This window comes from Parasedimentitalea maritima, from assembly GCF_005771405.1.
GTDB lineage: Bacteria > Pseudomonadota > Alphaproteobacteria > Rhodobacterales > Rhodobacteraceae > Parasedimentitalea > Parasedimentitalea maritima.
In genome coordinates this window covers 391,466-490,744 of the sequence record NZ_VAUA01000003.1, presented here as the reverse complement: position 1 = coordinate 490,744, position 99,279 = coordinate 391,466, and the positions used below count along the sequence as shown (strand labels likewise).

The following is a 99,279-nucleotide window of genomic DNA, read 5'->3' as shown; positions in this document are numbered from 1 at the left end:
AAACGTCCTCAAGTAGCCCTCCGGGCGGTAGGACAACCAAAACTGTCGCGGGATGGAGCAGCCCGGTAGCTCGTCAGGCTCATAACCTGAAGGTCGTAGGTTCAAATCCTACTCCCGCAACCAACCTTCCACAGGATAACACTCTGAATAACATGCCCTTTCGGGCTCCTAAAAATCAGTGATTCCTTCTGAAAACCACCCATGTTAGCGTTATTATGTCTCGCACATTTATCGCACAAATTCGCACATGGTATTTTCTTACGGAAAGGCACTCAATTCTGGGTAACAAAGTGAAGCTCTACCGCCGTCAAAAGGGCGGGAACTGGCACTGCTACACCTTCCTCAAAGGCACAGAGTGGCGCAAGAGCACGAAGCAGAAGAACCTCGCGCTCGCCAAGGAGGTCGCTGAGGACTGGTACCTTGAGCTGCGCAACAAGGATCGCTTTGGCGAACTGGCACTTGGCACCAGTTTTGAGAAAGCCGCGAAAACATTTGAGCGCGAATATGAAGCAATCACCCAGGGGCGGCGCAGCCCCAAATGGGTGCAGGGCCACAAGAATCGTATTCGGCTTCACCTTCAGCCTCATTTTGGCAAAATGCCCGTCAAAGACATCTCTTCTGGTTCTTCCCAAGAATACCGTGTTTCTCGCATGTCCAAACCAGCAGATAGGAACGACGAGGAGAAGAAGTGGAAGCCACCGGCCCGCAACACCATCCACAATGAGATCGTGACGCTCAGCATGGTGCTGAAAACGACTCAGCGCCACGGTTGGATTGAAACCGTTCCAGATGTTTCTGATCCCTATCGCCGCCAAAGTAAGATCGAGCATCGCCCTTGGTTCACGCCGAAGGAATACAAACAGCTCTATGAGGCGACACGCCGAAACGCAGCGCACCCTAAAAGCACTCGCTTTCAATGGCATGCCCAACAATTGCACGACTTCGTGCTCTTCATGGTTAATACAGGGCTGTGCCCTGATGAAATCAAACAACTTGAGTTCCGAGATATTGAAGTCGTGGATGACGACTTTTCCGGAGATCGCATTCTAGAGATTGAAGTGCGCGGTAAGCGCGGCGTTGGTTATTGTAAGGGTATGCCTGGGGCGGTGCGCCCCTTTGAAAGGCTACTCACGCGGCAGCGCCCTGACTATATGGTTGAAGATCGGCTGGACGGCGACAGGCAGCCAAGACAGCGGGATCTTCTCTTTCCCAATGAATTCAAAAAAATGTTCAATGGCATTCTCGTGGAGAATGACCTTAAACTTGATCGACATGGCAAGGCCCGCACGGCCTATAGCTTGCGTCACAGCTATATCTGTTTCCGTCTGCTAGAAGGTGCAGACATTTATCAGGTCGCCAAAAACTGCCGCACCAGCGTCGAGATGATCGAAAAGCACTATGCCGCCCATCTCAAGGATTTGATCGATACGTCTCTTGTTGATGTCCGGAGAAGTCGCAGGAGCGGAGGGCGCGACGAGGTCAGTTCAATACCCGAGATTCATTCTGATGAGTAGAATGCAAGGAAGCGCGTTGAAACACAGGCTAGATTAGCCTTTCAAATTCTGCGAGTGTTCGCGAAGTTTTGCAATAGACGGAAAAACTATGTCTGAAATTGACCTCGACGGCCTTGAACTGGATGAGCTAAAAAGCTGCAAAAGGATGTGGCGAAAGCCATTACCAGTTTTGAAGCGCGCAAACTCAAAGAGGCACGCTCCACTGTAACCTCTGCTGCGCAGGAATTGGGGTATTCGCTGGAAGAGCTGGTCATCGGAAAGGCAAAGGGTGCTAAGTCCGTCGCTGCGCCGAAGTACCGTCATCCTTAGAATGCAGAGCTGACTTGGAGCGATCGTGGCCGTCAGCCAGCGTGGTTTAAGGAAGCCGTTGCTGGTGGTGCCACACCGGATGATCTAGAAATAGGCCAATGGGCCTTGCGATGAGGCCCTATTAGCTAAGGCCCATAGCAAGTGTGGCCCACAAAACGTGGAGCGGACTTTCGTGCGCCACGCGGCTAACGGCTCTTGTGAGCCCAAAGTACCAAATGCCGCGCTGTGCACGAATGTCCAGTTTTCCAGGCAAGGCCAAAAAACTGCCAAACTAAACGGGGTTTTGCCAAGGGTTTGTGGCACCGAAATATTCAGTGATTTCGGGGGCGCGCCGCCAGTGACAAAAACGACCGGTTTTGGCGCATGGATGATGTCATAGGGTTTTTGATATGCTACACACTTTGATCAGTTCGACGTGAAAACCCTCTAGACAAGCCGTAGGTTGGACGCTGTAAGCTCCGTGGTTCCGGGCTTCTTGTGTGTTGTTGGGTGATACTGCGGTCGGCGCACCCCTCCTGGGAGTCGAACCCAGACCGAGCATCCTCCTTTGGAAGAGAGACGTGCGCCGACCGCAACTACTAATCTAGCCAATTGCAACTGAGCGGGCAACTCGATTCGGAACCATCTCAACACCTCGGCGCGGAAGCTTCCAAATCACCTCCTGATTTCCCGCGACGACACTGACATGCTCCCATCTTGTTTTCCTGCCTCCCAACCTTTGCAGGTCTTTCGGCTCGAGGTTGTTCCCTTTCTTAATCCAATCAGATAGTTGCGCCACGCGTACCTGTTGCGGCACAAGCTTGCAGTAGAGATCGATCAATCTAATGCTGGTCCTTCGCCTTTGTGCTAGCCGTTCTCCAATGTCCCAGTCTATTGCGATTTTTAGAAGTTCAGCTGCTGCGCTAAGACCGCCAACTTCAACGAGGTCTAGGGCAGCGTTCTCGATCCAGTATGAGCGAATTGTCCCACCGCTGGCATTACTCAAAAATGAAAGATCGGCGGCGGCGGGCGGACTAGAAAGAGGTCGAAGTTCCGCCTTGGTCGGTGCCCAATCGTATCCGTGTAGGATCCATTCCGAAGGAAACTTCCACGTCGGACGCACTTTCAAGGTAGACGAGTCTGGTGAAACCATAGTTTGTCGGCCTTGCGAAAGCCGAATCTTCAGGCCACGGCCGAGACAACCAATAAAAACCTGGGGCCATTTCTATCAAAGATTGCACACGACGAGGCTTCTGACGCACACGCAGATAAGGAGCCAAGGCGGCCGGTGTGTCCCATTGCCGATGGGAAACGATCAGTCCGGCTGCTATGGTAACGAGGCCGCCAGATATAAATGATCTGCGTGACAAAGCTGACCAAATCAGGCGAGGATCATTATCCGCGCCGCCGGGACCAGGACCCCAAATGGAAATTCGTAGAAGGAAAAGGCTGACGAACGAGGCAGTGCCAACAGCGCTGTACTTGTAAATCGATTGGACCAGAGGCGACATGCCCGTGGGTCCGTAACCTGCAATCGCATACCCATACCCCATCCAGCAAGCCATAATTGAGAGCATCGCCATCACGAAGTACAAGCAACGAAATACCGCTGATGGCGCTACTCGCATTTCCTTTTCGACGAATCGAGCAGAAATAAAACTCAAGAGCGGTAGCTCCTGATCATTCTCTGTCCGTGCGTTGGTCTGCACAACTTGAAGCGTTTCGCGCAACGCCCAAACCGGCCAAAGGGCGACCCCAAGCGCGAATAGCCAGACCAACGGCACGCTCCATTTTGCTACTGCTATACTGAATGCTGGAAGCCCAAGTTCAGACCTTGTTTGATAGACACCTATCTCTCGACTAAGATTAGTAATCCGTTCAACTGCACGGTCATATGCTTCGATTTCGGAAGTGGAAGCATGGCTCGCAAACTCGATGACAAGCCGCTCGGGTTTCCGGTCTTCACACCAAGAGTCTTAAGCCTGTCCACGATTGATCTCAACCTCGGGCCCATCCTTATCCGCAGTGATCCGACGCCAGTAAAGGCCATTGGATTCGGATGCATTGCCCCGAACAATTAACCGCTGAACAAGGCGATCCCTCTTACCCTTTAGTTCATCCCGCTCAGTCTCAAGTTTGCTAACAGCTCGATAAAATGATCGGAACACTAAGTAATCTGGCAAAGCTACTGAGATCAGTACGCCAATGAGAGCCATGAATCCAAAGACCGCATTACGTGATTGAGGGCCCGCGCGTTCTCTTAATGAAACAACCCAATTTGTCATTGTCACCTCGATATAAACAATCAGCCCAACACTTGGGCAGCAAAAAACGAAAACTGAACCAATACAAAAAGGCCGCCGTGCAAAATTCGACGAGAGCCTTTCGCTACGACACTAGCACAACAGTTTGGAACTCACCTACTCCGCAAAGGGCCTCACTTAACCGCGCACCAACTTAGGAAGGTGTAACAGGCAAAACCCATACGTTTTTGTCACCGGCAGAAACGACCGTATTTGACCAAGGGGCATTGACCCGGGGTTATTGACGCACTTCGTAGTGGGGTGCCATCATGTGTGGCGCCAGCATTGGGGCAGCGTTGTTATTCGCGCGTGATGTCATGACCACGAAAACCAAGAATATCACAATGCCAGAGAATACTTTAAAAATGGCAACATATGCTGAGAAATGGCGTTTAAAAGTTGAGCGCGACTTGGAATGACTGTGGGACCTGTTTCCGGGATCTGCTTCGGGCGATAGAAGTTCGTCGGTCAGTGAAGGGAGTACTCACCCAAGTTACATTACCTTTTCGGCGAACCGGCACTCAGATTTGTTTCCCAATTTGTAGAGAGAATGACGTCCTTCAACTTCTCAGAATACTCCTGAAACGGAGATTTTTCTCGCAAGAGAAGGTTGACCTGACGCCGGGATGTTAGGTCTGAGATCTCTCTGAAGATCAGGTCCGAGGGGGCTATATGCAATACAGCTTTGGGCAGGATGGTAACCCAGCGATCAGAGCGTACCATTGAAATGAGAGATAGGGTGTTTCTGGCCGATAAACTGGCGCGAGCTGTCATTTCCTGAAAGCTTTGTGACGTGATTGATAGGCACAAATCATTCCTGATGAACTGATCAGAGATCACATCGACCAACGTTATTGGGCCTTTCTTGTGTGCGAGCGGATGGCGTGGCGAGCAAATGAGCCCGAAACGATCCGAGAACAGCTTTGTTTGCTGAATCCCATTTAAGGCGTGATCATTGGAGGCAATGCCGATATCCGCTTTTCCTCGGCTAAGCGCATCAATGACCTGTTGGGTGTCCGTGTCTTGCAGCTCAATTCTGGTTCCCGGACAGACAACACGAAATTTCTCGACCATTGAAGGGAAGACAAGCCCTGCGACGGACGGAACCGATGCCACGCGTACAAGCCCTTGCGGCGATACTGCTGCGGTCTGAATGGCCTTGATAGTGTCATCGAACTGGCGCAGCTCGGTGCGCGCCAGTTCGAAGATCTGAAGGCCAACGGGCGTTAGTTGGCTTTTCCTGTCGCTAACAAATAGCCGCTGATTTAGGTGATCTTCTAGCTGTTTGAGCTTCATTGAAATTGCAGGCTGGGTTCGCCCCAATCGGATGGCGGCATCCGCCAGATTTCCAGCCTCAGCTACTGCACTGAAACAACGCAACATTTCAATCTTGATTGCCATGACTTCAGACTTCCTGAAATTAAATTAAGTTATTTAAATTTGACTGATATCAACCCGCAGGTCCATTCTTTTCCCAATTCAATATGTGGGAAAGCTGATGTCCGAGACTAAACTGAACCTGATTGCTGGAAACTGGGCTGCAGGCGAGAGCGAAGCTGAAAATCGCAATCCTTCTGATCTGAGCGATCTCGTGGGTATGTTCGCCCAGGCAAGCACACAACAGCTACAAGATACTCTGGATCAGGCGCAGGTCGCGCAGCTGGAATGGGCGGCTTATGGTTTAGAGCGCAAGCAATCGGTGTTGATGAACATCGGCAACGAGTTGATGGCGCGTTCGGAAGAGCTGGGAGCCCTGCTAAGCCGGGAAGAGGGTAAACCTTTGGCCGAGGGCAAAGGCGAAGTATACCGTGCAGGGCAGTTCTTTACATATTACGCCGCTGAATGCCTGCGTCAGCTTGGTGAGAATGCAGATTCGGTGCGCGCTGGTGTTGAAATCGACGTGCGCCGAGAAGCGGTGGGGGTTGTGGCCATCATCTCCCCATGGAACTTTCCCACCGCCACCGCTTCGTGGAAAATTGCTCCAGCTCTTTGTTATGGTAACGCTGTTGTTTGGAAGCCCGCCAATATCACACCGGCATCGGCTGTGGCGCTTGCGGAAATCATTGCCAAACAGGATATTCCCAAAGGGCTGTTCAGCCTCGTGATGGGGTCTGGCCGCTCGATTGGTCAACAGTTGGTCGAAAGCCCCAAGGTAAACGCGATTTCGTTTACCGGATCGGTTCCTGTGGGCAAGGGCATTGCCACAGCAGCAATCCAGAACCTGACCAAGGTACAGATGGAAATGGGATCCAAAAACGCCTTGGCGGTGATGGATGATGCGGACTTGGATCTGGCTGTCTCACTTGCCCTTGGCGGTGCGTTTGGCGGCACCGGCCAGAAATGCACCGCTTCCTCCCGGCTTGTGGTCCACCATGCGGTGCATGATAGTTTTGTAGAAAAACTGGTTGCCGGCACCAAAGCAATGAAAGTGGGCCACGCGCTGGAGGCTGGAACCCAGATGGGGCCGGTCGTTAGCCAACAGCAACTTGATGAAAACCTAGCCTACGTTGATTTGGGGCTTTCCGAGGGAGCAGAGCTGGCCTGTGGGGGCGCCCGGTTGGAGATGCCACATGATGGGTTTTACATGTCACCCGGAGTGTTCCTGAACACCACCAACGACATGCGTATCAACCGTGAGGAAATGTTTGCGCCTCTAACCTCGGTGATCAAAGTGGGCAGCTACGACGAGGCTCTGAGCGTGGTCAACGATACCAAATTTGGCCTGACATCAGGAATAGTGACGCAAAGCCTTGCCCGTTCCACACATTTTCGCCGTCATGCACGGACAGGCGTTGTGACAGTCAACCTGCCAACTGCTGGCACTGATTATCACGTGCCATTTGGCGGTCGCGGTGACAGTTCGTACGGACCGCGTGAACAAGGTAAGTCAGCTGCGGAATTCTACACCACCGTCAAAACTGCCTATATCAGCGCAGGAACACCAAGCTGATGCGGATAGACGGCCTGCAATATGCCAACTGGTCCGAAAAGATCTTTCGGCAATTGCGGGAGGGCAATGTGGATGCGGTGCATGTCACCATCGCTTACCACGAGAATTTCCGGGAAACGGTGCTGAACTTTGAAAAGTGGAACCGCTGGTTTGAACAATATCCAGATCTGATCATGAAGGGCCTGTGGGCCAGTGACGTCGACAAGGCTCGTGAAACCGGGCGCACTGCTATTTTCTTTGGGTTTCAGAATCCCAGCCCAATGGAAGATGACATTGGGTTAGTCGAAATTCTGCACTCACTGGGTGCCCGCTTTATGCAGCTGACTTATAACAATCAATCATTGCTGGCGTCTGGATGCTACGAGAGCGAAGACACCGGCATTACCCGTATGGGGCGGCAGGTCATCAAAGAGATGAACCGTGTTGGTCTTGTGATCGACATGAGCCACTCCGCCGATCGGTCGACTATCCAAGCGGCCGATCTATCCGGGCGCCCAATCGCCATCACTCACGCGAACCCGTATGATTGGGCGCCGGCCTTGCGCAACAAAAAAGACGATGTGATCCGCGCTGTGACAGAAAACGGCGGCATGTTTGGGTTTTCCATCTACCCTCATCATTTGAAACATAAATCCAACTGCACCCTGCAAGATTTCTGCGAAATGATCGCCCGTTGCGCCGATCGGTTTGGCGTCGAGCATTTGGGCATTGGCAGTGACCTGTGTCAGGACCAGCCTGATACTGTAGTGGAGTGGATGCGCGTTGGCCGATGGACCAAGGACATCGACTATGGAGAGGGGTCGGCCGATAAGCCCGGGTTCCCCGATATGCCCGATTGGTTTCGCAACAACCGCGATTTTAGCAACCTAGAAAATGGGTTGCGCGAGGTCGGGATGTCTGGCGCTGAAGTTTCGGCGGTTCTTGGCGACAACTGGCATCGTTTCTTTGCCACCAATTTCACGCCGCAGGTTTGAACGGATGACAGGCTCCCTGCGCCCTTCGCTCCGTGATCCAAGACAGGTCATGCGGCTATCGCGGCTGGGATCGCTTCATCAATGCCGTCTTAGCTTTATGCGGATCCTGACCCGGCGGATGGCTGATGAGGCCTGGGAGTTTTCCCGCCCCATATTCAATATTGCAGCGGATGGCACAGGACACGCGGTTTATTGCGCCAACGGGCCGGATCGCACCTACTCCCTTGTTGCCTTTGCCCACGATCTACCGTCGGAAATGCGTTCTGACAGGGTCATAGCAGAGGCTTGGGACGCAACGTTTACACTGTTTGACGGTATTCCGACGGCTGATGATATAGAGCGACTGTCAAAGAATGTTCCGCTGCAGGAAGCTGGACGCATTCGTGAAAGCGAGCTGTCGCTGTCGCGCGCCAACCGGTCGGTCCGCCTGTGGAAACATGTGGTCGAAGCGCTTGCCAGTGGTCGCCAACCCGAAGCCGAGCAACTGGCCAATGTCGGCTACTTGATGCGGACCACCGCCGTGTATGGTTCAGGAAAATTCGGCGCTGCAGACCGCGAGGTGATTGCAGATCGACCTGAGTTTTCCGCACCATTCCAGGCCGAAATGCTCTCGGTTTTTCTGACCCGAGCCTTTGTGCGTGACCTGATTGAACATGCTGCCCAAACCAAAGGCGGCGAGACTGCAGCACGGTTAGATGCAGGGGCAGCGCGGCAGCTTGGTATTGGCAATTCAACGGGCCTTGGCATGGCACCGTTTATCGTGAACCATCCGATGTTGTTCAACAACTGGATCATGGCGCGCGAAGAAGCCCTGTTACGTGTGCGACAAGTTCAACGTGCGACGGACGCAGAGGTTGCCCAATTCAAAGAAATGTTGAAACGGAGTTCTCGGTCCGTGTCACAGTGGCAATCTGACCACCCGCTGCAAGTCAAAAAACTCAACACCCTTCGCACCGATCTGGACGCAGTGTTCAGCCATGTTGCAAAGCACGACCTGTCAACAGAACACCCCTGGGATCAGCTTGTTCTCTGGTCTGAGGCCCACCTGAGCGAAGAGGGGCAGGAATTGGTGAGCTCCGTTGTGATGGAACCCTATGGCCATCTCGTTGATGAATTGTCGAATAGTCTGTCTGATTGCAACTCAGATGCGTTCCTGATCGATGGCGATATGACTGTTGGCACCCTGAAAGAGCTGATCCAGAAATGCTTTGGCTGGGCGTTGGAACTCGATTGGGCCGCCCCTGAGAATTGCGCACAGGCCTGGTATGTTTCGGCCGAAAAACTGGAGCCCCGGATCGGATCCCGGTTTAAGGAGCCCATCGCGGAGTATGAACAACCGCTGGCCCCAGCAAGGGACGCGGTGCAAGCCTATGAGGAACTGAGAAAATGGGATCACGATAAAAAGATCTCAGATTTCCTGCTACGTCACCCAGAACATCGCCACACGATCAGACGCAGCCAGATCAGCGCCAGCGCGCCCTATAGCGAAATCCAGGACAATACCATCGGCGAAGATATCCTGCCGATTGACATGCTGCGTGCCAAACTCTCTTTCTTTGGGGCTACCCACTTTGACCCACGCTCGGACCGGTGGGTTCGGATTTGTATGTTCCAGGGGGCACCATACCCCAATGAACTGACCCGGGACAACGCGGACCACTGGGTTTATCCCAATCTGGAGGGCGCTGAATGAGCTACTCTCTGAACGAAGTGGAAGCCCATAGTAAACGGGCCGCCCGTGGCGCTGGGCTGGGCTGGGGACTAGCCGAAGAGGCTGCCAAGGCAACGCGCTGGATGTGTGCTCAAAACATTGATGGCTGCCGTGTACTAACAGGTGTTCTTGAAGCGCACCAAGATTCTGCCTGCAATCTACAGCCGCCAATATTCCTGGTCGGAGAATGGCGCGCTGAAGCTGGCAGGCTGTGTCCACTATACGTCGGTGCTTCGTTGTCGGACTGTGCAACTCTGGTTGGTTCAAATGGGGTCAGGATCCGCGAACTGTCTCACCCACTGTTCATCCTTCCGTTTGTGGCTGCAGCGGCGCGCAAGGTTAAAACCAACCTGCAGGTACGCTTGCCGGGCGCAACGATGACGACAAATGGAAAGACTGTTGATCTAGCGGCTTCAACGGAGGCTGCCTTCTATGTCGAACAGGTTGAGCAGGTGGAAATCACTGTGGCACCGCCGCTTACTAAAGACGCGAACCAGATTGGCCGTGCCAGACCCTGCAGTCAGGACTGGGAGAAACTCAATTCATTTGCCGCTCTGACCTATGCCCCGGCAACTGAAGCATCACGGCGACTGGGGGCAGGGGCTGGACAATCCGACAATGACTGATTTGGAGAACCTATGATTGAGACCCGAACACTCAGCCTTGCTGACATCGAAGACCTGTCCTTTGCTGCGCTTGTGGCTGCTGGAACCTCTCCTGAGAATGCCCGGCCCTTGGCTGTCGCTACGGCGGCAACAGAAGCCGATGGCGTTGCCAGCCACGGGTTGGCCTATATCCCGATCTATGCAGAACATGTGCTGTGTGGAAAAGTCGATGGTCAGGCTGTTCCCAAACTTGAGGTTCCCAGACCTGGCGTGATCACGGTAGATGCGGCAACTGGGTTTGCTCACTCTGCGATCGACACAGGGTTTGAACAGCTGATCCCGCTTGCCCGCCAACAGGGCGTCGCAGCACTGTCGATCCACAACTCCTATAATTGCGGAGTACTGGGATACCACACCCATCGGCTGGCCGAGGCGGGTCTTGTTGGACTTGGGTTCACCAATGCTCCGGCCTCTATTGCGCCATCTGGGGGATACAAGCCGGTAGTTGGGACCAATCCATTTTCGATCGCCGCGCCGGGAATTGATGGAAAACCGGCGATATTGATCGACCAGAGTGCTAGCACTATCGCCAAGAGTGAGGTGATGAAACATGCGCGCGAAGGGAAACCCATACCAGTTGGCTGGGCATTAGATGGTGACGGCAATCCGACCACAGACCCGAATGTTGGCTTAAAGGGATCGATGGCACCTTCCGGCGGGTACAAGGGGGTCGGAGTTGCAGTGTTGGTTGAATTGATGGCTGCCGCACTTAGCGGCGCCACTTTGGGCATCAATGCCTCGCCATTTTCAGGGACCGCTGGTGGACCACCCAAAACAGGACAGTTCTTTTTGGCAATTGATCCCGCTGCAACGTCCCGAGATCTGTTTGCGGCTCGCATCGCAGAGTTGGCCAACTCTGTTCATGAACAGGAGGGTGCGCATTTGCCGGGCGACGGGCGCAGCAAAAAACGCGCTTTGGCGCAGACACAGGGCGTTGCGGTCAACACCGCAACCCTTGCCCGGATCGAGCAACTGCTCGGTTAAGGGAATACCTGCCGGGGGAGGCAGGTAAATTGGACAGGCCAACATAAGGCCTGTTCCAAATGCTCGAATGAGCCAACAGTGGAAGGGAGAGTTCCAATGTCAATCAAGCCTCCATTTACGGAGCTGGAAATTAAGAAAGCGGGGGCTGGATTCTATGAAGGATACAGTCTGCCGATCGCACTTATCAGCAAGATCACAATGGCCTTGCTGGTTATCTGGGCTCTCGTATGGCCAGCCAATGCTAACAACACTCTGGGGTCGTTAAACGGGCGCATCCTGAACGATTTCAATACGTTTTATATCGTGATCGTTGGGGCATTTGCCTTCTTTCTGTTTGTTGTAGCAGCCCTGCCGCAAACCGGGAAACGCGTCATGGGACGCGAAGGAGAAGCGCCGGAGTTCTCTAACTTTTCATGGTTTTCGATGATGTTCGGGGCTGGTTTGGGTGTTGGGTTGATGGTTTTCGCCACCGCTGAACCAATGGGGCTTTGGGGGTCAAACCCAGTGGTCGTTTCAGGTGAGGTCGCAGGCAACTCTGTAGAGGCTTTGCAATCGGGGTATCGCTACACCTTTCTTCACTACGGCATCCATGCCTGGGCGATCTATGTCGTCACTGGTCTGGCGCTGGCCTATTATGCCTATACACGGGATATGCCACTGACCATCAGATCCGCTCTGACGCCACTGTTTGGCAAATATGTGAATGGCATCTTTGGTCACATCGTTGATGTTTTGGGGGTTGTTGCGACGATCCTTGGCGTATCGGTAACCATTGGATTTGGCGTCAGCCAGTTCATTGATGGGCTTTATGCCATCACTGGTATGGACTGGATGATGGATATGACCGGCGACGCACCGGCACCCGGCACAGTGGGACTTGTCACTGGTTTGGTTGTCATCATGGGACTGTCAATCATTTCGGCGGTTTCCGGGGTGGGGCGTGGGGTGAAATACCTGTCGAACCTGAATCTGGTGCTGTCGATTATCCTATTGCTGACTTTTGTCGTGTTCGGATCCTTCCTGTTTGCAATGACCACCTACGCCACGGCTCTGGTGGACTACATCCTGAATTTTGTCTCGCTGAGCTTTGGTGCCTATGGTCCGCAATCTGCGGATGCCTTTGCCGCGGCATTGCCCGAAGCTGCCAAGCCTCTGTCGGGGGATCTGATGGCAGGCGCAACCAACGCTTGGGGATCGTTTGACGGGTTTAAGTCTGGGCTTGAAGGCGCAGCTGCGGAACTGCCAGAGGCAACTTTGGCCGCGGTGTACGAAGCTGGTAACGCGGGGCGCCAATTCGGATGGCAATCTGGGTGGACCACGTTCTACTGGGCCTGGTGGATCGCGTTCTCACCTTTCGTTGGCCTGTTCCTTGCCCGCATTTCCAAGGGTCGTTCAGTTCGGGAATTCATTGTCGGCTGTGTCTTTGCACCAACGTTGGTTTGCTTCGCATGGATGGCAATTCTGGGCGGTACGGCTATTGATCTGGAACTGACCGGTGGCGCAGATGGGGTCATCATCGGGGCGTCTAGCACCGCCAAGCTGTTTGTGACCTTGAGCGAGATGTTATCAGGCAGCTTCCTGTCGATGATCACCATCATGTGTGTGGTCCTGATCCTGACGTTCCTGGTGACGTCGGCTGACTCGGGCATTCTGGTGATGAACACCATCATGTCGGGCGGCGAGCAGGAAACGGGTGTCAAACATCGCATCGTCTGGGGCGTCATCCTGACACTGGTGATTGGCACCCTGTTGATTGCAGGCAAGATCAATGGCGGTGAAGACGCCATGAAGGCGTTGAAGAGCGCCATGATCATCGGGGCCCTACCTTTCACGATGGTGATGGGGCTGATGTGTGTGTCGCTGGCTAAGGCGCTGTATCGCGACGGGTTGCGTGATAAACACAATGAAACGGCTGCTGCACCTGCCGAGTAACCATATTAACCGAGCGGGCTGTTGTGGCCCGCTCGCGCAGACAGGTCGCGCCTAAACATCCTTTGTTGACTGCTGCGAGGAATTTCTTGGCTAAACAGCTGTATCTGGTGGCAACACTGCGGCTGAGATAAAGTCCCTTACACCGCCCAAAATCTTGCGCATTGGAACGCCACTCAACATGCTTCGGGCGGCACTTCCTTCGATTAGCTCAAGTATTAACTGAGCAGTATCAGAGGGATCTGATAGGGGGCGCAGATCGCCGTCAGCGGCGCCACGGCTCAGAACACTTGTCAGACTCGAAGTCAGCAGGTCTCTGTTTTCCAGGAATAAATCAGCGATATCCGGCTTGCGGATTGCTTCGCTGGTTATTTCGATACTCAGTATCACATTCTCTGGCGCCGCGAGGTGTTTTGCATAAGCCGTGACAAACTTGTCCAAGACTTTTGGGGCAGGGGAGGTCTTCGCCAGGATTTTTAGAAATGGGGCTAGTTCGTCGCGTTCAAGTCCAGCGATCTCCACAAGAACGTCATGCTTGCTGGGGAAGTGATTGTAGAGATTTCCCAAGCTCACTCCCGCGCGGGTGGCAATGTCACGAACTCCGGTCTGGTGATAGCCGTTTTCCAGAAAACACATCACGGCTGCTTCAAGAATTTTGCGTCGCCTTTTTGCAAGTGCCTTGTTTCGTTTGCTCTCTGGTGCGTCTTCTTGGCCCGACATTTTTCTGCCTTATACTTGAACGAACGATCGTTCACTGTATATAGAAATTCACGCACTGCCGCAAGTGGTGCTTTGGTTTGAATGATCGCTGGAAGGAATTGAAATGGCCGACAAACCCACACAAGTTAGAGCTTCGAAAACGTGGCGGTGGGTTTGGTTTTTTGTGTCTTTGACATTTCTGGCCACTGTTCTGGTCATATTGTCCGAAGCAGAAAACACAGCAGATGTATCTAGAACTGAGCCTCCGCGAGCTGCTCCGGTTGTGACCGTTCATGAGATCGGTTTCAAAGAGGTCAATGCTACGATTTCGGCTTACGCAGAGTTACGTCCGCACTGGGATGCGGACATCCGGAGTGCCGTATCCGGGCGGATCCTGGAAGTATACGACGAAGCCTTAGCAGGTGCGCGTGTTCAAAAGGGCGCGCGTTTGTTTTCGATCGAAAAAACTCAGTTTCAAACCACAGTGGCATCTGCTGAACTGAGCCTTGAAGATGCCAGGTTGGCGTTATTGCGCGCTCAAAACAGCATGGCCGTTGCCCTACGCCAGTTTGAGAGAGATGGCACCAAGCCGCCAACCGACCTTGCCATTCATTTGCCTCAGGTGCGTATTGCAGAACGTACCGTGGCCTCCGCAAAGGCCCAATTGCAGGCGGCGCAGCGAGAGCTTGAAAATACCGAGATTACCGCCCCGTTCTCTGGCTTTGTCACAAAGCGTTCGGCCAGCCTTGGGCAAACGGTCAATGCGGGGGAAACTCTGGTGCACTTATCGGATGACCGCCAGTTCGAGTTGATGGTGGAATTGAGCCAGGCCGACTGGGAATTACTTGATCATCCTATCGCAGGAAAAACGGCTGAGGTTTTTCATCGCGATGGGCGCCTACTTGGGCAGGCACGCATACGGCAAGGGGGAGGATTTTTGGATAAAGCTACCCGCCAAGTGCGCGTGTTTCTGGAAATCCGCAATCCGAGCGAAGCAATGTTGGCAGGTGACTTTTTGAAAGTTGTATTCCACGGGCGGAGCATTTCGAACACATTGGCCATACCCGAAGCCGCTCTTTCAAGGGCCGGTTATGTCTGGATGGTGGACAGAAAGAACCAACTGCGCCGTTTCAGACCGGACATCCTGTTTCGCACTGAAAATACAATTTCTGTATTTTCTCCGCAGGGATCAGGCCCCTGGAACATCGTCAAAACACCTCTTGCTTCGTTCCTGCCCGGCCAACGGGTGACCCCACAAAGGGTGAGGGTTGAGCTATGAAGTCACTTGCCTCTTGGTTCATCCGCAACCCCGTTGCCGCAAACTTGCTAATGGCATTGATATTGTTTCTTGGTGTGCAGACGATGTTCTCAATCCGTATCGAAGGGTTTCCACGTATTCCCCCGGAAAGCGTGGAAATTTCCGTCGTCTTTCCGGATGCCACCGTCGAGCAGGTTGATGAGTTGGTGACCCGGAAAGTCGAACAAGCGCTAGAGGGGGTGGAAGGTGTCCGCAGCATTTCCGCACAGTCGAGCAATGGAGTGAGTTCGATTTCCGTACGCCGCGCAGGTGGGGTAAGACTGCAAACGGTTTTGGATCGGGTTCGCATCCGGATTGATGGGATGACTGATCTGCCAGCGACGGCGCGTCGGCCCGTGATCGAGGCCTCAGGATATGACTTTCCAGCGCTCTATGTGAACCTGCATGGGGATGCTGATCCGGCGACCCTGCAGACTTTGGCTCAACGGCTAAAAGAGGAACTGTTGGCGCAACCTGAATTGTCTCGACTGAATATCTGGGGGTTAATCCCGCGCGAGTTGCGAATTGAGGTGGATCCACAAAGGCTACGCCAATACGGGCTAACCATCGCTGATGTTTCCACCGCAATTCAGGCGAATTCACTGACATTTCAGGCTGGCCAGTTGCACACCGAAGGTGGCACCGTTTTTCTGCGCGCAGATGACAGGGCGCGTTATGCCCCCGAATATGCGGCGCTGCCGATCATTGAACGGGCCGACGGCTCTTATGTCCCTTTGGCAGACCTGGCCACTATAGAGGATGGCTTTCTAGATGGTGACTTTCTGTTTCGATTGAACGGAAATCCGACTGTCGGCATGGAGATTTTGATTGGGCAAAAGGAAAATTTGCTGGAAATCAGCGACGTGGTGCGAGAGGTCATCGAAGACTTCAAGGCACAGCTGCCGCCATCCATCGAAGCAGAGGTTTGGGGCGATAGTGCCGGTTACATTTCGGATCGCTTGGCATTGCTTAAGTCCAACGGGGTGCAGGGACTGCTGTTGGTCACCCTGATATTGGCGGTGTTTCTAAATCTGCGGCTTGCATTTTGGGTGGCGATGGGGATCCCGATTTCGGTTATGGGAGCGATGGCTGTCGCAGGTTCAAAATGGGTGGACTACTCGCTCAACGATGTCACAACGTTTGGCCTGATCATCGCTTTGGGCATCTTGGTGGACGACGCAGTTGTTGTCGGCGAAAGCGTATTCGAAGAGCGAAAGAAGGTAAAAGACCCTGTGGAGGGAACTGAGCGCGGGGTGGAGCGCGTTGCTGTCGCCACTGTGTTTGGTGTGCTGACAACGATCGCCGCATTCTTCCCGATGCTGTTGATGGATAATCCACTGGGCAGAGTCCTGGCCAGCTTTGCAGGCATCGTGATCTCGGCACTCATTTTTTCATTGATTGAAAGCAAACTCATTTTACCGGCACATCTGGCCCAATTTCCGATGGACGGGAAACGCCGCTACATGGTGACCCGCCTGTGGGGGCGGGTTCAGGATGCAGCCCGTGGCGGTCTGTTCTGGTTTCGCGATCGCGTTTATCAGCCAATTCTTGTTGTTTCTATCGCGCATCGATACGCGGTGCTGATCCTGTTCATTGCTGCGGGCACGTTGGGGTTGGGTCTGATGGGGTTGGGCAAGGTTAAAACAGTGTTTTTCCCTGATGTTCCGGGACAGATTATCACAGTGAACCTTGAAATGGATGCGCGCGCGCCGTTTGCCCTGACAAAGGCCAATGTGGACAGGATCGAAAAACTTGGCCGGGAGCTGAATGCAGAGATTGCAGAACGCGAAGGTATGGAAAAGCCACCGATCAGGACCTTTTTCACCCTGATCAGCAGTGCAGGCAGTGCCCAGCTTTACGCCGAGATGGTGCCGGTGGCTGAACGACCCGAGGTGGCAATTTTGGACGTGGTGACAGCCTGGCGAGACCGGGTGGGGCAGGTCGAAGGTGCAACAGAACTCGAATTTTCCGGGTCGGATGAGCTGGCTGGTGGGTTCCAGATCCGTCTGATGTCGAAAGATCCGGATTTGCTTGCCCAAGCGAGTATCGAGATGCGCAGGTTTCTGGATGAAATCGACGGTGTAACGAATATTCGGGATGGCTTGGTGGGGGGGCAGCCAGAGTTGAAACTGCGCCTGCGCACGGATGCCCGCAATCTTGGCTTCACAGCAGAAACCCTGGCAAACCAGATTGGCTATGGCTTTGGCGGTGCTGAAGTGACCCGGGTCCATCGTGATGGGGCCGAGGTGCGTGTTGTTGTGCAGAACGCGCGCACTGCGCGCGATACAATTGACGACCTGATGCAAACCCATCTGCGAAGCTCAACCGGTGCATGGGTGCCGTTGCAGACCGTTGCGGACATTGAAGGCAGTTATGTCGCGGGGGTGATCTTTCGACGCGATGGGCAGCGTGTGAACACTGTGGCCGCAACCATTGACCGCGGGGTGGTGGCCCCGGAAGAAGTTGGACAGGCCGTATTTGAACAGTTGGTGCCGCAACTTTCCTCAAAATACCCAAGCGTCAAAGTTGTGGGAGCGGGGGAGCTGGAGGAAATCGGGGAAATAAAGGGCAATCTGATTGATGCGCTGATCCTGGCCGCGGTTCTGATCTATATTCTTATGGCAGTCCCATTAAAGAGCTATTGGCAGCCGGTAATCATCCTGGCGATCGTGCCCTTTGGTTTTATTGCGGCTGCGGTTGGGCACTTGATCACGGGAGTGACATTATCGCTGTTTTCCTTCTTTGGGATGCTGGCGCTGACGGGTGTTGTGGTGAACGACAGTCTGGTCATGATTACCCGTTACAATCAGGCGCGTGAAGACGGGGAGACCGTGTCCGATGCATTGAAAGATGCGGGTTTGGGGCGGTTTCAGGCCATTTTTCTGACTACAGCCACAACCGTGATCGGGCTAATGCCATTGCTCATGGAGACCTCTGAACAGGCGCAATACCTTATTCCAGCAGCAGTTTCGCTGGTCTTCGGCGAGTTGTTCGGAACTGCGTTGATGCTGATCCTTGTACCGGTGCTGATTGCAATAACCGAAGACCTGTTTGCCCTGTTTCGCCCCAACATTTTCTCCTCAAAAGTTCAAAGGAAACCCATATGAAAACTCGTTTGCTCCCATTTCCTTTAGCGGCCTTTCTGACCTTATCTGCACCAGCGTTTTCTGAGGGCATCCAATTGACCATCGAAGGCGTGCGCAACAATAGAGGGAATGTTCTGGTTCTCGTGTTCGATAACGCCAAAGACTATGAGACACTCAACTATTGGAACGCCGTGGGTTATGCTGAAATATCGGCGCAGACGGGTATAGTGCGTCATAATTTCTCTGCGTTGAATGAAGGTCCCTATGCTGTTTTTCTGTTTCATGATGAAAACGGCGACGAAGATCTGAACACGCGCGGCAACCATTTGTTAGAGGGGGTAGGTGGGTCAGGTGCACCAAACCGCGAGGATGACCCGAACTTTAGCCAGGCCTCGGTGTTGCCGGGCAAAGTCACCGTAGGTGTGCATTACGATAAATAGCCTCTGGGCCTGTTCCGTCTCTACATTGGGATTGTTCCAGTTCATTTGATATCGAGCCCTTGCACCCTGTGGATGAAATGAACATCTTGAACACTAGGATTTGCAGAAAGGAATTTTGGTATGCGCGTCACACGGAGGTGGGTTGCCGCCACAGGGCTGGCAGCAGTAATGGCCGGGTGCACGGCAGGATCTGTAACCGGGCCAAGCAACGCTCGCACAACTGATCCTGATCTACGCCCACAGCCAAATTCTGGCTATGACGCATGGGTTGCCGCCTTTCGCAACCGGGCCATGCAACAGGGCATTTCGCAGGCGACCCTGAACGCAGGGTTTCGCAATGCCGGTTTTCTGCCCGGAGTGGTCAAGCGCGACCGCAACCAAACTGAGTTCTCGCGTACGCTTGAGGACTATCTTGCCATTGTCGCATCGCCGGAAAAGGTGGCTGCAGGGCGGTCAAATTACCGCCAACGCGCGGCACTGCTGGGGGAGATCGAAACGCGCTATGGTGTGCCAACATCGGTGATTGCTGCGATCTGGGGGATGGAAAGCAATTACGGAACCCGTCGCGGTGACATTTCGGTAATCTCAGCAACGTCAACCCTAGCCTATGACGGTCGGCGCGGCGCCTTCTTTGAAAAGCAACTGATTGAATCGCTGCGGATCTTGCAGAAGGGTGATGTTGCTGCGTCTGGATTGGTCGGCAGCTGGGCTGGCGCGATGGGGCATACGCAGTTCATTCCCACAACCTATGCGGCCTATGCTGTTGATTTTCGCGGTGATGGACGCCGGGATATCTGGTCTGACGATCCCACAGATGGTCTGGCATCCGCTGCCGCATACCTAAAGGCGTCAGGTTGGCAACGTGGCAAACCCTGGGGCCAGGAGGTGCGCCTGCCATCAGGATTTAACACCGCGCTTGCCGGGCGCGACAAACGACGTGCCGTTTCAGAATGGTCAGCGCTGGGCGTCAAAACTGTCACCGGTGGATCTGTGCCAGATCATGGTGCAGCGGCCTTGTTGCTGCCCTCTGGCCCCAGTGGCCCGGCATTTCTGGCCTTTCGCAACTTCAATGTCATTTTGCGCTATAACAATTCCGAGAATTACGGCATCGGCGTTGGCTATTTGTCGGATCGTATTGTCGGGGCGGGACCATTGTCCGCCAGTTTCCCTCCAGATCGCTACGGGTTGACGATTGACGACCGCCGCCGATTGCAGAAACAGTTGACCGCTGCAGGATTTGATACTGGGGGCACCGATGGGGTTATTGGCCCTAAAAGCGAAGCTGCAATCCGGTCCTATCAGACCAGCCGTGGCCTCCCGGTAACGGGTGCACCATCGCGCGAGTTGCTGGCAATGCTTGGCTAGATTACAAGCGGCTATTTGATGTTACTTCGCGTGACCACGTCGCTACCGCTAAGCCCACCCAGCGCCTGAAACAAGGCGCTGGTGTTGCCGACACCAAACTTCTTCAGCAAGTTGGCCCGGTAGACTTCAACTGTCCGATAAGACAGTTCAAGTTTCCGGGCAATTTCCTTGCTGGTCATTCCGTCCATCAGAAAAGAAACTATTTCCCGCTCACGGCGTGTCAGCGCCACATAGGGACGAACGTCTGATAGGTCGGCAAAGCTCCAGACTGCACGCATTAAAGGTTCATCCGGGGTAAAGGAGTGACCACGAACACGACACCAGAACAGGGTGCCGTCCTTTCGGGCCATGACCCGTTCATCCCAATAAGTATTTGATGTCTGCAGTTCTTCGACACCCCGGTCACGAATGTTCAGGAACTCTGTTTCGCTCGGGTAAAGTACTGAAAATAATTTGTTTCTCAGTTCATCTGTGTCGTAGTCAAACATCTCGGCGAAGGCGTTGTTATAAGTTCGGATCGTACGGTTTTCAGTCACAACAAGACCAACTGGCGCAAACTGAAAGGCCAGTTCGGCAAGGTCTCCGCTGCCAAAGCAATCATCTATACGTAGTTCCACGATGTTGATTTGTCCCCCAAGACACTGAACCATGCAGTCAGCAATATTATTGAACAATATGACGGCAGGACTGACAGGCGCAATGCCCTAACAGCCTGTACATTTAGGGAGAAACCATCATGAAACCGGTGTTCCGAATGATCGGATCGACCATTGCAGCTATCGCCGTCAGCGGTGCGGCTTATGCAGCGGACCCGATCAAAATTGCCCTCGTACACGGCATCTCAGGCTCGACCTACGAGGTGTTCTCGAAGCAGACACACACTGGCTTTCAGATGGGACTGGAATACGCCACCGGTGGAACGATGGAAGTTGCCGGTCGTCCGCTAGAGATCATCATCAAGGACACGCAGTTCAAACCCGACGTGGCCCGCGCAGCATTGGCCGAGGCTTACGGTGATGATGAGGTCCTGATTGCGGTTGGTGGCACGTCTTCTGGCGTTACCAAGGGCATGTTGCCCATTGCTGAGGAATATGAGCGCATCTTGCTGATCGAACCGGCAGTTGCAGACAGTCTGACCGGCGAAGACAGCAACCGGTATGTGTTCAAAACCTCGCGCAACAGCTCGATGGACATGCAGGCGCAGGCGCTGGCCCTGGCGCCGGATGAGAACCTGTTTGTTGCAACTCTGGCAGAAGACTACGCCTTTGGCCGTGACGGGATCAGCGCATTCAAAGCAGCACTTGATGGCTCTGGTGCCACAATCGTCACCGAAGAATATGTGCCGCAGAAAACCACGGACTTCACCGCAGCAACCGAGCGGATGTTTAATGCGCTCAAGGACAAACCAGGCCGCAAAGTCATTCTGATTTATGTTGCGGGTGGTGGTGATCCGATGGGCAAAATTCAGGCAATGGAGCCTGCGCGCTATGACATCAGCATTTCCACTGGTGGTCACATTCTGCCGGTCCTGCCGACCTACAAGCGGGTGCCCGGCATGGAAGGCGCGATTTATTACTACTATGAAATTCCCCGCAACGAGATCAATGATTGGTTGGTCAAAGAGCACCAAGCCCGTTTTGACAGCCCCCCCGATTTCTTCACTGCGGGCGGTATGGCAGCGGCTTTGGCTATCGTGAAAGGGTTGGAAACAGCTGAAAGCATCGACACCGAAAGCCTGATTGCAGCGATGGAAGGTATGTCTTGGGAAACGCCAAAGGGAACGATGACCTTCCGTCCCGAAGATCACCAAGCCCTGCAGGACATGTACCACTTCAAAATCCGCGTGGATGACGAGGTAGATTGGGCAATCCCTGATCTTGTCCGCGAAATCAGCGCTGACGAACTGAAAATCCCATTGGGTCGCACCAATTAATCCACCATTTTCCCCGGCCTTCAAACTGGGCCGGGGACGTTACCTACTTGGACTATTTTCATGACCCAGCCTTCGCTTGTCACAAAAGATCTGACCATCCGGTTTGGCGGCCACCTGGCGGTAAATCAGGTGAACTGTGAATTTCTCCCCGGTGAATTGACCGTCATTGTCGGGCCAAATGGCGCTGGTAAAACCACCTTCTTCAACCTGATCTCAGGCCAGCTCGCAGCCAGCAGCGGGAAGGTTGTGAAAGACGGGGTTGAGATTACAAAGATGTCACCTTCGACCCGTGCCCGTCACGGCATTGGCCGGGCTTTTCAGCTGACCAATCTTTTCCCGCAGCTCAGTGTGCTGGAAAACATCCGTTTGGCGGTGCAGGCGCGTTCGGGGGATGGTTGGCGACTGTTCAAACCCGTCTCCAGCTACAAAGAATTGACCGCCCGTGCGGAAAGATACCTCGAAGCTACCAAGCTGACCGACGTCGCCTTTTTGCCCGCTTCTGCACTGCCGCACGGTGACCAACGAAAGCTGGAGGTCGCCTTGCTGATGGCGATGGAGCCGGACATCTATATGTTTGATGAACCCACCGCGGGCATGTCACTGGATCACACGCCTGATGTGCTGGAACTGATTGCCGAGATCAAGCACGACAAGAGCAAAACCGTTCTGCTGGTTGAACACAAAATGGACGTTGTGCGCGCTTTGGCAGATCGAATTATCGTGCTTCACAATGGCGAGCTGCTGGCCGATGGCGCACCGGATGAGGTCATGAGCAGCCAGATTGTTCGCGATGTCTATCTGGGCAAATCGGGGGAGGCTGCAGCATGACCCTTCTGACTTTGAACGCGATGCAAACCAATATCGAACAATATGCTGTTTTGCATGATGTCACCTTAACCGTGCCCGAAGGGGGCGTGTTTGTGTTGTTGGGGCGCAATGGCGCGGGCAAGACCACCACGCTGCGCTCAATCATGGGGCTGTGGAGGCCATCCCCCGGTTCAGTCACGTTTCGTGGCGAAGATATATCCGCCTTGCACACCGCCGAGGTTGCCCGCAAAGGGATCGCCTACGTACCGGAAAACATGGGGGTGTTTGGCGGCCTAACGATCGAAGAAAATCTAATATTGGCCACCAAAACCGGCAAATTCGACACAGCCCGACTAAATCGCATTTACGACCTCTTCCCAGCCCTGAAAACATTCTGGGGCAAACAGGCCTGGTCCTTGTCCGGTGGGCAAAAGCAGATGCTGGCCGTGGCCCGTGCCATCATTGAACCTCGCGATCTGATCCTGATTGATGAGCCGACCAAGGGGCTGGCCCCTTCCATAATTGACGCCATGGCGGATGCCTTTCGCGAGATATCAGAAACCACAACAATTCTGCTGGTCGAACAAAATTTTCACTTTGCAAAATCACTGGGTCGGGACATGGCCGTCATCGATGACGGGCGGATCGCGCATACCGGATCCATGGCTGATTTTGCAGCAGACAAGGCGTTGCAGGATCAACTGCTGAGCCTGTCGGCATAAGGACTTAAAATGAAAAACCTGACACAGATTTTAGCTAGGATGGGCGGGGTCAACCTGTTGCCGGTTGCGGTCGCAGCCGTGGCTTTTGTTTTGATTGGCGTCCCGTCGTCCTGGGTGACGCTGACCGTTGCTGGATTGGCGATGGGGATGATGATCTTCCTGATGGCCTCTGGCTTGTCGCTGGTGTTTGGCCTGATGGATGTGTTGAACTTTGGTCATTCGGCTTTTGTTAGTCTTGGTGCTTTTGTTGCTGCCAGCGTTTTGACATGGCTGGCCGGTTGGCTGGGGGCCGATAGTATTTTCCTGAATGTGATGGCGCTGTTTTTGGCTCTCACTGCCGCGCTGATCGTCGGGCTGGCCGGGGGGTGGTTTTTTGAAACGGTCATCATCCGCCCGGTTTACAAGGATCACTTACGCCAAATCCTGATTACCATGGGTGCGCTAATCGTGGCCGAGCAGTTGATCCTTGCGGTCTGGGGCGGCACACCAATGGCCGTACCTCGCCCTCAATTTCTTGAAGGTGCAATTATTCTTGGCGACGTGTCGATCGAGATCTACCGGATCTTTGCATTCCTGTTGGGACTGGCAGTTTATGTCGCGCTTTACCTCACCCTGAACCGCACCCGCATAGGGCTGTTGATCCGCGCTGGTGTTGAAAATCGCGAGATGGTTGAAGCATTGGGCTTTCGCATCGACCGGCTGTTCATTGGCGTTTTTATGCTGGGATCGGCACTGGCAACACTCGGTGGCGCCATGTGGGCCGGCTACGAAACACTGATCTCGCCGTCCCTTGGGGCCGAGATGATGATTGTGGTGTTTATCGTGGTGATCATTGGCGGGCTGGGGTCGATCGAAGGCACCTTACTAGGCGCCATCATGGTTGGGCTGGTGGGAAACTATGTCGGGTTTCTGATGCCCAAAATGGCGCTGGCCTCGAACATGATCCTGATGATGGCAATTCTTATGTGGCGCCCCAGTGGTCTGCGCCCTGCTGTGAAGTGAGAGTGCTATGACTGAACAAAACTCCACCGGTGCCCTGATTGTGAAGATCACTGTACTGACCATTGGCGCAGCATTGTTGTTTGCTCCGTTCCTGTTTCAGGACGTGCGCTCGCTAGAAGTTGCAGCGCGGATCTGCGTGTTTGTGGTGCTGGTTGCCAGCTATGATCTGTTGATCGGCTATACCGGCATCGTGTCATTTGCTCATACGATGTTCTTTGGCTTTGGGGCTTATGGTGCTGCAATTGCGTTGAAACAGATGGGACCGGGCTGGGATGCAGTGATGGTTGGTGGACTGGCTGGAATGCTGGTCTCGCTCGTCGTAGCTGTCGCCATCGGTTTGCTATCCTTGCGGGTCAAAGCAATCTTTTTCGCGATGATCACGCTGGCTGTTGCCTCGGTAGTGTTGGTCCTGGCCTCGCAGCTCTCTGACTTCACCGGCGGGGAAGATGGCATTACCTATCGCGCCCCACAGCTGTTCAAGACCGCCACCAAGCTGGCAGTGGATGAGGATGGCAAGGTGTTGCGGCTGTTTGGGGTCAAACTGAACGGCAAGCTGGCGGCCTATTACTTTGTCTTCGCAACGTCTCTGGCGTTGTTTGTACTGATGTTCCGACTGGTTGGATCACCACTGGGGACTGTGCTCAAAGCGATCCGGGAAAATGAAGCGCGCGCCGAAGCCATCGGGTATCGGGTCGTATCATACCGGACCTTTGTGTTCTGCATCGCAGCTCTTGCGGCGTCGCTGGCCGGCACAATCTACGCCATTTGGCTGAAATACACCGGGCCGGATACCATGCTCAGCTTTTCGATCATGATCGATATCCTGCTGATGGTGGTGATTGGTGGCATGGGCACTATGTGGGGGGCGGTGATTGGGGCGGTTCTGATGGTGCTTGCTCAGTACTATCTGCGTGACCTGATGGGCGCTGCGGCTGAAGCCACATCTAACCTTCCCATCCTGCCGGAGCTGTTGAATCCAGATCGCTGGCTGCTCTGGCTGGGGATCATTTTCATTTTGTTGGTTTACTTCTTTCCACGTGGAATTGCCGGAACGATCATGCAGAAAGGGATTGCCAAATGACGGCTCCACGATTTTCCCTGGTCAAAACCGCGAGCCATGAACTGCATGTCACCGAATGGGGCGATTCTGACAACTCACCTTTGGTGATGTGGCATGGCCTGGCACGGACGGGGCGCGATTTTGACGAACTGGCCGCAGCCCTGTCTGATGAGTATTTTGTAATTTGCCCGGATACGATTGGCCGTGGGTTGTCCAGTTGGGCGTCGAAGTTTGAAACTGCCTATCGCATAGATACCTATGCAGATCATGCGGTCGCTTTATTGGACCACTATCAAATGGACCGTGCCGCATGGGTCGGGACATCAATGGGTGGCTTGATTGGAATGCATCTGGCTGCGGGGGCCTCTGCAGACCGATTGTCTTGCCTTATCATCAATGACATCGGTCCCGAAGTCCCCCAAGCGGCCACAGACCGGATCATCCGCTATGCCGCTGATTTGCCTGAGTTCGATCAGCTTTCTGAGGCGGAGGCATGGCTGCGTAACACCTACGCACCGTTTGGGCCTGCTGATGATGCATTCTGGCGGCGGATGACCCGGTCGTCTGTGCGGCGGACAGGCCAAGGCAGGTTTACGCTGCATTATGACCCCGAAATTATCCGGCAGTTTGCGACGTATTTGGACGACCTGTCCACTTGGGACAACTACAAGAAAATCAAACTGCCATGCCATGTTATTCGAGGCGAGAACTCGGACCTGCTGACCCCAGACATTCTTGCCAGAATGCAGAAAGAAGGTCCCAAACCCGGGGCAACAGAGTTTGCAGGTTTTGGCCATGCGCCTACATTGTCACGAAAGGCCGACATTCAACTTGTCAGACGCCTGTTGACAGACTTGCAGCTGGATTAATCTGATTGGGCCAAGAAACGCATCAAAGCAACTATGGAGCAATTTTGACTACGGTTTCGGCCAGCTTATAGCCTGCACCGTGAACCGTCAGAATAACACTGGTCTCATTGTCCTGTACTAATAACTTGCGCCGAAGGCGCGCGATGTGAGCATCGATAGCCCGGTCTGTCGCAGTCACAGAGTTACCATAGACCAAATCCATGATCCGATCTCGTGTCAGGACATCTCCGGCGGCTTCGGCCAAGGCCTTGGCCAGGGCAAACTCGGTGCTGGTCAGGCCCAGATCCGCGCTATCTGACATCCGCCGCGCTGTGGACTTCAGGGTGTCCAGTTCAATGTCATCAAACCGCAACCAACGGACCGCTGCATCACTGGCGTCAATTTCTGTGGTTGGGTCGACCTTGCGACGGAGAACCGAACGGACACGCGCCAGTAACTCCCGCGGTTCATAGGGTTTGGTCATATAGTCATCAGCGCCAATTTCCAGACCGATGATTTTGTCAAAAACATCATCGCGACCAGTTAGCATGATGATTGGTACATCTGACGTTTTGCGAATTTTGCGCGCGACCTCTAACCCATCATCGTCCGGCAGGTTCAGGTCTAAAACAATCAAATCAAAGTCATGTTTTTGCATTTCGCGAAACACCAGCCCGGCAGTGCTGGCTGTTGAGGCACGATACCCGTGCTTCCTGAAAAAGCGTTCTAAGAACGCGGTCAGCTGGCTGTCGTCATCTACGACCAGAACATGTTCTGTCACGCTGGCTCTCCAAATTTGATTTGCCTGATAGCGACCCTTGCAGGTGCTGACAATGATGCCCATGACTATTTCATGAACTCTGATCCCTATTCCACCCGTCTGATCTGGCCGCGTTTGATTGCTGTGGCTGCACTTGCATTGATTGCTGTGACTGTTTTGCTGGGCGTCGCCCTTGGGATAAAGACCCGTCAGCAGTTTCGGGAGATCGATTCCAGTTGGACGGAATATTCCGGAGGGGCAGAACGAAAAGGAATTCTGATCAGCTCCCTGCGTGAACATTTGGGTTACGGCGGCATCATCCATAATTTCAAGAACTACGTCCTGCGACAGGATCCGGTTTACCTGACCCAAACTCAGGCGCAGATCGACCAGTTCTACGTGGTGGTCGAGGAGTTTAAACAGCTACAACTGAGTGAGCATGAACGCGCAGCCTTGGCGACTATTCTGGGCACTATTCGAGTGTATCAGGCCCGGTTGGAGATTGCACAGCAGGCTACAGCCGAAGGCTGGGATGTCGCCCAAACAGACCAGTTGGTGCAGGTTGATGATACAGCTGCAATTGGCGCATTGGCGACGTTGGAACAGATTTGGAATGACATTCAAACCGCGTCCAGCCGACGTATTGTGGCGGCGGTGGACGAGGGTCAACAATTGATCCTGATTGGTTTCATGTCTGTGTTGGCACTTGCACTGACCGCACTGGTTATCGCTGGTATGATTTATCTGTTGGTTCAGTACCTGCGCGGGGCCGTGTCACAGCTGGCGCTGGAATTACGAGAACGTCGTCGCCTGCAACGGTCCGAATCTCAACTCGCGACCGCAGTTGAGCAAAGTCCGGCGACGATCGTGGTCACCGATACCGATGCGCGAATTCAATATGTGAATAAGAAATTTGAAACCCTGTCAGGTTGGCGTCGCGATGAGGTGATAGGTGAAACACCTGCCTTTTTGCAATCGGGTCGAACCTCAGCCGCCAATTACGAATTGCTGCGCCAGCGATTGCTAGAGGGCAAAAGCTGGACCGGGGTGTTCTTGAACCGAAAGAAGGACGGTTCTGAATACTGGGTTGAAACCACAATTCTGCCACTGGTTGCCGCTGATGGAACCATTCAGAACTTTATAGCATCAGGGGAGGACATCACTGAAAAACGCCATGCCCGTGATCAGGTGATTCAGGCTCAAAAACTGGAAGCGGTCGGGCAGTTGTCGGGTGGTATTGCCCACGATTTCAACAATATTCTGACTACGATTATTGGGGCCTCTCACCTGGCTGCGCTTGATGCTGATGATGGCAGCGACCTTGCGGGTGAAATCGAGCATATCGACATTGCGGCCCGTCGGGCGCAAAATCTAGTGCGTGAGTTGCTGACGTTTGCCCGGCGTGAACCGGGCCAGCCGCAAGCGGTGGACCTCAGTGAGATCGTAAGCGAAGTCTCCCGGTTGCTGCGCGCTTCGATGCCTCCGATGATCCGGCTGCGCTGTGACACCTCCGGGCCGCTGGCTGTGCTGGGCGACCCTACCCATTTGCATCAGATCCTGATGAACCTCTGTCGCAACGCAAGTGAGGCCATTGGGGCAGAAGATGGAACAATTGAGATTGGATTTGCCGCCAGCAACCCACCACAGGGTTTTGCTCCGCGTGATGATGGCTGGGTGCTGCTAACAGTGCGCGATGATGGTCCCGGCATGAGCGAAGGCACCCGTGCACGTCTGTTTGAACCGTTCTTCACCACGAAACCTTTGGGAAAAGGTGCCGGGCTTGGGTTGGCTGTTGTCTATGGCTTGGTTGAAGAAATTGGCGGCCAAATCACAGTTGAGAGCACCCGGGGGCAGGGCACGTGTTTCTCAGTTTTGCTGCCCGCGAGTTCGGAACAGGCATTGACCGAGGAACGCGACCGACCTGAGCTGCCGCGCGGGCATGAAACCATTATGCTGGTTGATGATGATATGGAAATTGCGGGAACGCTCCGTCGTATCTTGCTAAGGCTTGGATACCGGGTCGAAGCCTTCACTTCACCGCTGGTGGCGTTGGAGCGCATACGTCAGTGGCCTGATCGGTTTGATGTCATTTTGTCGGATCTGATGATGCCGGATTTGAGTGGAGAGGCGCTGGTGACAGAAATCCGTGGATTGCGACCGAACATTCCGGTTTTGTTTTGTTCAGGATACAAACCCGACACCATTGTGGTGCCTGGTGAACAGCCCGAAGTGTTGGATAAACCTGTGGATCCGGCCACCCTGGCCAAAAAGCTCCGTCACTTGTTAGACAGTATCAGCGCCGAATAGGGCTTTCCTCTGGATTGGAGCTTTTAACGCTGTGACATCGCGTAATAGATCCCTTCGTCACATCTCGTCACAACTGCGCATATCTCGTCACACTGCCCACAACATCTTGGGGGGGCTGTTCCGTTACATTTGCGGCGAGCAGCCCTGACAGCCACTCCGAATCTCCGGTTTCAATGGTCACCAAGGCAGTTCACTTGCCGGGACCACAAAGCAAATTACCTCCCGGTTGAATAAATGTAGTCGCCTTCAGCCGGAACATTTCCTCCTGCAGGCACGAAACCGGGAGAGGACAAGTCCATGTTGCTACGAACCCTACTTGCCGGCGCGCTGTTGACCAGCGGTGCCGCGTGGGCCCAAGAGGCGGTCACGCCACTGGATCCATTGGAGGTGAACCCGGCGCAGGCGGAGCTGGGGAAGAGACTTTTTTATGATACCCGCTTGTCAGGTGACACCAGCCTGTCGTGTTCCAGCTGCCACCAGGCCGATAAGGCCTTTACCGATGGCGAGGCCCTATCACAGGCCTATACCGGTGGTGCCCATTTCCGGAATGCGCCTACTCTGGCCAACACCGGCTATCGCGCGGCTTGGCTGCATGACGGCAAGCTGGGGACCAACCTGAACGATGTTGCCCGAGAGATGATTACCGAAACCCATATGATGAACATGGATATGCGCATCATGCAGGAACGGTTGAAGCAAGATGTAGTCTATGTCGAAATGTTCGATGCAGCCGGTTACGGAGAACCCTCCAACGGTGGGGCGCGGAATGCGCTGCAGGCATTTCTGAAAACCATCGTGTCGCGTAACGCACCCGTGGATACCGGCGAGATGTCCGCTGCCGCACAAAGGGGGCAGGGTATTTTTGAAGGCAAGGGGCAGTGTTCAACCTGTCACGCGGGCGAACGGTTCACCGACGACCAGCCTCATAACACCGGAGTGCCAAACAACCCCGACATCTGGAATGATCCTGAACGTCACTCGGTGTTTGTGTCTTACGCCAAGTTCATGGGGGTCGAAAACTACATGAACATCCGCGAAGATCTGGGCGCATATGTCCGCACCCACAGGGAAGAAACCAAGCGGACCTTCCTGACACCCAGTCTGCGCGAACTGACCTACACCGCGCCCTATATGCACAATGGTATGATCGAGACGCTGGAAGAGGTGGTGGACTTCTATGACGCCGGTGGCGGCGAAGATGTCAACAAAAGCGCCATCCTGAAACCTCTTGGCCTGAAGCCGAGCGAGAAGGGCGATCTGGTTGCCTTCCTGGAGGCGCTGAGTGGCGACAGCTTTGAGACCGAGGCCTACGTCTGGCCGGGAGATGACTTCGATTACCAACTGATCGAAGACTGGCGCAACGTGAACAACTAAGGAGGCAAGGATATGAAACGCATTACCCCACTTATTGCAGGCCTTGCCGTGCTGAGCGCGTCTACTGCGCTGGCAAGTGACCGCCCCGCAGAACTCGAGGCACTGGGCCCGCCACCAATCCCGGCAGACAATCCGATGACCCCGGAAAAGATCGCGCTGGGCGAAAAGCTGTTCTTTGACCCGATCCTGTCGGGCAATTATTCGATGCCCTGTTCGGCATGCCACTTGCCAGACGCAGGTTGGGCCATTCAGGACAAAATCAGCTTTGGGTATCCGGGCACCACGCACTGGCGTAACAGCCAGACGATTGTGAACTCGGCCTACTATGGCAAACTGTTCTGGGCCGGTGCTTCCGGTTCACTGGAACATCAGGCTCGATCTGCAGCCCGAGGTGGCGTTGCTGGCAATGGCGAAGACGACATGATGGAGGCCCGTCTGGCCTTTGTGCCAGAATACCGCGAAGCCTTTGCGGAGGTGTTTGGTGATGACTGGCCCAACATCCGTCACGCCTATGATGCGATTGCTGCTTATCAGCGGACCATTGTGCAAACAGATACCCCGTTCGACAACTATATGCGTGGTGACGATGCGGCGCTGACCGAGCAGCAGTTGCGCGGTTTGGATGTCTTCACCGGCAAAGGTAATTGTGTCTCGTGTCACAGCGGCCCGATGTTGACCAACGAGGCCTATTATAACCTTGGCGTGCCGCCATTCGACGGCTGGGAAGACGATCCAATCGCGCAGATCACTTACCGCTTTGAGCTCTATGCTAAAGGGTCAACTGAAGAGATGTACCGGACCACCAAGGATGATCCGGGTCTGTATTTCCGTACTAAGCAAAGCACCGACAAAGGTAAGTTCCGTGTGCCGTCGCTGCGTTACACGCAATACACCTATCCCTACATGCACAATGGCATGCTGGAGACGCTGCGCGATGTTGTGGAGTTCTACAACGATGGTGGTGGCGAGAACGAGTTCTCCAAAAACAAATCCGATCTGATCCAGCCCTTGGGCCTGTCAGACGGTGAAATGGACGACCTCGTAGCCTTCCTCGAAAGCCTGTCGGGCGAAGAACTTCTGCCAGCAGAACCTGAAATCCCTGTGATGCAGCCGCTTCCTGCGGCCTCGAACTGAAAGGAGATCTGAGAATGACTGTACTCGATCCCAAAATCGCTGCCGCAATCAACGGTGAAAACGGTGAAGCTGCCAAGGCAGGCACCCGCAAATGTCTGATGAACCGGCGTCAGGTCCTGCTGTCCGGTGGCATTGCAACCTCAATGGTCATGGTTGGTATTCCTGGTGCCCCAGAGGCCCAGACCCCGGCGGTGATCTCAACTTACCCCCGTAAGTTCATCGCCAAACTGAGCGAGTTGAAGACCGATGAACCCTTCGACTTTGAATATCCGGACGAAGGTCAATACGCGGAATCCATCCTTGTCAAACTTGGCAAAGAAGCCGGAGGCGGCATTGGTTCGGACAAGGACGTTGTGGCCTTCAACTATACTTGCACCCACCAGGGTGGTCCGCTGCAGGGCACCTATAAAGCGGCCGACAAGGCGCTGGGACCGTGCCCGCTGCACCTGACAACGTTTGATCTGACACGGCACGGGATCTTTATCTCCGGCCAAGCCTATCAATCGTTGCCGCAGGTGCTCTTGGAAGTGGATGGCGACGACATTTACGCCGTCGGCATGTTTGGCCTGATCTATGGCCGCTTTGACAATCTTCAGGCGTAAGGAGGTACACCAATGTCTACACCATATTATGTACCAGAAGAATCTATCCCACTGCCGCCACCAGACGCCGAGATTATCTCGACTGCGTGTGACTACTGTGTCGTAGCCTGTGGCTACAAAGTCTATCGCTGGCCGGTGCGCGGGGGCCACATGGGTGGTCCGCTGGCGGATCAGAACGCCTTTGGCGAGGATTTTCCAGTGTCGCCACTGGGCCCATGGGTCGCTCCAAACCAGCACAACATCGTGCTGCACAACGGCGAACCCCACCATGTGGTCATCATTCCCGACAAGGATACCGAGTTCGTCAATTATAGCGGCAACTCGTCGATCCGTGGCGGTGCACTGGCGAAAAAAGTCTATAACCCACAGACCCCAACTCGCGACCGGCTTAAGTCGCCGATGGTTCGGATGTTTGGTGTGTTGATGCCTGTTACCTGGGATTTCGCGTTGGATATTGCCGCCGCTGTTGGTCTCGATGTTCTGAAGAAACACGGCACCAATGCCTACGGTGTTAAAACGTTCTCCTATGGCTACATGGAGAACACCTACGCGATCACCAAATATGCGCTGGGCAATATTCGGACCGCAAACTTCACCTTCCACGATACCCCGTCAGACGTATCGTCGACACCGGGTTTCCGGGATGCAGGGTTTGATAACTTTGGCCCCAGCTATGATGACTGGGCCGAGGCCGATACGCTGTTGATGTGTGGCACCGACCCCTACGAGTCGAAAACCATTCTCTATACCGACTACATCATGCCGGCCATTCAGAACGGGCAAAAGGCGATCTTCATGCTGCCACGCAGTACCGGTGGTGTTGCCTTTGCTGAAAAGCACGGTGGCATGTTGCTGGATATCCAGCCCGGTACCGATTTGCCGGTAGTTCTGGCGATTGCCCGGGTTATCGTCGAAAACGGTTGGCAGGACGACGAATGGATTAAAAACTGGGTCAACAACAAATGGGAAAGCTCATCAGGCTTTGGCCAGGGGACACGGAACACCCCGTGGCAGTGGCGCACAACCTGGGGCAAATTCCAGACTAAGGGGTTTGACGACTGGAAAGAATGGCTGCTGGCGCAGGACTACTCGGTGCCTGAAAAAGCTGCCGAGATAGCCCAGATCGACGTGCAGAAAATCTACACCGCTGCCGAATGGATGGCCAAACCCAAAGCCGATGGGACACGCCCAAAAACGTCGATCATGATCGAAAAGGGCTTCTACTGGTCCAACAACACCGGCAACACTCAGGCGATTTCCGCGCTGGGCATTGCCTGTGGCTGTGGTGGTCGTCCGGGTCAGGTGATCGGCCGGGCTGGTGGCCACCAGCGTGGTGGTCTACGTGGCGGTGGGTATCCCCGCAACAAGTCGCCTGAAAAACTGCCGGGACGTCGCCGTCGCGCGATGGATACCGACCGGTATTTCATGTCGGGACACACCCGGTTTGCCCATGTCATCGGCACCACCTGGGTGCAGGCGATGTGTGGGACCCAGTCTCTGCAGGCCAAGTTCGAAGAGTTGACAGTCCGTAACCCACATCAGGTGACCAGCTTTGACAAGCAGGACATCATCGACACGCTGGTCAAGCGCGCTGACAGTGGTGGCACCGTGGTGGTGAACCAGGACATCTATCTGGTTGACCCAATTGGCGCGCGCTATGCCGATATCGTGTTCCCGGCTTCGGGGTGGGGGGAAGAGAACTTTACCCGCGCCAACGGTGAACGCCGGATCCGTCTGTATCCCAAGTTCTACGATGCACCGGGTGAGGCGAAACCGGATTGGTGGATCATTGCACAGCTGTCGCAGAAAATGGGCTTTGAAGGGTTCGATTGGACCAATTCCAACGAGGTCCTCGAAGAAGGGGCCCGCCACAGTCGTGGCTCACGCAAAGACTTCAACATGGTCAAGATCGCGGCACACCGCGAAGGCAAGACCCTGCATGAAAAACTGGGAGAGTTTGGGACTAATGGCATCCAGGGGCCGGTGCTGATGCGCGCTGATGGCTCGCTGGAAGGCACCAAGCGTCTGCACGATGTGAACCGGGTTCTCCCAGCTGAGGGACCTGTAGGGAGCAACGTCTTTAACAAGAAGCTGACTCATTTCAACAGTCAGACCGGCAAGTGCAACATTCAGAAGGCGCCATGGGATCTGTTTGCATCCTATTGGGAGTGGCTGAAACCGCGTGAAGGCGAGCTTTGGATCTCGTCGGGTCGTATCAATGAACGCTGGCAGTCGGGTTACGATGACCGCCGCCGTCCGTACATTGTGCAGCGCTGGCCGGAAAACTGGATCGAGATCCATCCAAAAGTGGCCGAAGCACAGGGCATTGAAAGTGGTGACTATGTGCAGGTCTACTCGGACCGGATCCCAGTGCAGACTGATACCATCGTGGGGGTCGAAGGGGATGATTTCGATTTTGCTTCCCTGCTTAAGAATGGCCATATCGAGCTGACAAATGCCTCGATCACTGCGGTGGCGATTGTCACCCCTGCGGTTAAGGAAAACCTTGGCTATATGGACTTCCTGCACACCTCTCAGCCAGCCAATGCGCTGTCGGGGCGGGTCGTGGATTGGATCAGCGGCAACTACAACTTCAAGATGGGTGTCGGCAAAGTGCGTAAAATGGGTGAAAGCCCCTACAAGCACCAGTTCCGGTCCATGTCTTTTGCCCGGCGTGACATCGCCTAAGTAGCTGATCTCCGGCGACACCCCGTCGCCGGAGATCCCCTAATTCCTGACGAAAGATATGAGGCACCCCATGCTGGCCGATCCGATCCGAACCACAGACATCACGTCCGCAATCTTGCCTCATGTTCAAAGTGAAAATGAGGTGATCCGATGTGCCGCAGTGCGGGCCTTGGGTCGCAATGGTCAAGATGACCCGCGCAGCCGCGAGGTGCTCCTGGAACTGATCCGCGACGGGGATCCGGACATTCGCAGCGACGCCATCGAGGCGTTGGCTCCGTTGGCACAGGCCAAAGATGTCGACATGATCCTGGAGTCTCTGCAAGCTGATCCCGTGCGCGAGGTCAAGCTTGCTGCGATCCAGATTTTGGTGGCATTGAAGGACACCAAATGTATCCCGCAATTGCGGGCACTGGCGCTTAGCAAATGTGAAGACAGCGTTGTCTGGGAGGATGAGATCGCTGATTGGGACGACTGGATGGATATCCAGATCGCTGCGATCAACGCTCTGGGCACATTGGGTGCAAGTGATAGCATTGATGATTTGCTGGCGGCGTTGAATGACGAAATGGGCCAGACGCTGGACATCCCGGTGTTCCGGGCATTGGCGCAGTTGGGACAACAAGGTCTGGTCTGGCTGCTGGCCACGGTTGAGGCTGGCAAAGGTTTGGCGCGAAAACGTGCGGCGGACGCATTGGCTGATGTGGACCCGGACCTGTTGCGCCCCCATCTTGATCGATTGACCGGAGCCGACGATGTGGCGTTGCGGTTGTTGGGCTTGTCGCTGTTATCTGCTGATGATCCAAAGGCCGAACAACTAACGCTGCAAGATGTTTCACAAGATCTGCGCCTAGCAGGGCTGGTCCAATTTGCCCAATCTCGCCCTGAATGGGTGATTGCTGCCCTGGCGGACCCGTCAGAGAGAGTACAGGCGACGGCGTTGGAACAGTTGGAATTGCCACTGCCCGACTACCTGCACGATATGTTGGTAGATAATATTCTGGCTTGGCTGCTGAATGGCGGTGCGGTTTTGACCCCAGCGGCAGCAACCTTGCTCCCCAAAGTCGCGCCACAGCGCGCGGCGGGACCGTTGAATGCGCTGGCGAGTGATGCGGACCGTCCCATCGAAGCTCGATTGGCGGCTATTCGTGGTCTTGGCGGCATAGGTGGTCCAGCAATGTCCGAGATCTTGGGCGAATTGCTTGCAGATCGCAGTCAGCAGGTGCGGCTGGTGGCTCTGCACGAGATCAAAGCGCTGGCACAGGCCGGTGATCACACTGCTTTGGACATTCTGGTGCACGCAATTGGAGGCACCCAATTGGATGAAGAGGACAAAGTGCAGGTTCTGAATCTCGGGGTGGCACCGGATGTTGGCACGCCCAAAGAGGACGCACCCTCAAACCTTCGTATCAGCGAAGAGGGTGAGATCCTGCAAGAGGATCCTGCTGAGAGTGATGTTCCTGCTACCGGATCAACTCTGGCTGCATTACAGTTTGTTACCCCCGAGGCAGAGGCACAGGCTGCGAAATCCAAGCCCAAGGGTAAGAAAAATCGAGTCGCAATTGAAGGACCAGACGCTGTTGGTGAAGACCTGAGCTGTGCTGCAATCGAGGCCGCGCGAGCGTTGGGATCTGTGCGGGTTGCCGCGGCGGTGGCGTCACAGATCACCGCATCATCAGATCGTATTCGCATAGCCTCATGGCGGGCATTGACCACTGGCTTCCCAAGTTGTTTCGAGGCGGCGCAGGCTGCTCCAATGGCATTGTGTGATGCTTCACCCGAGGTGCGTCGCGAGGCCTTGAAGGTACTGATTTTGGCCGATCAGTTGGATAGGTACCTGCTTCAGGCGCTGGAAGATCAAGATGCATTGGTGCGGGCGGATGCGGTTGCCCAGCTGAGTGATGAACGTTTGCTCCCATTTATATCAGATACAGCTGTGTCCGTGCGTCATGCCGCCCTATCCACAGCCTTGGACAGTGGTGATAAAAACCTGTCAGCACAGGCCATTGCTCAGGTCTTTTCCGCTGGGCGCGTGGATACCCTTGCATGGGCACTGAAACGGTCTGACGACATGCAGGCTGAAGCAGTGCGCCGGTTAAATACTGGCGAGGAGGGCCGTGCCAATTTCATCATATTGGACGCTTTGGCGGCCAGCTGACATCAACCCGACAGCAAAAGGAACATCACAGCCAATGACCATCATGCAACCCCTAGAGACCGCAGGATGCGGCTGTGATGCTCTTGATTTACCGCAGGGCCTGACTTCCATCGCCGATGCTCTTGACCTGATTACGGACTGGGTTGCGCCGCTGCCCGATACGGATTGTGTTGCTCTGGATCAGGTGCAGGGGCGCATTCTTGCGCAGGCTGTTACCGCGCAGACGCTGACACCACCCTTCGACAATTCAGCGATGGATGGCTACGCGGTGAGATCTGCTGATTTTAGCGGGCCAGCACCTTGGCGGCTTAAGGTTACAACCTGTGTTCGGGCAGGCAGTCCGTTGGAGACATCTGTGATGCCGGGAGAGGCGGTTCAGCTGTTCACCGGCGCGCCACTGCCGCTGGGTGCAGATGCGGTGGTGATGCAGGAAAATGTGACCCGCATTGGGGATCACATCACCCTTACCATCCGTCCTAAACCCAAGGCCAACATTCGGTTTGCCGGGGAAGACATGGCACCAGGCCAGCAGATCATAACATCCGGTCAAAGGTTGGGCGCGCCAGAAGTCGCCGTTTTGGCAGCTGCTGGGTGCAGTACCGTTCTGGCCCAACGGCGACCACGGGTGGCGATCCTGACGACCGGAGACGAGGTGCGCGCACCGGGTACAGATCTGGATGTATCCGCAATCTGGGATGTAAACGCGCCTATGTTGACTGCTGCCATCCGCTCTTCTGGCGGGGAGGTTGTGCAGGTTCATCAAGGCGGTGATAGCCTGCCTGCGCTGCGCGATACACTGGCTAGGCTGGCACACCAGGTGGATATGATTGTCACGACCGGTGGCATCTCTGTTGGCGCTGCAGATTTCGTGAAGCCAGCAATTGAGCAGCTGAGTGGCAAGATGGCGTTTTCCGGCGTTGCGATCAAGCCCGGCAAGCCCGTGTCTTTTGGAAAAATCGGGTCCGCCTACTGGTTGGGGTTGCCGGGCAATCCGGTCTCGGCATTTGTTACCTGGACGCTGTTTGGCAGCCGGTTGATGAACGGATTGAGCAAGGGCACGACACGAAAATCGAAACGACGCCATGTTGTGACCGCTGCTCCACTTCGCCACCGAACCGGGCGTTGCGAGTTGCGTTTGGCCACCCTATCTGGCTTTGACGGTTTGGGACGTGAAGTGGTGAGTTGTCCGGCGGACACCCAATCGGCCCGCGTATCGCGCCTAACCGGGGCAGATGGGCTGGTTTTTATTCCTGCTGACACTGACTCCATCCCAGAGGGCGGGTTGGTCGAATTTATGCCCTTCAAGTACTAAGGAAAACCTGATGATGAAGATCGCCTATACAATGGCCTCTGGGCGCGGTGACACTGATTTACTGCTGGCTGAGGTGGCGAAAGACCTGCAGGCGCAGGGGATCAAAACCTGTGGCACTGTGCAGATCAACACAGACCGCGCCGACAGCCACCGCTGCGACATGGATGTGCAGGTATTACCGGATGGGCCGATAATCCGCATTTCGCAGTCACTGGGCAAAGAGGCGCGCGGGTGTCGTCTGGATCCAAGCGCACTGGAAACCGCCATCGTTATGGCAAGCACCGGGCTGGTCAACGGCGCTGAGATTCTGATCGTCAACAAATTTGGCAAACACGAAGCTGAAGGGCGCGGGTTTCGCGACTTGATTGCCGAGGCGCTGGCTTTGGGTATTCCTGTGCTGGTCGGGACCAACGCGATGAACAGGGCAGCGTTCGAAGAGTTCACAGGCGGCGCAGCCGTGGCCTTGCCACCTGTGGCCAGTCAGTTGCTGTCGTGGGTGCGGGCGCCGGGTCTCGATGAAGTCGAATTGGCCAGCTAAGAGCTGATCAATCGAGTGTTACCACAAATCCGCCCTGAAAGGCGCTGGCGCCATCAGAGCTGCGACTGTTCATGCGTTCAAGGTTTACGATGGTCGACAGCATCAAACGGTCGTGGCTCCAGTCACGGGGGCGCTGCATTAGTAGGGTTGTTGCCAGCACGGCACCGACCAGAAGCACTGAAAGCATCGCCCAGCTGTTGCTGTGTTCGCCTTGAAACTGTTTTGCCGTCACCGCCAAAATGCGCTGCTCCAGGGTGGCGCTGCGGCGGGTTTCACGACGATCCACGAGTGCTACGGCTGGGCTTTGCCGGGTGAAAAAGACGCGATCTTGAGCGGCCATTGCACAGGCGCGGATCAGGCATTCACAGTAAGCGCGTGCGTCAAAATGAGGCCGCGCCATCAGCGCTTGATCACAGGCGTGTTCACGCAGGGTACGCACTTCACTGCGCCACAGGTAAAAGGCCGGGTTCCAAAACAGGATGGGCCGCAGGGTTTCCAGTAGAAACTCACATTCAATGTCGCGTTGGCGGAAATGTTGGAGTTCGTGGGCCACCGTCAGCCGCAAGTCTCGGCTGTCGTTTAAGAGAGACGAAGGCAAGACCACATACAGATTGAACACTCCTCGCGTGGAATAGGCCACCGAGGCGGTGTCACTGAAGCAAAGCTGAACCCGTCCGATCTGTTTCCATAAGAAGGCTCCACGCAGGCTGCGCTGCAGACGCCAAACGGAGGTAATGACATGCAGAGTACAAAGCCCGGCACCAAAGAAAAAGACCAGGGCCAGTGCTTGGGTCCAAGGGAGCTGCTGGGTGAGCAGGTTACGCACCAGATCTTCACGCAGGCCCAGGATGGCTTCAAAATGGCTGGCGCTCATGCTGACATGGCCCTGCAAATATTGCGATACCAACAGATCGGAGATATTTGGCGGATGCGGTACAACCCAAGTGGTGAAAGCCAATGCAAGCAAAGGGGAGGCGATTAGCAACACCGTCAGGCGATTGAGCAGTTTTAACTGAGGAAGAAACGCATTGCCCAGACCTCTGCGCATCAGCAATCGCCGCAATCCAAGCCAGATCGCTGCACCGCCAAGCAGAAGTAAATTCAGGTCGATATAGGCGTTTAAAAGAGCCTCAGCTTGCATTGTCCCCCAACCTTTCATTCAAGAGCGCCCGCATCTCCACGAGCATATCGTCGGTCACCTCTTCATCGTCGACCAGACGCGCCACCAGCGCAGCAGGGGTGTCATTGAAGAGTTTGCTCGAAAGGTTTTTGAGTGTTGTTTTTTGATAGTCTGCCTTGGGGACCGCAGCCCGGTAGATCAGCGAGCGGTCAAGGCGCTCACTGGCCAGAAACCCTTTTTGCTCCATGATTTTGAGCACTGTCGCCACAGAGGTATAGGCGCGTTCCTGGACTTTGTTCAGTTCAGCCAAGATGTCACGCACAGTACCACCACCTGTTGCCCAGACCACGGTCATGAATTCGAGTTCAACCTCGGTCAGAAGCGAATTGTCCTGCTTTTTTCGCATAGGGTCTGGTGTCCGGTCCGTTTTTTTGTGGTTTCGCCATCTTAGGCAGGGGAGTTGTGTTTGAAAACTAAATTATTAGAGGATGGTTTGTTGTGAAGGATCTGGGAACGACTTTGCCCCAGATCCGGCGTTGCGTACAGGTTGGGTTAGACCTTGCGAAAGCAGAAGACCCCCCACCCAATTGACAGAACCAAGGGTCCCCACAATGGCATTCCGAACAGCCCCAGCCAAGCCAGGAAGATATAGCTGGTGCCGAGCAGGCTGATGAATAGCCGGTCGCCGCGGGTGGTGGTGAGCCCCAGCACACCTTTGCGTTCGTCGCCGCCAGGGGTGCGGATTTCGAGCAGGATCAGCACGCCGATCGCAGAGAATATACCGATAAAGACCAGTGCTGTGGGCCAGGTCCAGGCCATCCATGAAAGCATTATACTCTCCCCATCGCGAAACCCTTCGCGATATAGTTACGGACAAAGTAGATCACGATTGCGCCCGGAATGATTGTCAGTGTACCCGCCGCCGCCAGCAGGCCCAACTCGTAGCCGGCACTGGAGGCAGTTTTGGTCATGATGGCCGCGATGGGCTTGGCTGCGACTGCGGTCAGCGTCTTGGCCAGCAGCAATTCCACCCATGAGAACATGAAGCAGAAAAAGGCGGCAACGCCGACGCCGGCCTTGATCGAGGGGATAAAGATGGTGGCAAAGAAGCGTGGAAAGGAATAGCCGTCCACATAGGCCGTTTCGTCCAGCTCTTTTGGTACGCCGCCCATAAATCCTTCGAGGATCCAGACTGACAGTGGGATGTTGAACAGGCAGTGGGCCAGTGCAACCGCCAGATAGGTGTCGAACATTTCAAACGCCGAGTAGAGCTGGAAGAAGGGCAGGGCAAACACCGCCGCCGGTGCCATGCGGTTTGTCAGCAACCAGAAGAACAGCTGCTTGTCACCCAGAAAGCGGTAGCGACTGAACGCATAGGCGGCTGGCAGCGCCACGGTGATCGAAATCACCGTGTTCAGGGTCACATAAGAGATCGAGTTGATATAGCCCCAGTACCAGGTCGGATCGGTGAAAATCACCTTGTAGTTTTCCAGCGTGAAAGTCTGTGGGAACAGAGAGAACCCACCCAGGATCTCGTTTGTGGTCTTAAAGCTCATCGCGACCAGCCAGTAGATTGGCAGCAGCAGGAACAGGATGTAAATGATTGGGACGATGGATCGTTTTTTCATCTCCACGGTCTCCTTTAGTTCAGGTCATCTTTGGTCATCAGCGTGTAGAACAGCCAAGAAACCAAGAGAGTGATTGCAAAGTAGATCAGCGACATCGCCGCAGCCGGGCCAAGGTCAAACTGGCCAAGGGCGCGTTTCACCAGATCGATAGACAACAGCGTGGTCGAGTTGCCGGGGCCACCACCGGTGAGCACAAAGGGCTCGGTATAGATGTTGAAACTGTCCATAAACCTGAGCAGGATGGCGATGGTCAGCACCGGTTTCATCTTGGGCAGTTGGATGAACCGGAAAACTGACCAGTTAGAGGCGCCGTCGATTTTGGCGGCCTGATAATAGGCATCCGGGATCGACACCAATCCGGCATAGGCCAGCAGTACAACCAGCGAAGTCCAGTGCCAGACATCCATCGTAATGATGGTGATCCAGGCGGCAATCGGGTCCTGTGTCATGTCATAGTTGATGCCCAGCACATTGTTCAGGAAATAGCCCAGCAGGCCAATGTCGGGCAGGGTGAAGATGTTCCACATTGCCCCAACAACGTTCCATGGGATGAGCATCGGTAGCGCCATCAGCACCAGACAGACCGGCACCCAGATGCCTTGGCGTGGCATCGCCAGGGCAATTGCAATGCCCAGTGGAATCTCGATTATCAGGATCAACCCAGTGAACATGAACTGACGCCCCAGCGCCTTGTAGAACCGTTCTTCGGTCAGCAACTGCTGGAACCAGTCCAGCCCTTGCCACAGGAACACGTTGTTGCCAAAGGTTTCCTGCACCGAATAGTTGACCACCGTCATCATTGGGATCAGTGCGTTAAAGGCGACCAGCACCAACACCGGCAGCACAAAGAACCAGGCCTTCTGGTTTACGGTTTTCATGACTGTGCCTCTTGCGATTGGGTGGCTATCCAGCCGTCGACATACAGTCGGGTCTGGTTTTGTTGGAAATTGAGAAACACAGGTGAACCTTTTTCTGGGCCTGCACCGTCAATGATGGCGCTGATCTTGCTGCCGTTCGCGTCACATTCCACCACTGTGTGGCGGCCAACGTCTGAGACCTTACTGACCGTGGCAGGCAGGCCGCTGGCGGCTAGCGCCACAAATTCGGGGCGGATGCCGATTTCTGTGCGGCCGTTGGGCTCGCCGATAATGGCACCTTCCAGAGCAACCAGTTGATCACCGAAATAGGCCTGCCCGTCGGTCAAGGTGCAGGGCAGCACGTTCATACCGGGCGAGCCGATAAAGTGGCCTACAAAGGTATGTGCGGGGCGCTCGAACAGTTCAACCGGGGTGCCGATCTGAACAACTTCGCCGTCCTGCATCACCACTACCTGATCGGCAAAGGTCAGTGCCTCGGTCTGGTCGTGGGTGACGTAGATCATCGTTGCTTTGATGCGCTGATGCAGTTCTTTCAGCTTGGACCGCAATTTCCACTTTAGATGTGGGTCGATCACTGTGAGCGGCTCATCGAACATCACAACGTTGACGTCTTCGCGCACCAATCCGCGTCCCATCGAGATTTTCTGCTTGTTGTCCGGACTTAGGCCTGCGGCCTTGGTGTCCAGCATATCGGTGACTTCCAGCATTTCGGCGATGGCCATGACGCGTGTTTTGACTGTCTCTTCGTCACGGCCACGGTTACGCAGCGGGAAGGCGAGGTTATCGTAAACCGTCATGGTGTCGTAGATCACCGGGAACTGGAACACCTGTGCGATGTTGCGTTTGTCCGGTGTGAGTTCTGTTACGTCCTTACCATCAAACAGGATTTGTCCTTCGGAAGGGACAAGCAAGCCGGAAATGATGTTGAGTAGGGTGGATTTGCCACAGCCAGAAGGCCCCAGCAGCGCATAAGCTCCACCGTCGTTCCAGTCGAGATCGATTTCCTTCAGCGCATAGTCCGACGGCTGTTTGGGGGTGGGGTAGTAGCTGTGACGTAGCTTGGAGAGTGTAATTTTAGCCATTATTGCGCCTCACGCCACGCGGGAGCCATCGGGGGCAAAGACATATGCCGCCGTAGGGTCCATAAAGAATTCATGCATTTCGCCCACCTGATAGGGGTGAACACCGGGGGCCAGGGACACCCAGCTGCCAGTGCCCATCTCAAAGTGGGCGCTGCTTTCGGAGCCAGACAATTCCGTCACTTGGACGCGACCAGACATGCGAACTTTGGCTTTGTCGTTGGCAATTGGCACAATGTGGTGCGGACGAATTGCAATGGTGTAATCCCCATCCGACAGGCCTGCTGCATCGCCGGTCAGCTCCCAGCTTACCCCTGCGTTCAGGGTGGCTGTTGAACCTTGTTTGACAATTGAGGCCGTATTGATTGGCGGGTCCGAGAAGACGGCGGCGGCAGACACATTCGCCGGATTGCGGTAAATGTCGGCGGTGACGCCAAACTGGGTCACATGGCCATCTTCCATCAATGCGGTTTGACCGCCCAGCAATAGGGCCTCTTCCGGCTCTGATGTGGCATAGACCACCACCGCACCGCGGCCAGCAAACAGCTCGGGCAACTGATCGCGCAGCTCTTCGCGCAACTTGTAGTCAAGGTTGGCCAGCGGCTCGTCGAGGAAGACGGCCTTGCTTTCTTTGGCGATGGCACGGGCCAGCGCGGTGCGCTGCTGCTGGCCACCGGACAATTCATGTGGCATCCGCTGCAGCATTGGCCGCAACTGCAGAATATCGGCAGCCTCTTCGACGCGGCCCTGGATTTCAGACTTGGCCATGCCCGCAACCTTGAGCGGCGAGGCGATGTTTTCATACACAGTCATGTGCGGGTAGTTGATGAAAAACTGGTGCACCAAAGAGATGTTGCGTTTCTGAGTATTGAGCTTGGAAACGTTCTGACCATCCATCCAGATCTCACCGCTGGCCAATGGGTCAAGCCCTGCCATCAGTTTGATCAGAGAGGTCTTACCAGATCCAGTTGCGCCCAACAGGACATTGAAGTGACCGGGGTGCAGGACAAGAGAAGTTTCCTTGACGTGCAAATTGGCGCCGACGCGCTTGGTCACAGATTTTAATTCGAGAGCCATCTTGGTGGGGCTTTCCGGCAGGTGGCCTGTTGCGCGCGATGTTGCGCGTTCTTGGGATAATGTGCCCCAGAGACCGAGGGGATCTCTGGGGCAACAGGGCTGAACAATTGCTGGGTTCAGCCCATCAGGGAGGTCCTGTTACTCAGTGGCCCAACGCGCGACCAGATCGTCATAGTTGACTGTCTGACCAGCTGGCTTTTCGTTGTCCAACATTGGCTTGGCGCCACCATTGGCCATCCACCAGTCCGCGTCTTTTTCGTCGTTCAGACGTGGACCACAACCACCGTAGACATTGGCAGCCTCATCGGCGCGCTGCATGCGGCCCATGGTGATGTCCATTTCTTCGGCCAGACGATCCATGGCTTCCTGTGGTGTGAACGCACCCGAGTTGACGTCACCAATCTGCTGCCACCAGATCTGGGCCAGCTTTGGATAGTCAGGAACGTTGATACCAGTCGGCGACCAGGCAACACGATCAGGCGAACGGTAGAATTCGACCAGACCACCCAGTTTGCCAGCCCGCTCCGAGAAGCTCTCGTGGTTGATTGAGCTGTCGCGGATGAAGGTCAGGCCAACGTGGCTTTTCTTGACGTCCACAGTCTTGGAGACCACGAACTGCGAGTAGAGCCATGCAGCCTTGGCACGATCCAGCGGAGTAGACTTGAGGATCGTCCAGGAGCCAACGTCCTGATAGCCAACCTTCTGGCCTTCTTCCCAGTATGGGCCGTGTGGGCTGGGCGCCATCCGCCACAGGGGTGTCCCTTCGGCGTCAACGGTGTTGTTGCCTTCGGACTGTGGCTTCACCATATCGGCAGTGAACGCTGTGTACCAGAAGATCTGCTGGGCAACGTTGCCCTGGCTTAGGGCTGGCAGCGACTGGTAGAAGTCAAAGCTGGCAGCACCTGGAGGCGCATAGGCCCGCAGCCATTCGTCCCATTTGCGGATCGCATAAACCGCAGCTGGACCGTTTGCAGCCCCACCACGGGTGACACTTGCGCCCGATGGGTTACAGGAACCGGCTTCCATGCGGATGCCCCATTCGTCGATTGGCACACCGTTTGGCTCACCTTTTGAACCAGCACCAGCCATCGACAGCCATGCATCGGTCATACGCCAGCCAAGATCAGGCGCGCGCTTACCATAGTCCATGTGACCATAGATGGCTGTGCCGTCGATTTCCTTGACGTCCTTGGAGAAGAACTCCGCGATGTCCTCATAGGCCGACCAGTTGACGGGAACGCCCAGATCATAGCCGTACTTGGCTTTGAAGGCTTCCTGCAGATCGGCGCGGTCGAACCAGTCCTTGCGGAACCAGTACAGGTTGGCGAACTGCTGATCGGGCAGCTGGTACAGATCCCCATCGGGGCCAGTGGTGAACTGGGTGCCCATGAAGTCTTCGAGATCCAGGCCGGGGTTGGTCACGTCAGCGCCTTCGCCTGCCATAAAGTCGGTCAGGTTGTAAGCCAGTTGCAGACGCGAGTGGGTGCCGATCAGATCCGAGTCATTGACGTAAGCGTCATACAGGTTCCGCTGCGTTTGCATTTGGGTCTGAACCGCCTGCACAACTTCGCCTTCACCCAGAATCTGGTGGTTGACCTTGATGCCAGTGATTTCCTCAAAGGCCTTGGTCAAAACTTCGGATTCATAGCTGTGTGTCGGAATGCCCTCGGACAGCACGTTGATTTCCATGCCGGAAAAAGGCGCGGCGGCTTGGATGAACCACTGCATTTCCGCCAGCTGTTCGTCCTTGGTCAGAACCGAGGGCTGGAATTCCTCGTCAATCCATTTGTTGGCAGCGGCCTCGTCGGCATGCCCTATTGATCCCGCAACTACAGCAGACGCTGCAACAGCGGAGAGAAGATACTTGCGCATCTTGTCACCTCCCTAAGGTATAATATGTCAGAAGTACTCTGCGGTACCTGACTGTTACATAGCTTTCATTTGATCTTCGTTTTTGTCAAACTAATTTTTTAGTAAGTTTTATTTCTTTGATTTTGTTTGAAAAATTTCGAAAGCAATTGTTGGTATTTGGCTGAGGTCTTACACGTGCTCCACAGATTCTGTGATGGCGAAGCGAGTCCTGCCCTCCTAAAAAGAGGTCGCTGCCCCTCTGGTTTCCCTCTATGCAGGGCCCATGATGACAGACACTGAATTCGATATTTTCCTCGTGGCAGCGCCCGGAACCGAAACAGCCCTACGGGACGAAGCCCGCGAAAAGGGATTCAAATCGCCGCAAATCCTGCCCGGAGGCGTGACAGTTCAAGGCACATGGGGTGAGGTTTGGCGTGCCAATCTGCACCTGCGCGGGGCGGCTCGTGTATTGGCGCGCATCGGTGAAATCCGCGCCTTTCACCTGGCCCAACTGGACAAACGTGCCCGCAAATTCCCCTGGGGGGATGTGCTGCGCCCGGATGTGCCGGTTAAGGTCGAAGTGACAACCAACAAGAAGTCCAAGATCTATCACGCAGGTGCCGCTATCCAGCGGTTTGAGAAGGCCATTACCGAAGAATTGGGCGCGCCGATTTCCAACGAGGCTGAGGTCCGTATCAAGGTCCGCATCGACGACAATCTCTGTATCATCAGTATTGATACCTCGGGTGAGGCCCTGCACAAACGCGGCCATAAGCCCGCTGTTGGCAAGGCACCCATGCGGGAAAATCTAGCGGCGATGTTCCTGCGTCAATGCGATTATGACGGCAAAGAACCGGTGGTTGACCCAATGTGTGGATCCGGCACCTTTGTGATCGAAGCGGCGGAAATTGCCATGGGGCTGATCCCGGGCCGCAGCCGCAGTTTTGCCTTTGAACAACTGGCCAATTTTGACGAAGCTGCGTGGCAACAAATGCGCAGTGCAGGGCAGGGTGCTGAGACGGAACTCCGGTTCTACGGTTCAGACCGTAACGCAGGCGTGATCGACAGCACTATAACCAATGCCGAGCGCGCTGGCGTCGATGGCTGTACAGTCTTCACCCATCAAGCCGTCAGTGATCTGATGCCACCGGAAGGTCAGCCGGGTCTGGTCATCGTGAACCCACCTTATGGGGCCCGGATTGGCAACAAGAAATTGCTCTATGCCCTGTACGGCGCTTTGGGCAAAACGCTTAACACACGGTTTTCTGGCTGGCGTGTTGGTATCATCACCAGTGAGCCGGGCTTGGCCAAGGCCACCGGCCTGCCGTTCCTGCCAACGGGCGCTCCTGTTGCTCACGGTGGCATAAAAATCCGCCTGTTTCAGACTGCACCATTACCCTGAAGGGCGTACTCTCCCTGAGGATGCTTTCCTTGGCTGCTCCTGTTTGCTGAGGATACTCATAATGCAACCAGTCTGGACGGGTTTGCGCGACCAAATGGGTGTTGCGCAGGTAGCGCACGCTCAGTTCACCTGAAATGTGTTTTTGCCGGTTAGTTTTCCCCAATCGCGCGATACCTGCCGGGCTGTCATTCCGGCACTTAGAACAGGGCCTCCATTGGAAAGGGGGCGCTATCGAGATGCATCTACGCACGGGGGATGAAAACCCCGGCCAATTCTGCTTTGGCGACGTCGCCGCTCGTAACTGCAATCGGCAACATAAAGCGTAACAAGATGACATTCACCGACGGGAAATAGGTCTCGGCGGACCATACGCCTGCGCCATTTTCCGTGACACGCTCTGGCCTATTGGGAACACAAAAAGGGACGGCCCGCGTTGGGCCGTCCCTGACGATTTGACTGTGTGAGAGGGCACCTCCCCCAATGCCCCCTCACCAGACGATTGTTTACGTGTAGGCAAACGGATCGTCGTCTGGATCGTCCGGATCATTGGATGCCGGATCGTTGTCTTCAGGATCTTGGTTCATCAGCGCCATGATGTCCTTGGCATTGGGTGATTTCCACCCGTCTCCTCCAGATCCACCACCAGATCCACCAGACCCGCTGGCATAGACAACGTCATCGCCACCCTCGGCATCATCAGGTTCGCCCGTAAAGGCTGGCAGCGCAGCGGTTGTTTTCCACTGCATCTCGCCACCGGACCCCGAACCGGAGCCTTTGCTGCCACCAGAACCGGAGCCCTTGCTACCGCCGGAACCGGATCCCTTGCTGCCGCCGGAACCGGACCCCTTGCTGCCGCCAGAACCGGACCCCTTGCTGCCGCCTGAACCGGACCCCTTGCTGCCGCCAGAACCGGAACCTTTGCTGCCGCCTGAACCGGAGCCCTTGCTACCGCCAGAACCGGAGCCCTTGCTGCCGCCCGAACCGGAGCCCTTGCTGCCGCCTGAACCGGAGCCCTTGCTGCCGCCTGAACCGGACCCCTTGCTGCCGCCAGAACCGGAACCTTTGCTGCCGCCTGAGCCGGAGCCCTTGCTGCCGCCCGAACCGGAGCCCTTGCTGCCGCCCGAGCCGGAGCCCTTGCTTCCACCCGAGCCGGAACCTTTGCTGCCGCCCGAGCCGGAACCCTTGCTGCCACCTGAGCCAGAACCTTTGCTACCGCCCGAACCGGAGCCCTTGCTGCCGCCAGAACCGGAACCTTTGCTACCACCCGAGCCGTTGCCATCATCACAGTAATGGTCGGCCAGGTTGTCATCATACCAACCGTCCAGCCCGTCCCCTTCGACGCCACCATTGTGGTAGCTATCACCTGTGCTGGCACCAACACCGGCTGGCACCCCACCGGTCAGGACTTGTGGATTGCTCCCGTCGCTGTCGATCACCATCGTCATGCTGCTTAGGTCGATATCGTCTAGTGAGAGCCCATTATCAGACCACAGGGTAAAGTTGACGCCCTGCACATTGCCCTCCGTGGAATCTGCGACTTGGCCAAACTGGACCATACCGTCAAACATTCCAGGCACCGTAAATCCATTGTCCAGGCTGTTCACCGCATTGGCGTTGGCCTCGTGACCTGTGACCGGCAGAGTATTTTCATCGGGGAAGAAGTGCAGCCCGTTCAGCGTGCTATCGTCAGACACGTTAAAGAACAGCCCGTCAATATCGGCGAGATCTCCATCGAATGAAGTTGGCGTTAAGTTGATGAACAATTGAGCTTGGTCAGTCTGTGTAATCGAGACATCTACCTGGGGATCGGTGCCCAAAGTGAAGGTCACTGTGGTTTTACCATCATCGCCACCGTCGCCACCACCGTGATCGCAACCCGTTCCGCCTGTGCCGCCCGAGCCGGAGCCCTTGCTACCGCCCGAACCGGAGCCCTTGCTACCGCCCGAACCGGAGCCCTTGCTACCGCCCGAGCCGGAACCCTTGCTGCCACCAGAGCCGGAACCCTTGCTGCCGCCCGAGCCGGAACCCTTGCTGCCGCCCAAGCCGGAACCCTTGCTGCCGCCCGAACCGGAGCCCTTGCTGCCGCCCGAGCCGGAACCCTTGCTGCCGCCTGAGCCGGAGCCCTTGCTACCGCCCGAGCCGGAGCCTTTGCTGCCGCCTGAGCCGGAGCCTTTGCTACCGCCTGAGCCGGAGCCCTTGCTGCCGCCTGAGCCGGAGCCTTTGCTACCGCCCGAGCCGGAACCCTTGCTGCCGCCTGAGCCGGAGCCTTTGCTACCGCCTGAGCCGGAACCCTTGCTGCCGCCTGAACCAGAACCTTTGCTGCCGCCAGAACCGGAGCCCTTGCTACCGCCAGAACCGGAGCCTTTGCTGCCGCCGGAACCGGACCCCTTGCTGCCACCCGAGCCGTCGGCGTCTTCGTATTGTTTGGCTAGGTTGTTGTCATACCAGCTGCTAAAGCTACCGCCTTCTACGCCGCCATTGTGATAGGATTTTGCACCGCTGGCATTGGCACCACTGCCGCTGTCGTCGGACTGTCGGCTCTCATTGTCCGAGTGAAAACCGTTTGAATCCCAATGTTCCCAAGCCATCGTTATACACTCCCCAATCATCTATCAAAATCAACACGGTAACCGCATGGCGTCCTGGCAGGGCAGTCATACAGCAAGGTTTTATGTCGTCATTTGGCAAGCAGCCTAGGAGTGGAAATAGAGTGATGACAAATTTTAGCCGCAATTTTATCAGAATTTTGGTTAAGTCGTACGGATTTTGGAAACAATGCAGGGTAGACTTGGGGATTGCTGCTGAATGTGGGCTGTCTGGACCGATACATCGGATGAATGCTGCTCGAATCATGCAAAAAGTTAATAGTTGTGCCGCAATTCGGTCCACAAAATTGCCGGATTTGCGAACTAGAGATAAGATCAGATTTGAAACTCACCCGCCTTCGTGCGGCCAGGTGTAGCGCATGAAAGGTATTTTCCGTGGCGAAGGACAGCAACCAGGATCGCATCAACCGTATTGTCGAAGCCGCCGAAAAGCATTTTGGCCAAAATGTAGATCGGGTGACTGCGCCAGGTGGAGAAGGGCGATCGTCGTTCCGGCTGCACTTTGAAAACAGGGATGTCATTGCAACGCTGCGCCCAAATTTCCGTCGCACCCATCTGGAAGCCTTTGTGCTGGATGAGCTGGCACCACATACCAGCAATATTCCCAAAGTGCTGGGCGTCGTCGGGGAAATCATGTTCCAATCTGATGTTGGGCAACGTCGGCTAAATCAAGAAATTGCCCGCCACAACAAGGCTAAACAATTGGATCTGGCGGCCGAAGCGGTGGCGGGTATTTTCCGCATCCATGCGGCTGCGCGCAAAACGGATTTGGATAAATCCCTGCCGCACCTTGGGGCCAATGACGATTGGATCACCAATATTGTAGATGCAGTAGATGCGTTGCAGCCTTACTCGCGTGGGATTTCCAGCACGTTTGACCGCAGTGCCGTGGCTTCGGTTGTGGCTTATCCGGGACGCCAGTTTGTGAAATGGGATTGCCGTTCGGGCAATGCTGCTATTGGTGCTGACGACCGGATGAACTGGTTTGATTTTGAGTATTGTGGGTTGCGACACGGTGCTGAAGATTTTGCCTGGTTGATTGGTGATGAGGCTTGGCCTGTCGCACCTGATCAGATGGTTGATGTGATGATCGACGCGTTTGATCCGGAATGCGGCCACGAAATCGCTGACTATTTGGAGTACCTCTCGGTCTATCTGACGCTGCACTGCGTGCAGCGGTTCAAGCTGATTATCAAAGAGGCCAAGAAACGCGGCTGGTTGTCGAAAGAGAAAGTCCGCAAATATGATGATGCGGGCGTGCATCCTGAATTTGCTGTTCAGATTTGCAAAGTAGGGCAATACTTCTCGGCGCAATCACAATTGACCGCTCCTTTGACCGTTAACTTTGAAGGTGCGGCCCGTGCTTTTGCACAGATCTTGCGGGATGGCTCTTCTTTGAAGCGGGCTTGACCCATGACTGCGGCGCCGCGTCCTCCGCTGGTCGCCACTGACCTGCGCGTCGAAAGTGCCGAGACGCTGGACCAATTTCGCAATCTGCAGACTGCTTGGCAAGATCTTGAGGCCCGCGACCCCGAAGGCACGGTCTATTTGTCGTGGGATTGGCTCGCGCCCATTTTCGCAGCCAATCCGGGTCGTTGGCGGGTTCTTACGGTGTGGCACGATCAAAAACTGGTCTGCGTTTTTCCAATGAAACTGCGGGTACACTGGAGCACCACGCGCCTTGAGTTGCAAACCGAGATCGAAGCCGCCGGGCGATTGAATTACTCGGAATACACCGGGTTCTTGTGCGATCCAGCACATCAAGGAATGGCGTTATCAGTACTTGCGACGCATGTGAAATCCCTGCCATGGGTGCGCTTATCGCTTAAATACGAAGACAGTCAGGCCCGGGCTGCCACTTTTATGGACGCGTTTTCCGACGCGGAGTTTAGCAGCCGAAATAAAGGCTATGTTATCAACGACGGCAGCACCGACAATTTGGTTTGCCCGCGGGTGGCGCTGCCTGCAAGCTTTGATGCGTATTTGGACGGGCTTGGTAAAAACATGCGCCAAAAGATGCGCCGGTTTGGTCGTAAGTATCTGGACAGTGGAGCACTGCGGTTGATCTGGGCGGATCAGGTCGATGCCGATGCAGGGATTGAGCAACTGTTACAGCATTGGATGATCAAATGGTCGCCTTCTAAAGGGAAAGCCAATGCCCGAAAAGCCGTTCATACCTACCGCAAAATGCTGATGCAGGCCGCAGATCAAGGTTTGTTGCGGATGCCGATGTTATGGCAAGACGAGCGCTGCCTAGGCGCACTGGGCCACGTAGTTGATCCACGCCATAAGAGAATACACTTCATTGTGGCAGGGCGTGATGAAACGGTGTCAGGCAATTTTGTTGGGCCGTTGTTGCACGCGCAATCCGTTCGGTGGGGGATCGAAAACGGCTATCGGAGTTACGATCTGTGCCATGGCAACGAACCATACAAATTCACTTACGGTGCCGTTGCTACCAGGGTCAACTTTTTCTCAATACGCCGTCGCAACCTGAGCCAATCGGATACAGTTTTAGATCCGAAATCCGCCCCTCAAGCTCTGAACCGTCTGATCGGTTTTTTGGAACAAAATCAGCAGGAAAATGCGTTGATTGCCGCCAATCAGTTGCAACAGGTGATTGGCTGAACATTTGCAAAACCATGAGTGTCACTGATTGCCGAACGTTAGCAGGTGTTTTGGCAGATCGGGTGCTTTCCACAGTGTGTGGTTTAGATTTACGCTGCTTTGCTGGGTGCTTGGGAAAACGGACATCCTTCAGGGGTATGAGTACGAAATCTGGTTTAGCGCACAAAATTAAATGACGATATGAAAGTCAGAACTACCTTGTGACCGTAGCGGCCAAGCTACAGCCTCAAGCCTCCGCGCGCCACTTTTGGATAGGGGGCTGGGTCTGGTATTTTGGTGACGGTGGGTATGAGTTGAGCAAGGTCAGTTGGAGGAAGGAGAGGCACTCTCAGCCCGTTCTCATATTGGATCTGAACGACATCACAGAAAGACTAGAAGATGGGAAACAGCCCAAAGCACATTGCGGTTTATACAAAAATAGTGGCCGATAAACTGCTTGAACGCGGGTATGACGAGGAAACGATCTTTCGCGGGACGGCTTTTGATGCTTCCTTGCTGCAGGAAGAGGCGCCCATGGTCGAAGCTGCAGACAACCTTGGCTTTTTTGAACACGCTGCAGACTTGACCAAGGATGATCTGATTGGGTTTCAACTGTCTCAGGGGCAGGACAATCGCCGCATTGGTCTGATTAGTTATGTCGGATTGGCTTCTCCAAATGTGCTCGAATTTTTGCTCAACTATGGGCGCTATGTCAGGGTTGTGAGCGATGTTTTTGACGGAGACCTGTCGAGGCTAAACGATCAAGGTCTAATGAGCTGGCGCTATCGCATTCCCTCTAACATCGAGCGGCGCCAATATGTCGAGTATTCAGTGACGGTGCTACTGAATACCCTGCGGCATTATACTGGTACAAAGCTGGTCCCCCGCCATGTCGGGTTTGAACATCAGCGCAAGGATCATGTCGAAGTGTTGGAGGAATTCTACGGCTGCAAAATTATGTTCGGGGCGGAATGCAATAGTTTTGAGTTCAAGAAAGCGGATCTTGAATTGCCGCTAATTTCTGCTGACGAGCAGCTTCTAAAAGTCTTGCGAGGGTATGGCGATCAGGTTCTGGCTGAGAAAAAAGGCGAACATGTCGGACTGATCCCGGAGGTTGAACAAGCTATTGCTGATCAGTTGGCGGCAGGGGGGGCCTCGTTAGATGCAGTGGCCACCGAATTGGGGATGAGCCCGCGGACCCTGTCTCGCAAGCTGGCGAACAGGGATACAACCTTCTTCCGGGTTCTTGAAGATCTGCGCAAATCACTGTCCAAAAGCTATCTACGCGACAGCGATCTGGCATTGGCAGAAATTGCCTTTTTGCTAGGATTTTCCGGGTTGAGTAGTTTCAATGATGCTTTCAAGCGCTGGACTGGCCAAAGTCCTGGTCAGTTTCGGGCGGTGTAATACTTTTAAGCATGCAGGCCGTAGAGCCAAACAGGTTTAGTGTGGCCCCTAGTAGGAAGCATACTGACAAAAAACCTGGAAGTGCTTCTGGAAAAAGGGCTGTCGTATTCCGAAATAGAACTACCTTTTAGGTGAAGTTTGCTTGGTAGCGCGACACCCAAAAGCGGAGATGTTTGGATGTTCGCCAGTTGTTGGTCTGTCGACGCCATAACCGCAGCCTTTGCAAGCCTCCTTTGGGGTGGCTTTATGGTTCGTACAAGAGGTTCTCTGGACAGGAGGCTTAGATAGTCATGACTGGAAAAGCTCAGATGCATACTGCTGCCCTTGCTCAGGCATTGGCTGGTGATCTGATCGAAAATGGGTATGACATCGACGCCATCATGCGCCGGTGTTCCTTTGATGCCAGCATTCTTGAAGCTCAATCCCCGGTTGTTAAGTTTTCAGATAGTCTTCGGTTTTTTGAACTGGCGGCCAAGCTGACCAAGAATGATATAATGGGGCTGCAAATGGGGATGACGCACGACATCCGGCATTTGGGTTTGGTATGCTATGTTGGACTGGCATCGCCTAATCTCGCAGGTTTTTTGGCGAATTATGGCCGCTACGTCAAAGTGATCAACGGGCTTCTCAACGTTGATGTTTCGCAGTTGTATGACAAGGGGGCGTTTTACTGGAGCTATGAAGTGTCTCCGACTTTAACCAGACGTCAATATGTCGAAACGACATGTGCCAGTTTTCTACACACATTGCGAAAAAACACCCATGAATCCCTGACCCCGCGGTTGGTCAGGTTTCATCACAACCGATCCCGCCACCTTGAAGCGTTTGATGCTTACTTCGGCGGCCGGGTAGAGTTTGGTGCCGAAACTGATGGCATAGAATTCGAACTGAGCGATCTCGAGATACCTTTGAAGACCGCTGATCGCACCTTGCTGAAAGTTCTGATGAGTTACGCTGACAAAGTGCTCGAAGACATGGGGCAACAAATGCCTGATTTGATCGTAGAGGTTGAGCGCGCGATTGCGGATCAGTTGGCGACAGGTGCAGCCACGTTGAACAATGTTGCGGCCAGCATTGGTATGAGCCCTCGCACGCTGTCACGCAAACTGGCGGCTGAAGGCACTACGTTTTTTCAGTTGCTGGAAGAACTTCGCAAGTCGTTGTCCAAAAGCTATCTGCGCGATAGCGACCTGGGGCTCGCTGAAATTTCCTTCTTGATGGGGTATTCTGGGCTTAGCAGCTTCAATGATGCTTTCAAGCGCTGGACTGGTAACAGTCCTGGCCAATTCCGGGCGACTTGAAATCGGAAAAATCAATTCCAATTTTAAAAGACTTATGGCCCACAAGAAACAGACATGGCAATCCTTCTGAACAGCCGAACAGCCGAACAGCCGAACAGCCGAACAGCTGAAGCTCTCAACATTGTGTCGATGTCGGTGTTTTACCTGAACAGAAAAATCATGGTACTCTACTGTGGACCGAGGCTCTCTGGATTGAGGGCGATACATTTAGGTTATTGAAAAAAGATGTTTTGAAAGGAGACATTCGGAAATGGCAACCCCGGTCAAGAAACACTCAGCGGTTTTCTCGCAGATGCTGGCACAGGTTCTGCTTGAGCGTGGGTTTGACGGGGACACGATTTTTGAAGGTAGCGGCTTTGATGCCGAACTGCTGCAGGCAGAGGCTCCCGTCGGATATCTGGTCGACAGCATGAACTTCTTTGAACGGGCTGCGGAGCTAACCGATAATAGAAACTTAGGTTTTCAGCTGGGGAAGACGCGAGACATCCGCCGGGCTGGACTAATTTGTTATCTTGGCTTGGCATCGCCAACTGTAGGCGGCTTTCTGGCTAATTTTACACGCTATTCCCGCGTGGTCAGCGAAGCGCTGGAAATTGATATGTCCCGACTGTTCAGTGAAGGGAGCATTGATTGGGAGTATGCCATTTCACCCGGTCTGAATAAGCGCCAGTATGTTGAGTTTTCCTCAGCAATTCTTTTGAACACGATGCGTCTGTTCTGCACCAGCACGATCACTCCCCGGGTGGTTAGATTTCAGCACAATCGACGTTCCCAAGCCCAGGAAATAGAAGAATACTTTGGCTGCCGGGTTGAATTTGGCGCTGCTCGAAATGGATATGATTTCACCCCAGAAGACCTGGAGCAGCCTTTGATTTCTGCTGATCCACAGCTGTTGAATGTTTTGCAGACCTGTGGAGATCAGGTTCTCGCTGAAATGGGTCGCCAACTGCCAAGCGTGGTTGTCGAAGTCGAGCGCGCCATTGCGGCCCGGTTGACTGCTGGATCCGTGACGTTGGAGGCCATCGCGGCTGGTATGGGGATGAGCCCGCGAACCCTGTCGCGCAAGCTAGCTGCGGAAGGAACAAGTTTCTTTCGATTGCTAGAGGACCTGCGTAAATCACTCTCCAAAAGCTATCTGCGAGAGAGTGATCTCGGTTTGGCTGAAATCGCGTTTCTTTTAGGCTATTCTGGACTTAGCAGTTTCAACGATGCCTTTAAGCGCTGGACTGGCAACAGCCCCGGCCAATTCCGCACGGCCTAGCGGCCCGGCACGTCGTGCTGTTGAGCCGTGGCGTTCTGTCGAAATACCGCTGTTCTTGCGGGTTTCACTAAAAAACCACCTAAATCACGCCATCAATTTGCCTCAAGTTCGAATTGATTCCGAACTGGTTAGTGTTGCTGAAGGAAACAATGGGCTGCGATTTCCGGGTTTGTTTCTGCGTTAACGCTGAAATCTGATCGATTTAAGGAAAAATTAATACGAAACAAACTGTTTACACTGAACCTGTAAAATTTATCTAAACACATGCTAACAGTGTTCATGGCAGTTTCAGGGCGCTGATTTGACCTGATCTTGCCATAGGGACGGCCAGTCGCATGGGGGTGCGACCTGATCTTGATCTGCAAAACTATGAAAACTCGGTAGCTGCTGCTCCGGGACAATACAAATTTGGAAATAGCCCGCCGAAAGGCGCGCTTTTGTCGGTCGTTTGGCTGCTGGGTGGGGGATAATATGGAAGATATTGCGCACAAGGGATCTTTGATCGCGTCAATGCAACCGGTCCAGCTAGGGGCTTCGGCTCCGGAGGCCCAAGTTTCACTGGCACAGCCTGTGCGCTTGTTTGAGATGGCGACGGCGAACATCAATGCATCCCACAGCGCCACATCTGCTGACGCGCCACGGTCGGGCGGTTCTGTTGGTACCGCCGCATATGCCAAATTGGGCAAACGTATCCTTGATGTCACTCTGGTGCTGCTCTCCCTGCCTCTGACCCTGCCAGTCATCCTCGTTTGCGCATTGGCCCTATGGGTCGAAAGTGGTCTGCCCTTTTATCGGCAGGACCGGTTGGGTCAACAGGGACGGCGGTTTTCCATTTTGAAGCTGCGCACAATGGTGCGGGATGCGGATGCTCGTTTGGAGCAGTGCTTGGCGGCCGACCCTGAGCTACGCCGGGAATGGAATGAGACCCAAAAGCTGAAGCGGGATCCTCGCATCACCCCGATTGGTAGAATGCTGCGTGCGACCTCGCTGGATGAACTCCCCCAGCTTTGGAACGTGCTGAAAGGGGATATGAGCCTAGTCGGACCGCGTCCAATGTTGCCCGAACAATTGCCGCTGTATGGCGACGCGAGCGCATACTTCTCTCTTAAGCCCGGCATCACTGGCATTTGGCAGGTATCAGCCCGCAACGAGAGCCACTTTTCCTACCGGGCTCAGGTTGATGCAGTTTACGGCCGGAACTTGTCTCTGCGACAGGATATTTCCCTGATCCTGCGGACTGTTGGCGTCGTTCTGCGTGGCACCGGATATTAACCCTTTGGTGGTGATGGTGCAGTATGGCTAACCCGTCACGACATCTATTTGCGGCACCGCTGGACCGTGGTACCTTTGATCCGGAGATCAGGACATGAAAGACTTTGTGACAGCCAAATTGGATACTCCGGCTGGCGCAGCGTCACCGCAATGGAAAGAAGAGCCTGCAATGACACAACAGGGCTTTAAAAAGTTCCGCCGCCGCCGTGGAAACCGACAGGATCCCGTGGTCGAAGCGGCACCAGAAGCGCTTGGATTTTCTGATGCACCTGCACAGGTGGATGACGTGGTCCAGCCAGAGCCCATTGCACAGGTCCCAGCACCGCTGCCTGAACCATGGGAGATATTGCGCCGGGTGCCGATTGGCGTGCGAGAGCACCAATTAGCATGCTCACCACTGGTAAATTTCTTCCGCGACGACCCCGCTGCCAAAGCCTTTGACCTGCTGCGCACTCGTCTGTTGCACACACTCAAGGCGAACGGCTGGAAACGTGTTGCCATCGCTGCGCCTACCTCAGGGGCAGGGGCGACTTTCACGGCGGTCAATTTAGCGCTTAGCTTGGCACGTGTGCCCCACAGTCGCACAATTCTGATGGACCTGAACCATCGCCACCCCGGATTGGCCACTGCCTTGAAGCTGGATCAGCCAGGGGACATGGCTGGGTTTTTGACAGGCGAGGTTGCGATGGAGGAACATCTGATCCGCCCCGCTGAAACTCTGGCTCTGGGTCTGACCGAAGCACCTGACCGGAATGCAGCAGAGATCCTGCACGACAGCCAATGTGCCGACACGTTGGAAGACATGATCGACCGTACCAAAGCGGATGTGGTGATTTATGATCTGCCACCAGTGTTGGAATATGATGATCTGACCGCATTTTTACCTCAGGTGGATGGGGTGCTGCTGGTTTCGGATGGCACCCAAACGACGGCAGAGCATTTGGCGGCCTGTGAAAAAATGCTGGCTGGCCATACGCAGTTGCTCGGGGTGGTGCTGAACCGTGCCCGACATGCCGAAAATGCCTATCTGGGTCGGTGATCGTCTGGCACGGTGATAGTCTGGGGCTGTCATAGTTTTGCCTGTTTGCTAAGATAGACAATGGACAACCGCCGCCGCACCTCTGCTGCGGCGAATTTTGGTTAACAGTGTTGAGACATTGAATGGGCCCGATTTACTCTTTCGAAGATTTTGTGGACATGCTGCGCCGGCGGGTCGTGTTGATGGCCAAAGTTGTGTTTTTGGGCACGCTGGTTTCGCTATGGTTCGCCGCGCGTCAAACGCACGAGTACGAATCCGCTGAAGTGATCCAAATTGTCCAGCCAAAGATTGCGGACGACCTTGCGAAATCCACTGTCGAAGGGTCCTCGGCGCGGCGTTTGCAGCTGATACAACAGCGCCTGATGGCGCGTGGTACGGTGCTGGAAATTGTTGAAAAATTCGATCTCTACTCTGATATGCCGCAGCTGAAACCGTCGCAACTGGTGGCTTTAATGCGTGAATCGGTTCGTATCGAAGGTGTCGCAGCCGCCCGCGAAGGGTTCTCTGACGATGGTACCATTTCGGTACTGACGATCATTGCCAGGATGCCAACAGCCGAGCAAGCGCAGCAGGTGGCCCATGAATTTGCCCGCCGAACGATTGAGTTGAGTGTGAACTCACGCATCGAACTTGCCCGCGAAACCCTAACGTTTTTTGCAGAACAAGAGGCCGCGCTTGCGTCCAATCTGGCCACTCTCGAGGATGAGCTTACGGCCTTTCGCAATGCCAACGATCTGACACTGCCTGGCACTGCAGAATTCCGTCGCGCTGAGCTGACCACTATTAATGGCGGTTTGCTGGACATCGCCCGCGAGCAGATCGAAGTGCGCCGCGCGGCTGATCATGTTTCCGCAACAGAGCGTCCGGCAACTGCAAAGCGGATGCTGGAGGGATTCCAGGAACAACTGGACACGTTGCAAGCCCAGAACGACCTCTTGTTGCAGCACAAAAGTGAGTTGGAGGCGTCTCTGGAAACCTCGCCCGAGGCTGAACGCCAGTTGGATGATTTTGAGCGGCAGCAGCAGCAGTTGCAAAATGCTCTGGATGCAATCACCGCGCGGCGCACAGAGGCCGAAGTTGGGTTTCGTCTGGAAACCAGACATCAGTCCGAGCGACTGACCGTGATTGAACCTGCGGCGTTGCCGGACTATCCGATCACTGGGGGCCGCAAGCGGCTGGCGATTATGGGGATGTTGGCGAGCGTGATGGTGGCACTGGCAGTTGCCTATGTACAAGAGCTGCGTCAGCCGGTGTTGCGGAGCGCGGCACAGATGCAGCGTGAAACCGGGTTGGCTCCGGTGGTGTCGATCCCGGTATTGGACACTCGGCGCAAACGCCGACTGAGTGATTTATGGCGTGGCCGTTTCAAATCTGATGCAGATGCTTGAGGATCTTTGATAACCCAGAGTGGCAGTTACATTTAGCCTAGGGTTTTGATCAGCAGCGCAATCTCTTGATGATGGTACCACACTGCGCCTGTGCCAATGGCACAGGTTAGTCCGGCAAATCCCAGATCATGCGCCATATCCCAGACCTGATGTTTGCGCGCCAGCCAGATCAAAACAGGGTAGGCGGTGAGCATTGAAAGACCCAGTGCGGCAATGCCTCCGGGTAGGCCAAACAAGGCGACGCCAATCAGGAAAAACACTGTCTGCAGTATTGCGCGGCTGGCCGTGAAGATAAAAAAGGCCCGGCTGTTACCTGCTGCCAAGGCTGCTTGGTCGTAGGTCATACCGATGACAGCAGGGGCCAGGGAGAGCGAGATTAGCACCACCATTGGCCCGGCGGCCACATATCGATCATCGTAGAGCAGCTCCACCAATCCCGGTCCGGCCCAGGCCATTAACCACACCAAGGACAAGATCCCGGCAGTTAACCCACTGCGTAGCAAGCGTTGTTTGCGGCGATTTTCGGGGGCGGCCTGCACCGGCTTGTCACGGTAGACCGGGATCATCAGTCGTTGGTTCACAGCGTGCCCCAGCAACATGGGGAAACTGGCGAGAAAGTAGCCGATGTTATAAACCCCAAGCACATCAAGCGAGACAAATTTCCCCAAAATGGCGCGGTCCCCCTGAGACGTGGCAAACCAGAATGCGGTAGACAAAAAGATCCATTTGCCAAAGTGGATCAGTTCTTTGGCTGCGGCTTTTTCCCAACGGAAACGATTGGTTGCACCGGGCAGGCCAAAGTGGGTCAGGGCCAGTTTTGCTGCGGCCTGAATGACCCCGCCAAGCACCAGCGCCAGAACCGATTGGGTTGCCAGTGCCAGCAGGATCATAGACCCGATGCCTATCACCTGACTGGCCAGGTCCAACGCCGTCAATCGCCCAACTAGCAAATGGCGGTGCGCTGTTTCAATGCGGGTGGGATTAAAGCCGGAGATAAACAGGGTGATACCGGCTATGGGCAGATAAACCAGTAACTCGGGAGCCATATAAAACTGTGCCATGGGCCAGGCCACCAAGCCTGTCAGAGCCCAGAGGAGCCCCCCTCGCGTCACCTGTATGCTCCAGGCGGTGTTCAGGAAATCGGGATCATCGCCACGCTTGCTCTGGGCAATGGACGGGCCCACACCCACATCGGAAAACAGCGACAAGCCAACAGTCACGACTGAGACCAAGGCCATCAGGCCAAAGGCTTCGGGGAACAACAGTCTGGTCAGGACCAGATTGGCCGCCAACCGCAGCGCCTGACTGCCGCCATAGCCAATCACCAGCCACGAGGCCGATCGCAGCACCCGCGCCATCAGGCCGTGTCCTTGGAAAAGCGGTGCAAACCGAGTCATGTGGTCTCCTGATGTTGTCACCGGCACGCTATGGGCAGGGGGGAATCGCGTCAATTGCTGTCGGGTGTATCCGGGTTTTCATCGGTGATTTGGGCTTGGACGGGCGACAATCCCACGGTATCCGCAGGATTGGTGGTTAAGGTGACCGCCTATATGCGATAAGCTTTGCAAGCGATGAAACCACCGCTACCCTGCCAAAAACATCATGCCCGGATTGGATGCACGTTTTGAAAATTGCCTATGTTCTCAATACCTACCCCCAGCCCTCGCATAGTTTTATCCGCCGCGAAGTCCAGGCGCTGGAACGTCAGGGTGTGGAGGTCTTGCGGCTGGCAATGCGGGCGTCAGATACACCACTTGTTGACCCCGGCGATCTGGAGGAGGCTGAACGGACGTCTTACGTTCTGCGCACCGGCGCGGCGCGGCTCCTGGCAGGTTTTCTGGCAGAGGTTGCACGCGCGCCGCGTCGCGGTTGGCGGGCTGTGCGGCTGGCCTTGAAATTGGCGCGCGCCTCTGATCGCGGTGTGCTGCGGCATCTGATCTATCTGGCTGAAGCCGCATATGTAAAGCAGCGCTGTGCCGCGGCAGGTGTTCAGCATATGCATGCCCATTTTGGCACCAACGCCACCGCTGTAGCGATGCTGGCCCAAACGCTTGGCGGACCCACCTACAGTTTCACCACCCATGGCCCCGAAGAATTTGATACCCCAAAGGCGCAGTCTTTGGGAGACAAGGTCAACAGTGCGGCGTTTTCTGTCGCCATTAGCAGTTTCGGCCGCAGCCAGCTTAGCCGTTGGGCCGCGTTTAACCGCTGGGACAGCATCAAAGTGGTGCATTGCGGCATAGAACCGGCCAAGTTTTCCGCCCCTACTCCAGTACCAAAGGGGCCGCTGCGGATGGTGTCGATCGGTCGTTTCGTCGAACAAAAGGGCCAGATGATCCTGGTGCAGGCGATGGCTGAACTGGTGCAACATCTCCCCGATGCTCATCTGTCTTTGATTGGAGACGGGGAGATGCGCGCAGATCTTGAAGCGGCGATCCAGAGCAAAGGGTTGCAGGGGAACATCACCTTGACCGGCTGGTTGTCCGAAGCAGATGTCCGAACCCAGCTTTCAGCCGCACAGGCGCTTGTCCTGCCGTCGTTTGCCGAGGGGCTTCCGATGGTGGTGATGGAGGCAATGGCTGCCGCACGTCCAGTCATTACCACCTATATTGCAGGGTCTCCGGAACTGGTGCTGCCGGGAGAGACCGGCTGGCTGGTTCCAGCTGGCGATAGCGCGGCACTGGTCCGAGCGATGTTGCAGCTGGGGGCTACGCCACATGATCAGTTGGTAACGATGGGGCAGGTTGGGCGCGGCAGGGTTCTGCAGCGCCATGACAGTGAGATAGAGGCCGCAAAGCTGGCCGGGCATTTCCGGGAAGCTATCGGTTAACGCCCGCGTGCCCAACGTGACCTAGAAGAATACATAGGCGTTTTTACAAGCAACGAAACCAAGGCATAGGCGCCAAAACCAAGTGGATCACGCCTGGCCATCTTGAGCAATCCTGCGACTCCCACCGGCATTTTCTCATCGTTTTTCAGAAGCTGAGGATATGTTTCTTCAATTTCAGAGACCCCAATGTTCTGACGACGTCTCACCCGAACCAGATTTTCCAAACCTTCGACCATTGGCCAGTGATAGCTGGCTGGCAGAGAAATCCGTTCAGAGGGGGAAAAACTCAATCGGGCAAAGGTGTCATCGGAAATGATATCAGGCCAGTTACCCCACCGCAGACGTCCAGCCCGGTTCATCGCAAACAGGCCAAACCCCGGCACACCTTGGCTGACAAAGGGAAGTTTCTGCCAAAACCGACCATAGGCGCGGGTGAGTGGGGTGCTGGCCGGGGCAACCACCGGGCGTCCGCTGCCATAGAGCGGTCCGTCCCCGGCCAAACCCGTGGCAATTTGCTGGATCAGGGCAGGCTCGACCACAACATCCGCATCCAGATAAATCAGCACGTCGCCCTTAGCCGTGGCATCGCCGGTATTCAGAGCGTTCAATTTTCCGCCTTCGGCAATTTCCAGAACCTGCATGATCCAACCCGCAGCGGGCGATATAGATCGTGCGATCTCGGCGGTGGTATCGGTGCAGCCATTGGCCAGTACCAAAACCTCGCCCGACATCCCATTTGGCAGAGGGTCAGAGGCAAACAATGCGTCTAAGCAGGCAGCGATATAACCGGCCTCATTATGGGCTGGGATCAAGACCGAGACCAATTGGGTCATTTCACCGCCTCCAGAGCATCCCAGCGTGGATTACTGTCATTGAGGTTGCGTAGGGCGCCCCAGCTGCCCCATTTGGCAGGGGTGTAGACATCAACATAGGCTGTGAACATCTGGCCGCCCAAAGCCTGCCAACCCGCAAGCAACTCACCATAAAGCGTGCCGATTTCGGTTGTATAGTTGAAATGGGTGAAAAAGCCGGTCAGCGTATCGTCATCAACCATGGGCCCGATGCCCACGATGTGGCTGCCGCCTTCGTACATGATCAGGTCCAGGCCATGTTTGGCAGCGATATCGGCCTGATAAGGCAGGACCCGGCCCAGCAGGTCAGCCAGAGTATCTGCGGGATCGCCTGAAATCAGCCCATCGCGCAGCTCCGCTTCGGCTTGAACGCTGGCGATGTCGTACTGATGCTTCGAGACAAAATCTCTCTGTGCGGTGCCTGTCAAACCCTGAGCTGTTGCTGCGTCATGGGCGCGTTCTGCACTGTCCGCAATCCAGGCCCGTACCATGCCCGCTCGATCCTTGAGCCCTAAAATGCCGCCGAAGTAACCGGTGACCGCATAGGCATCGAAGTATCTTGCCGGGGGGTGTCGGTCGGCTTTTTCGGCCACCCACAGTGGGGCTTCGAGGATTTGTTGCTCTAGTCCCAGCCACCCAGTCTGGGTGGTGATAACCCGCACCAATTGCTCTGGGGCCTTATCGCCAAAACTGGCGGTCCATATTTGCGCCATTTCGGCGGCGCGGCCACCGTAGAACTGCATCCACAAATCATCACCGCCCCAACGGGTGCGGGCTTGATCATCAGCCCATTTGGCCTGTGGGAACTGCCAGTTCCAGACCTCGTTGGAGTATTCCACATAGACCTGACGATCATCATCCAGCCCGGCGGCTGCGAGCATGGCGAACTGGCGAAAGTAACTGTCATCGCCCGCATGGGGCATGGTGAACCATGGATCGGTCGCCAGCTGATCCGCCAATTCCAACATGATCTCTGCGGGGACCCCCTTGCGGCCCCAGGTGTAATCACTGATCAGCGGACGGTCTTCCCAACCGATCTGCGCAGAGCCATTGGTCTCCATCCAGTCCATAAACCGCAGCGCGGCAAAGCCCTGCAATCTGTCCAGCCAGAGCGGATTGAACAAGGCGCCTGCATCATAGGCGTCCAGATGCTCCTGCTTGACCACGGTTATGTTGCGTACATAGTCGCCGGTGTTCGCGCGGTCCGTGCGCTGAATGCGGATCTCAACGGGGCCGGGGCCGGGGGTATAGTCGAACGAGACCAGACCTTTGCCATAGCGGACGTTCTTGCCGCGCCCGGAGACCTCGACAATGCCATCGCCTTCAAATCGCAACACATAGCGCCCGGCCAGCGAAGTCGCTGTTTCTGGCAGGTCGGTCAGGATGACCGTGCCAATTGAACCCAGTTCCGGAGGAAGTGCAGTAGGCCAGCCGTTTTTGTCCAAATAGTCCGCAGAGACTAGGTCATCGTGCCCGGCACCGCCCCATTGCCCAGCGATATGGCCAATCCAAGGTCGCGCGGTTTTAAAGTGGTCCAGAAACGGGGCCTGCGGGCTCCAATCCGCAATCGCGGCCAGATTGATCGCGATGGGCTGGCGGAGCGCGGTGGGGGCAGCAGTACCCTCGTCAGAGACAGGCACATTGAGCCGCGCTATTTTTGGTTCTTCGGGCAGTGCTTCAGGCTCGGGGGGCAGGGCGGTACGGGTCGGGCTGCCCTGCGCAGCCTCCCAGGCGATGTGTTGCAACCGTTTGGCCAGTTGGGCTGAGGGTGGATCAAATTTTGCCCCCCAACGATCGTTTAGCTCGTGTGGCAAACCTACCGGCGTGTCGCCAGTCAGCACCGCGTATTGCAAAAGAGACAAGTAATAGAAACCGATGTCATTGGGATGGATGTCGTCGGCAAAAACATCACTGATATGCGTCAAACCGGGGACTGTGCCGGCAAGAATGGCATCATCCAACCGGCCCATCGCCTGACCTGCTGGCAATAATACCACGTTGCCGTTGGTGCTGGCGTTGACCGTATCCACCACGTCCTGCCAGCGCGGCAGATCGTGTTCCAGGCGATCACGCCATGGGGTTTTCATGCCGTCGTCAAACTCCACCACCTCACCGCTTCCGCTTTTCAGGCTGTGCCAGGTCTCTTGCACAAAAAACTGTACGTCCGGGTTGGCCGCGCGGGCCAGCTCATAAAAGCGGGTCACCGCCTCGGGGGTGTTGCTCCATTTCAGGTGATTGGCCAGTGGAATGGCTTCGGTCACAATGACGACGTCGGCCGGACGCTGCAAACGCGTGCGGGCATTGATGCCTTCGGCACTGTCGGCGTGCTCCCAGTTGTATTGCAGTGGCGCACCGTTGATAATTTGTGATTGAACCGACACCGCCGCCGGGCTGCGCGCGGTCAGCAATTGATCCAGCATCTGCGGATTGTCCGGGCCAAACAGGCTGTGACCGATCATAACAACCGAGCCAACGACACTGGTCCAGCTCATGGCGTAACTCCGGTTCGCGGCAAAGAGGTGACGACCTGCCAGACGATGTTTTGCACCTGCCGCGCGGCTACTGGGGTTAGGGCGTCTGCGGGGTGTCCATCAGCGCGTAGCAACTGATGGGGCAAGCCAACCGGCGAACGGTGGTACAACACGGCATAATGGGTCAGTGCCACCACATAGGCCCCCAGATCATTGAAGTGGATCATATCCTGCTCGCCCGATGGTGTTTTGGCAAACAATTGCCCTCGTTTGGTCAAGCCGTCAATGTTACCGGCTTCAGCCGCTCGGGCCACCGCCGCCATCACCTGACCGCCGGGGATCAGGTAGAGAGGATGTTTGGGGTTGCGACGGCTGTCCGACCCGGCCAGTTTTCCCAGCCACAGGCGATCCAGATCTGTATCAATCCGGTGTAACCAGCCATCCGGGTCATCCAGCGGATGCCAGGTTTCATACAGATAGAGGCGTGCTTCGGCATTGGCGTCACGTGCCAGGTTTGCCCAGCGGCGCAGGTATTTAACTGCGCCAAAATAGCGGATGGCATCGCGCAGCTCGACCATCTCGGTCAGGATCACGGCGTCATAGGTTCCGGCCCCGATGGCTTCGCGTGCATCGCGATAGGTGGGCGGGGTGTTGACCTGATCAAAGTCAAGGATTGGCTCAGCCGGTTCCCAATGTTGCTTCAGCGACGTTCCCGACCCCAGTTGGCTGTTCCAGCGATGCCCTTCACCGGCTAATTGCGCCAGCATTGACGGCATGTCTGCCCCCACCAGCGAGTGCCCCAGATGATAAACATTCAGCGGAGCATTGGGTGGCGAAAGTTGTGGAACGGCCAAAGTTGATGCCGCGGCACCAGAGGTTGGTAGCAGCGCCAGCAGAGCCAGAAACCCACGTCGTGTCATCCTGGCTTCCTTTTAGTTACGCAGTTCGGCTGCGGTCACGATCACCCCAGCGCCAACGGCAAATTGCCCGTCAAAGGTAGCACCACGGGCAAAGGGAGGCTGTTCAGCGGTCAGGCGGGCCTGAAACCGACCCTGCGCCAGATCTAGCTCTAACTCCATCCCATCAAACCCAAAGAACCGTTGGCTCAAGGTATATTGACACTTATAGGCGGCTTCTTTGGCCGAGAAAATCACTTTAGCCAACTGGCCCGGGTTACTCTGCGATTTGAGCCATGCTTGTTCCCGTTCCGAGCAGATCGCGGGCAGTAAGTCATTTTTCAGCGGTGTGTCTTCTTCGACGTCGATGCCAAGACCACGTAAATTATCAGACCGTGCCAGCACCGCCATCGCGCAGCTGCGGGTATGGGTGATTGATCCGGTCAGCCCTTTGGGCCAAATGGGAGCGCGCTTGTCGCCGACCAGCACCGGCTGGGCGGGATACCCCAAATCACCCATTGCCGCATGGGCCGCGGCGCGGCCCGCCGCAAATTCGCGTTGGCGTTTTTCAACAGCATTGGGCGACAGGCAGGCCAGTTCAGCCGAAAATGGGCGTGGCGGATTGGCCAGTGGATTGTACACCGCCAATGCCACATCCTCTTCAAACAGCACCCGCGCCAGAGCATGCCGCTGAGTATCCTGCGCCGTCAATTCTGTGATCATCCGGTCCTTGCTTTGCGGTTGGCCCGCATGGCGCGGCGTTTTGACATTTTGTCCGACTTCTCCGCCTCTGCTGCGGCTTCTGCTTCGGCGTCGGGTTTTTCTTCGACCGACGCCGTGCCACCGGACAGTTTATCCAGATGCGCGGCAAGACCGGACAGTGTTGGAAAGCGGAATATATCGGTGATTGAGAGTTTGGCCACCCCGGTTTCTGCCCGAATATCGCGGTGTGCCTGGACGGCCAACAGTGAATGGCCTCCCAGAGCAAAGAAACTATCCTGGGCCCGGATGTTCCCAACGCCCAAAATTCGTCCCCAGATTGCAGCAATCTGCGCCTGAGCACCGGCAGCTGGTGGTGGGGCATCAATCGCAACGGCTTCACGCGTTGGCTTGGGGTCGGGCAGGGCTTTGCGGTCGATCTTTTTGTTGGGTGTCAGCGGGAACTGATCCAGTGTCACAATATGCGCTGGCACCATTACCTCGGCCAACCGCAATGCCAGACTGCCACATAATGCCAGATCATCGACCGGCTCTGTGGTTGTGATATAGCCGACCAGCGTCTCGTTTCCGTTGACCGTGCGCGCCACAACAACGGCGGCAGTGATCCCGTCGAATTCAGCAATTGCGGCTTCGATTTCACCCAATTCAATGCGCTGTCCGCGGATTTTGACCTGAGTGTCGGTGCGCCCCAAATAGCCGAGCTGCCCGTCACTGCGCCAACGCACCAGATCACCGGTGCGATACATGCGCCCGTTGCCATCGTTAAAGGGATCGTCAACAAACATTTCAGAGGTTAAATCCGCACGCTGCCAATACCCTGCTGCAACACCGGCACCACCGATGAACAATTCACCAACTGCGCCAATAGGAACGGGGCATCGTTTGTCATCCAGCACATATGTACTGGTATTGGCGATTGGTGTGCCAATTGGTGCAATGCCCGACGGGATCTCTTCAAGTGTCTGCACGGTGGACCAAATTGTGGTTTCTGTTGGCCCGTACATGTTGTGGATTTGCGCCTGAGTGGTTTGGCGGAGGTCCTCTACCAGATCACCGGGCAGCGCCTCGCCCCCAATCATCAACTGCTGTAGCTGACCCAGCGCCAAGCGCGCCTCGCCGTTCATGCAAATCATCCGCGCCATCGACGGGGTGCATTGCATGTGGCTGACATCATGACGTATGACCTGTGCAGCCAGCGAGAAATCATCCGCGGCCAGTTCGGTGGGCGCATTGGACAGGCGCAGGGTTTCTGCCAGCGGTTTCAGCCCCTCCATCACCACATCCGGCGCAATGCCATAGTCGATCAGGCAGGCAATCTCATCCACGCCGATGCGCTTTAGCTGTTCGACCCGTGCGACCGCATCCTGAACGGTGCCAAACAGGCCTGAGTCCTCAAAATAACGCTCAAAGGCAAATTCAAGGATCGCCTCAAGTTCTTCGGCGCTGAGCCCGTCCAACTTCATATCAAAGGCGTTTTCCACGCCCTTGGGCCGCTTGAACGCCGGGAAAGCCCAGGCGTATTGTTTAATCAATCCTGCAGCTGAACGCAGGTAGTCTTTCATGGGTTCGCGGGCGATCTCGCGCGCCTGTTCGCGGGTGTCGTCCAGATAGGTGTGCAGCATCAGAGTGACGGTGAAGTCATCTGGGTTGTGACCCGCCTTGCGCAGGGCATCGTGGTAGATGCGGATCTTGCCGCCCACCTCGTCGATGCTCTGACCCAGCAGGTGGGTCAACACATTGGCGCCAATTTCACCAGCTTCGCGCCAAGTGTCCGGGTTGCCGGCCGTTGTGACCCAGATCGGCAGTTCCTTGGACACAGGGCGCGGCTGGGTGATTACCGCGTGTTTGCCACCGTCTTTGCGGGGGAACTCTACTTCTTCACCCCGCCACAGTTTGCGCAGCACTTCGATGGTTTCATACATCGCAGGTTTGTTGGCAGGCGGCGTGTTTTCCGGCCGCAGGATAAAATCATCCGGCTGCCAGCCTGATGCAATGCCCAAACCGGCGCGGCCATTGGTCAGGTTGTCGATCACTGACCATTCTTCGGCCGCGCGGGCAGGGTGGTGGAGGGGCGCGACACAAGACCCGGCCCGTACGCTGATGTTGCTGGTGACTGCCGCCACGGCTGCTCCGGTGACGGATGGGTTGGGGTAGGGACCACCAAAGGCGTGGAAATGGCGTTCAGGTGTCCAGACGGCGTTAAAGCCGTTTGCATCAGCAAAGCGCGCGCCATCCAGCAAAAGCTGGTATTTACGCGGTCCCGGACCGTCGTCATTGCCCCAGTAGAACAGGTTGAAATCCATCTTGCGGTTGGACATCGCAATTGGACCGTTGGACAGGTTCAACCGGCTTTCATCGCTGGACAAAACCAGTTTGAACCCGCGTGACAGGGTCCAGAACAGCTCTAGTACAGAAATATCGAAGGATAGGCTGGTCAGGGCCAGCCAGGTGTCGCCGACCTGAAACGGGATACGATCATCCATACCTGCAAAGAAATTCGCAACATTGGCATGGCGCAACATCACGCCCTTTGGGGTGCCAGTCGAGCCAGAGGTATAGATCAGATAGGCCAGATCCTCGGCTGTTGCGCCACCGTCGACGTTGGGCTGGATAACATCTGTCGGGGTCATTGCATCCAGAACCAAAACCTGCGCGTCGGAACTGGGCAGGCTGTCTTGCAGTGCGGTTTGGGTCACAACAACCTGTGCCTGACTGTCCTGCAGATAATGCGCAATGCGATCAGCGGGATAGGCTGGGTCCAGCGGGACATAGGCTCCGCCTGCCTTCATTACAGCAAGTGCGGCAATCACCAGATCGGGAGACCGTGAGACGTAGAGACCAACATGACTGCCGGGTTTGACACCCATCGCCTGTAGCTTGGTTGCCACCCGATTGGCCTGCGCGTTCAGGGCTGCATAACTGAGGGTCTGGTCCTCATACACCAGTGCTGTGGCATTTGGGCTGCGGGCTGCCTGTGCCTCAAATGCGGCGTGGATGGTCTGATCTGTCGGATAGTCGCGCGCCGTGGCGTTCCAATCCGTCAGCAGCTTACGGCGTTCATCTTCGGGCAGGACAGACAACATGGACAACGGCTGCTCGCCGTGGGTTGAAATCGCGTTCAGCGCCTCGTGCAGGCGAGCGGCGAGCAGAGCTGCCTCAGCTGATCCCAGATGCGCACGGTCAAAGTGCAAATTGGCTGTGCCATTGGTGACCGCCAGCGTTGCAGCGCAACCCTGGATGGGCGCGTCCAAATCCAGCATCAGGCCAAGGCCGGGCATGCCCTGTGCTGACAGGTCCGGATCTCGGGCTGCCAAGTCAGCAGCAAAACCACCAAATTTGATGATCTTTTTCTGCTCATTTTCCAGCCTGTTCAACAGATCTGGCAATGGTTCGTCCCGGCGTGCCTGGATCGGCACCCAGTCTGAAATCATGTCCGGGACAGCAGCATCGCCGAGTTTGGCGCTGGACAGAGCCAGATCGGCCTGATCATCGCCAGTGCTAAGCAGAGCCCATCCCAAGACAGCGGCTTGGATTTGTTCAGGTGTTCGTTCTTGCGGCAGGGCAATTTCTATGGTTTCAAAACCACTTTCACCAGTTTTCCGGGCCAATGGCACAGTCACCGGCTGCATCCTCTTGAGCCGGTTTCGCCAATGGGTTTCGCCAGCCTGCGTCGCCGCCATTTGCGTTGTCAGGGCATCTGCGTGCTCTTGGCTCAATGAGGTCAGAATATCACCCGGCTGACACAGAGTGTTCAGGTCAACAACCGCACCGTTGGGCCGGGTCAGTTTTCCCAGCGTGATAGCGCCATCACCGGTGGCGATGGTCAGCTGGTCTGCGTGGTGATCCAGTACTGTACCTGCCGGGCCGCTGCCCTCAGAAACAGTTGCCGAGCCAACCAGAACGATCCGACCGTTGACGTCGACCTTGGCTGCGCAAAGGGGGTTCCAATAGCCGCCATAGTCCAAGGCGCGCACCAGTTGTGACAGCTCGTTGGCTGGGCGGGTAAAGTCCAACCGGCCGCCAGCCGCAGGGCGGTCGGCACGGGAAAAATAGCTGCGCTGGCTCAGATCCTGTGGCGTTCGGGTTATTGCACCGGACTCCAATTGCGCCATTACCTCGCCAAAGCTGTCGATTGCAGCGGCATAACATTTGGAATTCAAGCTAAACGCAGTTTCGTCTTCGGATAGCGGGAACAGGCGTTGGGCAACAATGTCGCCTTCGTCAACGCCACCTTCGATCATGTGCCATGTGATGCCATGCTCGGCTTCACCGTTGATCAACGCCCAGTTTGGCGTGTTCAACCCGGCATAACGCGGCAAAGGGCCATCGTGGAAATTGATCGCGCCCTTGCTGGCCATGTTCAACACAGCATCGGGGATCAGCGTCAGGTTGGCGATGGAGAACAGCCAGTCGAAATTGCCGCTTAAATCTGCGGCTTTGGCGTATTGGGTTAATCCCTTGTCCGTTGCCCAGGCGCAGATATCCGGATCGGTAGAAACCACGGCGTGTACGTCGTGCCCACCGCGTAACAACGCATCTGCGCAACCGATAAGCAGCGATTCATTGCCAATGACAACACAGGAAAAATGGCTCATTTCAATTCCTCCGGGGGAACGGCGGTCAGTTTTGGATCAGGGCGGCTTGCGCGCCCCGGTTTAATTAATGCGCGCAAAGAATAGCTGATGAGGTCACGTAAAAAATGAGGAGGATCAGTTCTGGGTTTGTTTTGTACAAGTCGACGCAACTGCCAAATTAGACCTCCCGCCACCAATGCCAGTGTCGCGGTTGCCGCGTAGAGGCGTCCGTGATTTTTAGCAAAATAATGCTGTCGCGAGTCAAACCAGTAAGACGGGGCGCGTGCCCATTCCTTCATCCCGGTGGAGGCTGACCCAACATGCCGCACTTTGCTGGAGGGCAGGTAGTGCGTTCGCCACCCTGCGGCTGCTGCACGGCGGAATAGGTCGGTTTCCTCATAATACAGGAAGAACGTTTCATCAAAGCCGCCAATGTCCTCGATCAACTGTCGCCGGATCATCAGACTGGCGCCTGCAGTCCAGTCAACTTGGATCTCGTCAGTGGGGATTTCCAACGCCACAATCGATTTGCGCAATAGGCGAGAGATCACGCCGGTGCGAGCGGCACCTTCGAATTCACCTGCAATTGAGGGAAACCGGAACGCGGTTGCATGGGGGGTGTCGTCCACTCCGCAGACATAAGACCCGACCATGCCCGCCTTGGTGTTGGTTTGCAGGAAATCGCGTAACAGGCGGATCGCGTCCGGTTCGACAAAGGCGTCTGAGTTCAACAGGTAATAGAAATCGGGCGCGGTTCCATCGGACAGGCCAGCCTTGATGCCAAAATTCATGCCCGCGCCAAACCCGCCATTGCGCGGCGATTGCAGCAGGCGGAATTGGCCGCTGTCGACCCAGCCACGCGCCTTGGCCTCTTTATGGATCACATCGTAAGACCCATCCCCTGATCCATTGTCGATAACCAGCACCTCGCCCGGCAGGTCCGCCATTTCGCGCAGGGCTGCCTCGGCTGCGCGCACTGTCATCTCAGCTGTGCGGTAGTTCAGGATGATGGTCAGGATCGACGGATTGGTCATGGTGACTTTCGGGGTTATTCAGCAGCGGTTGCGTTTGTTGGTTCTGGTTGCCAGTCGGCAGAGGGCATCGTTGAAGGTGCGGCTTCAGCTTCTGCCTTGATGATCAGGGTCTGCAAATGTTCAGCAAGAACAGACACATTGGGCACCAGCACCATGCTGTCATGGTCACCGGGAACCTCGATCACTTGGGTCTTAGGGGCCCAAGCCGTCCAATCGTTGTCGTCAAAGACATATTCACGCGCCGCACTGACCCAATTCCCATTTGAAACCTGCCAGTGGCGGTCCAATGGTGGACGGAACAGGGCCAGAGGTCCCTGCCACGGTTGCAGGTCATAGGTGTCGAGAGACTCGCGGAATGCCGCTTCGATCTTATGGTTGTTAAATTCCGCAGCCGAGTGGGTGTCTTCGGGTTTTGCGCGGCGTTTCTCAAACTCCCACCGCACCCTGTTCGTGGCCCATTCAGCCAGATAGGACGGCCCTTTACGACGTATTTCATGGCTTTTGATCATTGCCTTGTCGCGCCGGTTCAGACTGGGACGTATAGGAAGTGGCGTGTCTAGTAGGGCCAGAAGGGCAACCTCTTCTCCGCTCAACTGTAGTTGCTGTCCCACTTCATAGGCCGTGATGCCGCCGCCAGAGTAGCCACCCAGAAGATAGGGGCCATCTGGCTGAACCTGACGGATTTCATCCAGATAATCGTGCGCGGCGTCTTTCATACGGGTGTGTGGGGTCTCATCTCCGATCAAGCCGCGGGCCTGCAAGCCATAGACCGGTCGGTCCCGGCCCACCATCTGGGCCAGATGGCGCAGGTTCAGCACGTTGCCGAACATGCCGGCAACCAAGAAGAACGGCCTGCGCCCGGTGCCGTCGCCCGGATGCAGGGTGACGAGGTGCTTGAACTGAGCTGGCTGTTCGGCGGTATCAGCGGAGGTCTGTGCGGTGTCGTCAGCAGTGATGCCGCCACCGGTGCGCTGAATGACCAGATCCGCCAGTTTTGCGACACTTGGGGCTTCAAACAGCACCGAGATTGGGAATTCTACGTCGAACTGCCGTTTGATCTGGGCAAACAGACGCACCGCAATCAGCGAGTGCCCGCCAAGGTCGAAGAAACTGTCCTCGATCCCGACCTGCGACACCCCTAGCAGGGTCGAGAAGCTGCGCTCCAGCGCTTCCTCAACTGGATTGCGTGGGGCAATATAGTCGGTATCCAGATCTGGCCGTTCAAAGCTCTGTGCCTCTCCGTCCGCTTGGGTGGCGGACTGTCCGGCTTGCTGAATCAAAGCGGGCAGATCCAAGGAAGAAACCAGTACCTGCGAAAGACCCGTTGCCAATGCACGGTTCAGGGCCTCCGCGCCATCACTGGCTTGAATGCCATTGGCGATGTTCAGTTGCAGTCTTTGCTCGTCGGGTGAGAGTGGCTGCGCGTTGCTGGTAGCTGCCAAGCCCAGTTTGGCGGCGCTGGTGTCAGCTTCTTCACCGGCTGAAAAGTCCAGTGCGCCATCCAGGCGTTTCATCTGGAAGCCTTCGATTTCAACCAGCACTTTGCCACGGGCATCACTGAGCGTGACATCAAACAGTGCAAAACCGTCGGACTGGTTGGGCGCCAAACGCATATGGCTGCGAATTTCGGTGCTCAGCGGTGCAAATACCCGGATGGCCCGGTAAGAAACCGGTACCCATAGGGTTTTACCGCCGTAGCTGGGGACCAGATCAATAGCCCATCCGGTGGCAAGGTCCAGCAGACCGGGGTGCAGCAGAGTGCCGTCATTTTGTGCAATGTCTGGAATGCGCAGATGGGCCAGGCCTTCTCTGTCACCCAGTGCTGTTTGTTCGAGGACATGCCAGCGTGGGCCAAATTTCAGATGCTGTTCCTGCGGCGAACGCAGCCTCTCTTTACCGCCCGGTGTCACCTGCGGGCAGCGGGTTGCAATTGCGGTCAGGTCCAGCGTGGCAGGTTGCGCGGCCTCGGGGGTTAGCACCACTGTGGCCTGCGCGTTCAGGGCATAGCCTTGCTGGGCCTCGGCGTGGACGGCGAAACCATAGCCATCCTGATTGGCCTCAAGCCGCACCAAAACTTCACGCGGAGTGTGGTCCATGACCCGGAGGGCGCGCAGAAAATACAAGTCGCGGATTTCATAGGGTTCATTTACGCCCTGCGCAGCAAGTGCTTCGGCAGCCAGTTCGATGTAACCGGTGCCGGGAACCAATGCTGTCCCGTCAAGGGTGCGGTGATCATCCAAAAGCCAATCATCACGGCCTGTGAATTTTGAGGCAAAAATGCGATTGCCAAAGGCATCAAAACCCTGATTTTGCAGGAGTGGCTGGTCACAAGGGGTCCGTTCTGAGGGACCATCGCCGCCCATACGCTGGGCCATGGCTTCGGCAGCCATGCCGGTGTCGCTCCAGACGCCCCAATCCACCGCAACAACACGGGTTTTGCCACCCTTGCGATGTTTGGCCCATGCATTCAGGTATTCATTGGCTGCAACATAGTCGATCTGTCCGGCAGGCCGGGTGGCGGCTGATGATGACGAAAACAACACCATCAGATCCAGGGTGCCATCGGGGAACAGCCCATCTAATACGCGTAATCCGCTGATTTTGGGGGCAAATACCTCGGCGATTTGTTGTTCGGTCTTGGCCAGAATAGGCCCGTCGTTGATCTGACCTGCCCCGTGAATGACCCCGCTCAATTTGCCAAACTGGGCTTCGGCTGCCTCCACCGCGGCGCGCATCTGACCGCTGTTGCAGACGTCCGCTGCCAATGGCAGGATCTGCCCGCTACCAATGTCTTCAAGCGCCAAAAGAGCGCGAATTCGGATCGCGGTGCGATTGGCAGGGCTGTGGCTGTGCAGGTAGTGATCCCATGACTCGCGTGGAGGCAGCCCATCGCGTGAGATCAGCGTTACCTTTGCGTTCTGACTGCGCATTAAATCGGCGGCAATTGTCAGGCCAATACCGCCATATCCGCCGGTGATCAGGTAGTGGCCACCCTGTTTGAATACTTCTGTGTCCATGGTGGGCAAGGGCGCAGGGCGCCAATTTTGCTCAAACCGTTTGTCACCGCGCCAAAGGGCGGTCAGGTTGGCAGGCTCACTCAGCAATTCTTCTAGCAGGCGAGAGGTGATGTCTGTGGGTTCAGCAGTGCTGAGCAGATTGCGCCAGCCTTTGTGGTGGACAGGCAATTCAATATCTACAGTGGCGCAGGTCAGGCCGGGCAATTCACGCGGGATGACCCCGGCCGGTCCGGCAATTAACGCTTTTTCCGGGTAGGGGAGCGGCTCGTCCCGCAGCTGTGCTGCCCCGGTGGTGAATATGCTTAGGTGCAGCGGTGCAGGCAGGTCCATATTGCCTAACTCTTGCGCCAGTGCGGTCAATGAGTAGAATCCAACTTCCAAAGTGTGATCAAAGAACGACGATCCGGGACGGAAGGTTTCGGCTGCCGTGACCAGCCAGAAATGACCAATCCGGGTTGGCAAAAGATCGGTGATTTCAAGGTCTGCCAGCAAGGCCTGATACCCCAGACGACCCTGTTCGGGGGGGAGCACATAAGAGGTGTCAGTCAGCTTTGCATAGCTGTCCCCGGGGCGGACCCGCACCACCTGATGTCCAGCTGCGGTTAATCTGTCGGCTGCTGCAGCTGCCACGCCGGTTTCATCTTCAAAGAACAGCCAGGTTTGCGGCGCGCTGGCCAATTCGCTGTCTACATCCAGATCACAATCCGCCAAACGGGGGCGCCAAGCAGGGCGATATCCCCAATCTACCATGTCGTCGTGGCGAGCGGGCAGGGGCTGTTCTTCGGATGTAATCTGCTTTCCCGGCTCAATGAAGTAGCGAGTGCGCTGATAGGCATAGGTCGGCAGTGGCAGGCGGTTTCGCTTGGCCTCGCCCCAGATCTGATCCCAGTCGGCGCTGACACCACAGGCCCAGAGACGGCCAATGATACCAAAGAAATAAGAATCGTCAGCGATGTCCTGATCCGGATGACGCAGACTGCTGAGCACCTGTGTGGGCTGAACATCCGGTGCCATTTGTGCCAGAGAGCTGAGCGCCTTGCCGGGGCCGACTTCGAGGAATACGCGGTTGGGCGTTGCGGCAAGGGTATTGATGCAATCGGCAAAATGCACGGTATTGCGTAGCTGCCCGGCCCAGTATTCAGGGTCGGTGGCCTGTGCGTCAGTCAGGGCTATGCCAGTGCGGTTCGACATCAGTGGAATCTGCGGCGCATTGAGCGTCAGTGCGTTCAGAAAACTGCGATATTGTTCCAGAATTCCGTCCAGCATTCGGCTGTGGGCAGCGATATCAATCTGGATCCGTTGGTGATCCACATCGCGGGCCTTCAGGTCATCTGACAGGTCATCGAGAGCGGCTTGTGGACCTGAGACAGCGGTCAGGTTCGGGGCGTTGACTGATGCAATGTCCAGATCCGGACTGATCAGGGCTTTAACCTGATCCAGTGGCAGCGAGATGCTCAGCATTCCACCTGCTGGGACAGTATCGAACAATTGACCACGCAGCAGAACCAGATCGATGCAATCTTCAAAACGGATCACACCCGCCAGACAGGCCGCTGTGTTTTCGCCCATCGAGTGGCCAACCATGGCGGTGGGCTTTACGCCCCAGCTGATCCACAATTGGGCCAGCGCATATTCCACGATCATGATCAGAGGCAATTGCACAGAAGGTTTCTGCAGGCGCTTGTTTGCGGCATCGTCTTCGCCAGCTTCCGGTAGCCAAAGTGCCCGGATATCATAGTCGAGCTGTTTCTGTAGGTGATCTAGCCCACGGTCCATCCAGTCAGCAAACTCGGGCTCGGTTTCATAGAGGTCCCGCGCCATGCCAGCGTATTGTGCGCCACCGCCGGGGAACATGAACACGGTTTCGGGGGCGTCGCCCAAGTGATCATGGCTAAATACCCGGCGCGGGTCACCGTCGTCTAGTAATTGGGCTGCTTCAGCACTGGTTTCCGCTACCAGAACCCGGCGTTTGGAAAAGCCGCGCCGACCTTCCTTGAGCGTCCAGGCGACATCAGCCAGATCCAGATCCGGATTATCCCGCAGATGTGCGGCCAGCGCTGAACTGTTGGCGTCCAATGCGGCCTTGGATTGGCCGGACAGGCACAGAATGTGGAACGGGAAATCGCTCTCTTCAGAAGCGGCCCGCTTGGGGGCCTCTTCCAGCACCATATGTGCATTGGTGCCGCCAACCCCCAAGGCGTTTACCGCCGCACGGCGGGGGCCTTTGTGTGAGGTCCAGTTGTGCAGCCTATCGTTGACGCGAAACGGGCTGTCGTCAAAGTCTATTGCGGGGTTTGGTGCTTCATACCCCAATGAGGCCGGGATTTGCTGGTGATGCAGGGCCAATGTGGTTTTCACCAGTCCAGCCACACCCGCTGCGGTGTCCAGATGGCCGATGTTGGTTTTCACCGATCCTATGCGGCAATATCCGGTCTCATCAGTGCTGTCGCGGTAGGCTTCGGTCAGGGCGGAAACCTCAATCGGGTCGCCCAGATAGGTGCCGGTGCCGTGGCACTCGACATAATCCACGGTGTCAGCGGAAACATCAGCGGCCTGCAACGCCATACGTACTGCCGCGGATTGCCCATCAACTGAAGGCGCCAGATAGCCAGCCTTGGCAGCGCCATCATTGTTGACGGCCGACCCCTTGATCACGGCCCAGATATGATCGCCATCGGCTATCGCATCTTCCAAACGACGCAACGCCACCACGCCAGCGCCAGATCCAAACACTGTGCCCTGAGCCCGGTGATCAAACGCATGGCAATGGCCGTCCGGCGACAGGATCTCGTTTTCCTTGAACAAATAGCCACGTCCCTGTGGCAGTTCGATGGTTGATCCACCGGCCAGGGCCATGTCACATTCGCCTTCGCGCAGCGCCTTGCAGGCGTAATGCACTGCCACCAAAGAGGTGGAGCAGGCGGTCTGCATGCTGATCGAAGGGCCTTTCAGATCAAACACATGGCTGACGCGGGTGGCCATAAAATCCTTGTCGTTGCCGGTATGGCGCAGCAGGAACATGCCCACATCGTCAACCAGATGCGGGTTAGAGCAGATGTTGAAATAGAAATAGCTGCCCATTCCGCAGCCTGCATAAACACCAATTTTCCCTTCTAAACTTTCAGGAGGGTGGCCGGCATCTTCCATAGCGGACCAGGCAACTTCAAGAAACTTGCGATGCTGCGGGTCCAGAATGGCCGCCTCTTTGGGGCTGAAACCAAAGAAGTCGGCATCAAATTTATCATAGTCCTGCAGCAGGGCTGCAGAGGGAACGTAATTAGGATCTGACAGGGTTTGAGGGCTAACCCCGGCCTCTAGCAGGGCTTGTTCCTCCAGGCGGGATATTGATTCAACACCATTCTTTAGGTTTGTCCAAAACTCAGCCGCTGACTGGGCACCGGGCACACAGACGGATTGGCCAACAATGGCAATATCTCCGGTTGCCGGGGCACCAGAGGAAATGGGAGTATTATGTGTCTTCATAGTCAGACCAAGTGACCCTTTTCAAAGGTACCCGCGCGCCTGCCATAATCATAAGCCTCACCAATGACCTGGCCAGCCCAAAGGGCAAATTAAGTAACAATGCCGGTCCCCCCAGTCTGAAGTCTTCAGTCTGCTGATTGCGGTGCCCACTTCCACCGCATACCCCCAACATAGATCGAGTAAAGTTCGGAAAGTTATGCGGCTGTGGTATGAACATTATGTGTTCAATTGGGCCGCAATAGTGGAAAGATTGGGGCACCACCTCACATTATACTGCGTTGGCCTGTTGTTGACGGTTCAGTCATCACCTGTGTACCGCCAAACAGAGCGGGTTTTGAGCGATCAAAATCCTGATATTGCAACCTTTCAGCATAGCCTAGGACGGCTCCGGCGCAGATCCAGGTGAACGGAATTAAGGTGGCATTCAACAGCATGTCCAACATTGTGAGCGCAAGGATCAGTGCAATTGGAGCAACAAAAGGGGAGATATCCCGTACATGCATGCGTCGAACCTGTGCCGCCAAAAGAACCAATGGCGCAGCCAGTAACCCCATTTCAGCGATGTAGCCGACCCAGCCAAAGGCGCCAAAGGTGATAATCCAACGACCATCGGGAACGGACAGGATCTGCCCAGTTTCGATGTGGCGGATCAGATTTCGCCCCCAACCACCCCAGCCAAACCAGGGTTTTTCAGCGGCGCGTTCCAGCAGTATCCGCTCGTTTTCAAAACGATAGTTAAGTGATTGTGCTCGCTCAGCACTGATCGATTCCGCCTGCGCCAGAATAAGATCAATGGGCACGAGACCAAGGTTGCGCAGCATTGGATAAATCACTGCAACCAGCGCCAACACCAGAGCAAACCGGAGCTGCCAGCGCAACGGAGCCAACGCAATAATCGGAGTGAAAGCCAACCCATAGGCCAGTGAGGCCAGGCTTTTGCATAGCACCAGAACCCAGAACAAATAGCCTACTGCCAGTGCCATCCGGACACGGTCGCCGCCCTGCGCTGCACGCGCCAGCGCTGTCGCCGCCAATACCGATGACATGAGGAAAAATGCCAGCCAGAGCCCATGCGGTAAGAACACAATGGGCCGGAAGCCCCCTTGCCGCATCATTTGTTCGAAACTGTGCTGGAAAAACCCGTAAACCCAGACGTTCATTTGCGGGCTTAGCCGGATTTCTATCAGGGAAGGAATAGAATAGCACAAGCCGCCCAGCATCAGCGCCAGCAACAGCTCTCGCAGCCCGGTTTCAGTCGAAAGATAGCGCCGGGCCATAAAAAACGGCAGCAGCACGATAAGCTGGTTAATCATGACAGAGCCAAAATCGCGCCAGCGCAACCCCGGCAAGGCATCTGTAACAAAGACGATGGGGTCTGAATTCTCGATCACCTGAAACAGGATCGGATCACCATTGGTGAAAACGGTGGGAATGACACTTATCACAAACACGGTCACCAAAATCCGGGCCACCGGATGGCGTGGCCAGAGTGGGACGGTTTTTTTTAGCGCGAACACACACACCAAAAAAGCAGCCACCGATGGGATCGTGAACTTGTCCATATCCGGTATCAGCGGTAAATCAAATTCGGCAACAGGGGGGAGTATCAAATAGCCCGCCAGAATGCTCCATAATATCGCCCGTTCTACAGGCAGCCGCCGGAACAGCAACAGGGTGACCAATGGCCATATTATCAGCATCAAATAGGCCAGGGCGTTGGGCATCGTTTTGATAAACCTGTTGGTTTGGAGAGTTTCCAAGGTGGTTTATAGCCGCTGATTACGGTCAAGTCCCGCCCCTTCAGTCAGCCTTTATTCAGACATGGCATGTAAACAACGATTGTCGGTACAATTTAGGATGTGCTCTGGTGCCTGACGCTGGTGCCGCGTATGTCCTAACGACTGGTTATCACGGAGAGATAGGCGTGCAGTTCGAGTTCCACGGTCAGACAATAGCGGTGAATGTCCCAACCCGCGCCGCGCTTGATGCTGAGATTGAACAGCGTTTCATGCAGGGGCAGGGGTTTGCGCTGGCAACCGTGAACTTGGATCATCTGGTCAAGATGGGCGCGTCCAAGGGGTTTCTGGAAGCTTATAGTGCGCAAGACCTGGTGGTAGCGGATGGTCGCCCGATCGTCTGGTTGTCACATCTAGCCCGTCACCCTGTTGAACTGCTGCCGGGGTCTGACATGGTTTTCCCACTGTGCGGCCTTGCTGCCAAAGCTGGAGTGCCAGTGGCTCTGGTTGGCAGTACCCAAATGGCGCTGGATGATGCTGCGCGTATTTTGCAGCAAGAAGTGCCAGGTTTGGATATCACCATGCGCCACGCGCCTTCTGGGGTATTTGATCCATCGGGAGAAGAGGCAACGCAAATTCTCGCACAATTGAATGACAGTGGTGTACGTCTGTGTTTTCTGGCGTTGGGCGCGCCAAAACAGGAATTGATGGCCGCTCGTGGGCGTCAATTGGCACCAGCTGTTGGCTTTGCTTCAATTGGGGCCGGGTTGGATTTTCTTGGTGGTTACCAGCGTCGTGCTCCTCGGTGGATGCGCCGATTGGCACTGGAGTGGCTTTGGCGGGCGGTAAGCAGTCCGTTGCGGATGCTACCGCGTTATGCCCGTTGCTTTGCCGTTTTGCCGCAACAGGTGGTACGGGCGTGGCAACAGCGATAGGCTTGATTTCCTATAGTTTGACCGCAAAATCCGACTACAGGACGTGCAATTCGGAAAAAGCCGTGTTGCAGATCTTTGCGCCTAGCCGGATGAACGACAGCCTTCATTTGGATATATTTTGAACTTCTATGTGAGACAGTGAGCTTGGTTTTGCTCCGCAATGCAAACGGTTTAATTGCGATAGAGGACCCATATCGCGGTTGTAAATATGCAAACTGACGATTGGGGGCGCCGGGTTTTCTTGCCTTTAACCGGTTTCCATTGACAGTGTACCAAAATCGGTTCCAAATTGATCAAAATTTGCGATTATATCGACGGGACGGGTTTTGCAATCCAGTACACAGGCCTACTTTGATCATGGATTGGAGAACGAAAATTGACCGTTGCACCAACCAGAAGCACACTTGAGCCATCCGGTTTTATTCAAAAATTTGGTATGGCTATGGCGAAACAAATTGACCCGAACCGTGATCAGTATGACCTTCATGCCAAGGTGCTGGGAAAAACACATGGCACCCTGTCAATGGCCCTGACCGTGAACCGCCAAACCGTGTTTCTCAAATATTTTTCCAAGATAGCTGTGGAGAGCGAGACAGCATATATCACGGAACGCAATGCACTCAAATTGTTGGGACGTGTTGGGTTGGCCCCTAAACTGACCGCATTTTCTGATGATGACCAAATCCTGATCCGCCAGTATGTTGAAGGTGAAACATTGCGCGATGTCGTGACTGCTGAAACTGTAGTTTGCCACAGTCGGGCTGTCGGCGCATGGCTCAAGAAATGTGCCCAGCGGGCGCCTTCGAGACCTGGCTCTGGCAACTGGTTTGAATACCTGACGGGCTATCCTGACCTTCGCAAATCGAGCGCGATCGGCACCAGCCAACAATTTCTTGAAACGTTCGAAATCAATAATTTTGTACTTTCGCAAAACACAGCATTGCTGCGTGATTTTGTTATGTCGGGGCAGGGCCCGATGAGTGTCAAATTCGCACGAACCCGGATGAAACCGGCAGGGTGGGACCTGCTCTTGGCAGCACGTGCGCTGGTGCAGCTTTTCCCTGAACAAACAGATGCTATTACAAAAGCCTTGTCTGACGGATATAGCAGCGGAACAAGGGCCACATCGGATCGTTATCTAACCTTGATACGGCTGTTTGTGCTGGGCATGGTCTTTGAAACGGGACGTAAGGTTGCGCCGCCGCCGTCGCATCTCGCGCTCGAAGCGTTCAACCGTCGGCGCAAGGTGAAATGTGATGCCGTCGCAACCTCCCCATTCCTAACCGCAAAGTTTCGCCCTCAGAAAAAGCATGTTATTGAGGCGTTTGAACGGCATGTTCTTAATCTTGCGCGGCAGGTAAAGCGCAGTACGAACCCGGATAAGCTGGAACCCAAACCTGCGCCTGCATCTAGCAGTCAGCCCCCTCTTGAACTCGGCGCGCTTTGTCGGGCATGTCAGGGCAATTGCTGCCAGATGGGAGTTGGTAAAAATGCGTTTATTGATAGAGACGCGGTTTACCATGTGATGAAGGCCAATCCCGATAAGGACGTGCTGCAAATTGCCCAAACCTATCTTGATTTTGTCCCTAAATCACATGTGAAGGATTCCTGTTTCTTTCATGCAAAAAAGGGCTGCAATCTGCCGCGTGAGATGCGTTCAGACACTTGCAATCGCTATACTTGCGGATCGGCTCAACGATTGTTGAAAACCATCAATGCCCGACCACCCGACGGCATTCTTTGTATCGCGGGCACAGGCAGTAATTTTAGAAAAGCCACGCGTACCCGGGATGGCAAAATCCAGAACGTACCATTGGGGCGTTTGAAAATTGGGCAGGCTGCGTTTCGAAAAAGTAGCGACCAAACTGAAGGCGACAGTTGATACATGCCTGAAATTATTAACATTACGATCGATGACTCAATCCCTGACAAGAAGGGAAAGCAAGAGATCAAGATCAAAGAGTACGCCACTACGCCTCTGGAAGACTCGCAGTTCGTCCATTTCTTTGATGGCGATGACTGGGACATCGATGAAATCGTGATCAAAGACTTTCATAAGGATAAGAAAGGCAAAGGTGAGGAGCCGGACGAGTTCCACTTTGATCTTTCAGGGTTTGATGATGACTTTACCGTGGATATTGACGGCGAGTTTGATTTTGACTGTTTCATTATTCAAAATGCCACCAGCTTCGAAGAAGATGGTGGTGTCTACACGATTGAGTACATTGGCTCTGATGGGGAAAGCCATACGGTTGAGATTGATCCTGGGGATGCCTGTATAGTTATCAACCCACCCTGCTTGACGCCTGCAACATTGGTGTCGACGCCAAATGGAATGAAAAGGGCTCAGGACTTAAAGGTGGGGGATCTGGTCGAGACCCTTGATAATGGTCCCCAACCGATATGCTGGATCCACAAACGCCGTCTTGTGTTTTCGGTAGGCGAGGTGAACTTCAAACCCATTCTCATACAAAAGGGTGCGTTGGGCCCACGCAAGCCGTTGAATGATCTGTACTTGTCACCGCAACACAGGGTGCTTTTGGATGGTCCAGTGGTCAGGCGAAAATACGGTGCAAACGAGGTTCTTGTTCCGGCCAAAGCGCTGACCGATTGGAAAGGAATCCGAAACACACCCGGAAAGGCCAGCGTGGAATACGTGACTGTGATGTTTAAAACGCATCAGATTATTTTCGCTGAAGGTGTGGAAGTGGAGAGCTACCTGCCCAGACCTTATGCTGCGCAGTTCTTGACAAAAAGGGCGACTGCCGAACTTGAAGAGATGTTCCCCGAGGTACTCTCTGAAAAGGCCGCTGATGTCTATCCGGCCGTGCGCCCTATACTGACAACCCAGCAAGCATTATTGCTCGCAAAAGCAGAGGATCACATGTCACTCTCCAACTCCGAGTAGACATGTGTTCAACGTCTGCCAAGCGCCCGCGTGCAAAATGTTGCGATTTTAAAGATCCCACATTGTTCCACTGTCGCAGCGGTCGCTAACCACTTGAGTTATGGTCGTGCGCTTGGGAATTGACGTAGCCATTGCTACGATTTGTATTCAATCAATCCCCGTTTCCGGCCCAGAATGCGATGCCAGTGGTAGTCTAGGGCACCCAGCGCTTCGGGTGTTTTTCCCAACAGGCTGAATATTGCAGTTTCCCAGCCCAGTCGGCGCGACAGGCGCAGCAATTGCGCTGGATAAATCAGCAGCGCTACCAAAGCCCAACTGGTCACAAGGCTGGACAATGCAATTGCGAAAGGCAGCCCCATTCCCCAGAGCAACGCACGTCTGGTTTCCGCGACCCAGTGTCGTTCCGGTGGCGCGCCGTGGAGTGTTGCGCCTTCTGCAAAGGCATATCCGGCGCGTCGGGTACGGGTCCACCATTGTGCAAAGTGCAGCATTTGCGCATCGTGCAACGTCATCTCGGCGTCCAGCCGCCAAATCTGCCAACCCGCCATTCGCAACCGCAGGCACAGTTCCGGTTCCTCACCAGCAATCAGATCTTCGCGGTAGCCACCGGCCTGTCGCAGCGGTGCCAGATACATCAGGGCATCTCCGCCACAGGCTTTGGCCTCACCCAGCGGAGTATCCCACTCTTGATCGCACAAGCGATTGTAAACGGAGGCATCCGGGAACCGTTCGCGACGTCGTCCACAGACCACAGCCACATTAGGGTTGGCCTGCAGAAAGCTAATGGCACGGCTGAACCAATCCGGGTCTACTATGCAATCGCCATCAACCAGTTGAACCAATGAGCAATCGTCACTCAGCATCGCTAAGCCGGCGTTGCGTGCACGTGCGGCGGTAAAGGGTTGAGAGATATCCAACTCTACCACGGTGGCACCCATTTCACGCGCCGCCGCAACTGATCCATCATCCGAGCCGCTGTCGACATAAATCAAGTGTCGCACTTGCCCTTTTAGCGAGGCCAGGCAGGCCAGCAGACGTTTGCCTTCGTTACGGCCGATCACCACGGCGTCAATTTTCGGGGTGCTCATTGAGTGGCCTCTGCAAGGTGGGTTTTGTAAGCGTCTGATGTCATCAAAAATTCCTGTGCTTGCAGGGCAGGGATGCCGGGAAATTCTTGGGCGCTGGGCGACCAGAGAGACAAATCTGGCGAGAGTTCCATGTGTTCTGCGCGCAGCCGGTCTTCGCCGTGGTTGATACTGGCCTTGGCGATGCTGGCACGGTCACGCCCCAGAGCGTCATTGGCAAATTTGTAGTGCTTGATCAACGCTGCAAACCCTGCCACCCGCACCCCGGAGGAGCAATGAGGATGCACGCCGGGTTCAACACCCTCGCCAACAAACACCAGTGGGTGTTTGCTCAGGCAGCAGTTTTCGCCAAAAACTTTACCCCGAATACCATCGAACAAGATTTCAGTATTGGGGTTCTCCAAGACATTTCCTTGTAAGAAATAAGAAAACCCAGTGTCTGGGCTGGCGTAGTCCAGGGCGCGCACAGTGCTGATATCACAGTGATGAAACTGGGTGAGTACTTGATCGTAGGGCATCTGGGCCACTGTGTTCAGCGGCGCCTTTGGGAACATTTCCAGCATCTGGGCCATCAGCGCAGTCAGGCCGCAAGAGCGCAGGTAGTTGGTTAGGCCATCCAGGCCGATTTCGGCGCGGCCCTCAAAATCAAAAATCTCGTCCATATCTGCGAATAGGCACCATCGGTCGCGGCAATACCGCAATGCTGCATAACGGCGCAGATCATTCTCAAACTGTCCCCAGGGCAGATGAGACTGAAGAATAACAGTCCCCGGCTCGGCGCGGATCATGTCCAGCGTCGCGTCGGTCGACCCATTGTCGATAAAGACAAAATGCAAAATGCCCAGAGTGCGGTAATGGTCAAAGAAGGCAGGCAGGTAATAGGCACCATCGCGAACCAGCGTCACCAATGTGACCTCGTTCAACGCGGCCTGAGGCGTGGCTGGACCATGCAGATGCCGGATCGACGACAGCAGGCGGCGATGATGCGCGGCGCGGTTCAACCGGTCGCGCAGGCGTTGCCAGAGGGCCCTTTTGGTGGTCTTCATCGTCTGTGACGCCTTTTGGTGACTGTCGCCGCTGGTAAATTAGGCAATTGGTTGTCAGCTGCAAGCACATGTGTTCAGAGGGTTTGCATTTGAGACCCATATACAGCACCATCCGCAAGGGATGTTAGCGATAAAGGTAAGCTAAGATGAATACAGATGTCACGGTACTGGTTGGCGATGTTGGCGGCAGCAATACTCGGCTGGCCCTGGCCGGTCCGGGGATTGGTGTCACAGCCCTAAAAAGTTTTGACAATGAGTGTTTTACCAGTCTGGAAGAAGTGCTCGTGACCTATCGCGCACAACCTGATTTGCCAGACATTCAGGGCGCCTGCATTGCGGTTGCAGGACCTGTCTATGGCAATGAATACCGGCTGACCAACCGGAACTGGCATGGCGATGCTGAGGGGCTGGCACGCCAGCTACAATTGCCCGATGGCGCACGCATGGACCTGATCAATGATCTGGCTGCCTTGGGCTATGCGCTTCCGGTGCTGATCCCCGGCCAGTTGGCGTCGCTGAAGGCAGGCCATCAACAGGGTGATCAGGCCCTTGTTGTCGGCATTGGGACGGGCTTCAATGTTGCCTTGGTGGTCGGCACTCAGGCCGCGGGCGCAGAGCTGGGACATGCCAGACTGCCTGCTTCAGTTTACACAAGGTTAGAGGCGGCACTCGGGCGCTCTCCGGATGAATTTGACAGCACCGAGAACTTGTTTTCAGGGCATGGTTTGGTGCGGTTCCATTTGGCGATGAGCGGTGCTGCAATCGCGGGTGGCGCGGAACTGATGGAGCAATTTCTGGCAGATCCTAATAGTGCTGCTGCGCGTACCGTCGAAACCTGGGCTGAATTGCTGGGTCTGCTTGCCTGCAATTTGGTCCCAACATATATGCCGGGTCAGGGGCTGTTTTTTGCCGGAAGCGTTGCCCGAGGTGTGTTGAACTCTCCTGCTCAAGCGCAATTTCTGGCAGGGTTCGATCAGATCGAAGGCTTGTTGCAGGCACAATGCCAAAAGACACCTTTGTGGGTGATCACCGACGATGCTGCTGGTGTTAGCGGCTCGGCGCGGGTTGCGCTGGACGCGGTGCGCACCGGCGCAAAGGCTGAGGCCGACGCCCCTTAGCCCTGTTTTTCCAAGAATGGAATATGGGTGTGTCATTACACAGTAAGGCACACCCGAGCTTGGGTGGGGTAACCAAAACCAAAAGGTGGCTCGGGTTTTATCCTAGTAATCTTTCTTGAAAAATAAGCCCAGACCAGTGTCACCGTCGCTTTCAACGGTTCCGGAAACGGTGATGTTGCTGGTGACATCAAGGTTGATGTTCAGCTCGCTTTCGCCAGCGGTATTGACGTTGAAATCGGTGTAGACATTATCTGCGACATAGCCGCCAAGTCCCAATCCGCTGAGGCCCAAATCGGCATCATCGGCCCCGGTTTCATCGCGCAATGCGCCCTCTGTCTTGCCACCGCGACCGCTGAGTTCCACCAAAGATCCGGCCATTCGAGCAAGGGCCAGCGGTGACAGGTCTTGGATATTGTCACCAAACAGCAATAGGGCCAGCGCCTCTTCGCTGGGGCGGGCTGGGTCCGAGTAGACCTTGATCACCGGCGCGTCGATCAGCCCCGAGATTTCCATGGTTGCCGAGCCTTCAGAGGTGCTGGCGGTGGATTTGAAGTTGAGATAGGGCACCAGATTGCCCTGTAGGGTCACTTGTCCTTCGTCCAGTTCCAGACGGCGGCCGAGCAGGTTGAAATTGCCCCGAATTAGCCCGATCTGCCCTGATGGCGCCAAATTAGCAGTGCTGCCGCGTACATGGATCTGTCCACCTAGTTCGGCGCGAAGGCCCCGGCCACGGGCAAAGACATGTCCGGGTGCATTGATCATGATATCCAGCCCGATATCCGGGCCGCTACCGGGTTTGGCCAGATCAATCAGTCCGGCGCGGGCGCGGGTGCTGCGCGACGTGGCAGGCTCGTTTACATGGCGGATGGGCGGAATTGGTGCCGAGGTGACCGAGCCTCCAGCGGCCGCCAGGTTGATATTGGTCTCACCCACATTGATGTGACCACGCAGATTTCCGTTGCCGGTGAGGGGGCCGGAGAAAGTGAGCGCGCCGTCCAGAACGGCGTCGTACATCAGGTTGTCCGTTAGCACCACACTGCCTAAAGTCACCTGTACATTTCCGTCAAAAGGGGCGGTCAGGGCGACGGGGCCAGATATCTGGATACTGCCACCAGCACGGGGGCGCGCCGAGATCTGAAGACTGGCGCGGGATTGGTTGATCGAAATTGTTGCGGCGATGGCTTCGATCTGCTGCTTGGCCGCGGGGAGGGCAAGCGTTGTGCCCGATGTACGAAGGGTGCCGCTGAGGGATGACAGCGCCGGTGGGCCGCGCAGGGTCACGTCAAATTCCCCCAAGCCGCGGACCGAATTGGGGGAAATAAACAGATTGGCGGCGTCCAGACGCAGATGGCCTTTGGCATTTAGATCGGCACTGGCCTTGGCCTCGTCCCAGCTGCCTTTGACGGTGGTATCAATGCCCGCTGGGCCTTTTACGTTGCTGTCGATCTGCCAGATGCCATCACGGCGACTGGCCTTGCCCTGCGCCGTTAGCTGCCCCGCAAGCTCTGGCAGAAAGCGCTGCAACTCTTCCAGAACCGCATCAAATGCAAGATCTGCGGTTCCATTACGATCGATACTCCCGTTCAGTTCAGCGCGGGAGGCATTGGGGCCCGTGAGGTGCACCTTGCCAGCAAGGGTGTCGCCATTCCGGGTGAGTTCGGTGTTCAGTTCCAGTGCGCCGGAGATTTGCGGCACCAGCGGAGTGACGTCATTTAGCCGGGCGGTGAGGGTAAGCGCTCCGGTGGTGCTGTTCAGTTGGCCGTTTGCCTGAGCAGAGACCGCGGGGTTGCTCAGATCAAAATGGTCAATGCGCAGACCATCAGTCCCTCGGGCTGCGCGAAGTTTCAGAGTGGTACTGCCCGCAATTAGCGGATCGATTTGAGGAATGCCGCTGCTTAGCTGATCTGCGCGAACGGACAGATCAAGATCAAACGTGCCTGACAATGGTGCGGCGGATCCCTTGATGCCAGCCGTGACGGACCCACCGAGGTCTTGCCCGGCGAGGCCGGAAAACCGCGCGAGATCCGCAGCGCCGGCATGCAGATCCGTGGTGATCTTTAATCCGCTGTCGAGCCCTTCGATCTGTACATCTCCGCTGGCTTGGTAATCACTGCCACGCAGGGCCATGTCGGTGATCCGCAACGCCCCGTCATCCTGCGCGGACAGGTTTCCCGCAAAGCTGACCCGACTGCCAAGCGCCTGTGCCAGCGCCGGGTCTGCAGGTTTCACGCCGCTTAGATCCGCCTGTATATCTCCGCTGATGGCGAGGCCCTGGCTTTGGTCCAATGTGCCGGTTGCGGTCAGCTCGCCCTGTGTCAGGGACAGCATCGGGTGGCTTAACCGATCCAATACAGCCTGAACCTGCCAGTCTGCTTCAGCGGTTTTATGTGCTGTCAGCGCGACCCCGGCCACTGTGGTGGTGCCTCCGGCGAATGGTAGCAGTACCGCAGCCTGACCTTCCAGAGGTGTGATCGCAGCCTTGATGTTTGCCGTTTCCAACACCCCACCGGGCGCTAGCGCCAAGGCACCTGTCAGTTGCATCGCCTGAGTGCGCAGCACCAGATTGTCCAGTGTTACACCACCGCCCGGATCATTGTGTCCTTTCAGGTTCGCGCGCAGTCCAGGCCCAAAGAACGATCGGTAAGTCGGTGGCAATAGCGGGTCGATATCGCCGCCCAGATCAGCGGAAAAAGCGATCGATTTCGGGGTTTCGGAGTCACCTGTGGATTGGGCTGCCAGAACCACCTGGCCGCGCAAACGTTCAGCACCGTTGGAATCCAACTCGAGATTGGCCTTGAAATCGCTGACAGGGCCAGTGCCCTGCATTGACAGTCGCACGGTTGGTCGTCCGGGTAGATCCAGCGCCGCTGCGACGAGCCCATCAGCAGATTCCTGCAGGGTGACATCCAGCGAAATCACGCTGGTTTCATTGACAAAAGACGCATCCAACCGCAACAGATCACCGGGCCTGTCCAGCCGAGCAATCAAAAGGTCACTGTCCAATGTACCATCGGCCAATTTCAAGGCGCCATTTAGCGACAGGCTGGCAGCTGTACCGAGCAGGTCCTTACCAAGTGCAATCTCGCCAACACTGATTTCACCCAGCTCAACAGCGACGGGCAGGTCTGGCAGTTGGAATGGCGTTGCCTCTGGGCTTGGCAGTTCCGGATCCTGAGGTGTGGGGTTTGGGGCTCGAACCAGCTTGATCGCATCAGCGGTGAGTGCATTGACCGAAAAGCGCCCCTGGATCAGTGCCAGCCGGTTCCAGTCCAGCACAGCGTTGTCTATGGTCAGCCAAACGCCTTCATCGTCCGATATACTGATCTGCTCGATGGTGGCCGAAGAGGACAACGCCCCCTCCAGTCCGATGACGCTGATCTGGCGGTTTTCACCTGACAGGCTGTCTTCCAGAAACTCAACCAGAAACCCACCCGACTCTTCTGTGGTTTGCGCTTGCGCAGGTAGCCCGGTGGCCGAGAGCGTTCCAGCAAGGGTATATGCGATGAACCGGTTCAAAACGCTTGTCCTATTCCGATGTAGAATTGCAGCCCGTCGGAACTGCCCCCGTCCACAGGATAGGCCAGATCCAACCGGATCGGCCCAATGCCTGCCACATCATAGCGCAGACCAATACCGGCGCCAGCGTGGCGTTCGGAGGAGTTAGAGACAAAGCTATCCGCGTCCACCAGGCCCAGATCATAGAAACCAACCAGTGAAATTTTGTCGGTGACCTTGCCGCGTACCTCGGTTGAAAGCGCCAGATACCCTTTGCCGCCTGCGGTTCCCCCAGCCACCGGGACCCCTAGTGACTGGTACTCGTGCCCCCGGACTGATCCGGCCCCACCTGAGAAAAACAACATGGTGGGTGACACTTCACTCAATGCAGGTCCCACAACCGACCCCAGTTGCAACCGTCCCGCCAGAACGATGTTCTCAGAACTGCCCAGACTGTAATAAATACGCCCGTCCAGCTTCAGCTGAGCCCCGGATTTGCTGCCATCAAGACCTATAAAAGGGACCACACGCGCGTCCATGTAGTAGCCGCTGGTGGCACTGACCCGGTTGTTGCGGCGATCTTTTTCGACCCGTAGATTGCCCTCGAGAAACTTAAACCGGCGTTTGCCAAACACGTCCTCTGCCAGAATGGATTCAAAGCCTATGGAGCCTTCGGCAAACAGTGTGTCGGAAAACACCCGCCGGACACCAATGGCCCCCAAGCCGCGGGTGGCCTTATAGTGTTCTTCGTCCAGTCGTTCGACTTCGAGCAGGTAATAGGTGTTGTCGTCAGGCCCCAAGGTGGCCGGGCGGTCTAGCCGCAGTGCTATGCGCCCATCGATATCGGTAGAGCCACCCAAACCACTAAGCCGCATTTCAAAACGCAGCTTTTCAGCATTGCCAAACAGGTTGCGATGCATCCAGCTGCCGGTCAGTTCCAGCCCGTCACTTGAACTAAGCTCGGCACCAAAAGTCAGGCGGCGCTGAGGCAGGTCTTCGAAATTGGCAGCGAAATCCAGTGTGCCATCCGGGTTGGCTTGCGGGGCTTCGGTCAGCGACACTGTCGAAAAGGTACCAGTTCGGCGCAGGCGGGTGCCAACCTTGGCCAGATCATCCGGGTGATAGACCTCTCCAGTGGGAAAGCCAGCAATGCGGCGGATCGCTTCAGCGTTGACGGCGGTTTGGCCGGTCTGGCGCAATTTGCCAAACCGCAACTTGGGACCGGGCGCCAGATGCAGGGTGGCGTTCAGGCGGGATTGCAGATGGTTGGCGGTAATATCCTGATCCTGCAAGGCCACCTTGGCATGACCAGCGTGGCGCCAGGCTTTTAATCCGGCATGGCTGGCATCCCGGATGGCGCCTGTGCTGGCGGTCTGCCCCGGCGCAAAGCTTTCGGGGAGTTCAACATCGCTGGGATTGGGCAGGGGGGTGACACGGGCCTCGCCAAAGGTAAACCTTGCCCCCGGTTTTACGGTGATTGCGATCGTGTTGATGGTGCGCGGCGGGTAGAGCGGTTGGATAGAGGCTGCTTCGCGGCCATCCAGCCGGATGTGCACTTCGGGTGAGAAGTAACCGCGGTCATAGAGCACTTGCACCAGAGTACGATAGTCCGACAGTGCTGTTGCCAGCAATCCTTGCACATCGATATCCGGTGGAACTGACAGCACAGCTGAAGCACTGCGTAATTGTTCGGTCAAGTCTTCATCGGCACCAGGAGCGGCCAAGCTGGTTGTGGCCGCTTGTGCTGGATCTGGCAAGGTAATGCCAAGGCCGCAGAAGCCGATCAAAAACGCGTGCAGAATGTGACGCGGGCAACAAAACAAATACATCGGCGGGCTCCAGGGCTGCCTGCAAAATCCAACCTCTCTGGAAAAAACAGAGACTCGTGGGTTGGACTAGAGGTAGCACACCAGCCATGGTGGTTGAAGCCGGGAAATCGCCCTTTTGACTGCTAGATTTGGGGGATGTCTGCTGCAGCCCGCTGATCCGCCAAGCGCGATATCTGTGGGATGCTTTACTTTAAGTGCATCGGGCAAAACGCCCTACATTTGCGCGGCGCGGAACCAGCGACGGATGGCGGCGCGATCTTCGGGCTCCATGAAGGTTACATTGGCCGGTGGCATTGCATCCGTCACGCCAGCATGCAGAAAAATGGCTTCTGCCTGGCGGGCAACGTCTGCTTCACTTTCCAACAACACGCCTTTGGGAGCGCGGCGGATGCCGTCGTAAAACGGCTCGCGCGCGTGACACATTGAGCAGCGGCCCATGATCATCTCATGGACCTCCTCAAAACCTTCGGTCTGCGCCATGACCAGCGCAGTACCGGTCAATTGTGCCTGCTGGTCCTCGTCGCCTTCATTCTCCAGTCCAAAGGTAGACAGGATGATGATGCCAAGGAACAGAAGTGCCGTCACCAGCCATGTCCAGGTTGGATCGCCAGTGCGAGCGTGCCGGGTGTTGAAATAGTGGCGAATTGTGACCCCCATCAGGAACACCAGCGCTGCGATCAACCAGTTGTACTGGCTGGCAAAGGCAAGTGGGTAGTGGTTGGACAGCATCAGAAAGATCACTGGCAGGGTCAGGTAGTTGTTATGGGTCGACCGCAACTTTGCGATTTTACCATACTTCGAGTCTGGCGTCCGCCCGGCTTGAAGATCTGCCACCACAATGCGCTGGTTGGGCATGATGATGAAGAACACGTTTGCGGTCATGATGGTGGCGGTAAAGGCGCCGAGATGCAGCATCATTGCACGACCTGTAAAGACTTGGTTCAGGGCCCAGCCCATCACAACCAGCAGGACAAACAGCAAGACCATCAATAGGGTTGGTTGCTCCGCCAGACCGGATTTGCAGAGGCGGTCGTAGATCAGCCATCCGACAGATAGCGAGGCCGCCGAGATCGCAATACCCTGCCAGAGTTCCAGTTCAGCTTTGGCCTGATCAATCAAATAAAGTTCGCCTCCAGCCCAATACACAATCATCAACAGCGCCGCGCCGCTGAGCCAGGTCATGTAGCTTTCCCATTTGAACCAGGTCAGATGGTCAGGCATTTCTGCCGGGGCCACCAAATATTTTCGGATGTGGTAAAAGCCGCCACCATGGACCTGCCATTCTTCGCCGTGAGCCCCGACGGGGAGGTCCTCAGCCTTACGTAGGCCCAGGTCCAAGGCTATGAAGTAAAAGGAAGAACCAATCCATGCGATTGCTGTAATCACATGCAGCCAGCGTACCGCAAAGCCCAACCAATCCCACATCATCACCAATTCAAACATTGGACGCCTCATCATTGTTGTCTACTGCCACTCTAGGCAAAGTCTGGATTATTCGGTATTCCCACATATTATCAAACTGTATCAAAAAAAATGGAACAATGTCCTATCTTGATAACATACGGACCTTTGTAAGGGTCTATGAGCTGGGCTCGATGTCAGCTGCGGGGCGAGATCTGCGTATTTCGCCTGCGGTCACCTCTGCGAGAATTTCGCAACTCGAAGACTATCTAGGGGTGAGACTATTTCAACGTACCACGCGCAATCTGAGCCCAACTGAGCAGGGCAAGGCGTTCTACACCGGAGCTGTGGCTGTGCTGGAGACGGTGGATGCAGCCGAGGCCAAGGTGATGCACCTGACCGAAGTGCCGCGGGGATCGTTGTTTGTGGCCGCGCCACTGGGAGCCGGTCGCAGGTTGGTGGCGCCACAGGTGCCGGAATTCCTGTCTGAGTTCCCAGAGATCAGCATCCGGTTACGATTGACGGATCGCTCGGTGGACCTGACAACCGAAGGGCTGGATCTGGCGTTTTTCCTCGGGCAGCCTGAGGACAGTAATCTGCGTATTCGCAAGGTGGCCGACTGCCAACGTGTGCTCTGCGCTTCACCTGAATATATTGCGCGGGAGGGAGCTCCAAACAGCGGCGCTGATTTGGTGAGTGGAACCCATGATTGTCTGAACCTGCGGTATCCGGGGGCGGCTGAATTCCAGTGGATGCTGCAAACACCTGATGGACCGAAACGGTACGCGGTGTCCGGGCGCTATGAATGTGATGACGGCGATGTGTTGACTGATTGGGCACTGGCCGGGCATGGGATTGCGCTGAAGCCGGTGTTTGAAGTGGCGGACCACCTTTGTGAAGGGCGATTGGTACCTGTGGTGACACAGACTCCTCCGGTGCCGATTCAGATGGCTTGCCTTTATACGCACCGCCGACATCAGGATCCCAAAACCCGCCTGTTTATGGATTTTATAACTGAGCGGATGGGGCGAGCGGTGCGCGAGGCTGAGGCTCGTGTTGCAAGGGAAGTCTCCCGCCCCTGAAGGCGCCAAGGGGCGCATTGCAGGGTTTGGGCATGGCACCGCGCGTCGCGCGGTGCAGGCCGTTAGGTGGTCGGCATGGGGCACCGCAACGATTGTTTGACTGCCTGAACAGCAACCCTTGTTGACTAACCATATCTGTCGAGATAATTAACGATATGGTTAAATATAGGTGGGCGTGGCCTGCAAAAGAAATCAACAAGGGGATCATTGATGGAAGAACTTTTACAAGGTGTCAGCTGGGCCGGGGTTATTGCTGGCGCGATAGCGTCGTTTATGCTGGGCTGGCTCTGGTATTCGCCCAAACTGTTTGGTGTAAAGTGGGCCAAAGGGGTCGGCGTGCAGATGGGCGCTGCCAATGAGATGCCCACGGGGGCGATGATAAGCCAGATTTCAGGGCTTTTTCTCGTCAGCTGGCTGGTTGGCGTCACCGCTGTAAACAATGCCCTGTTCACCATCATCCTGGCGGTGGTTGGATTTTCAGTCATGGGCTACGCGGGGGGCATGTTCCGTCAGAACAGCGCCTATGCGCGGGCGGTGGATGCCGGATATTGGCTGGCCAGCGGCGTCACCATGGTGATTTGTCAGGGCATCTTCCGCAACATGATGTGAGCGGTTCCTATAAAAGTAGCGATGCTGACCACATGAAGGCACCGCTGCCACGCCGCAGGCGCCACGCCCAACGGGCGCGCCGGCATCTTTGATGCAGGTGGCGCTGGGCGGGAGTGCACCGTCAGTGGGATCGGGAGCTGAGTCAGCTGCCGCGGTAGGTGGAATAGCCAAAGGCAGATAGCAGCAGGGGCACATGGTAATGTGCGTCCGGGTCACTCATGCCAAAGCGGATTGGCACCTGATCCAGGAACAGTGGATCATCTTTGGCCTGGCCACTGGCGCGCAGGTAATCCCCCGCCTGAAACACCAATTCGTAGGTGCCGGTGGCAAAGTCACCTTGCGGCAGGATTGGCGCGTTGGTGCGGCCGTCGTCATTGGTCTCCATCTCAACCAGCTTGGTGCGGCTGTCACCGTCAATCTGATACAGTGTGATCTTTAGTCCTGCCGCTGGGCAACCGCGGGCGGTGTCCAGAACATGCGTGGTCAGATAGCCTGTCATCTTGCGTTCTCCTAATGCCTTTTATCACTCCTGCCGCAGAGCTGCGTCACTTGCAAACTTGGTGAAATTGACAGTGCCTTCGGGAATATTTGAAAAACCGCCCTCATCTTCTGTCATACTAAGGGGTAATCCATTTGCTTAAAAGGCCAGCCCGTATGACCAGATACCCGCGCGACATGATCGGATATGGCGCAACCCCTCCCAATGCGCAGTGGCCGGGGGAGGCCCGTGTGGCGGTGCAGTTTGTGCTGAACTTCGAAGAGGGCGGCGAGAATAATGTCTTGCACGGCGACGCCG

At 55.6% G+C, this 99,279-nt stretch carries 72 protein-coding genes and 1 tRNA gene (1 of these 73 running past the window's edge); 45 read left to right on the top strand and 28 right to left on the bottom strand.

The window, feature by feature from the left end; genetic code table 11:
- Window positions 1–46: 46 nt before the first annotated feature.
- The 4 genes from FEE96_RS08560 (at window position 47) to FEE96_RS24095 (ending at window position 1,937) form a co-directional block, all read left to right on the top strand.
- Window positions 47–123 (top strand) — tRNA-Met (locus FEE96_RS08560).
- A gap of 92 nt (window positions 124–215) precedes the next feature.
- The gene (locus FEE96_RS08555; RefSeq protein WP_138162594.1) at window positions 216–1,514 is read left to right on the top strand and encodes a site-specific integrase; all 1,299 of its coding nucleotides are present in this window, start codon (window positions 216–218) and stop codon (window positions 1,512–1,514) included.
- A 147-nt stretch (window positions 1,515–1,661) separates the two neighbouring features.
- Window positions 1,662–1,823, top strand: coding sequence for an H-NS family nucleoid-associated regulatory protein (locus tag FEE96_RS24045; RefSeq protein ID WP_342770963.1), 162 nt, complete (start codon window positions 1,662–1,664; stop codon window positions 1,821–1,823).
- A gap of 9 nt (window positions 1,824–1,832) precedes the next feature.
- The gene (locus FEE96_RS24095; protein ID WP_425467304.1) at window positions 1,833–1,937 is read left to right on the top strand and encodes an H-NS family nucleoid-associated regulatory protein; all 105 of its coding nucleotides are present in this window, start codon (window positions 1,833–1,835) and stop codon (window positions 1,935–1,937) included.
- A 2,666-nt stretch (window positions 1,938–4,603) separates the two neighbouring features.
- Here FEE96_RS24095 and FEE96_RS08545 read toward each other — a convergent pair.
- The gene (locus tag FEE96_RS08545) at window positions 4,604–5,488 is read right to left on the bottom strand and encodes a LysR family transcriptional regulator (RefSeq protein ID WP_245227104.1); all 885 of its coding nucleotides are present in this window, start codon (window positions 5,486–5,488) and stop codon (window positions 4,604–4,606) included.
- Between the two features lie 115 nt (window positions 5,489–5,603).
- Between FEE96_RS08545 and FEE96_RS08540 the strand changes: the two genes are divergently transcribed.
- The 6 genes from FEE96_RS08540 to FEE96_RS08515 all read left to right on the top strand — a co-directional run bounded on the left by FEE96_RS08540 (window position 5,604) and on the right by FEE96_RS08515 (window position 13,321).
- Entirely contained in the window at window positions 5,604–7,055 is a 1,452-nt protein-coding gene (locus FEE96_RS08540; protein WP_138162592.1) for an aldehyde dehydrogenase family protein, read from the top strand.
- Window positions 7,055–8,029, top strand: coding sequence for a membrane dipeptidase (locus tag FEE96_RS08535; RefSeq protein ID WP_138162591.1), 975 nt, complete (start codon window positions 7,055–7,057; stop codon window positions 8,027–8,029). Before FEE96_RS08540 ends, FEE96_RS08535 begins: the two co-directional genes overlap by 1 nt.
- A 4-nt stretch (window positions 8,030–8,033) precedes the next feature.
- On the top strand, window positions 8,034–9,722 hold the full coding sequence (locus FEE96_RS08530; RefSeq protein ID WP_138162590.1) for a hypothetical protein: 1,689 nt from the start codon (window positions 8,034–8,036) through the stop codon (window positions 9,720–9,722).
- On the top strand, window positions 9,719–10,366 hold the full coding sequence (locus FEE96_RS08525) for a DUF3726 domain-containing protein (protein ID WP_138162589.1): 648 nt from the start codon (window positions 9,719–9,721) through the stop codon (window positions 10,364–10,366). The genes FEE96_RS08530 and FEE96_RS08525 overlap by 4 nt, the downstream gene beginning before the upstream one ends.
- Window positions 10,367–10,378: 12 nt before the next feature.
- Window positions 10,379–11,389: an Ldh family oxidoreductase gene (locus FEE96_RS08520; RefSeq protein ID WP_138162588.1), complete on the top strand. Its 1,011-nt coding sequence runs from the start codon at window positions 10,379–10,381 to the stop codon at window positions 11,387–11,389.
- Between the two features lie 96 nt (window positions 11,390–11,485).
- Window positions 11,486–13,321, top strand: coding sequence for a BCCT family transporter (locus FEE96_RS08515; RefSeq protein WP_138162587.1), 1,836 nt, complete (start codon window positions 11,486–11,488; stop codon window positions 13,319–13,321).
- A 90-nt stretch (window positions 13,322–13,411) separates the two neighbouring features.
- On the opposite strand, the gene FEE96_RS08510 is transcribed toward FEE96_RS08515, so the two are convergent.
- The gene (locus FEE96_RS08510; RefSeq protein ID WP_138162586.1) at window positions 13,412–14,038 is read right to left on the bottom strand and encodes a TetR/AcrR family transcriptional regulator; all 627 of its coding nucleotides are present in this window, start codon (window positions 14,036–14,038) and stop codon (window positions 13,412–13,414) included.
- A 163-nt stretch (window positions 14,039–14,201) separates the two neighbouring features.
- Between FEE96_RS08510 and FEE96_RS08505 the strand changes: the two genes are divergently transcribed.
- The 4 genes from FEE96_RS08505 to FEE96_RS08490 all read left to right on the top strand — a co-directional run bounded on the left by FEE96_RS08505 (window position 14,202) and on the right by FEE96_RS08490 (window position 20,205).
- Entirely contained in the window at window positions 14,202–15,296 is a 1,095-nt protein-coding gene (locus FEE96_RS08505) for an efflux RND transporter periplasmic adaptor subunit (RefSeq protein ID WP_246079357.1), read from the top strand.
- Complete coding sequence (locus tag FEE96_RS08500; protein ID WP_138162584.1) at window positions 15,293–18,421, top strand: efflux RND transporter permease subunit; 3,129 nt, start codon at window positions 15,293–15,295, stop codon at window positions 18,419–18,421. The genes FEE96_RS08505 and FEE96_RS08500 overlap by 4 nt, the downstream gene beginning before the upstream one ends.
- Window positions 18,418–18,840, top strand: coding sequence for a DUF2141 domain-containing protein (locus tag FEE96_RS08495; protein WP_138162583.1), 423 nt, complete (start codon window positions 18,418–18,420; stop codon window positions 18,838–18,840). Before FEE96_RS08500 ends, FEE96_RS08495 begins: the two co-directional genes overlap by 4 nt.
- A gap of 120 nt (window positions 18,841–18,960) precedes the next feature.
- The gene (locus FEE96_RS08490) at window positions 18,961–20,205 is read left to right on the top strand and encodes a lytic murein transglycosylase (protein ID WP_138162582.1); all 1,245 of its coding nucleotides are present in this window, start codon (window positions 18,961–18,963) and stop codon (window positions 20,203–20,205) included.
- Window positions 20,206–20,216: 11 nt separating this feature from the next.
- Here FEE96_RS08490 and FEE96_RS08485 read toward each other — a convergent pair whose 3' ends face one another.
- Complete coding sequence (locus FEE96_RS08485; protein WP_246079355.1) at window positions 20,217–20,822, bottom strand: LuxR C-terminal-related transcriptional regulator; 606 nt, start codon at window positions 20,820–20,822, stop codon at window positions 20,217–20,219.
- A gap of 119 nt (window positions 20,823–20,941) precedes the next feature.
- Between FEE96_RS08485 and FEE96_RS08480 the strand changes: the two genes are divergently transcribed.
- The 6 genes from FEE96_RS08480 to FEE96_RS08455 are packed head-to-tail and all read left to right on the top strand — an operon-like array spanning window position 20,942 to window position 26,598.
- Window positions 20,942–22,138, top strand: a complete 1,197-nt coding sequence (locus tag FEE96_RS08480; RefSeq protein ID WP_138162580.1) for a substrate-binding domain-containing protein — start codon at window positions 20,942–20,944, stop codon at window positions 22,136–22,138.
- 60 nt (window positions 22,139–22,198) lie between these two features.
- A complete protein-coding gene (locus tag FEE96_RS08475) occupies window positions 22,199–22,966 on the top strand; it encodes an ABC transporter ATP-binding protein (protein ID WP_138162579.1) in 768 nt (255 codons plus the stop codon).
- Window positions 22,963–23,667, top strand: a complete 705-nt coding sequence (locus FEE96_RS08470) for an ABC transporter ATP-binding protein (protein ID WP_138162578.1) — start codon at window positions 22,963–22,965, stop codon at window positions 23,665–23,667. Before FEE96_RS08475 ends, FEE96_RS08470 begins: the two co-directional genes overlap by 4 nt.
- 9 nt (window positions 23,668–23,676) lie before the next feature.
- Window positions 23,677–24,669, top strand: a complete 993-nt coding sequence (locus FEE96_RS08465) for a branched-chain amino acid ABC transporter permease (RefSeq protein ID WP_138162577.1) — start codon at window positions 23,677–23,679, stop codon at window positions 24,667–24,669.
- Window positions 24,670–24,676: 7 nt separating this feature from the next.
- The gene (locus FEE96_RS08460) at window positions 24,677–25,750 is read left to right on the top strand and encodes a branched-chain amino acid ABC transporter permease (RefSeq protein WP_138162576.1); all 1,074 of its coding nucleotides are present in this window, start codon (window positions 24,677–24,679) and stop codon (window positions 25,748–25,750) included.
- On the top strand, window positions 25,747–26,598 hold the full coding sequence (locus FEE96_RS08455; RefSeq protein WP_138162575.1) for an alpha/beta fold hydrolase: 852 nt from the start codon (window positions 25,747–25,749) through the stop codon (window positions 26,596–26,598). The genes FEE96_RS08460 and FEE96_RS08455 overlap by 4 nt, the downstream gene beginning before the upstream one ends.
- Window positions 26,599–26,629: 31 nt before the next feature.
- On the opposite strand, the gene FEE96_RS08450 is transcribed toward FEE96_RS08455, so the two are convergent.
- A complete protein-coding gene (locus FEE96_RS08450; protein ID WP_171021656.1) occupies window positions 26,630–27,358 on the bottom strand; it encodes a response regulator transcription factor in 729 nt (242 codons plus the stop codon).
- On the opposite strand from FEE96_RS08450, the gene FEE96_RS08445 reads away from it, so the two are divergent.
- The 8 genes from FEE96_RS08445 (at window position 27,347) to FEE96_RS08410 (ending at window position 39,447) form a co-directional block, all read left to right on the top strand.
- Window positions 27,347–29,644, top strand: coding sequence for a hybrid sensor histidine kinase/response regulator (locus FEE96_RS08445; protein WP_138162573.1), 2,298 nt, complete (start codon window positions 27,347–27,349; stop codon window positions 29,642–29,644). The genes FEE96_RS08450 and FEE96_RS08445 overlap by 12 nt on opposite strands.
- Before the next feature lie 297 nt (window positions 29,645–29,941).
- Window positions 29,942–31,018, top strand: coding sequence for a cytochrome-c peroxidase (locus tag FEE96_RS08440; RefSeq protein ID WP_138162572.1), 1,077 nt, complete (start codon window positions 29,942–29,944; stop codon window positions 31,016–31,018).
- Window positions 31,019–31,030: 12 nt separating this feature from the next.
- Window positions 31,031–32,152 (top strand): cytochrome-c peroxidase, encoded by a 1,122-nt coding sequence (locus FEE96_RS08435; RefSeq protein WP_138162571.1) that lies wholly within the window; start codon window positions 31,031–31,033, stop codon window positions 32,150–32,152.
- A gap of 14 nt (window positions 32,153–32,166) precedes the next feature.
- Window positions 32,167–32,754, top strand: a complete 588-nt coding sequence (locus FEE96_RS08430; RefSeq protein WP_138162570.1) for an arsenate reductase (azurin) small subunit — start codon at window positions 32,167–32,169, stop codon at window positions 32,752–32,754.
- Window positions 32,755–32,766: 12 nt separating this feature from the next.
- Window positions 32,767–35,442, top strand: a complete 2,676-nt coding sequence (locus tag FEE96_RS08425; protein ID WP_138162569.1) for an arsenate reductase (azurin) large subunit — start codon at window positions 32,767–32,769, stop codon at window positions 35,440–35,442.
- A gap of 70 nt (window positions 35,443–35,512) precedes the next feature.
- Window positions 35,513–37,597 carry a HEAT repeat domain-containing protein gene (locus FEE96_RS08420; RefSeq protein ID WP_171021655.1) on the top strand — a complete coding sequence of 695 codons (2,085 nt, stop codon included), beginning with the start codon at window positions 35,513–35,515 and terminating at the stop codon, window positions 37,595–37,597.
- 34 nt (window positions 37,598–37,631) lie between these two features.
- Window positions 37,632–38,909, top strand: coding sequence for a molybdopterin molybdotransferase MoeA (locus FEE96_RS08415; RefSeq protein WP_138162567.1), 1,278 nt, complete (start codon window positions 37,632–37,634; stop codon window positions 38,907–38,909).
- A gap of 13 nt (window positions 38,910–38,922) precedes the next feature.
- On the top strand, window positions 38,923–39,447 hold the full coding sequence (locus FEE96_RS08410) for a DUF2478 domain-containing protein (RefSeq protein ID WP_138162623.1): 525 nt from the start codon (window positions 38,923–38,925) through the stop codon (window positions 39,445–39,447).
- A gap of 7 nt (window positions 39,448–39,454) precedes the next feature.
- Here FEE96_RS08410 and FEE96_RS08405 read toward each other — a convergent pair whose 3' ends face one another.
- The 8 genes from FEE96_RS08405 to FEE96_RS08370 all read right to left on the bottom strand — a co-directional run bounded on the left by FEE96_RS08405 (window position 39,455) and on the right by FEE96_RS08370 (window position 47,101).
- A complete protein-coding gene (locus FEE96_RS08405; RefSeq protein WP_138162622.1) occupies window positions 39,455–40,588 on the bottom strand; it encodes a M56 family metallopeptidase in 1,134 nt (377 codons plus the stop codon).
- On the bottom strand, window positions 40,578–40,973 hold the full coding sequence (locus FEE96_RS08400) for a BlaI/MecI/CopY family transcriptional regulator (RefSeq protein WP_138162566.1): 396 nt from the start codon (window positions 40,971–40,973) through the stop codon (window positions 40,578–40,580). The genes FEE96_RS08405 and FEE96_RS08400 overlap by 11 nt, the downstream gene beginning before the upstream one ends.
- Before the next feature lie 146 nt (window positions 40,974–41,119).
- The gene (locus tag FEE96_RS08395; protein WP_138162565.1) at window positions 41,120–41,398 is read right to left on the bottom strand and encodes a DUF2160 domain-containing protein; all 279 of its coding nucleotides are present in this window, start codon (window positions 41,396–41,398) and stop codon (window positions 41,120–41,122) included.
- Window positions 41,398–42,195: a carbohydrate ABC transporter permease gene (locus tag FEE96_RS08390; protein WP_138162564.1), complete on the bottom strand. Its 798-nt coding sequence runs from the start codon at window positions 42,193–42,195 to the stop codon at window positions 41,398–41,400. Before FEE96_RS08390 ends, FEE96_RS08395 begins: the two co-directional genes overlap by 1 nt.
- A gap of 14 nt (window positions 42,196–42,209) precedes the next feature.
- Entirely contained in the window at window positions 42,210–43,073 is an 864-nt protein-coding gene (locus tag FEE96_RS08385; protein WP_138162563.1) for a carbohydrate ABC transporter permease, read from the bottom strand.
- The gene (locus FEE96_RS08380; protein ID WP_138162562.1) at window positions 43,070–44,155 is read right to left on the bottom strand and encodes an ABC transporter ATP-binding protein; all 1,086 of its coding nucleotides are present in this window, start codon (window positions 44,153–44,155) and stop codon (window positions 43,070–43,072) included. Before FEE96_RS08380 ends, FEE96_RS08385 begins: the two co-directional genes overlap by 4 nt.
- Before the next feature lie 9 nt (window positions 44,156–44,164).
- Window positions 44,165–45,229 (bottom strand): ABC transporter ATP-binding protein, encoded by a 1,065-nt coding sequence (locus FEE96_RS08375; protein ID WP_138162561.1) that lies wholly within the window; start codon window positions 45,227–45,229, stop codon window positions 44,165–44,167.
- 138 nt (window positions 45,230–45,367) lie between these two features.
- Entirely contained in the window at window positions 45,368–47,101 is a 1,734-nt protein-coding gene (locus tag FEE96_RS08370) for an ABC transporter substrate-binding protein (RefSeq protein ID WP_138162560.1), read from the bottom strand.
- 262 nt (window positions 47,102–47,363) lie between these two features.
- Here FEE96_RS08370 and FEE96_RS08365 point away from each other — a divergent pair, with 262 nt between their 5' ends.
- Window positions 47,364–48,482, top strand: a complete 1,119-nt coding sequence (locus tag FEE96_RS08365) for a THUMP domain-containing class I SAM-dependent RNA methyltransferase (protein ID WP_138162559.1) — start codon at window positions 47,364–47,366, stop codon at window positions 48,480–48,482.
- A gap of 503 nt (window positions 48,483–48,985) precedes the next feature.
- Here the strand turns inward: FEE96_RS08365 and FEE96_RS23775 are convergent.
- Entirely contained in the window at window positions 48,986–51,070 is a 2,085-nt protein-coding gene (locus FEE96_RS23775) for a hypothetical protein (protein WP_246079352.1), read from the bottom strand.
- 393 nt (window positions 51,071–51,463) lie between these two features.
- Between FEE96_RS23775 and FEE96_RS08350 the strand changes: the two genes are divergently transcribed.
- From FEE96_RS08350 to FEE96_RS08315, 8 genes are all read left to right on the top strand, one after another.
- Complete coding sequence (locus tag FEE96_RS08350) at window positions 51,464–52,498, top strand: aminoglycoside phosphotransferase family protein (protein ID WP_246079350.1); 1,035 nt, start codon at window positions 51,464–51,466, stop codon at window positions 52,496–52,498.
- A gap of 3 nt (window positions 52,499–52,501) precedes the next feature.
- Window positions 52,502–53,716, top strand: coding sequence for a GNAT family N-acetyltransferase (locus FEE96_RS08345; RefSeq protein WP_138162556.1), 1,215 nt, complete (start codon window positions 52,502–52,504; stop codon window positions 53,714–53,716).
- A 378-nt stretch (window positions 53,717–54,094) separates the two neighbouring features.
- A complete protein-coding gene (locus FEE96_RS08340) occupies window positions 54,095–55,102 on the top strand; it encodes an AraC family transcriptional regulator (protein WP_138162555.1) in 1,008 nt (335 codons plus the stop codon).
- A gap of 290 nt (window positions 55,103–55,392) precedes the next feature.
- Window positions 55,393–56,403: an AraC family transcriptional regulator gene (locus FEE96_RS08335; RefSeq protein ID WP_138162554.1), complete on the top strand. Its 1,011-nt coding sequence runs from the start codon at window positions 55,393–55,395 to the stop codon at window positions 56,401–56,403.
- A 250-nt stretch (window positions 56,404–56,653) separates the two neighbouring features.
- The gene (locus FEE96_RS08330) at window positions 56,654–57,664 is read left to right on the top strand and encodes an AraC family transcriptional regulator (protein ID WP_138162553.1); all 1,011 of its coding nucleotides are present in this window, start codon (window positions 56,654–56,656) and stop codon (window positions 57,662–57,664) included.
- A 471-nt stretch (window positions 57,665–58,135) separates the two neighbouring features.
- A complete protein-coding gene (locus FEE96_RS08325) occupies window positions 58,136–58,936 on the top strand; it encodes a sugar transferase (RefSeq protein ID WP_246079349.1) in 801 nt (266 codons plus the stop codon).
- 94 nt (window positions 58,937–59,030) lie between these two features.
- Window positions 59,031–59,975 (top strand): CpsD/CapB family tyrosine-protein kinase, encoded by a 945-nt coding sequence (locus FEE96_RS08320; protein ID WP_246079348.1) that lies wholly within the window; start codon window positions 59,031–59,033, stop codon window positions 59,973–59,975.
- 122 nt (window positions 59,976–60,097) lie between these two features.
- Entirely contained in the window at window positions 60,098–61,363 is a 1,266-nt protein-coding gene (locus FEE96_RS08315) for a GumC domain-containing protein (RefSeq protein WP_138162552.1), read from the top strand.
- A 32-nt stretch (window positions 61,364–61,395) separates the two neighbouring features.
- Here FEE96_RS08315 and FEE96_RS08310 read toward each other — a convergent pair whose 3' ends face one another.
- Window positions 61,396–62,760 (bottom strand): oligosaccharide flippase family protein, encoded by a 1,365-nt coding sequence (locus FEE96_RS08310; RefSeq protein WP_246079347.1) that lies wholly within the window; start codon window positions 62,758–62,760, stop codon window positions 61,396–61,398.
- A gap of 227 nt (window positions 62,761–62,987) precedes the next feature.
- On the opposite strand from FEE96_RS08310, the gene FEE96_RS08305 reads away from it, so the two are divergent.
- Window positions 62,988–64,193 carry a glycosyltransferase gene (locus FEE96_RS08305; RefSeq protein WP_138162551.1) on the top strand — a complete coding sequence of 402 codons (1,206 nt, stop codon included), beginning with the start codon at window positions 62,988–62,990 and terminating at the stop codon, window positions 64,191–64,193.
- On the opposite strand, the gene FEE96_RS08300 is transcribed toward FEE96_RS08305, so the two are convergent.
- The 8 genes from FEE96_RS08300 to FEE96_RS08265 all read right to left on the bottom strand — a co-directional run bounded on the left by FEE96_RS08300 (window position 64,190) and on the right by FEE96_RS08265 (window position 82,963).
- Window positions 64,190–65,026: a glycosyltransferase family 2 protein gene (locus FEE96_RS08300; protein ID WP_138162550.1), complete on the bottom strand. Its 837-nt coding sequence runs from the start codon at window positions 65,024–65,026 to the stop codon at window positions 64,190–64,192. The two genes, FEE96_RS08305 and FEE96_RS08300, sit on opposite strands and share 4 nt — an antisense overlap.
- Window positions 65,023–67,536 carry a hypothetical protein gene (locus tag FEE96_RS08295; RefSeq protein ID WP_138162549.1) on the bottom strand — a complete coding sequence of 838 codons (2,514 nt, stop codon included), beginning with the start codon at window positions 67,534–67,536 and terminating at the stop codon, window positions 65,023–65,025. Before FEE96_RS08295 ends, FEE96_RS08300 begins: the two co-directional genes overlap by 4 nt.
- Window positions 67,533–68,435, bottom strand: coding sequence for a hypothetical protein (locus tag FEE96_RS08290; protein WP_138162548.1), 903 nt, complete (start codon window positions 68,433–68,435; stop codon window positions 67,533–67,535). The genes FEE96_RS08295 and FEE96_RS08290 overlap by 4 nt, the downstream gene beginning before the upstream one ends.
- Window positions 68,436–68,447: 12 nt before the next feature.
- Window positions 68,448–69,134, bottom strand: a complete 687-nt coding sequence (locus FEE96_RS08285) for a 4'-phosphopantetheinyl transferase family protein (RefSeq protein WP_138162547.1) — start codon at window positions 69,132–69,134, stop codon at window positions 68,448–68,450.
- On the bottom strand, window positions 69,131–73,726 hold the full coding sequence (locus FEE96_RS08280) for a MupA/Atu3671 family FMN-dependent luciferase-like monooxygenase (RefSeq protein WP_138162546.1): 4,596 nt from the start codon (window positions 73,724–73,726) through the stop codon (window positions 69,131–69,133). Before FEE96_RS08280 ends, FEE96_RS08285 begins: the two co-directional genes overlap by 4 nt.
- Window positions 73,723–74,739, bottom strand: a complete 1,017-nt coding sequence (locus tag FEE96_RS08275) for a glycosyltransferase family 2 protein (RefSeq protein WP_138162545.1) — start codon at window positions 74,737–74,739, stop codon at window positions 73,723–73,725. Before FEE96_RS08275 ends, FEE96_RS08280 begins: the two co-directional genes overlap by 4 nt.
- A gap of 14 nt (window positions 74,740–74,753) precedes the next feature.
- Complete coding sequence (locus FEE96_RS08270; protein WP_138162544.1) at window positions 74,754–81,239, bottom strand: type I polyketide synthase; 6,486 nt, start codon at window positions 81,237–81,239, stop codon at window positions 74,754–74,756.
- A 263-nt stretch (window positions 81,240–81,502) separates the two neighbouring features.
- A complete protein-coding gene (locus FEE96_RS08265) occupies window positions 81,503–82,963 on the bottom strand; it encodes a hypothetical protein (RefSeq protein WP_138162543.1) in 1,461 nt (486 codons plus the stop codon).
- 200 nt (window positions 82,964–83,163) lie between these two features.
- Here FEE96_RS08265 and FEE96_RS08260 point away from each other — a divergent pair, with 200 nt between their 5' ends.
- From FEE96_RS08260 to FEE96_RS08250, 3 genes are all read left to right on the top strand, one after another.
- On the top strand, window positions 83,164–83,910 hold the full coding sequence (locus FEE96_RS08260; protein ID WP_425467303.1) for a WecB/TagA/CpsF family glycosyltransferase: 747 nt from the start codon (window positions 83,164–83,166) through the stop codon (window positions 83,908–83,910).
- A 442-nt stretch (window positions 83,911–84,352) separates the two neighbouring features.
- Window positions 84,353–85,792 carry a hypothetical protein gene (locus FEE96_RS08255; RefSeq protein WP_138162542.1) on the top strand — a complete coding sequence of 480 codons (1,440 nt, stop codon included), beginning with the start codon at window positions 84,353–84,355 and terminating at the stop codon, window positions 85,790–85,792.
- Between the two features lie 3 nt (window positions 85,793–85,795).
- Window positions 85,796–86,818, top strand: coding sequence for a Hint domain-containing protein (locus FEE96_RS08250; protein ID WP_138162541.1), 1,023 nt, complete (start codon window positions 85,796–85,798; stop codon window positions 86,816–86,818).
- 134 nt (window positions 86,819–86,952) lie between these two features.
- On the opposite strand, the gene FEE96_RS08245 is transcribed toward FEE96_RS08250, so the two are convergent.
- Together FEE96_RS08245 and FEE96_RS08240 are read right to left on the bottom strand one after the other, a co-directional pair.
- Window positions 86,953–87,906 (bottom strand): glycosyltransferase family 2 protein, encoded by a 954-nt coding sequence (locus FEE96_RS08245; protein ID WP_138162540.1) that lies wholly within the window; start codon window positions 87,904–87,906, stop codon window positions 86,953–86,955.
- Window positions 87,903–88,949 carry a glycosyltransferase family 2 protein gene (locus FEE96_RS08240; RefSeq protein WP_138162539.1) on the bottom strand — a complete coding sequence of 349 codons (1,047 nt, stop codon included), beginning with the start codon at window positions 88,947–88,949 and terminating at the stop codon, window positions 87,903–87,905. Before FEE96_RS08240 ends, FEE96_RS08245 begins: the two co-directional genes overlap by 4 nt.
- Before the next feature lie 146 nt (window positions 88,950–89,095).
- Between FEE96_RS08240 and FEE96_RS08235 the strand changes: the two genes are divergently transcribed.
- Window positions 89,096–90,067 (top strand): glucokinase, encoded by a 972-nt coding sequence (locus FEE96_RS08235; protein ID WP_138162538.1) that lies wholly within the window; start codon window positions 89,096–89,098, stop codon window positions 90,065–90,067.
- 102 nt (window positions 90,068–90,169) lie between these two features.
- Here the strand turns inward: FEE96_RS08235 and FEE96_RS08230 are convergent, their stop codons facing one another.
- The 3 genes from FEE96_RS08230 to FEE96_RS08220 form a co-directional block, all read right to left on the bottom strand.
- The gene (locus FEE96_RS08230; protein WP_138162537.1) at window positions 90,170–93,583 is read right to left on the bottom strand and encodes a translocation/assembly module TamB domain-containing protein; all 3,414 of its coding nucleotides are present in this window, start codon (window positions 93,581–93,583) and stop codon (window positions 90,170–90,172) included.
- Entirely contained in the window at window positions 93,580–95,391 is a 1,812-nt protein-coding gene (locus FEE96_RS08225; protein WP_138162536.1) for an autotransporter assembly complex protein TamA, read from the bottom strand. The genes FEE96_RS08230 and FEE96_RS08225 overlap by 4 nt, the downstream gene beginning before the upstream one ends.
- Before the next feature lie 213 nt (window positions 95,392–95,604).
- A complete protein-coding gene (locus FEE96_RS08220) occupies window positions 95,605–96,834 on the bottom strand; it encodes a urate hydroxylase PuuD (RefSeq protein WP_138162535.1) in 1,230 nt (409 codons plus the stop codon).
- A 98-nt stretch (window positions 96,835–96,932) separates the two neighbouring features.
- Here FEE96_RS08220 and FEE96_RS08215 point away from each other — a divergent pair, with 98 nt between their 5' ends.
- Window positions 96,933–97,874, top strand: a complete 942-nt coding sequence (locus FEE96_RS08215) for a LysR family transcriptional regulator (protein WP_138162534.1) — start codon at window positions 96,933–96,935, stop codon at window positions 97,872–97,874.
- 210 nt (window positions 97,875–98,084) lie between these two features.
- On the top strand, window positions 98,085–98,483 hold the full coding sequence (locus FEE96_RS08210) for a DUF1761 domain-containing protein (RefSeq protein ID WP_138162533.1): 399 nt from the start codon (window positions 98,085–98,087) through the stop codon (window positions 98,481–98,483).
- Window positions 98,484–98,625: 142 nt separating this feature from the next.
- On the opposite strand, the gene uraH is transcribed toward FEE96_RS08210, so the two are convergent.
- Entirely contained in the window at window positions 98,626–98,982 is a 357-nt protein-coding gene (uraH, locus tag FEE96_RS08205) for a hydroxyisourate hydrolase (protein WP_138162532.1), read from the bottom strand.
- 155 nt (window positions 98,983–99,137) lie between these two features.
- Here uraH and puuE point away from each other — a divergent pair, with 155 nt between their 5' ends.
- Window positions 99,138–99,279: the start of an allantoinase PuuE gene (gene puuE, locus FEE96_RS08200; protein WP_138162531.1), read on the top strand. The gene runs 1,277 nt beyond the window's last position; only the first 142 of its 1,419 coding nucleotides appear in the window; the start codon lies at window positions 99,138–99,140; its stop codon lies off the right edge, out of view.

Excerpts from the sequence above, each read along its gene's own strand:
- FEE96_RS08555 (WP_138162594.1), top strand. The coding sequence starts at position 216 with ATGTCTCGCACATTTATCGCACAAATTCGCACATGGTATTTTCTTACG.
- FEE96_RS08545 (WP_245227104.1), bottom strand. The coding sequence starts at position 5,488 with ATGTTGCGTTGTTTCAGTGCAGTAGCTGAGGCTGGAAATCTGGCGGAT.
- FEE96_RS08540 (WP_138162592.1), top strand. The coding sequence starts at position 5,604 with ATGTCCGAGACTAAACTGAACCTGATTGCTGGAAACTGGGCTGCAGGC.
- FEE96_RS08535 (WP_138162591.1), top strand. The coding sequence starts at position 7,055 with ATGCGGATAGACGGCCTGCAATATGCCAACTGGTCCGAAAAGATCTTT.
- FEE96_RS08530 (WP_138162590.1), top strand. The coding sequence starts at position 8,034 with ATGACAGGCTCCCTGCGCCCTTCGCTCCGTGATCCAAGACAGGTCATG.
- FEE96_RS08525 (WP_138162589.1), top strand. The coding sequence starts at position 9,719 with ATGAGCTACTCTCTGAACGAAGTGGAAGCCCATAGTAAACGGGCCGCC.
- FEE96_RS08520 (WP_138162588.1), top strand. The coding sequence starts at position 10,379 with ATGATTGAGACCCGAACACTCAGCCTTGCTGACATCGAAGACCTGTCC.
- FEE96_RS08515 (WP_138162587.1), top strand. The coding sequence starts at position 11,486 with ATGTCAATCAAGCCTCCATTTACGGAGCTGGAAATTAAGAAAGCGGGG.
- FEE96_RS08510 (WP_138162586.1), bottom strand. The coding sequence starts at position 14,038 with ATGTCGGGCCAAGAAGACGCACCAGAGAGCAAACGAAACAAGGCACTT.
- FEE96_RS08500 (WP_138162584.1), top strand. The coding sequence starts at position 15,293 with ATGAAGTCACTTGCCTCTTGGTTCATCCGCAACCCCGTTGCCGCAAAC.
- FEE96_RS08495 (WP_138162583.1), top strand. The coding sequence starts at position 18,418 with ATGAAAACTCGTTTGCTCCCATTTCCTTTAGCGGCCTTTCTGACCTTA.
- FEE96_RS08490 (WP_138162582.1), top strand. The coding sequence starts at position 18,961 with ATGCGCGTCACACGGAGGTGGGTTGCCGCCACAGGGCTGGCAGCAGTA.
- FEE96_RS08480 (WP_138162580.1), top strand. The coding sequence starts at position 20,942 with ATGAAACCGGTGTTCCGAATGATCGGATCGACCATTGCAGCTATCGCC.
- FEE96_RS08475 (WP_138162579.1), top strand. The coding sequence starts at position 22,199 with ATGACCCAGCCTTCGCTTGTCACAAAAGATCTGACCATCCGGTTTGGC.
- FEE96_RS08470 (WP_138162578.1), top strand. The coding sequence starts at position 22,963 with ATGACCCTTCTGACTTTGAACGCGATGCAAACCAATATCGAACAATAT.
- FEE96_RS08465 (WP_138162577.1), top strand. The coding sequence starts at position 23,677 with ATGAAAAACCTGACACAGATTTTAGCTAGGATGGGCGGGGTCAACCTG.
- FEE96_RS08460 (WP_138162576.1), top strand. The coding sequence starts at position 24,677 with ATGACTGAACAAAACTCCACCGGTGCCCTGATTGTGAAGATCACTGTA.
- FEE96_RS08455 (WP_138162575.1), top strand. The coding sequence starts at position 25,747 with ATGACGGCTCCACGATTTTCCCTGGTCAAAACCGCGAGCCATGAACTG.
- FEE96_RS08445 (WP_138162573.1), top strand. The coding sequence starts at position 27,347 with ATGTTCTGTCACGCTGGCTCTCCAAATTTGATTTGCCTGATAGCGACC.
- FEE96_RS08440 (WP_138162572.1), top strand. The coding sequence starts at position 29,942 with ATGTTGCTACGAACCCTACTTGCCGGCGCGCTGTTGACCAGCGGTGCC.
- FEE96_RS08435 (WP_138162571.1), top strand. The coding sequence starts at position 31,031 with ATGAAACGCATTACCCCACTTATTGCAGGCCTTGCCGTGCTGAGCGCG.
- FEE96_RS08430 (WP_138162570.1), top strand. The coding sequence starts at position 32,167 with ATGACTGTACTCGATCCCAAAATCGCTGCCGCAATCAACGGTGAAAAC.
- FEE96_RS08425 (WP_138162569.1), top strand. The coding sequence starts at position 32,767 with ATGTCTACACCATATTATGTACCAGAAGAATCTATCCCACTGCCGCCA.
- FEE96_RS08420 (WP_171021655.1), top strand. The coding sequence starts at position 35,513 with ATGCTGGCCGATCCGATCCGAACCACAGACATCACGTCCGCAATCTTG.
- FEE96_RS08415 (WP_138162567.1), top strand. The coding sequence starts at position 37,632 with ATGACCATCATGCAACCCCTAGAGACCGCAGGATGCGGCTGTGATGCT.
- FEE96_RS08410 (WP_138162623.1), top strand. The coding sequence starts at position 38,923 with ATGAAGATCGCCTATACAATGGCCTCTGGGCGCGGTGACACTGATTTA.
- FEE96_RS08405 (WP_138162622.1), bottom strand. The coding sequence starts at position 40,588 with ATGCAAGCTGAGGCTCTTTTAAACGCCTATATCGACCTGAATTTACTT.
- FEE96_RS08400 (WP_138162566.1), bottom strand. The coding sequence starts at position 40,973 with ATGCGAAAAAAGCAGGACAATTCGCTTCTGACCGAGGTTGAACTCGAA.
- FEE96_RS08395 (WP_138162565.1), bottom strand. The coding sequence starts at position 41,398 with ATGCTTTCATGGATGGCCTGGACCTGGCCCACAGCACTGGTCTTTATC.
- FEE96_RS08390 (WP_138162564.1), bottom strand. The coding sequence starts at position 42,195 with ATGAAAAAACGATCCATCGTCCCAATCATTTACATCCTGTTCCTGCTG.
- FEE96_RS08385 (WP_138162563.1), bottom strand. The coding sequence starts at position 43,073 with ATGAAAACCGTAAACCAGAAGGCCTGGTTCTTTGTGCTGCCGGTGTTG.
- FEE96_RS08380 (WP_138162562.1), bottom strand. The coding sequence starts at position 44,155 with ATGGCTAAAATTACACTCTCCAAGCTACGTCACAGCTACTACCCCACC.
- FEE96_RS08375 (WP_138162561.1), bottom strand. The coding sequence starts at position 45,229 with ATGGCTCTCGAATTAAAATCTGTGACCAAGCGCGTCGGCGCCAATTTG.
- FEE96_RS08370 (WP_138162560.1), bottom strand. The coding sequence starts at position 47,101 with ATGCGCAAGTATCTTCTCTCCGCTGTTGCAGCGTCTGCTGTAGTTGCG.
- FEE96_RS08365 (WP_138162559.1), top strand. The coding sequence starts at position 47,364 with ATGATGACAGACACTGAATTCGATATTTTCCTCGTGGCAGCGCCCGGA.
- FEE96_RS23775 (WP_246079352.1), bottom strand. The coding sequence starts at position 51,070 with ATGGCTTGGGAACATTGGGATTCAAACGGTTTTCACTCGGACAATGAG.
- FEE96_RS08345 (WP_138162556.1), top strand. The coding sequence starts at position 52,502 with ATGACTGCGGCGCCGCGTCCTCCGCTGGTCGCCACTGACCTGCGCGTC.
- FEE96_RS08340 (WP_138162555.1), top strand. The coding sequence starts at position 54,095 with ATGGGAAACAGCCCAAAGCACATTGCGGTTTATACAAAAATAGTGGCC.
- FEE96_RS08335 (WP_138162554.1), top strand. The coding sequence starts at position 55,393 with ATGACTGGAAAAGCTCAGATGCATACTGCTGCCCTTGCTCAGGCATTG.
- FEE96_RS08330 (WP_138162553.1), top strand. The coding sequence starts at position 56,654 with ATGGCAACCCCGGTCAAGAAACACTCAGCGGTTTTCTCGCAGATGCTG.
- FEE96_RS08325 (WP_246079349.1), top strand. The coding sequence starts at position 58,136 with ATGGAAGATATTGCGCACAAGGGATCTTTGATCGCGTCAATGCAACCG.
- FEE96_RS08320 (WP_246079348.1), top strand. The coding sequence starts at position 59,031 with ATGAAAGACTTTGTGACAGCCAAATTGGATACTCCGGCTGGCGCAGCG.
- FEE96_RS08315 (WP_138162552.1), top strand. The coding sequence starts at position 60,098 with ATGGGCCCGATTTACTCTTTCGAAGATTTTGTGGACATGCTGCGCCGG.
- FEE96_RS08310 (WP_246079347.1), bottom strand. The coding sequence starts at position 62,760 with ATGACTCGGTTTGCACCGCTTTTCCAAGGACACGGCCTGATGGCGCGG.
- FEE96_RS08300 (WP_138162550.1), bottom strand. The coding sequence starts at position 65,026 with ATGACCCAATTGGTCTCGGTCTTGATCCCAGCCCATAATGAGGCCGGT.
- FEE96_RS08295 (WP_138162549.1), bottom strand. The coding sequence starts at position 67,536 with ATGAGCTGGACCAGTGTCGTTGGCTCGGTTGTTATGATCGGTCACAGC.
- FEE96_RS08290 (WP_138162548.1), bottom strand. The coding sequence starts at position 68,435 with ATGACACGACGTGGGTTTCTGGCTCTGCTGGCGCTGCTACCAACCTCT.
- FEE96_RS08285 (WP_138162547.1), bottom strand. The coding sequence starts at position 69,134 with ATGATCACAGAATTGACGGCGCAGGATACTCAGCGGCATGCTCTGGCG.
- FEE96_RS08280 (WP_138162546.1), bottom strand. The coding sequence starts at position 73,726 with ATGAGCCATTTTTCCTGTGTTGTCATTGGCAATGAATCGCTGCTTATC.
- FEE96_RS08275 (WP_138162545.1), bottom strand. The coding sequence starts at position 74,739 with ATGACCAATCCGTCGATCCTGACCATCATCCTGAACTACCGCACAGCT.
- FEE96_RS08270 (WP_138162544.1), bottom strand. The coding sequence starts at position 81,239 with ATGAAGACACATAATACTCCCATTTCCTCTGGTGCCCCGGCAACCGGA.
- FEE96_RS08265 (WP_138162543.1), bottom strand. The coding sequence starts at position 82,963 with ATGCCCAACGCCCTGGCCTATTTGATGCTGATAATATGGCCATTGGTC.
- FEE96_RS08255 (WP_138162542.1), top strand. The coding sequence starts at position 84,353 with ATGGCGAAACAAATTGACCCGAACCGTGATCAGTATGACCTTCATGCC.
- FEE96_RS08250 (WP_138162541.1), top strand. The coding sequence starts at position 85,796 with ATGCCTGAAATTATTAACATTACGATCGATGACTCAATCCCTGACAAG.
- FEE96_RS08245 (WP_138162540.1), bottom strand. The coding sequence starts at position 87,906 with ATGAGCACCCCGAAAATTGACGCCGTGGTGATCGGCCGTAACGAAGGC.
- FEE96_RS08240 (WP_138162539.1), bottom strand. The coding sequence starts at position 88,949 with ATGAAGACCACCAAAAGGGCCCTCTGGCAACGCCTGCGCGACCGGTTG.
- FEE96_RS08235 (WP_138162538.1), top strand. The coding sequence starts at position 89,096 with ATGAATACAGATGTCACGGTACTGGTTGGCGATGTTGGCGGCAGCAAT.
- FEE96_RS08225 (WP_138162536.1), bottom strand. The coding sequence starts at position 95,391 with ATGTATTTGTTTTGTTGCCCGCGTCACATTCTGCACGCGTTTTTGATC.
- FEE96_RS08220 (WP_138162535.1), bottom strand. The coding sequence starts at position 96,834 with ATGTTTGAATTGGTGATGATGTGGGATTGGTTGGGCTTTGCGGTACGC.
- FEE96_RS08215 (WP_138162534.1), top strand. The coding sequence starts at position 96,933 with ATGTCCTATCTTGATAACATACGGACCTTTGTAAGGGTCTATGAGCTG.
- FEE96_RS08210 (WP_138162533.1), top strand. The coding sequence starts at position 98,085 with ATGGAAGAACTTTTACAAGGTGTCAGCTGGGCCGGGGTTATTGCTGGC.
- uraH (WP_138162532.1), bottom strand. The coding sequence starts at position 98,982 with ATGACAGGCTATCTGACCACGCATGTTCTGGACACCGCCCGCGGTTGC.